Origin of the sequence: Legionella sheltonii (assembly GCF_026191355.1) — a bacterium.
GTDB lineage: Bacteria > Pseudomonadota > Gammaproteobacteria > Legionellales > Legionellaceae > Legionella > Legionella sheltonii.
In genome coordinates, this window is sequence record NZ_JAPHOQ010000004.1 from 173,015 (window position 1) to 283,713 (window position 110,699).

Sequence of the window (110,699 nt, forward strand, 5' to 3'; positions counted from 1 at the left end):
GTACTCTTTTTGCTTTACTTGGTACTCAAGTTCATGCTGAAAACACTCAGCCAGTCACACCACCGCCCCAAACTCCAAGTGCTCTAAAACCAGTTCCTGCTACACCAACACCACCCGGACAAAATTTGCCATCAGTACATCCTGCAGCAGCACCGGCAGCCCCCATCAATTGTGAGTACAAAATCCCACCTGAAACCAAAACAATTGATCAATCAGTGGTCATGCAATGGGCCACAAAAGCGGTCACCCAAGCATTTGACTTTAATCCAACCAACTTAGATGCTCAATTACAAAAATTGCAAGCTTGTTTCACGGAGCAAGGTTGGACTGGTTTTAATACTGCTTTGCAGAAATCGGGTAATTTGGAAGCGATAAAATCCCAAAAACTCACCGTGAGCAGTCAAGTAGACGGACAAGTTGTTGTAACTGAAGCAAAAGACAATCAATGGAAAATTAATTTACCTTTACAAGTGGTTTATCAGAATGATAAAGAAAAGGTAACCCAATTACTTAGTGTGGACTTAACTATAGGCCGTAAGATGACTGGAGACTTGGGAATTACCCAAATGATTGCTGCGCCCAGAGGAACAGTGACTCAGGAAAAACAACAAAGTGCTGCTCCTAATGCAGCGAACCCAATGAATCCAGGTACTGGAACTACACCAAATCAGACAGCTGCACCTACAACGGCACCTGCAGCAGCTCCGACAACTCCTACTACAACAACACAACCCGCTGCTCCTGCAAATCCTTCGGCAACCCCAACCCCAGCAACTCCTGGACAACCTACTTTGCCTGAAAACCGCTCTACTCAGCCTTCACTACCACCTAATACTCCTTAGTTATTATTTTACATCCCCCGTTTTTCGGGGAAACAAGGATGTTTAACTATTATTGACCCTAATTAGCTCCCTCATCCGCCCTAACGGGCACCTTCTCCCCAAGGGGAGAAGGGAAATGCTTAACTTCATGTAGTGAGTAGCCTGCAGCGATAAATAGTGCAATCGACATTTGTTTAGACCTCCCCTCGCCCGTTTTCGGGAGAGGGGGTGAGGGTGAGGAGTAACTTTAATTTACCCTCATCCGCCCTGAGAGGCACCTTCTCCCCCTTGGGGGGAAAAGTAAACCTGTGTTTTGGCTTTGCTTCACCCAGGCTATAATAAATAAAACCTGTTTCTTTTAACCTAATTTATTAGGCAAAGTAGGCTTATTAGCACCCGGTTCATCAGGATATTCTAATACAATAACTTTTGTACCTATGTGGAAAAAGTTTTCGCTTAGCCATTTGGCAGCACTTGGGAAAATACGCACACAGCCGTGGCTTGATGGGTGCTCTGGCACTTCATAGGCTGCATGGATGGTATATCCTTGGTAAAAGTAGGTACAATAAGGCATTTTTGCACCGCCTTTAGTATCTACAGGATATTCCCCAGATTTACAATCAAACCCTCTTCGATTATAAACTTTAAAAGTTCCAGTAACAGTTCTGCACGATTGATTTGAATTTTCTTCGCATACATCAACACCTGCTGAGCCACCGCCAGTCAATAAGCGATTCCCTTCCTCGTCATATGCTGCCCAGGCAGAAACTTTAGGGTCAAAAATGAAGCGTCTTTCACCTGTTGCTTGAATCTTTTTAGGAAAATAATCACGACCACGTTTATCCTTTGTATAATGAACTGTTCGATGCACATAACCTGCATCATCAGTGAGTAACGTAGAGGGATCATAGTCAACACAGGATGTTAAACCACCAACAGACAATAACAAACCTGCCCAAAACAACTTATTCATTTAAATTTTATCTCCACTTAATTAAAACTTGATAACTACTTACCCTTGCCTACGTCTCGAGCTATCCGGGGAACGTAGGCAAGAGAGGGAAGTTACCTTGAAACCTATGACTCCAATTTACGATATTTGATACGCGATGGCCTATCTGCAGCATCTCCTAAGCGACGCTTTCTATCTGCTTCATAATCAGTATAATTTCCTTCAATGAACGTTATTTGTGAGTCACCTTCAAAAGCCATCAGATGAGTACAAATTCTATCTAAAAACCATCGATCATGCGAAATTACAATCACACAACCAGGGAAATTGAGAATCGCATCTTCTAAAGCACGCAGAGTTTCTACATCCAAATCATTACTGGGCTCATCAAGTAACAAGACATTGCCGCCACTCTTTAGTAATTTTGCCAAATGGACGCGGTTACGCTCTCCCCCGGAAAGTTGACCCATTTTCTTTTGTTGATCAGTACCTTTAAAATTAAAACGCCCAACATAAGCACGAGAAGGCATTTGGAAACTGCCTACTTGCATTATGTCATGACCATCAGAAATCTCTTGCCATACTGTTTTATTGGGATCTAATTCATCACGCATCTGATCCACGTATGCTAATTGCACTGTTTCACCAATACGAATCACACCATCATCAGGCTCTTCCTGACCAGTAATCATTTTCAAGAAAGTAGATTTACCTGCCCCATTAGGACCAATAATCCCCAAAACACCACCTTTGGGGAGTTTAAAATCTAAATTATCAATGAGGATTCGATCGCCAAATGATTTTTTGATTTTTTCCCCTTCAATAACCAAATCACCTAAACGCTCACCGGGTGGAATATATAATTCATTGGTTTCATTACGTTTTTGAAATTCTTTGGAATTCATTTCTTCAAAGCGAGCTAGGCGTGCCTTATTTTTAGCATGACGCCCTTTAGGTGAAGTGCGTACCCACTCTAACTCTGCTTTCATTGCACGCATATGTGCATCTTCTTGCTTCTGTTCCATCTCCAGGCGCGCTTCCTTCTGCTCAAGCCATGAAGAGTAATTACCTTTATAAGGAATGCCTTCGCCACGATCCAGCTCTAATATCCATTCTGCGGCATTGTCCAAGAAATATCGGTCGTGAGTAATCGCAACTACTGTACCAGGAAAACCTTCAAGAAAATGTTCTAACCAAGCAACCGATTCTGCATCCAAATGGTTTGTTGGTTCATCAAGCAGCAACATATCAGGATTGGAGAGTAATAAGCGACATAAAGCAACCCGGCGACGCTCTCCTCCTGATAATTGCCCCACCATTGCATCCCAATCCGGCAAGCGCAATGCATCTGCAGCCACATCGAGTTTTCTGTCCAAATCCCAGCCACCACCTGCTTCAATATCGTTTTGTAATTCACCTTGCTCAGCGAGTAACGTATTCATTTCATCATCGCTCATGGGCTCTGCAAAACGCATGCTGATTTCGTCAAAGCGTGCAAGTTTTTCTTTCATTTCCTTCACGCCTTCTTCGACAACTTCGCGTACAGTCTTATTTAGATCGAGCTGAGGTTCTTGCTCAAGATAACCGATTTTAATCCCTGGCTGTGGTCTTGCTTCTCCCTCATATTGAGTATCAACACCCGCCATGATGCGTAATAAAGTGGACTTACCAGAACCATTCAATCCTAAAACACCGATTTTAGCGCCAGGAAAAAAACTTAATGAAATATCTTTTAAAATAAACCGCTGATTTTCAACAATTTTGCTGACGCGATTCATGGTAAAAATATATTGTGACATAACTACTCCATCTTTTTAAAACTGCTTTTGTGGCTTGGGTAGAGGCATGGTTGTACTGCACGTCAAGTAAAAGTTCCCTCCCCCTCTCCCATAAGTGGGAAAGGGGATTTTCTTAACTTTATACCAGTAGCACACAGCCATAACCCGAGAATAATACTCGATATAACCTTAATGTACATTACTGCAATTCAATACCTACCACTCAAGAATGACTTTGCCTGATTGGCCTGATGCCATAATTTGAAATGCATGTTGGTATTCATCAACTGGAAAACGGTGTGTTATCACCGGTGAAATATCCAATCCACTTTGTAACATAGCAATCATTTTATACCATGTTTCAAACATTTCACGACCATAAATACCCTTGATCACTAATCCTTTAAAAATAACCTGATTCCAATCAATGGCAGTTTCTTGGGGAGGGATACCTAACAAAGCGACATGCCCACCATGATTCATTGCCTTCATCATGTCATTTAGAGCCATGGGATTTCCTGACATTTCCAAACCCACGTCAAAACCTTCGAGCATTCCTAGTTCTGCAGTCACATCGGACAGTTTTTCAGACTTAATATTTACTGCACGAATGCCCCCCATTTTACGAGCCAAATCCAAACGGTAATCATTGACATCAGTAATAACGACATGACGTGCACCTATATGCTTTACTATAGCGGCGGCCATAATACCAATCGGTCCAGCCCCAGTAATCAATACATCTTCTCCGACTACATCAAAAGCCAAGGCACAGTGCGTTGCATTACCAAAAGGATCAAGAATTGAAGCCTGCTCTCCAGTAATATTATCAGGAAGAACAATAACATTGGTGGCAGGTATAGATAAATATTCTGCAAAACATCCGGGCCTATTGACGCCGACACCCAAAGTATTACGGCAAAGATGGCGTTTGCCTGCACGGCAATTTCGGCAAAAACCACAGGTTAAATGTCCTTCACCCGAAACACGTTGACCTACATGAAGTCCCTGCACCTCTTGGCCTACAGCAACAATTTCACCATAAAACTCATGCCCCACAGTCATGGGTACAGGGATAGTCGCTTGTGCCCATTCATCCCAGGTGTAAATATGAATGTCAGTACCACAAATTGCTGTTTTTTTAACTTTAATCAATACATCATTGACGCCATATTCAGGTATAGCGACCTCTTCCATCCAGATGCCAGGTTCCTTTTTCGCTTTAACTAATGATTTCATAAAAGTACCTCAAAATAAGATCATCTCTGTAAAAATTAAGAGAAGACGGCGTTGCTTTAAATAACAGAAAACTCCTTACCTACCGTTTTAAATGCCTCAATGGCTTTATCCAAATGCTCTATTTCATGTGCTGCGGACATTTGAGTACGAATTCGAGCTAAACCTTTGGGAACTACAGGGTAAGAAAAACCTACCACATAGATACCGAGCTCGAGCAAACGGTTTGCCATGCGTCCTGCCAGGCTCGCATCCCCTAACATAACAGGAATAATTGGATGTTCCCCTGGGATTAATTTAAATCCTAGCTGGGTCATACCTTCACGGAAATAACGGCTATTACGCTTTAATTTTTCAGCCCAATGATTATTTTTTATTAAATTGTCGAGAACAACACACGAAGTATGCGCAATCACTGGGGCCAAGGTATTTGAGAATAAATAGGGTCTTGAACGTTGGCGCAACCATTCAACGATGGTCTGATTTGCTGCAGTATAACCACCTGATGCCCCCCCTAGCGCCTTACCTAGAGTACCAGTAATTATATCAATACGCTCACTTACTCCAAAATGCTCAGGAGTTCCACGTCCCGTTTCTCCCATAAAACCAACAGCATGGGAGTCGTCTACCATAACCATGGCATCATATTTATCGGCTAGTTCGCAAATTGCTGGAAGATTAGCCAAAATTCCATCCATCGAAAAAACACCGTCTGTAGCAATCAAACGAAATCGAGCATTTTTAGCAGCAATCAATTGCTCTTCCAAAGCCTTCATGTCGTTATTCGCATATCGATAGCGCGCAGCCTTACATAGCCGCACCCCATCGATAATACTGGCATGATTTAATGCATCACTGATAATCGCATCCTCTTCACCCAATAAAGTTTCAAAAAGACCTGTATTCGCATCAAAACATGAAGAATATAATATAGTATCTTCTTTGCTTAAAAATTGACTGATTTTTTGCTCAAGTTGTTTATGAGGCGTTTGAGTACCACAAATAAAACGTACTGAAGCCATACCATAGCCATATTGAGCTAATGCTTTTTGCCCTTCAGCAATCAGTTGCGGATCATTAGCCAACCCTAAGTAATTATTAGCACAAAGATTAATGACTTCTTTATGATTTACTGTGACAGCAGCTTGTTGCTGACTGGAAATAACACGTTCGCTTTTATATAAGCCTTCTTTCTTAAGTGTCTCTATTTCAGTTTGCAAATATTCAGTAAATTGCTCAAGCACAGTATTCTCCTATACGTTAAACGCCACAATACCTCGGTACCCCTAGTGCTGTATCGAAAATAAGGGACAATCTATTTTAGAAAACCATTAAAAACAGCGGATCATAGCAAACTTTAACCAGAGTCACCACGAAATTTGGGATTCAAACATTATTTCTTAGCACATGCGCTATTTTTTTGCTAAGATTGTGCCAAAGTTTTAAAAGTGTGTTGACAATTCGCTTTTGCCACCCCGTTTCGCAGCATGTCTGTGGAATTCTAAAATTTTCAAATGTGGAACACCGCGAATAAGTTGCAAAGCAATGGCTTTGGCAAATGAATAGTCAATCTTAACCTAAAACAATCAACACGGTAGAGCAAATGAGTTATCAAAGCGCACGCATTAATATGGTCAAGCAACAACTTCGAACTGGCGATGTTTTAAACGAATCCATACTTAATTTGTATGATGTGGTGGCCAGACATGAATTCGTTCCTGAACAATTTGTAAATTTTGCTTATTCAGATATGCAAATACCGCTTCATCATGGTCAACGCATGCTGACTCCTTTGGAAGAAGGACAAATTCTGCAAGCACTTGATTTACAAGGTCATGAGACAGTTTTGGAAATAGGCACTGGCAGCGGATTTTTCACCGCATTGTTAAGTAAATTGTGTAAAAAAGTAATCAGTGTCGATTATTATGCTGATTTTACTGCCCATGCAGCTCATCAATTAAAAAAACATCACTGCAACAATGTAGAATTAATCACGGGGGATGCCAGTCAAGGTTGGTTAGAAAGCGCTCCCTATGATGTGGTTATATTTACAGGCGCAGTAGAAAAAATCAATGAGACCCAAAGATTGCAGATTCTTCCTGGAGGCAAGTTATTTGCTATTGAAGGAAAATCTCCTGTGATGCAGGGTCGTCTCTATGAGTTGGATCATGAGGAGCATTGGCATGACCAAATCATTTTTGAAACCAATATCCCTCTCCTGATTGATAAATCAAAGCCCAAAGAATTTGTATTTTAGGAATTAGTTTAATGAAAAAATTGCTGTTCGGGTATCTCATGACTTTAGGTCTGTCATCGCAGGTCTTTGCTGCAACAGACCTAATGGATATCTATCATCAAGCCCTCGAAAATGATCCTATTTTCAAGAATGCGTATGATACATACATGGCTAGCACAGAAGCTCTTCCTCAAGCCCGTGCTGCATTACTTCCTCAAGTTGGTATTACCGCCCAAGCAACGCGAAACGTTTTTCATGTAAACGATGGTATTTTTACCATTCAAGATAACACTTATAACTCGAGGACATGGCAAGTTTCTGCATCTCAGGCTATTTTTAATTATCAGGCTTGGGCAAGGGTACAACAAGCAAAGGCATCCGTAAAAGCAGCACAAGCTGTTTTCAATGATGCAGCTCAGGATTTAATTCTTAGAACAGCCAAAGCGTATTTTGATGTACTCTTTGCTCAAGATACTTTAAATTTCGCTGAAGCAAAAAAACGCGCTAACATGCGCCAATATGAGCAAGCAAAGCAACGCTTTGAAGTAGGTCTTGATCCAATCACTTCTGTTTATGAAGCAAAGGCAGCCTATGATCAATCGGTTGCAACAGTTATTGCATCGCGAAACAACCAAATCAACCAAAGCGAAAATTTAAGAAAACTGACCAATCATGTTTATGAAGTCATAGCTCCTCTACGTGATGGTAAAATTCCGTTAATCAAGCCAGAGCCTAATGTGGTTGATCAGTGGATAGATACCGGTCTTAAGCAAAACTACAAGTTGCTGTCTGCAAAATACAATCTTGAAGTGGCTCGTGAAAATATGAAAGCGCTTTCTGCGGGGAATTGGCCTACGATCTCCCTTCAAGGTAACACCGTAGAGACAACAAACGAAGTAAACTCATCGAATCCTTTATTGCCTGCAAACCAAAAATTATCGACTGTCGGCGTGGCTTTAAATTTCCCTGTATTCCAAGGCGGATTAGTACGTTCGCAAACACGACAAGCACAGCATAGTTTTCAGGCATCCAGTGAACGAGTGGAGCAATCTTATAGGGACGTAGTAGTGAATAGCCGCATCGCTTTCAATACCATTACTGATGGAATTAGCAAAGTAAAAGCGGACAGACAAACCGTAATTTCACAACAAAACTCGTTGGAAAGTACGGAAGCCCAATTTGAGGTAGGGACACGCACCATGGTGGATGTGGTGAATGCCCAACAGCGTTTGTTTGAAGCCCAGAATCAACTGGCTAATGACCAATACAGTTTGATTAATGCGGTTTTAACATTAAAATACTTAGCCGGAACATTGAACGCAAACGATCTCGAATTAATCAATTCATGGTTAGAAACAACCAGGGTCAACGGATTGCTCCCGGCTGAAAACAAAACCACTAAATAACAACTTTTCATTAGGTTTTTAATAATGTCCAATCCTTCTCAAGTTGAAAAAAAATTATTGCATTATACCGGCAAAGCCATTGCAGATTTTAATATGATCCAGCGTGGGGATCGTGTGATGGTCTGTTTATCAGGTGGAAAAGACTCTTTCACACTGCTAACGATCTTGGATCAATTACGCCTACGCTCCGGTAATAAATTTGAACTCTTTTCGTTTACCCTGGATCAGGCTCAGCCAGGATGGGATGATTCCGCTTTACGCCAGTGGCTTAGTGATCGCTCCATTCCTCATGAAATACTGACTCGCGATACCTATAGCATTGTGAAAGAGAAAATTCCTGAGGGTAAAACATATTGCTCTTTATGCTCACGTTTACGACGCGGTATTATTTATCGGTATGCAGAAGAAAATGGCTTTAACAAAATCGCCCTAGGCCATCATCGTGATGATTTGGTTCGAACCCTAATGATGTCGATTTTATACAATGGTGATATTCGATCAATGCCACCCAAGTTACTGAGCGATAATAAAAAGCATATAGTTATCCGGCCATTATGCTATGTTCAAGAGAAAGACATTATTACTTTCGCGCAGGAGCAATCGTATCCCATTATCCCCTGCACCCTTTGTGGGTCACAAGAAAATTTGATGCGTAAAAAAGTAACGCATTTAATTAATCAGCTTGCAGAGGAAAACCCCAAGGTCCCAAGCAATATTCTGCATGCGCTGCAAAGTATTAAACCCAGCCAGCTTATGGATCAAAGTATGTGGAATTTTAGAGATCTTGAGCATGGATTAATAACTAATCAAGTAACTAATACCGACGAAATCTTTTGCACTGAAGAATTCGACCTCGTTGAAGAATAGAATCGGTAGCCTGGGTTTTGGCGAAACCTGACCCAGGTTTTTTTATCTCAATAGTTTCCCTAGCCCTGCCAATCAATCAATCAAGAATTTTAAGATCCCAAACATCGTCACCCATAGCGCAGCGAAAGAGCTCCGTAGCAAATTCCAGCCGCTGTCATCCAAATCATAGCGTTGATTAACGATAAGATTAGGGATCGATGACGATACGGTCATGACAAATTTACTCTAAAACTTCTTCACTTAAAGGCAGTAGCCTCCACTAAAGTCTGTGTTTCAACTCAATCAATCCATACAATAAGTAGTCACGATGCATTCACAAACAGCAATAAGATAATATAGATTACAATTCTTAACTAAACCGTAACATTTTTCTAACATTTTTGTTACAATGATGTTTTAATAAATAACACTATAGTCTAAAATTAAAATTACTTTTCTCTGGCCATATTATTTTCTTTGTTAATAGAGGAACTTACTCCATGCTAGCAAATACATCAGTTGACTCTCGTAAATTTCGAATTTATATGAGGAGATATTTTAAATTTGACTTTGTTGCAGCGATAGTCGTATTTCTTGTAGCCATCCCATTATGCTTGGGTATTGCTTTAGCTTCTGGCGCACCTCTTTTTTCTGGAATTTTAAGTGGAATCATTGGCGGAGTTGTTGTTGGATGTTTAAGTGGATCACAGGTCAGTGTCAGCGGACCTGCAGCAGGTATGGCAGCAGTCGTTGTCGCAGCGATTGCTCATATTGGAGACTTCAACTCATTTTTAGTTGCGCTGGCACTTGCAGGTTTACTTCAAGTCATAATTGGAAGTTTAAGAGCCGGATTTGTAGCGGACTATGTCCCTTCAAACGTAGTACAGGGTCTGCTTTGTGCGATAGGTATTCTTCTAATAATCAAACAATTACCACTCGCATTCACACTTTCTGCAGATTTCAACGAGCTTAAAACCCATTTGTTAGAAACCACTGAGGAAATTACATTAAGTCCTATTCTTGCTTTGTACCATCATCTCAATTCTGGAGCCATGTTGATCACGGTACTCTCATTAAGTACCTTAATTTATTTTGATTTGACGAAAAATAAGATACTCAAAGAGATTCCCGCACCAATCCTGGTTGTCATTTTGGGTGTGTTACTTAATGAATTTTTTATCTGGACTGATTCAAGCCTGGTCCAGAACTCCCCTCAGCTCGTCAATATTCCTCACACCAACGACTTACATGAGTTATTGAGTAAACTGGAATATCCAAATTGGTCTGCCCTATCTAATCCGCAAGTCTATCTTTATGCGATCATCATTGCTATTGTTGCTTCGCTTGAGACTTTATTGAACCTTAAAGCTGGAGAAAAACTGGATAAAAAACGTCTCCATCCCTCCACAAGTCGCGAATTGGTGGCTCAAGGGGTTGGAAACCTGACCGCGGGTTTAATTGGTGGAATTCCTATTACTTCAGTGATTGTACGAACATCCATTAATATTCAGGCGGGATCCACAAGCAAATTATCTACTATTTTGCATGGATTTTTCATTTTCTTTGCAGTCATGTTAATCCCAGGTACTTTGAATAAAATACCCTTATCCTCACTCGCCGCCATTTTGATCTATACTGGTTATAAACTTAATAAACCGTCCATTTACCGTAGCATTTTTGCTCAAGGCAGCGATCGTTTTATTCCATTCATTGTCACCGTTGTCTGTATTATTGTCTTTAATTTATTGACAGGGATATTAATTGGATTGGCAGTCAGCTTATTCTATATTTTAAAATCAAATAGCCAGGCGCGGATAAATATTCTGAAGGAAATCCATCCCACTGGGGAAGTTAACCGCTTGGTGCTCCCCCAACAAATGACTTTTCTTAATAAAGCTGCCTTAGTTGCTGAACTTGATTCGATACCCAGAGAATCACAATTAATTATTGATGCACGTTACACTCAGTACATTGATAAAGAAATTTCAGAGCTTTTAAAAGAATTTAAGGAAGAACAAGCTCCCAATAAAAAAATTTCTTTGAATATGATTGGATTTAAAGAGCATTACAAGATCCATAATTACATTGATTTTATCAACGTCACCACATACGATGTGCAATCTCACCTATCGCCAGCAGAAGTATTAAATATTCTATATGAAGGAAATCAACGTTTCCTCAATGACAACTTAATTCACCGTTCAAACCAACTGGATATTAAACATACAGCCAAAGCACAGCATCCCATTGCGATTGTTCTTGGTTGCATTGATTCCAGGGTACCTGTTGAAACCATTTTCGATGTGAGTTTTGGCGATATTTTCTGCGTTCGTGTTGCTGGGAATGTAGTAAACAATGATGTTCTGGCGAGTATTGAATATGCGTGTAATGTCGTAGGCGTCAAACTGATTATCGTTCTTGGCCACACACGGTGTGGTGCCATTCAATCTGCATGTGACGGGGTCGAAAAAGGGCATATTACAGAATTGCTCGATAAAATTAAGCCCGCAATCAATGCCGAAAATGAAACTGAAACGAATCGCCACAGCAAAAATACGACCTTCGTGAACAATGTTACTGATTTGAACGTTGCCAATACCATCCAAAAAATTTATGAGCGGAGTTCGATTTTGCATCAGATGATAGAGAAAAATGACATTGCGTTAGTTGGCGCCGTTTATAATGTTCAAACAGGCAAAGTGCATTATAATAATTACGCACATGAATTAAGCCAGCTTGGCGGAAAGAACAATGAGCATTTAGCCTCTAAATTAAATGCGCTATTAGAAGAATCTAAAATCAAAATATAACCTACCATTCATTACTTTTTGTTGGGCCTTGGCCCAACAAAAGCTTATGTCCATTTACATTTCAGGACATATTGGGCCAAGGCCCAATATGCTTAACTTTCACCACTTGATTCATCTGTTTTTGAACAAAAACTTCTGTATAATGCTTTCAATTCAAGAACAATACGACTTCAGGAGTAGAAATGCGTGCATCTCAATGGTTTTTAGTAACTCTTAAAGAAACTCCAAGCGATGCGGAAATCGTTTCCCATAAACTGATGCTGCGAACAGGAATGATTCGTAAGCTGGGCTCAGGTCTATATACCTGGATGCCATTGGGTTTAAAGGTATTACGTAAAGTAGAACAAATAGTTCGTGAAGAAATGAACCGCATCCATTCTATGGAATTACTGATGCCTGCAGTACAACCTGCTGAACTGTGGCAAGAAACAGGACGTTGGGAAACTTTTGGCGGACAACTGCTCACAATGGAAGATTCCAATGGCAGGGAGTATTGCTTCGGCCCTACCCATGAAGAAGTAATTACTGACATCATGCGTAATGAATTACAATCCTACAAACAATTGCCGGCAAGTTTTTATCAAATTCAAACTAAATTCCGCGATGAAATCAGACCTCGTTTTGGTGTAATGCGTGCACGTGAATTCATCATGAAAGATGCTTATTCATTCCATTTAAATTTGGAAAGTCTACAAGCCACCTACAAAGATATGTATCAAGCGTATTGCCGTATTTTTGATCGCATGGGGCTTAAATATCGTGCAGTTGAAGCCGATACAGGCGCTATTGGTGGTTCTGCATCTCATGAATTCCAGGTACTCGCTGATTCTGGCGAAGATTTAATTTTCTATAGTGATGAAGGGGATTATGCCGCTAATATTGAACAAGCGACCAGCTTAAGACCTGAGAAAGCGACCCCTTCTACACAAAAAATGATTCTGGTAGATACCCCAAATCAAAAAACCATAGCTGAAGTAGCCCAATTCATGGGTGTAGCAAGCAATCAAACGGTCAAGACTTTGATTGTAAAAGGAAGAGAACATCCTATGGTTGCTTTGGTTTTGAGAGGCGATGATGAACTGAACGAAGTCAAAGCAACAAAACATCCTTTAGTCCATTCTCCCCTACAATTTATAGATGAAGAAACTGTCTTAAAAACTTTGAAAGCTCCTATTGGATCATTAGGCCCAATCAATTTATCAATTCCTGTAATCGCGGATCATCATGCATTGGCTATGGATTCTTTTATTTGTGGCGCCAATCAGGCAGACAAACATTATCAATATGCGGCATGGGATAAAGACATCCGTGAATACCTTGATTATGACTTACGTAACGTAAAAGAAGGCGACATTAGCCCTGATGGTAAAGGAACGCTACGCTCGTGTCGTGGGATTGAAGTAGGTCACGTTTTTCAGTTGGGTGATAAATATGCCAAAGCCATGAATGCAGCAGTGATTAGTGAGCAAGGCCAATTAGAAACGATGTTAATGGGATGTTATGGTTTAGGAATCACTCGTGTGGTTGCTGCGGCCATTGAACAACATCATGATGAGCAAGGAATTATCTGGCCTCAAAACATCGCTCCATTCCAAGTGGTCATAATTCCTTTAAACGGACACCGATCGCAATCAGTCAAAATGCAAGCAGATGCTTTATATGAACGTTTAAGAGAGTTAGGAGTTGATGTATTAATTGATGATCGTAATGAGCGAGCTGGGGTATTGTTTGCGGATCATGATTTAATTGGTATTCCACATCGTATCATTGTTAGTGAGCGAAATATGGAACAAAATTGTGTGGAATATAAAAATCGTGCTACCGGCGAAATGCAGCAATTAAGCTTAGATAGAGCAATTGATGCAATAGTTGAAATGGTTGCAAAGTAAATAGCTAGCGCTTCATCCCGAACGCAACAAGGATCTCCCTACTGTAGCAGTGTGTTACGATGGAAGATTCCTAGTTGTACACGGGATGACAAGAAAAAAGCCCGGATGACGCTATGCTAATTCAGGCTACAAAACGGGTCTCCATACCTTTAGTCCCCTGTAACCTCCGTTTGAAGAAAGACAAAACCTGTGTTTGGTAAGTTTGAAATAAGCATTTCATTCTAAGTCAAATTTCTCAAATAGCCATCGGCCATGTGTACAGTCGAAGGCTATTCATCTCCAGGATTCCCTTGAGTATTCAAATAGGCCAGTACCTCATTACTTTTTAATGCTTTAACACCAATGGCACCGATTTGATTAAAACCTACATCTAAAGTATACAAACTCGTGGTTTCAGCTAAGGCCAAAGCACCTTCATCCCCAATATGATTATCACGCAAACTCAAATTTCGCATCTGAGTCGCATTGGCCAAGGTTTTTGCTCCCTCGTCGCCAATAAGATTATTATTTGCATATAAATTATTCAAAGAGCTCATTTTGGCTAAAGCAATAATACCCTCATCACCAATGAAATTATTATCGATATTAAGCATAGTCAGATGATTCAGTGCCGATAAGGCTTGAGCTCCTTCGATACCGACACCACAACCGGCAATTGATAACCACTCCAGCATGTGGACTTGAGCTAAAACAGCAGCTCCTTCATTGTGCAATGGATTTTTATCCAGATTAAGATAGAACAAATTGGTTTTTCTTGCTATGGTCTTGACTCCATCCTTATCAATATCATTGTCTTCCAAATCAATAAAGTTGATGGATTGGTTTCTATCAATAAACTTGATTCCCTCATTACCTAAACGGTTATTTCCTAAATAGATACTTTTCAACGTTTCATTCGTGAACAAAGCCTGCGCACCTGCAACACCAATATGACTTTTCCTTAGAGAAAGATGAGTTAGCGTCTTGTTTTTTGCCAAAGATTTTGCTCCTGAAGTGCCTATGGGATTTCCATCAAGGGAAAGAAAAATCAAGTTTGTATTATTTGCTAAAGCCTCGGCTCCATAGGGACCAATATGATTTTCTCCTAAAAGGAGATAGACCAAAGAGGTGTTTTTTGCTAATGCCTCAGCTCCTAATGATCCGATACGATTTCCAGTAAGAAAAAGATAACGAATATGAGTATTAGTAGCGAGCAATTCTGCACCTTGGTAGCCAATCTGATTATCAGATATACTTAGACGGGTAATTTCTGGATGCACGTTGAGAAAGGAAAGAATTTTTTGGACATCACGGTCATGGATATGGCATTGATCTAAAAATAAACCACCATCGCTAACACGTGATTCAATCGTTTCGACACATTCATTGTTTTGTAGTTCCGAAATTTTAATTTGTTCTTTTGCAAATAAAGGGGAAATTATGACGCTCAATAAAAGCGAAAGACTAAAGACCACTTTTCTCATCATGCACACAATCCTTTTGTTTGAAGCAGAAATACTTAATGGGAGCTATGCTGAGTTGTATCACGAAGATCAATAAAAACCAACACCAAGTGAGAAGAACTGTAAACAGCCTGTTTATTCATTTGAAGGTATAGCTACTGATTGGAGTTGGCTTACAAACTCTTCTTCAATTTTATAGTGAAGGCAATTGTTTTTTAACTTTTCTATGTATCCTAATTCTTCTAATCTATTTAAAGCCGGAAGAATCTCTGTAGACAATTCATATCGAAAACGGGGAACAGACGAATTTAATATTGCATCTTTATCCACTACAAAAAATTCCCTTACATTCTGATGACTCGCGTTATTAATATCATTTTTAATAGCACTCATAAAATGGGGGAATTCATGAAAAAGTCGGTTTAAATCCAGTATTTTTTTATTCTTTATAGTGGCAATATTTTTTCTATTGTTGATGATTTTTTGTACTTGCCAGCCACCCAGAGCCGTAGTAAAAGAACCAGTTAAAAAACCAAATAAAAATGAGATGTCCATGGATTTTGTTCTTAATTAAAATAATTTTTGAATGTCTGATCATTGGGAACGATCATAAATTGGTTAATTATATATCAAAAGAGTAACAAAGGTAACAAAGTCTGTTTACATTTATGTGTCTCACTGCATCCTTGCCGAAGCTTCTGCTTGATTTTTTAACTAAGCGTCACTAAAATAAATCAGTTTGTTCTGTATCCGTTTGTCCCAAAGCAACATGCTCATAACCACACTGCCAGAACAATTTCACCCCTATAACGCATAAAAAGAGGATCATATGCTAAAAAAATTCTTTATTTTTTCTATTATGGTTCTAGCAAGCATGTTGATCGCCTGTGGTCCTATTTATAACACAGAATACAGTTTTGTTCCGCCAAAATCCGATGTAGCAAAAATGTGTACGGCCCAATGCATTCAAGGTAAAAATGACTGTCAACAAAGTTGTCGAGTAGACAATGAAAATTGCCGTATGAGGGCTCAGCAAAACGCTATGTTTGAATACAAACAATATAAAGAAGATCAAAAAAGAATGGGCTTGCCTATCAGTAAGACAATAAATGATTTTGATCGTAGTAGCAGCTGCAATAATTCCTGTCAATGTGAAGCGACTTATAGAGCATGTTATTCTGCCTGTGGAGGCGAAGTCAGAGAACATCAAGTATGCGTCGCTTTTTGTGATCAGCGTCAATAAAAGATGTGACTTTTAAATCGTCAGCATAACCTCTTGATGTGAAACACAATCTGCATTGACATCTGCTGAGCTTTTAGTTTAATTATTTTACAATTCAAGAAACTTTTGCCACACTTTAAATGATTCAAAGTGTAGAGCAGAAGAATAATGAAGAAAATCATCCTTTATTTTTTAGCTTTTATTGGCACACTGGCTATATTATTTTTTATTTCTGAATGGTTTGGTAGAACTGGAACTACAATGTATGGAGGCAGTCCTGAACCCATGCAAGCCGTAGTCGGGACTCCGAGCGCCCCCATAGCAATGATGCGTAATAAAAGCCCTTCTAATACGAACCAAGCGTCAGAAAATGTGATGCGGGGTATGATTATTCGCAATGCGGATATTTCCTTGCAAGTCGATAACATTAATTCGGCAATGGAAAAAATCACTCAATTAGCAGAGAACTCCGGAGGCTACCTCGTTAGCTCCAATATAACTCAAAATAACAATGTCACAGGAAATACCACTGCAAATATCAGTATAAGAGTACCCGCTCAAGGCTTGAATAATGCGTTAACCACCTTGAAATCACTTGCAACACAAGTCGTTCAAGAATCAATCACAGGCGAAGACATCACACAACACTTTGTCGATTTACAAAGTCAACTGAGTAACCTGCAAACCGCCAAAGAGCAATTATCGAAAATTATGGCCAACGCAACAAAAACATCGGATGTTCTTAGCGTGTTCAAACAATTAAACGAGATCCAAGGACAAATCGATGTGCTCCAAGGTCAGATAAAATATTACAAAGAATCTGTGGCTTATTCATTGATAAATATTAACTTGAGCATGAATCCAATAATTCAAACAACAGAACAAAAGCAATGGAAAATTACAGAAGCATTCATTGACTCTTATCATGCTTTAGTCGATCAGTTACGTCATTTTACATACGGTTTAATTGAGTTTTTCGTCTATTTTTTACCCTTGCTTTTATTATGGGCTTTTATCTTCTTGATCGTTTTTTGGATAGGGAAGAAAATTTGGAGTGGTTTTAACAAAAACTAATTTAACTAAATAATGCTTCCTTCTTCCAATAAGCATCCAATAATCGGTGATCAAGGGCCATTTTGGGCTTTTGTGATAGAAAAAAATCAAATCTCGTGGGCTTAAAAGGTCAAGAGAGCGAGACATACTTTCAACACGTCCAAAAACTGAAGAGAGAGTGCTTTGTGATTCATTATTTTAGGTCAAAACAATTTATTGCTTTTTTAATAGCAGGAGCAATATCACTCGCAGTAAATTTTTTTAGTAGAATTCTCTATAACCATACCTTCAGTTTTTCAACGTAAGCGCGCCAGCAACTACATAATTTAATAATTATCTCCGTTTCGTCATACTCTGCAACATCAATTTAGAGAGGAGAGTACGATGAATATATCCCCACAAATTATATCCCCCCAAGAAACAGATGGCACGAAAGAACAGAGATGGATGGAGCATGTAACGCATCAAAAAGAAAGTGGTTTGTCGCGAGTAACGTACTGTCGAAAGCATCAATTAAACTACCATCAATTTGGCTATTGGGAGCGAAAGTATCGGGAAGAAATAGCTTCATCCAAATTAGTACCGATTCAATTAAATAAGCTGACACAAAGAGCTCCAGAGACAGTATGCACCTTGGTATTGAACAATGCGAAGGAGCTAAAAATTCACGACCAGACTTTGTCACAATGTTGTTGTCCTTGTGGGGTTAGCCATGTTTTTATCATTTAATGCAAGCATATGGCTCTATCCAAAGCCTATTGATTTTAGGCGACAAATTGATGGACTGGTGATGTTGATTTCCGACCATCTTCAGTTGAACCCCACATCAGGGCAAATTTTTCTTTTCAGAAACCGCCAAGCCAATAAAATAAAAATGCTGTGGTGGGAGCGAAATGGGTTTTGGCTCTGTTATAAGCGATTGGAGCAAGGAAAACTAAAATTTCCCAAACACGATGACGCGGTCATGAGCCTTACCAATGACCAATTAAGCTGGCTGCTCTCAGGATTGGATTTTGCAAAACACACATTGTTGCCGGAAGTATTGGCTACGAATTTCTATTAGAAATAATTTACAAAAAAACGATTAATTTGTTTTTAAAATCAACGTAATGTGATATAATTGATCACAAACAGGTTACTAACATGATGTACGAAGAAAAAATAGATAATTGCTAACGAAATACTCGCATTAAAAGCAGAGCTTGCTCTATCTCAAGCACGCAATGAACACTACGCGGGAAGCCTATGATTCTTTAAAAGCACAAATCATGGAGCTACGCCGTCACCGTTTTGGCAAGCGCTCTGAGCGTTATATTGACCCTGAAAATCCTCAGCTGTCTTTGTTTGAAAATAATCAGAGCATTTTTTCAGGCTGAAGCAAGCGGTGAGCAGACCGAAGAAATGACACCAGTGGCTGCCCATACAAGAAAGAAGAATAAAAAAGCGCAGAAAGAACTACCCCGTCGCATTGAAATTATTCCGGTATCTGATGAAGACAAGCAATGTGCCTGTGGTGCATGCAAAACAGTGATTCGTTATGAAACCAAAGAGCTACTGCATTACCAACCTTGCGTCATCGAAATTGTGGAGCAACGACGTGAAGTAGTTGCTTGCACTAAAGGATGCGAGAATCAATCAAAATCATGTTAGCGCCCAAACAAATTCTCCCCAAAATTAAAGCAACAGAAGAGCTTTATCATTCCTGGTGGTCAGCAAGCTGGATGACAGGCAACCACTGTACCATCTGAAGCGACAACTCAGCGAACGACATGGTATTGATTGCTCACGCCAAAACCATGGCGCTGGCCTATCGGAGTTAATGACACCACTGCGTCCCATTTATAATCTGTTGAAAGACAGTGTGATTGAGTATGATGTGGCCAGTTGTGATGCAACGACCTTGCAGGTCTTGCATGAGCCTGGAAGAAAAGCAAAACCAAATCCTATGTGTATTGCATTCGGGGTGGACCACCGGATAAATCCGTTATTCTTTATGACTACAACGATGTGGAGCACAAACAATTTATTTACGATTGGTTTGTCGGATTCAATGGCTATTTACATGTCGATGGTGACAATTTTTTTGAACTTGTGGGTAGCAGCAATGCGCACATTGTCAATTGCAACGCGCATGCGCGCAGAAAAATTTGAACCTATTGCCCACCTAATAAAGGCAAAGGCATTGCCAAAGAAGCCATGCGCTTTTGAGCTTTATAAAATAGAGCGTGAGGCTAAAAATAATCAACTGAATCCAGACCAACGTCACCAGCGTCGCGTCAGAAAATCCAAACCAATTATGAAGCCTTTAATACATGGGTTGATAAGGTCTATCCTACAACTTTGCCCCAATCACCGCTTGGGAAAGCACTCAATTACTGTGTTAAATATAGAGATGGACTGATGCGCTTTTTAGATGATGGGCGTCTGGAAATCGATAACAATCTTACTGAACAAGAAATCAAACCCTTGGTCATTGCTCGAAAGAACTTCTTGTTTTGCGCCTCTGTTGAAGGTGCTGAGGCCTTGTGTTTACACTTCAGTATCATCAGAACGGCTAAATTACACAATCTCGACCCTTATCATTACTATGTCATGTTGTTAAAGAACGCTCCTCTTTGCAACAGTGTTGATGATTATGAAAAACTGTTGCCTTGGAATATTGGCTTAGATTATACCCCTAAGTTGTAAATTGTAAGCCTGTGGTTCTTGGAGCGCTTACGAAGAGAGAGTGCTTTGTGATTCATTATTTTAGGTCAAAACAATTTATTGCTTTTTTAATAGCAGGAGCAATATCACTCGCAGTAAATTTTTTTAGTAGAATTCTCTATAACCATACCTTCAGTTTTTCAACATCAATTCTCTTGGCTTCTATTACAGGGATGGTTACAGGCTTTACTCTTGGAAAATTTTTTGTATTTAAGAACAGCAACCAGACTTTTACACGCTCCATTATTTTTTTTATTTTAGTTAATTTAATTGGGATGATGCAAACTTTGTTTATTAGTTTATTGCTCGTTTACTATGTTTTACCCGATCTGGGTATTCAGTCATTCACTCGAGAAATAGCGCACTTATTTGGTCTAGCCTTCCCTACGTTTACCAATTATTTAGGGCATAAATTTTTCACTTTTCGAGAAAACAACTAAGCACGTTTATTTTTAAACAGTTCTAAGAAAATAGAGTATAAAACCAAGCATCTTATCCTTATATCTTGTCATTACATGCAATCGATTTTCATGGCCTATACTTAGTGAATAATTACACTGAACCTTTGTGAGATTTAAAAATGGAAAACTCATGGAAAGATCAGTTGCATCAAGCACTTTTAAAAAAATTGGGTCCTAAAAAAGGGAAACAATTTACGGAAAAATATCTCCCCGCATTGTCAATGAGCTATTGTGAGCAACATACTATAGAAGAAGCAATAGGCGATCTGTTACAAATCGATAATTTAACACCAGAGAACCCTTTAGCGATAGTTTTCTACGAATTAACTCGTGGAGAACATCCATTGCATATTAAACTGTATCGATATGGCAGTTCGATTCCCTTATCTGATATCTTACCGATGATCGAAAACATGGGATTACGGACTTATACCGAAAGACCTTATAGAATCGCCATTGACGCAAATCAATTTATTTGGATTGGTGATTTCAATGTGTCCTATGCCCATACCAACTTACTCACCCTGGACCAGGTAAAAAGCATTTTTAATGAAGCGTTGATCAAAATACACCTCGGGATTTGTGAAAATGACGGTTTCAATAAGCTGGTTTTAGGGGCAGGATTATCCTGGCGGGAAATAGCCATCATTCGTGCTTATGCGAAGTACATGCAACAAATTGGTTTTCGCTTTAGTCAACAATATATAGAAAAAACGATTGCAGCATATGCTGGGATTGCCAAAAAACTGATCCAGCTTTTCTATTTAAAATTTGGTCTGAAACAAAATACTGCAAGCAAAAATAAAATGGCAGATTTGGAATCTGAAATCCAAGCCGATATTGATGGGATTACCAGCTTGGACGAAGACCATATCATCCGATATTTCTGGTCTTTAATCAAAGCAACACTACGAACCAATTATTTCCAGTTCGACTCACATGGCGCCCCCAAAAATTATTTATCATTTAAACTCCATACCTGCAAAGTGCCTGATCTACCCCCAGGGCAACCTCTATATGAAATTTTTGTATATTCAACACAGTTTGAAGGCATCCACCTGCGCAGTGCCAAAGTAGCACGTGGGGGTATTCGCTGGTCAGACCGACCCGAGGATTTCCGTACCGAAATTCTTGGACTGATGAAAGCGCAAAAAGTAAAAAATTCGGTGATTGTCCCTTCGGGAGCTGAAAGATCCCCACGAAATTACCAAACACGGTTAAGCTCCTGTTCTATAATCTCTTGTAAGGTTCTAGGGTCAGGGGCTAAGGAACAGAGCTGATTATGCTCAATCATAAGCTTACCCAGGGTAAAATAAGAGAATATTTTCTTATCTTTGACCGTATTGGCTTGGAAGTATTGTTGTTTATTTTGACTATGTGCAATTACTCCAATAACCCAATAAGTAATTTGCACAATAGCAGCAAGAAGCATTTTTACTCCCCATCTATCTACTGAATGAGTACGCACATAACGTCCTGCTAGTCCGAATTGATGACTTTTAACATCTCTAAACGATTCTTCTATTTGCATTCTTTTAAAATAGAGATTGATAATATCAGTAGGCCCTACATCCAATGGTAAATTAGTAGCCAAAATCCATGGCTCTTTATTAGCTTGACTATAACTTCCATTAGACAGTGTCGAGGTGGTTTTTCCTCGTGATGTCTTTACCTTTCTTCCCTTAGGCTTACGATAGGTTGTAACCACCCTACAAGGTCTTGTATGCTCTTTGGTTAATAGAGCATGCTCATAATGTGTCGTTTTAGATTTAATATCAGGGATTAGTTCTTTAATGAGTTTCCATCCCAGTTCTTCGGATAATTGTACCGATTTAACTCCTCTTACACGACTTAGCCAATACCAGCCCAGCGCTTCTATTTCTTTAAACCATTCTTCATAAAAACCGGCATCCATGATTACGATTACTCGACGATTTTTGGGCAAACAAAGACTCAACTCTTTTAAAAAGTCCTTAGCTCGTCCTTTTGTTTCGGTATCTCTATACACTTCTCGATAAAGAGGAAGACTTCTACCTTTTAACGCTATTTCTGCACTGAGCATTTGAATTTCTCGGTCGTCTTTTAAGCAGCAAATATCTACAATCAAAGGTAAGGTTGTATCTTGCGAGATGTAAGTAAAAACAAAGCTTGATAACCCTTGATAAATGGAAAAAAGTTCATTATGCAGTGCCTTATTGCCTTCCAGCCTATCAACTTTCTTTATCTTATTTTTTAATTTTGCATCTCCAGGCAAGTTCCTCCCTAATTCACTTAATGAAAGGTTTTGGCTATGTCTTAAGCCTGATGCTACATCCATTACTGCATTCAATCGTGATATATGAATTTCAGGACATGATTCTGTAAGCGAATTATAAAGATAGGTTTCTACAGCTAACATTTTAATTTCCATGAGTCTTAATGACGCTCATTTGATCATGAGACGCTCTTTATTTCAACTCATAATTCGTGGGGATAGATCAGTTCGGGAGCCAAAGGGGGTTTTATTTTAAAAAAATCACTCAGCATGCTGGACCGTGAGCAGATAAAACAAGAAGTGGTTTATTGCTATCAATCCTTTATCAGAGGCTTACTTGATCTTACCGACAATTTTGAAAATGACCGTGTCGTCCCCCCGCCAAATACAGTGTGTTATGATGATGCCGATCCTTATTTGGTGGTAGCCGCAGATAAAGGAACAGCAACATTTTCTGATATTGCGAATGCGATTTCTAAAGAATTTAATTTTTGGCTTGGGGATGCTTTTGCCTCTGGAGGATCAGCTGGCTATGATCATAAAAAAATGGGAATTACCGCCCGTGGTGCTTGGGAGTCCATTAAACGCCATTTTCGTGAATTGGATATCAATATCGAAGAACACGATTTTACTGTGGTTGGTATTGGAGACATGAGTGGTGATGTATTTGGGAATGGCCTAACTTATACCCCTCATGCTCTTTTACTCGCGGCATTTGATCATCGTCACATCTTTCTTGACCCTAATCCTGACAAACTGAAAACGTTTGAAGAACGTCAGCGCTTATTTAATTTACCCACCTCATCATGGGAAGATTTCAATCCTCAATTAATTTCCAAAGGTGGTGGTGTATACAAACGATCCAGTAAATCCATTGCCATCACACCTGAAGTAAAAAAAGCACTGGCGATTACACAGGATTCATTAACACCAAACGAATTGATTCGCGAAATCTTAAAAGCACCTGTTGATTTGTTATTTAATGGAGGTATTGGCACGTATGTCAAAGCATCAACTGAATCGCATGCGGATGTTGGTGACAAGACCAATGAATTTTGTCGCATCAACGGTAATGAATTGCGTTGCAAAATTGCTGGTGAAGGGGGCAATCTTGGATTTACGCAACTTGGAAGGGTTGAATATGCCCTGGCAGGTGGCCTGATTAATACCGATTCAATTGATAACTCAGCAGGCGTAAATTGCTCCGACCATGAAGTAAATATCAAAATTTTACTGAATAAAGAAATGAGCCAAGGAAAACTTACAGAGAAAAAACGCAATCAATTGCTGACCAAAATGACGGAGGAAGTTGCACAGCTTGTGTTGCAAGACAATTACAATCAAGCACTGGTCTTGAGTTTTTCGGCCACGAACTCTCTAGCATATAGCGGCTTATACCAGACTTATATTAAAGAACTGGAAGGAATAGTGCATTTGGATAGAAGCGTTGAGTTTCTTCCTGATGATAAGCATCTTTTGGATCGCAAGGCGGCAGGCCAAGGACTGACGCGACCCGAATTGTCTATAATTATGGCTTATACAAAAATTTATATCACTGGAGAATTATTAAAATCTGATTTACCTGATGATCCCTATTTTGCAACCATTCTGGAAACAGGATTTCCTTCACTCCTCAAAAAAATGTATGCCAATTCGATGCAAAGCCATCGGCTAAGACGTGAAATTATCGCGACCCAACTTAGTAATCAAATCGTTAATAGCATGGGCATTACCTTTATGTACCGCATGCAAATAGAAACAGGACAATCGATAGCAGATATTGCCCGTGCCTATATTATTGCTTCAAAAGCATATCAAATAGATGACGTACACCAATTAATTGAATCACTGAACTACAAGGTCACAGTGCAAACTCAATATGAGTTACTTCATCACGTCAGGCAATTGATGAACTTGGCATCTCGTTGGTTTTTACATCATCGACGACTTGAAGGCGGAATTGCTAACAACATTGCCCATTATAGCCAATCAATAAGCAAACTTGAAAAATCAATTCCCGATTTAATGGCTGGTGTCACCAGAGAATATCTTGACAAGATTGTCACACAATTTGTGGGAATCGGTTTATCCGAAAAAGCCGCGAAAAAAATTGCCGCTACTCGCGCGATGTACACCGTATTAAATGTAGTAGAAGTTGCAACCCAAAATAAATTTGATCTGGTAAGAACAGCCGAAGTTTACTTTAAAGTAGGCAGTAAATTTAGTTTGGTTTGGTTCCGTGATCAAATTGGTAACGATTCTCGGGAAGGTCATTGGAATAGTCTGGCCCGGTTATCCTTACGTGATGAACTGGATAACTTACAACGCCGCTTAACCATTGTCATTTTAAAGCATGATCAAAAAAAATTGGACTCTGAGAAGCTGATTGCTTATTGGTTCGCCAAAAACAGCTTTATTCATCAACGTTGGGATAAGTTAATGGAAATGCTACTTAGTAGTTCCAGTATTGATTACACTATATTTTTTATTGCACTAAGAGAGTTATCAACATTGATTACCGAAGGTGATTAAAAAAACTCTATGAATAAAACAAATGTGACTAGTCTATATGCGCCAAATAAATAACAAATCGAAGTTGTTAATATGAATAAATTCTTTTCCACTTAATAGTCCTACTCGAGTCATTCTATTAAGAGGCGGGTAAGAAATGACATGAGCATATGCTAATTTGACAGAGAACTTATTAGAAATAGCATAATCAACTCCACCAATCAACGCAGTAGAGCTATATCCAGAAAGTCCCACACTTCTGTAAAATAAAGGCTGCGGGTCGCTATTATGTTCACTACCCACTAATATGCCCCATTTCTCATTCATCTGATAATGAGCACTCGCTAAGCCTATCCAAGTATCGCGATAACCTTGAGGAAGGTTAAGTGTTTGTCCTAATGCTGTATTCTGTAATACCAAAGCGTTAAAAGCAGCATACCATTGATATCGAACCATTGCTTTTAATAACCATTTAGAGTCAAGGGATTGAGAGATACCAAGGCTTGCCAGGGCCGGTAAAGGATAATTAAGTTTGTAATGAGCATTTTCAAAAGGTCCCCAGGTACTTCTACCTGTCACGTGATGCATTATTTTAGAAAAATAACTTAATTCCAGATTCGTAGTAGAGGATAGAGCGTATGATGCACCTATTCCCCAGCCAGTGGCACCACTATCTGATGCTTTATTCACCATGTTACCAAAAGGAACAACAACATTATTAACCTGGAGGTCATAGGTGTTGTCAATATTTAATGCGATTCCCAGTGCCATTTGTTTTGTTAATTGGTAACTAATTTTTGGTACAACATCGATGGCTTTAATAATTGTAGCGGTGATTAATTTGCTAACAATTGAATTCTGTGGAAACACTATATTCGCGTATTCCAAATGAGTAACATCAATTCCTGCAACTATTTTCGGATTAATTCGAAAGGCAACTCGTCCATAGGGATAATTGTAGTATTGCCGGCTCGTAGCAGAGCCCTCCAATGCCCCTACTTTTCCAACAAATTGAAATATACCGTATATAAAGCTATTGCCAAGAAGAACTTCATTCTTATTTACTGCTTTTAACAAAGCTGGATTATCATAGGCAAGGTCTATTGTTCGTTGATATGAAGTTGCGTAAGTTGCTGAAGTAACTAAATGAAATCCCTGTAAAATTAATAACCTAAAGTACAGATTTTTCATTTTCATCGCTCAAATACCTTATTTGGGCAAGTGCATAAATACTCATAATATTACTAAACTTATTTGGTTAGGAATTGATTTCATAAGAATTTTTAAAAGCACTTTAAATACAGAATAATTGCCGATCAAATAGGAAAAGATTAGGGAAAAATATTTCTATATGCTGAAGTCTTTTTGCCTTATAGAGACATCAAGTTAATTTATCGAAACAGGCTTTCTTTTTTTTATTTATTAAGATAACATATTGACCACATTATAATTTTTTTTGAATTAAAGGAAATAAATCAATCCAATTGGGTTGCAGATAGTCGAATTGTAATTTTTTGTTAACAATAGATATAGGAATAGCTATGGCAAAGATACAAATAAGCTTAAAAGAGAAGAAGGATAAAGAGTATGCAAAACCCACTCAAGCTGGGGATAGACTTGACTATCTTGCCTGGTGCTTAGAAAAAGCAGATAAAGCAATAGGAGAAAAAAAACCTTTATGGGCAGTAGAGGAAATTTTTAAAAAATCGATGGAATCAAGCACTCAAACAAGCAAACTCTATGAATTAGGACCAAACAAATACAAAGAACTGTTGAACCGACTTGTCGATCTTCAGAATGGAAAAATTCAATTTACATCGATGGTTTTAAAAGGGTTAGCCACTGATGGCCTTATTTTAATAGAGCTCCAACAATCAGATAATGTTTTAATCTTGGAAGAGAGTAAAGAATCCATAAGTGATTTCACAATTTAATATTGCCTTCAAAATGCAAAGTGCTCCCGATAAATCCAGGCTGTAAGCTGTCTATTAACTATGGCCCGCCTCCACGACGTGTTGGCGGGGACTAGTGTATTAGGGGACTATCCAGCATCCTGCGGACAAGCAGGGGTCGTTGAAGCTCCTAATTCAATAAATTAGAACCAATATAATTTGATGTTATCGAGTTAAGATTAACTTTGATATCTACTCAGGTTATTCAGAATCATTTGTTCGAATTTGAATTAATTATAAAAAATACTTATAGATGAGGCTATAATTTAGGTGTTAAGCAAAGTATTTGTTTTAAGGATTCGAGAGCAAGGTACAAGAACAATTTATTGGGACTAAACAAGTAACCTATTTACTCATTAGGTACAGGAGCTATTCTATTATGAATCGATATCATCCCATCCCAATCCATTGGTATTTTGATCCATCGATTTATCAACTTGAAAAAGAATATATTTTTAAACAAAGTCCTGAATATGTGGGGCACCAACTCATGGTACCTAATTTAAATGACTACTATGTCTTGAAACGCAGTAACGATAAAGAAATGCTGATTCGTCATGAAGAAGGAATCAGTGTACTCTCCAATATTTGTAGACATCGTCAAGCTGTTATCTTATCCGATTCAGGAAATGTAAAACGAATTCGCTGCCCTATTCACAGTTGGTCCTACAATACACAAGGTGAATTGGTCCATGCACCACAATTTGAACACACACCCTGTTTTAATTTGAAAAAAGATCAGGTGAGTGAATGGAATGGACTTTTATTTAGAGGCAACAATAAAATAGAAGCAAACGCCTTTGATGCGAAAGCAAGCGCCTTATTTGACTTTTCTGATTATGTATTCACGCAGGCAAAACAGCAATATTATTCCTTTAACTGGAAAATATTCATGGAAGTATATCTGGATGATTATCACATCCCATTTTTTCATAACGGTTTAAGGCGATTGGTCAATGTGCGTCAACTCGATTGGACGATTAATGAGGGACATTCCATCCAGTATGTGGGCCTACAATCTGATTTATCAAAATCAGGTTCTGCCAATTTTAAAGTGTACCAAGACAATTTATTAGCCCAAGCACATGATGACTTACCGCAATATGGCGCAGTTTGGTTAGCTTATTATCCTAATATTATGATTGAATACTATCCGTATATGCTAGTCATTAGTACCATTTCACCGGTAGGCGTCGATCAGTGCATCAATAGCGTAGAGTTTTTTCATCCCAAAGAGGTTTGGTTATCTAATCCCATTTTATGTGCAGCAGCACAAGCCGCTTATTTAGAAACCGCTCTAGAAGATGAGGAAATATGTATTAAAATTCAGCAAGGAAGAAAAGCGCTCTATGAGCAAGGTGAGAATCAAACTGGCCCTTATCAGCCTACAATGGAAGCGGCGCTCCCCTCATTTTATGACTATCTCTATGAAAAAATAAAAAATGAAAATTAGAAGCTGGTTTTAATTCGATTCTCTTTGCCTCCCTATGCCCACAGCAATGAGGTATTTCCACATCCTAAAAACAGGTTACGCCAAAAGATCCCTCGCTAGGCTCGGGATGACCCATAGGTGTCGTTATCTAACAGAGTTCAACGCCTCTGCTTCGAGCACTAAAGCGCTAATTAACTCACCAGCAGGCATGCTTCTGCAAAGTGGAGCAGATTGTCCTGCCCACATGGACATGAAATCAATATTGTTTTTTTCCTTTGCTTTTTTTCTCATCGTTGTTGTTAAAGCATTTTGAATAGGATAGTCTAGAATATTTGTTTGCTTTTTATCCATTCGCTCAATAAACTGGTTGCGAATCCCTCGTGCTAATTTTCCAGAAAAAGCACGGGTAAGTACTGTATTATCCTGCTGCTGGGTCAGTAAAGTATGCTTATAAATATCAGGAATACCGGTTTCAAAGCAACTGAGGAATGCAGTTCCCATTTGTACTCCCTCAGCACCTAAATCAAATGCAGCGATGATCCCTCTTCCGTCCATAATTCCACCCGCTGCAACAATGGGAATTTTTATTTGATCGACTAACTGAGGTACAAGACAAAACAAACCAATCAAACCATCTTCCTCTTTACCGATAAAAGTCCCTCTATGCCCCCCTGCTTCACTTCCTTGGGCAACCAGCGCATCAATACCACTTTTTTCAAGTGCATAGGCTTCTGCTAGTGTTGTCGCTGTACCAATTAAAAAGGTATCGTTGTTTTTAAATTTATCGATCCATTCTGCATCCAATAGACCAAATGCATAACTAAACACCGGGATTTTTTCTTCAATGAGAATGTTTATTTGCTCCTCAAAGGACGGCGCGTAGGGTTCCGCAAGCGCTTCAACGTGTATATTTAACTCAGAACAGGATTGTTCAATATCGTTGCATGATTCTTGAATTTGAGCTGTTGTGGCATGGTATTTCCCAGGAATAAAAAGATTAACCGCAAAAGGTTTGTTCGTTAATTCACGAATTGCTTTTAGAGCCGACCGCAGTTCAGGGGGATTCATATATCCTGCGCCCAATGAACCCAGGCCTCCCGCATTAGATACCGCAGCAACCAACTCCGGCGTAGTGGCCCCACCAGCCATAGGCGCTTGAATAATTGGAAATTTTAAACCTATTTGTTCAGCCATTCTTGTCTGCCACATGTTTTTCCATCCTTTTTGAATTTCATTCATCATAAGGGCTCTGCGCAACGAATACCATAAGTGTAGATTTCGCTCAAAAAAAATCCAATCTGTTATGTACCCCTAATATTTTGAGAAGTGAGCGAGTCATCTGTTCTGGTAATTGCCCGCTTATTTTCTTAGAATGATATTTTTGTATGAAGGTTATTCTTTCCTTTTCATAATTTTTAAGAAAAATATCTGCTGCATCAAGTTAGGAGGACGCCATGAAAGCACAAGCGATATCATCTTTTGGTGATTCTTCAGTCTTTAAAACGATTGAACTTCCCAAACCTCTAATTAAACCCGGCTATGTACTCATTCGAGTTGTAGCAACTAGCGTAAACCCAGTTGACTGTAAAGTTCGATCGGGAAAATACGCCCATATTTCCCCCCCCTTCCCTGCAATCCTGCATAGTGATGTAGCAGGCATTATTGAAGAGGTTGGTGATGATGTCACTGAGTTTTCTGTTGGTGACGAAGTTTATGGATGTGCAGGTGGCTTTCTCAACGAAAGTGGCGCTTTAGCAGAATTTATGCTTGCTGATGCCCTGCTCATTGCGAAAAAACCCAAAGAATTGAGCATGGTAGAGGCTGCTGCATTGCCCCTGGTTGCAATCACGGCTTGGGAAGCATTATTTGAAAAGGTTAAAATCAAATCGGGACAAAAAGTATTAATTCACGCAGGAACTGGTGGAGTTGGCCATATTGCAATTCAGTTGGCAAAATGGGCTGGGGCTGAAGTATATACTACTGTATCTTCTTCTGATAAGGCAGACATAGCGAAATCACTAGGGGTTAAAGAGACGATTAATTACCGGATTGAATCAGTTCAAGATTATGTTAATCGGCTGACTAAAGGCATGGGATTTGATGTAGTATTTGATACGGTTGGTGGAGAAAATCTTGAAAAATCATTAGCTGCTGTTGCTCCATACGGAAATGTCGCCAGCATCCAGGCTAAGTCCACCCATGATCTTTCGCATTTACATGCCAAATCCGCGAGCTTGCACGCTGTTTTTATGTTATTGCCTTTATTGCATAATAAACAACGCGAACGTCATGGCAATATTTTAAAAGAAATTGCACGCTTGACGGATGAGGGCCATTTAAAACCACTTATTGACCCACATCTTTTTTATTTTGAGAATATTGATAAAGCGCACGCATTACTCGAATCAGGAAAAGCAGTAGGAAAAATTGTAGTTCAAGCTTATTAAAAACTAGGCGAACTCATGTGTGCCCGAAAAGATAACACATACATTATCCGGGCACGCATACCTAAATGGTTCTATTGGCTGCAGAGGTGTTTTAATTAATACGTTTTGGACTGGGCTTTAGCAAACATTTGTTGAATCTACAGTAAAGCATTGTGCTTGCGATAACTGCTGCTGGCATGCTTAATATATTTAAAAAAGGTATAAAACTGCTTAGATTGATAGAAAAACCAAACCCAAGTGATAGCATTTTATTGTTGGCAACTTTCTTACGCATTTCTTTAAAGCCAATCAAATTATTATCCATAGCAAAATCTTGATATTGAATACTCAGTATCCATGCATTAAAGACAAACCATAAGAGTGGATAAATCGGTTGGAGAAAAGGTACAAAAAATAAAATACCCATGAGTAAAAAACGAGGCAAAAAATAACCAAGAAATTCAGCTTGACGTTTTATACTACGAACCACAATTTTAGAAAATGATAAGGAAGGAATCGCACGGCCAAAAAGTATATATTGTGCTTTCTCAGCGAGTAAGCCATTAAAAGGAGCGGCGATTAGATTAAAAAACACAGTAAAAAGGGATAAAAACATTAAGAAAAAGCTCAATATAAAAATAACAAAAAAGACATTACTGAGAAAACTTAACCACGAGGGCAATTGGTTAAGATAGTGATAAGCATAGGGAAGTAAATAATGATAGATAAGATAAAACAAGCCCGCAAACATGATAAAATTAATTGCTAAAGGCACTAGAATAAAACGCTTCAATCCAGGCGTAAAAAGATGATGAATCCCTTGTACCATGTAGAACATCCCAAGAAAAAAACTCTTCATTTTTTATCCTCAAACTTTATTCCGAAATCATGATCGCACTTACCCCCTTAGCTTAAGTCATTTTGACAAGGAAAATCCTATTTTCATTAAAATTTCCTTTTTAAAATGTTGATCAAAATAATGACCCACTAACTTATTGTTATATAATAGATTCTATTGGATAAAAATAAGGTCAATGCATGCCAAAGCAAAATATATCAGAAAAAAAACCATCTCCATATGGAGAGGTTCCTAAGTTAGCCACCCTGGCGGCTCAGAAAATTAATAAAACAAATCCTCATCTTTTTTTTACTTTATTCAATAATAAAGAATTACCCGCCGAAATTGAGAATGACTTTATTAATCCTACTGTACAGAAGCTGATTGATGAGCATGAGAACATTTATTGGTCGAATGTGAACAAACGAAAACAGAAAGTGGACAACTGTTCTTCTCGTCTTGATAGTGAGTCTTGTTATAGAAATTGTGCCAGTCTGACTATGGCGGCTTTAAGTGGCGGAGTCCATATTGGTGTCTATTACATCCTGCGTGCAAGCGGGGTATCTTCTTCGACAACATTTACTTTCCTCGCTACAATACCTGCCACTATCATTGTTATGGGTTGTTTTAGCCCCTTTGCTGTTCATTTATTATCGAAAGGGATTGCGAATTGCGTCATCCCTAAGGTACCAAGAGAAGTAGTTGATTTAAACGAAGAGGTAGCTCGTGTTGAATCTGAACAGTCCAAGGGGCACTTATCTATGGTATAAAGGTTTTTCTTGGGCATAACGAGAATCTCTATACTGCAACAGCGTGTTATTAAAAAGGACTTTTCGCTGCAGCCGGTATGGCAGCTCTTGGCGCCCAGATGTTTGTAACAACTTTGTTACAATTACAACGTGTCTTGTTATACCCTTGTTACATTCGTTATTTAAACTAGCCTCAGATAACAATCTAAGAGGGGAAATCAAATGATTAAAAAATTATTACTGTGCAGCGTACTCGGCGCAGCTGCTTTATTTTCCACTACAGCTTTTGCTTATTATCATTCACATGATGATTACCCACGATTCAAATATTATCGCCACCACCATCATCATTCAAGATGGAAAAATGCTCATCGATGGGTACCACCGAGAGACTATGTTATAGTAGAAAATGGAGCTCCCAATCCAAACTACCATCAACATTACTAATCATAGAAAGACTGATTTCTTCGAGGTATCGTGACTTTTTTACAGTGCAGAGTTTTGCATAAAGAATAATAGATTGTGATCTAAATGATGTCATTCCTACGCAGGCGGGATTGACATCATTTAGCAGTAATAATCAAGTGTTTAAATGATGACGCGCTCTCAAACTATCCGGGACTTATAGGATTTTTTTGCTTCATGAATCCATGCTAATAATCTGCTAAAATTCATTTTTTAAAATGAGCACCGTTATTGAGCGATTATGAAGCTGTTCATACAAATATGTTTTTTTGTTTTGTTTTCATCACTTGCTGTTTATTCGATGTTGGCTGTTTATATTATTAAAACTGCTGAACATGATCAAAGAAAACAAGCAGATGTCATTTTAGTTCTCGGTGCAAAAGCTTATTGGGCAAACACCTACAATCCATGCCTTGTAGCTCGTGTAAAACATGCAGTTGATTTATATAAGGCTCACTATGCCCCTAAACTTCTTTTTTCAGGGGGTATCGATAGAGAAGATGGAACAAATGAAGCACAAACAATGAAAGAAATTGCCCTATCATTAGGAGTGCCCGACAAAGACATCCTGCTCGAATCTGCTTCAACTTCTACTTATGAAAACCTTCTTTTTTCTCAACCAATAGTTCAAGCAAATCATTTGAAAACCATTATTTTAGTGACGGAACCTTTTCATGCCCCCAGAGCTCTTTTAGTGGCGCAAAAATTTCATCTTGATGCAGTCAGTTCGCCTGCAGTAAATAGCGTATGCTGGACTAAACACAAATATTTTTCACGTTATTTTCTCAAAGAACCACTCGCTATTATGCTTTATAAAATGAAAAATAAATTATGAATTCTTTAGGGCGTGTTGACAATTTATCCCCACCGGCTACGTGCCGCGACTTGTTCGCGGCATCCAGGAAATGGTCAAGTTAAAGATGAACTTAATTCATTGCTCTAATCGATTGATGAATAAGAGCAAACTCATAATATATCGATTTCAATATCAAGTATAAAACGAGTTTGCATTGGCTAGACTGATGCTCAGTGATGAGCTATGGTCTAAGCTAAAGGAGATAATGCTACAACAAAAATTCATAGGGCAGTTGATGCTTGCCGCCTTCCGATTGAATTTCAATTGACTGGCGGAGAGGTACATGATGCTAAAGCAGCTTCAGGTCTCATTGAAACACTCCCTAAAGCTGATTACACCATTGCAGACAAAGGATATGATAGCGAGGAAATTCGAGATCAGATTAGGCAAAAATCATCTACTCCAATGATTCCTCGGAAGACGAACTCTAAAACTGGGAATGCTGATATTGATTGGGGTCTATACAAATATCGTCATCTAGTTGAAAACGTATTTGCGCGACTTAAACTTTTTCGAGCTATTGCCACAAGATATGATAAATTGAAGAGAAATTATGCGTCAATGCTCGCAATGGCTTGTTCCTATATTTGGCTACCAATGTAATCAGTGAAATTTAGGTGATATCATCGCATTGAGTCCAACACTCTGATCAAAACAAGGAAGCAAAATGAAGTCATTTTATGTCTATATTATGGCAAGCAAGCGAAATGGTACACTATACGCTGGTTCAACATCAGATTTAATTAAACGAGTATGGGAACATAAAAACAGCCTGATTCCGGGATTTACAGCTAAGTACAATGTACATATATTGGTTTATTATGAGGTTCATGAAACCTATATAGAAGCTGCTCGACGTGAAAAGCGATTCAAAAATTGGCCCAGGCAGTGGAAGTTAAATTTGATTGAGAACCTAAATACAGAATGGCATGATCTTTATGAAGAAATTTGCCACTGATTAAGATCGGCTGGTTGCCGCGAACAAGTCGCGGCACGTAGCCGGTGGGGATGAATTGTCAACACGCCCTAATTTCCTGATAAAAAAAGCCCTACGGAACAGGACGTTGGTGAATAAATAGTTTAGAAATATCTGATAATTACCAAACTGACTCTTTTGTCATTTCCGAAATGAATTCATCCATAAGAACACCACGATCCGTTTGGAAATAGAATCCAACTGTGTGAGAATGACATGCGATTGCCTTAACAAAGGTATAAAGAGGAAAGGGTTACGTTAAAAAGTAACCCTTTCTTTTTTGAATTGTACAACTTCTACTACGCATTTATTTGCCTCTAGTACACGTTTCTGTTCCAAGCGTGTTGTCTGATTGCAATACCCAATTGGATTGCAATGAACCATCTGGCTTCACTTCAATCATTTGAATTCCTATTGTATCGGGCTTTCTAGGATCCCAGAATGAAGCTGAAATAACGTTCGTTAAATTGGGATGCATAACACCAGTACCATAAAGAACCGGATCACCAGCACTAGTATCCCATTCTAAAGTAAATGTATCACCTGTTTTTGTAATACTCATTGGATAAGAGACCGTATTATTTGCAGCATCAGTGCGTTGGCATTGATAATTCCCCAGCACAGAAGAAGTACTGTTATTATTTGTACTTGTAGCAGTACCTGCATTACTTGTGGTGGAACCAGAATTGCTTGTACTTGGGTTATCAGCATAAGCTGTAAGCGTTGACAGGGATAATGCAGTAACTAAATAAACATTCTTAATCACAGTTTTCATAATAAATTCCTTTTCTCATAATCACCTTTATACGCGTTAATTCTATTGTTGCGTTACTTTGGTGCACGTTTCAGTACCACCCTTATCCTTATTACTTTCTGCAAAAACACCATCCAAAGAGCCATCGGGTTTAATTGTGAAAATTTGGACTGTTGTTACCGTTGGCGATTTAGGTTGCCAAAAAATATAGCCAATTGCATTAGGGACATCTTTATTAAATATTCCCTTACCAATGTAATACGGAAATACACTTCCGGTAGGAATACCTGAAACTTTATAAACATCCCCATTCTTTTTAAATACTACGGTTTCAGTTCCGTCATTGGGAGTAGTAAATGGATCATGATAGGAGCATTTATAGGATCCCGAAATATCAGGTGCATCTGCAGAATAGGCACTGGAGGATACCGCCAAAACACCTAACATTGTTGCAAGAGAAAGCTTATTAATGGCACGCATAAGAACTCCTTTTCTTAATAACTTAAAATGATTTTAAGGTACATAAGTTAATAATAAATATATGTTACTCAATATGGAAAAGCAAATTTCAAATAGAATAATTTTTAGATTAAAAATTGATTTCAAATTGCAAACGTTGATTTGTAGATTTTTTAGAAAAGAGTTCGGTAACCCATAAAAAAATAATTATAAGTCTATATAATGCATCAGAAAAATATCACCACTTGGGAAAAGCACATGCGCCATTGTTCAATGGCCCATAGAGGGAGTTTCCAGAGAGGAGCTAAATTCTTCTGAATCGGGTGTTTGATTCTCTTCAAGAAAATTAATTAATTTTTTTAATCGCCCCTGGCTTACGGCTAAGGTTTCAAAAAACCCTAATTTCACTGATTTGCCATTAATTGCTGCTAATTTTCTTTTTTCTGCTGCCTGACATTTCAATGACTCCCATTCAGAATGTACTGAAAATGAATTTTTGGAATCATCACTGAAATTGAACTGCTCAATATATTTTTCCATGCAAAAGGCATAAGTTGCAGCATGGACAATTTTTGCCTCATTGGGAGACAGTATTCGAGCTTGCATTTTGACCAAGAAGGCAAAACGCCAAATCCCAGTAAAAGACTTATCTTTTTGGCAGTTAAAATCCTGATTCAATAAACGAAGGGTTTCTTTTACTGAGGCATCCTTTTCCTCTAAAAAAGCTGGCCCACCTCTGGATTGGTGAATAAAAGGATAAATCCAACGATTTTCATTCGTCGCATTAAGGAAATTTTTACGCTCTTTAGGTAATAAATGAGCCGCATTATGCAATGCATCAATTTCTTTAATTGAGCGCATATTAATGTAATCATCATGAGAACTGAAAAATTGAGTACACTCCAAAGTGTGCTGAGTAAGCCAGTTAAAAATTGCCAATTCAGAACGTCGCTCTTCATCTGTCGTATGATAACGAAAATAAATCAAGGATGGGATTAATGCGAGTTGCTTCGAAGTACAATGTCTATACATTAAATAAAAAACGGACCTGAGCAGAAACATAATGTCTTCAAGTTTCTCAATTTCTTGTCGCCTGTTTGCAGTAATTTTCTCATTCAACTTTAAAAATGGATAATGTTCCAGTTGACTGACCTCAGCATAGCCGAGCATCCGACTCGCACGAATAAATAATGGCATAAGCTCGGTAATCTTCAATGAGTCATTCGTCACTGACAGACGATTAAAATGATTTTTTAATTCTTCATACAAAACAGGATGGTGAAAATCAGCATTCATTAAGCCAACTTTCACCAAGGATTGTTGTAAAGTAAGCCAAGGCATGACATATGCCGCAGTATTCCATTGCGCACTTTGTTCACAAGGAATATTACGAATAACCAAATTCCAAAATTGATTCGTGAGTTCTTTCACAGGAATCATCATATCGGAATCCAAATCAAATTGGTCATTAAGCGGTTCAAATAGCTCAGATAGTTTGGAGATGAGGGCAAGAACCTCAGCAGGAGTTTTTAATGGATCGATATTACTTCCAAGCTCTATAACCTGCTTTTTAAACTCGCCGACCTTCATCCTTTACCTCCTAGCTACGATCAATTTCATGAACTAAAATCTAACACAGAATGATGGGCTTTAGTCAACAATTAATTCAAATGACTGACATTTTAGTTAAACGGATGACAAAATATACATTTTCGTAAACTCTAAAGGTATGTCGTTTATTTTTAATTTTTCAAGGACTTAAAAAAAACTCAGCCTGTTTTCTTAAAGTGGATTACCAACACTCTTGCCACTGTCCCTATAATCACCGCTGAGACATCATTATTCCCTCATCAACTCATCCTTATTTTTTGTAAGAAATTTTACAGGAAGTGTATTTCAGCAACTATTATGGCAATATAATCAGTTTGTTATCACCGCATAGTATTTTATTGCGTACGAAGGATGTCTACTTAAAATGTTTGATTTTACCGGAAGTTATACAGATCAATATCAATTAACCATGGCACAGGTTTACTTTTTAAAAGGCCACCAAAATACTACTGCTGTCTTTGATTATTTTTTTAGAAAACTTCCATTCGGTTCGGGATACGCTGTTTTTGCCGGTTTAGCAGACTTATTGGAAATATTAGAAAACTATCATTTCAATGAATCTGATATTCATTTTTTAACAAGTAAAGGGATGCATCCTGAGTTTCTTGAGTATTTGAAAACCTTTCGCTTTAATGGGACTATTTACGCTCTATCAGAAGGAGATATCGTTTTTCCTACTGCACCCATTGTGACCGTAGAAGCCAATATGCTCGAGGCGCAACTGATTGAAACTATTCTTTTAAATTTACTTAATTTTCAAACTCTTATCGCGACAAAAGCAAGTCGAATACGACACGTTGCAGGAGATTGTCACTTAGTTGATTTTGGTTTACGTAGAGCACAAGGCCCGGGAGGGTATTATGCCAGCCGCGCGGCGATTGTTGGTGGGTTTGATGCAACCAGTAATGTCTGTGCAGGGCGTGATTATGATATTCCTATTTCTGGAACTATGGCACATTCATTCATCCAAAGTTATGACAGTGAATTAGCTGCATTTCGGGATTTTGCTGAAATCTGGCCTAATAATTGTACCCTGCTTGTTGATACATACAGTACCCTAGAAAGCGGTGTACCTAACGCAATTCGCATAGGCAAAGAAATGGAGCAACAGGGACATCGATTGCATGCAATCCGCTTAGATAGTGGTGATTTGGCAGATTTGGCAAAAAAATCACGACACATGTTGGATGAAGCAGGCCTACATTATGTAAAAATAGTTGCATCCAATCAATTAGATGAATCGAAAATTAAAATCCTGCGTGAACAAAAAGCACCTATTGATATTTTTGGTGTGGGCACAAATTTGGTTATCGGCGCCCCAGATGCTGCTTTAGATGGAGTATATAAACTGGCTTTTGCCAATGAAAAACCACGACTTAAACTTTCTGAATCAACAACTAAAATCACTTTACCTTATAAAAAACAAGTATTTCGCTTACTGCATCAAGATGCCTTTTTAGGTATGGACGTTGTTGGACTTATGGATGAGACGAAATTAGATAAAGTCTATGCCCCGTTTGAAATGGAGCAATTATTATCTCACGATCATTACCGACAAGAACCTCTATTGCAAAAAGTCATGGAACATGGCAAGCGGCTTATGCCATCAAAAACGTTACAGGAAATCGCCCAATACAGTAAAACACGATTGAGTCAACTACCTGAAGAATACAAACGGTATGATAAACCAAGCACCTATAGGGTGGGGTTAAGCGAACAACTGACGCTCCAACGTAATGAACTCATTAAAAAATATAAAAATGAGTTCTAAAAGCCCCCACTGTGATTTCCTGGTTGCTACTCAGGATTAGCACCCACACTCCCAATCAACCTGGAGTAGAACACTCATAAAATATCCCTTCTCCCCTTGGGGAGAAGATGCCCGCAGAGCGGATGAGGGTGTCCTATAATTCCCCTCCCCCCTGTCCCTCTCTCGAATCGGGAGTGGGGATTTTATGCCAACCGCCGAGCTTACCAGCCTAGTCTAACCATAATCCGAATCTACAAAGTCACTGTTCCTCCGACCAACCGAATCTCCGACTTCATTGCTGCCGAAACCCGATCACCGGGTAAGACAATTCCTACTAAATTCAAAGGATCTACGGATGAAATAATTTGCGGCATCTCATCCAGTTCTTCATTTCGCATCGCCCGTAAAGAGTCTACAGCATAACCTAATGCAAATTGCTCGCCTAAAAATCCATCAACAAAACGACCACCACGTACTTCACCACGTAATTCAAGGCGTCTCAAGAAAATCAATAGATCACGCCAACGTGGAATATTTTTCTCGCGCACAAGCAAATCACGAAATACCACCCCATAGCGTTTCAATAACATCCAACATGCAGCTTCCACTCGTTTCTCTTGATCTGCTTGCGCATGCACATGCAATAAAGACCAACGTCCCGTACTCAGTGGAAACAAAGGTCTCCGTCGATGTCGGCTGCTGTATTTACGTTTTGTACTAATCAGGGTGCGTACATTATCAAAACTGTCTGCTGTGACCATACCCGCTGCGACCAATTCCCATAAACCATTTTCTACTTCTACTTTCAGATTTCCCGTCCCACGGACGATATCGGCGTAGAAGGAAGCACCGTATTTTTGTAAAAATTGGTAAATATTGCGTGCAGGATGGCTTAAACTCTCCACCTCTTCAATATTATCAACAAGTGCATGGGGTGGAATCCAATCGGCATCCTCTCGCACAAAAAACGTAATCGGTGCATTTCGACTAGGGGATAAACGTCTTGATTTCTTCGTTTCTTCGTCCAGAACGGCTATCGAAGGATGAGGGGACACACGCCCCCAACCGACAAGACCACTCATACATAATTTATCTAACATCAACTGATCATAATCGTGTACCCGTGCAGGAAAAATATCCGATTCCCATGCATTGGCCGCAAGCTCAAAGCCTTGAAGTTGCTTGATCACCTCCAACAGTCCACTCTCTCCACGTAATTGATTTCCTTTTGCCACATGTTGCCACTTGAGTAACCAGGCCATAAATTGAGCTCGAGTAACGGGTTTAATCTGTTTACGTAACGATTCTGTAGTGTAACGATGAATACGTGCTAACAAACGCCGTTCACACCATTCGATCTCACCAGCACACTCTGCTCGAAAGCTCCCACGCAATAGATAACCACTGGCTTCCAATTTTAATAAGGCATGTTCGACATCCAAGGGTGAAAGTCGCAAACAATCAGCGAGTGTCTTTTGAGTAATTGGTCCTGTATGCGCAAGCCAGCCACGAATTGCTTTCAAGATACCCTCATCTTGTGTGCATGACTCTTCCTCAATATCAACCATTTCGTTGCTAAATAGTGCTTGTGGAAAAATACAGTGAAAAGTCTTCTTTTTTTCAGCAGGGACATAATAATTTTTGTCTGTAACCCTAGCTAATACCGCTCGTCCTTCGAGCTGCAATTCAATAAAATATTTTTTCCAAATAGGTAAGGTTGCTTGATACTCAGAAAAGTGAATTGTTTCGGGAAAAACAATCACTGTTTGCAATACATCATGCAATTCATCCGCAGAGCGAATATCTGGCCAAGCTTGTTCCTGAACTTCGGTCACTGCTTTGGGGTCTAGCTTACCTACCTCTTCCAACAATGATTCAGGGAGTACACGACGCATTTCTACTGCCCGTGAACGTCGCTCCTCTAAAGGAGCATCATCTAAAAATGCATAAGGATTAGCATTTAAAATTTCATGAGAAAATACAGAAGGTACTGGAGTATCTACGGCGAGACACTTAATGTGTTTGGATTCAATAGCATGAATCACTTCCGTTAAGCCATCAATGTCTAAAGCTTCTGTTAGAATATCTTTCATGGTCTCTTCGATAAGGGGATGTTCAGGCAACACCACATCCCGCCCCCCCAAATTATCCTGACATGCTGCTGCATCTGGAAAAACAGCCGCCAATAAGTCATCCGCCAACATCCGTTGAATGTTTGGAGGCGTTTTTTTACCGCCACGAAAACGTAATAATGACAAGGATCGTGAAGCGACAGCACGAAAGCGCACACCTAATAAAGGGGATTGCAACACCGCTTGGGTAACGACGTCTTTTAAGGTATTGGTATGTAAAAAATGGAACACATCCGACAGAGGAAAGCTGTGTTGTTCTGCCAAAGAGATATTTAATCCATTATCAGTAGCCGCGGCTTGCAATTCAAAATTAAATGATCGGCAAAATTTCTTGCGTAAAGCCAATCCCCAAGCCTTATTAATACGGGCACCAAAAGGTGCATGGATGATCAGTTGCATGCCGCCGCTTTCATCAAAAAAACGTTCTGCAATGATTGTTTTTTGTGTCGGAACCGCGCCGAGAATTTGCCGTCCTACACGGACATACTCTAATAATTGTTCTGCAGCGGCATGATCTAAGCCACAATGACTCATCAACCATTGAATGGCAGCCTTAATTTCAGGGTAATGCTTTATATCAACAATTTGTGGACTTTTTTCTGGCAACAATTCACTAATTTTTTCACGCATCTGCGAAACGTGTTGTGATAGTTCAATGCTTCGTGCCGGAGCTTCACCGAGCCAAAAAGGCACGCTAGGTGGTGCACCATGGGCATCTTCCACAAGCACACGCCCATTTTCAATACGTAGTATTTTCCAGGAATTCGTACCTAGTAAAAAAATATCACCGCGATTACTCTCTACAGCAAAGTCCTCATCCAAAGTGCCTACCATGGCATTATCAGGCATGGCAATAACAGTAAACAAACCGTTATCCGGAATGGCGCCTCCGCTCGTTATCGCTGCCAGTCGACTACCTCGCCGTGCCTTAATAACGTGATTCACTTGATCTCTATGAATATAAGCGCCATAGCGTCCTCGTGATCCGGAAACTCCCTCAGACAACATAGTAAGAAGTTCATCAAACTTTTCCCATGTTAGATGATGATAAGGGTAAGCATTTTTAAAATGGCAAAAGAGTAAGTTTTCCTCCCAATCCTGGGTGGCACATGCGGCTACTATTTGCTGCGCTAAAATATCTAAAGGCTCTTGTGGAATAATCAACTGATCCAAATCTCCTTGGCGTATTGCATAAACCAGGGCAGCACATTCTAATAATTCATCACGTGTTGTGGCAAAAATACGTCCTTTCGAAATGGCTGCATGCCAGTGCCCTGCTCTACCGATGCGTTGCAATGCGGTAGCAATAGCACGTGGTGATCCGATTTGGCACACCAAATCAATGCTTCCAATATCAATTCCCAACTCCAAAGATGCAGTGGCAACTAATACTTGGAGTTCGCCTTTTTTTAATTTTGTTTCTGCTTCCAGCCTTAGTTTTCGCGATAGGCTTCCATGATGAGCCAAAACCTTATGTTCCCCTAAACGTTGTTCCAAATGATGAGCAACCCGTTCCGCCAATTTTCGGGTGTTTACAAATACTAAAGTGGAACGATTTTCCTTAGCATAAGCGGTAATTTTGTCGTATAGTTCATCCCACATCTCATTGGAAGCAACAGCGGCCAACTCAATTTCAGGCACCACAACCTGCAAATCTAATTGGCGTGCATGCCCTATATTGACTAATTTCACGCTGGTCTTTTTAGCGCCTGTTAAAAAATGCGCTACCTTTTCCAAAGGTTTTTGAGTAGCAGACAATCCAATCCGAATAAATGGTTTGATGGTGAGTGCTTCCAAACGTTCGAGGGATAAAGCTAAATGCGCGCCTCGTTTGTTATTTGCTAAAGCATGAATTTCATCGACAATTACTGTATGGATACCCGCTAAATTAACACGGCTTTTTTCTGCAGTGAGTAAAATATAAAAAGACTCAGGTGTAGTGATTAAAATATGTGGTGGCTGCTTGAGCATTTTTTGACGCTCACTGTTTGGAGTATCTCCAGTTCTCACGGCCACACGAATTTCTGGTAAATATATACCACGTTCTTTGGCGAGTTCCGTAATTTCCTGAAGCGGTACAAGTAAATTTTTTTGCACGTCGTTACTCAGTGCTTTGAGAGGTGAAACATACAAAACCTCTGTCAGATCCTGTAAACTTCCAGATATCGCTTTGCGTACCAAACCATCTAAGCATGCTAAAAATGCGGCCAGAGTTTTTCCTGAACCCGTAGGCGAGGAAATCAGGGTATCATTTCCTGATAAAATAAAAGGCCATCCCTGCTCTTGCGGTTCTGTGGGTTCACCTACTTTTTGGATAAACCATTCCTGTACGAGCGGATGTGCCCAAGTCAGGCTTTGATGTTTTGTCGAACTCATGAAATTAATGATAAATGGGCAAATTCAATACATAGTATAGGCGATCTTACTGCCGTAGAGCAGTATCCTTTTTTGAGTTTCTCCGCTCAGTCACGTCATCCCGAGTGCAACGAGGGATCTCCAAACTGCAGCACAGTGTAGATAGTTATCCCCATAATTATTATTCCACCTCAATAAGAATTTGTTCGATTTCCTTATTTTTAAATACAACATGTCGATGCAAACCTACAGCAATTACTACTGGCGCTAACTCTTTCATTGCCTTAATTGCCTCTTCTTTTTGCTTCTCTGTGCTATTTGGATGTTCAAAAATGTCGGCATTCGCTAAAAAGGCCGCAATTGTTCCTTTCCTTACGATTTTGCCATGGATTAGTGTAGTATCCACTCCATCAGGCAATATATCTTCAGGACGAATTGAATTATGATTTGACATGCTTTTCTCCTATCTCTTATAGGATAACCAACCGGTTCTTATGGGTGACCTGATCTCATGCTCTCAACTATTTCAGATTCATCAGAACCTGGTTGTACTGGCTTTATAGTTTTCCTTAATTCCTCCATTAATTTGGTTTGCTTGGTAGCCCATAATGAGGACCCCACATGAATTTTCTTGTACTCCGAAATAATATTTTCCACACTTTTTTTGGTTTTTTGTATTATATCAGGATCGAAATTGGTTTTTTGATTTTCTGCTTGCTCGGCTAATTCAAATCCCAGCTCTAAAGTATCTTGGGTTCTTTTATAATTTATACCTGTTCGCAAATATTTCTCTAACATGGAGCATGCTCTGTTTATTAATTGAATAATGAAGCATATTTTAGCATTGTTTGTTCATTAGCAAAACCAACCTCAGGTGAGCAAACATACAAAAAAAATCTGCGCATCGTTGCTCATAACATGACCGTATATTGAAGAAAAAGGAAATGGAAACAGTCCCTAATACAATAGAAAACGATTGCAGCGTATTTAAAATTACCACACAATCGCAGTTTACACCCACATCGACTTTTTGTTTATTAGGTAAAAAAATGATTATTATAGTTTGTGGCACGTCATCTTCTGGGAAATCAACACTTTGTCATGAATTACAAAGTCGGCTTGGTGATGGCTGGCTCAGCTTTAGTACTGATGGGTATTTGGGCATGCTGGGTGATAAATTTGCGGGGTTACATCCTGACAATCCGCAAGTTTATATTCCTAATGATATTTGCTATGCGCACCAATATGCCGATGGAACCTATGAAATCATGCCTGGGAAATTGTGTTCAAAACTCTATTTCACCATACCCAATGTCCTGAAGCTTCTTGCCGAACAAGGCTTCAGTATTATTGTTGACTCCTTTATTACAACTATTGATGAATTTAAAAGTTATAAAGAAACATTAGAAAACTATGGAGTTTTATTTGTTTATCTTGATGCTTCTGAGACAACGATTGCACAAAGAGAAGCAGCCAGGGGTGATCGATTAAAAGGATCAGCACTTCATTGGTTGAAGCGATTTAATTTTCAAGAACATTGCAATGTGTGCATTAATACCGAAAAAATGGATATACAGCAGATTGTGAATAAGGTTTTTCAGGTATTAGAAACACCTATTACGCTGCGCTAATCCGGGCAGCAAAATGATAATTAACGATAATATTACGTTTTTTTTACACCTATTGGACTATAAACTGATTTTTACACCCTATAAAATCATCACACCCAATTCAAAGATGTCTGTTTAAGCATTTATGAACAATTATGTTGAACGAAGTATCCAGATTCCGGGTTTTACTCTTGCTTTAAAAATTTGGCATCCCGAAAAACCCAATCCTGTTTTGTGTTTGCATGGCAAACTGGATAACGCGGCAAGCTTTGATTTCTTGGCACCATTGCTGCCTGACAGACAGCTTGTTGCGGTGGACTATCCAGGTACCGGATTTTCCAGCCATTATCCTCCGGGGGTTATGCCGCATTGGAAAAATGATGCGTTGTTGATGTTGCATTTAATCAAAGCATTAAAATGGAAGCATTTTGATATCATTGCCCATTCATTAGGCTCTTTACTGGCCACAACCATTGCCATTGCACAACCCACGCAGGTTAGAAAATTGATATTTCTTGATATCTTGGGACCTAAGGTCAATTTTATTGAACAAGCAACAGCAAACTTGCAAAACGATGCAGCGCATTATTTATCCTATAACCCCCTACAAAGAACGCTGTTTACCGATCGTATTGCTGCCATCCATGATCGCATGAAGATTGGTTCCATCAGTTACCAAGCTGCTGAGGCTTTAGTTGAGCGCGGTACTGTAAAAAATAAAGAGGGCTGGCGTTGGACTTTTGATAAACGTTTGCATTGTGTCGCGTCGACCCTTCCATTTGAGGATGAACTAAGAGCGATGTTGCAAGCGATTAAAGCTCCATTATGTCTCATTCGGGCAAAACAAGGGGTACCTTATCCTGAAGAGGTTTTTCAAGCAAGAATGCGCGCAATCAAAAATTGTACGCTTTATGAGGTTGAAGGGGGGCATCATGTACACATGGATGATCCAGTACCTGTAGCCAAGTTAATTGATTGTTTTTTAATCTATTAGATTGTTTAAAAACCTACAAATGCTCTTTTTTTGAAAAATACTGTTATTTTAAGATCTGTTTGTGCTAAAGTGAGCTACATTTTCTCGACAACAACGAAAGATAAAATTTTTAATGTAAAGTAATGAGGTGATAAAATGGCATTTTTTAAGTGGAACTGGGGTGCAAAGAAAGCGGATCAAGTGAAAGCTGGATTAAAAAAATTTGGTTCATCCAAGCCCAACGTCTATAATACAGTTAGTGATTTGAGGGTTGAATTAAAAGCTGAAGCAAATGAAAACCATTCTAAAGACATCATCAATGCGTTACAACAACTCGATGCTAGGTTAGATGAAATACAGCAAACCTTCAACAAAGACACCAATCAACCGATGAATGTCTTTGAATACGCGTTTTGCTGTCGAGAATTTGCTGAAGAATGTCGATCAGCTATTTTAAGTTACGAGCCAACCTTAATGGCCGCTCCTGGCATTTGGAATAAGCTCAAAGCATACATCAATGCCATCGTGGAATATATTGGGTTTCAGCCATTATGCGAACCGGAGAAAAGCACACTTGGCTTAAAAGAGGATTTTAGACAACAATTTAACACTACAAAACGCAATCTCATGCCCAAAAAGTCTCCTAGCGATTCTGAGGATGACCCATGCAGCTGCTTCTCAATGAAATTCTAAGATAAAAAATTTTACTTGTAGCTTGAGAGCAGCGAAATAGAATTCAACCCGGAAATTATATGGACTTACCCCGGGTTACGGCTTCGCTTAATCCAGGCTACAAGTAAATCACTTCCTTATTTTATAATCTCTATTTTTAAATTCTTATCCTAATCGAACAGTGCTAATATAGATGAATTAAAAAATTTCAAAAGGAATTGTCTTATGCGCGATATATTTGAAATAAACCCCACTCAGCTCAGCCAACTCATTTTTTAGGAGTGAGCTCATGAGCCGCATCGTTCTTTTTACATCCGGATTAATTATCATATGGATAGTCGGCTACTTTCTTATTGTAGGCAGCCATGTGCTGATTCCTTTGGTCATTGCGGTTTTTATTTGGAATCTTCTCAATACCATCAGTAATATCATTCAGCAAATACCAAAGTTAGGCGCCCTTCTGCCCAATTGGCTCAGTATGATTTTTGCATTTACAATCGTTGCTGTTTTAGTTTTTGTTTTTATTAATATCATTACCAATAATGTAAATAATGTCATCGCAGCTTCAGGTCGCTATCAAGAACATTTATTAACCATTTCTAACGACATTGATCGAAAATTTCATATTGAACTGTTAGCAAGTATTAACAGCATGATCAAGACCCTAAACCTGCAAACCATTATTGTGAATGTTTATGGAGTATTCACTACTTTAGCAAGTTCAACCGTACTCATTTTATTGTATGTGGCTTTTTTGTTTGTGGAGCAGCATTTTTTCCTAAAAAAAATCGATGCCTTGTTCCCTACATTAGAAGGACGCCTACTGATTAACAACATCATTATTCACATTGTTAATAACACCCAGACATACTTGGGTTTGAAATCCATTTTGAGTATCAGCACTGCCATTGCCAGTTGGATTATTATGAAGTGGGTTGGATTAGATTTCGCGGAATTTTGGGCTCTGCTTATCTTTTTCCTCAATTTTATTCCCAATATTGGCGCGATTATCGCGATTGCCTTCCCAGCCTCACTTGCGATTGTCCAATTTACCGGATGGATTCCTTTTACTGAAATCATTATAGGCTTAGGCGCAGTTCAATTTGTTGTAGGAAATTTAATTGAGCCACGTTACTTAAGTAACTCATTGAATCTAAGTCCCTTAGTCATCTTAATTGCTTTAGCAGTTTGGGGTGCGATATGGGGAATATTAGGCATGTTTCTCTCAGTGCCTATTACCGTAATGATGATGATTATCTTTGCTCATTTTGAAAAAACCCGCCCTATAGCGATTCTTTTATCTCGAGATGGGGACGTCTTTAAAACCTATGAACTGTTACCTATGGAAAATTTACCCGAACAAGATTGGATTCAATATTAGGCGATTTCCTTTCCCCCTAGGGAGAAGGCGACCCTTTAGGGCGGATGAGGGCATAATGCAGTGGCCCTCAACGTACCCCGCCCAAAATCATGGGAAGGGGAATTTTTAAACCAGCGGCAATAACAAAACCGTTACTTACTCTGAGTTTCCCAAAATGCGATGTGAGCACCTGTAGGATCTTTAATAATTGCAAAACTACCCATATCGCCTACCTGAGTAACTCCTTTTACCTCATGAGCTCCGTTTTGCTTTGATTTTGCCAGAGTATCTGCAACATTATTCACCAGAATATAAGCCATCCAATGTGGGGGTATTTCTTTTTGTTGATTTGCCGGAATTTGCCACATACCACCAACATCCTTATCTTTAGTTTGTATCAGCGTATAAGTCATCGTTTCGTCAGAATGGATTTCTTTAAATTGCCAGCCTAGTACTTTGCCATAAAACTCTTTCGCCTTGTGTACATCGGCAGTAGCTAACTCATTCCAACAGAATTGTCCCATAGAATTTTCTGACATGATTCATTCCTTTTATGATTAGAGGTGTTTGAATAATAGCTTATAATTTATAAAGATGTTAGAAAGTATGAGCTAAAAAACAAATAACAAGAACGTTATCGCCTCATAAGAAATTGAATGACTATTAAAGCGATTATGATTAATAAAGGAGCCAAGAGAGATAAATTCCCTCTATTAATCGGTTTGGTTCCCGTGTTCACATTAACAGCCAGGCTGTTTAAGTTAGTTGAATCATAAAAAGTATCTTTATCGACAATAATTGCCTGAGGTGGCAATTGTTCTGATTCCGTTTTAGTACGGTTAGTCTTTTTGACGGCAGTACCTATGGCAAGAAACTCAATTAAGCCATTCCCTAATTGATACACATAGGTTTTGACCCCCACCACATCATCTGCCCCTATGGCCTGTGCTTCTTCATTGATAATTGCCAAGGCGTTTTCACGGGCTTGATAAATCAACCGCGTCAGCTCATTAATTTCTCCGCGGACAAATGCTTTAATTGCAGAGGTAATTCCACCTACTAATCCTAGAGAATAAACCGATGTACCCAAAAGTAACTTCATAGGAGCATAACCTAAACGCGCCATATTCCACATTTCAACATTCGTCATGTCACTAGTAACTACATCATTATCCATAGCCGTGATTAATTGCGGATTTTGCGAAGCAGTTCCTATCATCAGCATTTCACTGACGCCACCAAATGGAAGAACGGTTGTCTTAATACCCAGTACTGCGTTCGCTTTATATTGTCGCGCATGGGCGATAATACGATTTAAGGCCAAGTGCCTGGTTTTATTGAAAATATCAGAGTACTCCTTGATTTCACCCCGAGCCAACGTTTTTAAACTGCCAATTATCCCTCGGCCTAAGCCCATAGAATAGGCTACATTGCCAAAAGCAAAACAAATTGGTTTGTATCCGGCATCAAGCTGGGCATATAATTCCTGCCCATCTGCTGAAGTTGAAAACTTGTTCTTATCAGCCCCGCTGTCAGCATAAATCACCGAACCTATTGATAAAAATTCAATATTGGCTCCATGCATTATTAATTGGCTGGTGACTCCAGTGATCCCTGTTGCATTTTTGCTAACAGCCTCCTCTAACATTCGCTTATATGCGGTTTCCCTACCCTCTTCTATAAGTGAAGTAATCTGCGTTAACTCACCACCTAATATCGCTTTAAAACCAGAACCGACACTGCCTATAACCCCCAAAGAATGAACACTATTTCCAACAACTATAGTTCCCGGAGAGTAATTTTTAAGCTGTAAACAATATATTTCATTCCCAGATAATCCAGTTGTAACAGCCATAATCTAATCCTTAAAATTACAATTTTATATACATAGTTTAGAGTATTTTTGTAGTATATAGAGTCTATTTGCATTCTACTTTTTTAGCTCAAATGACGTGCTCTTAGGACACTGCCCCCACGTCATCCCGAGTCCAGCGAGGGCTCCTCATGATGTGGCACAGGGTATTGCGATGGGAAATCCCATGTTGGACTTGGGATGACGAGGTACTGTTGTAAAAATTTCAGGGTGCGCGAAATCATTTTTTAATGCCTATTTAATGGAGTAAATGAGTTTTGAACCGTATTAAAATTAAAATTGTTTTTTGCATTCTTACTGCAACTCCATTTACTGCAATTGCCGATAATGATATTTGTTCTGATTTATTAAATATTATAAGTGCTCCGAGTAATGTGAATAGCCCTTGTTCCATTCCCTTTAAAAAGGTATTCACTGAATTAAACTACATTGATCAACAATTGCCTTATCATGCAGGTGTCCAACAAAATGTTCCTAATGCGAATATTCGTATGGGTTTACCAGCAAATAATGAACTTTTTGTTCTTCCATCCACCTACATTGATCAAAAAACTTTTCCAGGAACAGGAAGTACGGATATTCGCTTTGGTTTAAAACACACCATCACCTATAAAAATGATTGGGTCTTTGCGTTGCAAGGAATTGCCGATACGCCGACTGGAAGTGCTGCTTATGGCAGCAATCACTGGGGTATCACCTTCAATGGGATTGCCTACTATGAATTTAACGATCAATTGAGCATTACCGGACAACTGGGTATAAGCAGACTCAGTGATCCCAAACTGAGTGGCGGCAATTATTTCAATACAATCAACCCTGATATTTCTTTGGGTTTCTCACCAAGTGCCAAAGTTTCTCTTTATGTAGAGGTCTATGGTCAAAGTAAAATTAGCGCGAATCAAAGTGCAGGCTTTAACTTTGATGGGGGCATCTTATTTCTAGCACTCCCTAATACTGTATTGAATCTCAGTGGAGGACAACAATTATACAATTATTTAGGTGGTTTTATGCATTACGTCAATTTGGGCATTGCTGTCATGTTGTAATCGGGTCTGTTCGTCCTCCCGAGTACATCGAGGGATTTCCGATCATCACACCGAGCTACTGCGGGGAGTTCCCTCATTGCGCTCGGGATGACGCGGCGGGGGAAATGGACGAACAGACCTTAAGCAAATACCAAAGTTGTTTGTTCCGATTCATCCTGATTTAAAAGGCGATAAACATCTTGAGTATCGTTTTTAATATCATGTTGTTTTTGATACACATCGTATAATCGATAAGCCACATAGAGACAGGTTAAACCCAAAGCAACTGGCCAAGATGCTGCGGCTGCAGTAATAATAAAGGCGATTCCTCCCACATTAAAAGCTAAGGTTTTCCAAAATTCAAGACAATTTTTGTCGCATTCAGCATTCAATTTTTTTAAAAGTTGGTGATGATGTTCATCATCTAGAACTGCACCATTTGCCAATTCACGCCGTACCGCAATTAAAGATTTTTGATATTTTTTGTATTCTTCTGCAGTATTATACATGGCATTACCCAGCAAACTAAACAATGCGAGTCCTGCCAAAGACAGTGGACCTGTGCATAACAAACTGATGGCAAAACAGGTGGCAATTAAATTTGCAGCAAGAATGTTGATTGTAAAATAGGTGCATTGAGCCTCCCATTCGTCATTTAACACATCGATTTGTCGTTGAATAACCGCGCGTTCAAAAGGGGTTGCATCTCTGAGTTGCACCTGTAACTCCTGTAAACGATTTTGATATTTGCTGGCTTCGAAAAGCCATTGAGCTAAATATAAAAGCGTGTCAAACGTTAGAAATGCGATGGTTATTACTGAGGCAGCTGATTCTGCAATATGAAAAAACTTATTATAGGTAGTAAGTAACCCGACTACAGACCATACCAAATCACTCGCCATAGTAAAGCCACGCTTTTCCAGTTCTTGCTGCAATACTTTTTTTGTTGATAATTCATCATTTATTGCAGACTCGATAATATGCTTCATCAAAAGAATCATATTAATAAGAAAACGAAGTGCATAGAGAAAAATACCCAAATCCGTAATGGCTTCACGAGATTTATTTAAAAAGTTAATCCCTTCGATAAAGCTGTACTGATTACCAAGTAACTTATTAAGGTCTTGAATTATTTCAGAAAATGAACTTTTTTGAAGATAAATAATTGCATAGTTTGCAAAACCGCGGCTATAAGAAAATTGAGAACGGAACGTATTTATATTGCCGAAATATGTACGCAATTTAGAAATACTGGTTAATGAAGACAAATTCGACCGTATTTTCTCTACTATCAACTCAGGGAAACCATCAATCGATTTTTGTTTTTGCACAGGAGTTACTTTATAAAGTGTTTCGAGGTCTTGACGAAGTTTTTTAAATTTCTCCAAATCAGAGCCAACATAATCCAATTGGTAATAAGAAATCAATAAATCGCACAGAAAGTACAAATAAAGGGCTGTAAAATGTTCTTCATTCCAAAGAGATTTATTCGAGACAACTATTTGATATAACGATGACAGTTCAGACTTTAATCGATCCAAATTAAAATCTTCTTCTTTAAAAGAAAAATCAATTTTTTTAAATGAATTATTAAAAAAAGTATGTTTTATGAGACTTATTTTTGTTTTGCCCATAAAAAATCATTCAGGTGAAGTGAGATGAATGGCTCAATTGTACTACGAGTTACCAAAAACAGCTTAAAACAATAGTGTTAAGTTTCTGAAAAAAAATAGTTAAAAATAGAAAAAATGCTGCAAACTCGAAATCAAGGAAAAAAATTTAAGAACAGAAGTCCCCCCTTTTTTTTCTAAAAACTAATTGATACACTCACTGCCCAAATGTCCATAATCCGAGATATAAAGTTGATTCTTGATGCAAGTAATTCATCTGATTTTAACGAAATGAATTCATCAAAAAAAGAGAAAGTAGTTATTATCATTCCAACCTATAATGAAGCGTCAGTCATTCAAACGACAATAGAACAAGTTTTTGCATCGGTAGAGACAACAGCGCGCTATGAAATACATATTTTAATTTTTGATAGTGACTCTACAGATAACACCCAACAAATCGTTGCTGCATTACAAAATAATTATCCAAATTTACATTTATGCAACGAAAAAACAAAATCCGGGCTTGGCTCTGCTTATTTGCAAGCCATGAATTATGCTTTAACCTCTCTGGATGCTGATATTATTTTTGAATTTGATGCCGATCTTTCCCATCAGCCCAAGTACATTCTCCCTATGTTGGACATGTTGCAAACCTGTGATTGTGTATTGGGCAGCCGTTATGTAAAAGGCGGCAGCATTCCTAAGGATTGGGAATTTCATCGTAAGTTATTCTCTATCTTAGGTAATTATGTTGCTAGAGCCGTTCTTACTCCTAAGTATAAGGATTTTACTAGCGGTTTTCGGGCTACTCGACGACAACAGCTTTTAAAAATTCTACCTCGTAGCTTCCTTACGAATCATTACGCATATAAAATACAACTGTTATGGCTTTTGCATAAAAACAAAGCAAAAATTCGTGAATATCCCATTGATTTTATCGATCGAAATGAAGGATACAGCAAACTACCTAAAAACAGCATTGTTGATTCATTACGCGTTGTTTTTACACTACGGTATCATGAAATCAGACGCTATTTAAAAATGTGCCTTGTTGGCTCTTTGGGTATCGCTGTACAATTTATTACTTATAATATACTGCGTGAATATTTTCAATTTTCTCCTTTTCAAGCCGCACAAATTGCAGTATGTGCAGCAATTATTAATAATTTTATTCTGAATAATAAAATTACTTTTGCTGACAAAAATAAAACAGCTTGGTCGTTAAAATTAAAACGTCTGCTCCTATTTACCCTTTACTCAGTTTTTATTATTAACCTGCAAAGTTTTTGGCTGCGGTTTGGTATCCTTTGTTTTGGTGAGGGACCCTTGCGAGAAAATATCATCATGGGTGCAGGCATAGGTTTAATGTCACTATTAAATTACTATGCTTATTCTCGTCATATATGGGCAGAAAAATTTGTTCATAGTCATTAAAGGTAGTGCTGTTCATGATTCGGAATCGGCAGGGGATCAGTTCATCCCATGTCCAAAGTGGAAGGAATAGACTCGGCATGTCCAAAAGCAAGGTAATTTCAGGAGACTTCTTTAATTTGCAAAAAATTTATCCCTATCTCATTCTTTATTTTATCCTTTTACTGTTGATAGCACCAATAAACATCTTGTCGCTTGATACTTTTTATTATTGGGATTGGAGCCGACACCTCGCCTTATCCTATTATGACGGCTCTCCAATGATTGCTTATTTTATTAGGCTTTCAACTTCATTATTTGGCCATAATCTCTTTGCTTTGTGTTTTGTGGGCATTATCATAACTGCAGTCACATGTGGCATTATTTATAAATGCGGCCGATTTTTTTTATCCCACGAAGCAAGCTGCATCGCAATGCTGTCATGGCTCTTTTCACCGCTAGTCACCCGCGATATTTTGAAACAAACTACCTATGACACCCCGCTTATTTTATTTTGGGCATTCACCCTTTATTACACTATTAAATTTATCCAAACGAGTAAAACAAGGGATCTCTATTTAATAGGGATCAGTGCCGGACTGATGATGCTATCCAAATACACGGGCATTGTTTTAATTCTTTCGCTACTCATTTTTTTAATTTCCACTCCGTACCGTTCAATTTTTAAAACAAAACATTTTTATTTTGCTATTTTTCTTGCCATCATTATTTTTAGCCCGGTTATTTTCTGGAATTATCAAAATCACTGGCAATCATTTATTTACCAGTTAACCACCCACAAACTCAATCTTTCAACGTCCCCTTTTCTCCATACAATCAAAACCTTTTCCAGCATATTTGTTCCATCCTTGAACATTATGCTTCTTCCTCCCTTTTTTGTGCGAAATAAAGAGTTGGATGAGAAAAAAGCACTGATGGTGAAGTTATGTCGGATTATTTGTTTCACTTTCCTCGGTTTTTACTTATATACAGCAAGCAAAGCGGAGATTAGAGATTTTTGGCTTACACCTTATTTAATGAGCAGCGCGCTTTTATTAGGATATGGATTCACCACATTTCATTACCGAAAATTGGCAATGGCTTTGATCGCTTTCTATGCCGTAATTAGTCTTTTTGTTTTAATTGACAATACGTCAAAATTTAATTTATTCAACTCAAAAAAACTTGTTTTCTATCATTTAATTCAAAAATTTAATGCTACAAACCCTAAATTACCGGACACAATTTTCACTTCCGGCTGGTTTGCAGCACGCATGCTCTTTTTCCTGCACAACAAACCTACCATTTATACTTTAGGCTGTGGCACCGCAAAAAATCAATATGCATTATGGGGTAATGACATCAATCAACGAATTACAGACAAAACATTAAAAGAGGCGATCTATATTGATCGCTATGACAGGTCAATTTGTTTGGAAAAATATTTTGATCATTGTCAAAAGCTACCTACCACTACTTATACTTTTAGGCATAAGCAATATGCACTTTATGTGTATCAATGTAAAAATTTTTAGGACACATGTGCAACCGGAATGATAGGTAACACTTTAGGGCCTAGAAATTTTATTCTGTTATCTATCATTCCGGTTGCACAGTTAAGGCGGATGAGGGTATTGACTGCGCTAAATGCCTCCTCAACCTGCCCCTCTCACCCACAATGAATCACAAAGAATAAAATCTTAGAGTTTACAGTTGCCTCATCTTCTTTTAATGTATTCATCAAATTATGTTACCATCCATGTTATTAGAACTTGATAAGGAATATCGATGCTTAAATTATTCTTTCTTTTTATGGCCTTGTTTTCTTCGGTTTGTTTTGCTGATGAAAAAGAAATCGCGATTACTATGGATGACCTACCTCTTGTTGCTTCAAGAATGAATAACCCAGGAAATCGGCAGCGCTCCACCGAACGTTTTACTGCAATTGTGCAAACATTCCAAAAATATAATGTTCCAGTGATAGGTTTTGTGATTGCAGGAGCTATAGAAAAGGGTCAATGGGAGTTTCTTGAACAATTTCGAAAAGCAGGTTTTATGTTAGGTAATCATACTTATTCACATTATGACCTGGATCAAATCAGCGCTGCAAAATACATCGCTGATATTGATCGTGCGGATAAAATTCTTACCCCGATAATGACCACACCCAAATATTTCCGTTACCCCTATCTGGCGGAAGGCAATAAAGGCAAAAAACAGGAAGTATATGATTACCTTAAAAAGCATGATTACACGATTGCCCCCGTCACCATTGATTCTAAAGATTTTGACTTTAACGAAATGCTTTATAAAGTCCCTTATCGCTCACGCGTGAACTACATTCAAAAAATAAAACCGCGTTATCTGGCCTATATATGGAAACAAACATTACGAGCCGAGAAAGAGGGTAAAGGCAGAAAACAAATCTTATTAATTCATGCGAACCTTTTAAATAGTTATGTATTAGGCGATATTTTGGAAATGTATCAAAAGAATGGATATAAATTTATCAGTTTAACAGAAGCACTGAAAAATCCGGCTCCGGGCATCAAATTTTCTCCTACCCAGAAAAAAGATACTTTGGGAGAAACGCTGGAAAATGAACTCATCGATCTTCCTAAACCAAAACAAAATTATGTGACACCTGAGTAACAGTCTCGCTGCGGTTAAATTAAGTAACAGAGCCATTCCCGCGTAAGCGGGAAATCATCCTTGAGTTAGTTTGGGTTCGATTATAGAGCGATCTTCCCGTGAGAGATAACAATTTTGTATGCAATGACTTTATGGTGCTTCGCTGAATTCATGCGATACCAAGCTACAAAATGATTCTAAGTGGGTCGACCAGATTACACACAGTCGTAATCTCGATTAAAGGTTCATTTGCGTAGTTCTCGGTGCTAATACGAGCTAAACTCTTACTAAGCAAGATAATTTTTCTAAACAGGAGGTTATATGTTAATACTTGCTATTGTTTTGTTTCTTGCTGCAGCACTCGGTGGCCTCTTTCTTTTAACAGCGGTACTACAAGATAGGCCTGTTAATCACGTTGTGAAAACCCTCCACGGAATTTGTGCAGGATTAGGATTAGTCATTATAATCGTTTACATGCTTGCTTTTATGACAGGACAGGCGTTAATCCTTAGAGTTAGCTTCATCATCTTAATTGTTGCTGCATTAGGCGGATTAACCTTCGTATCGCTTGCTAAGAAAGGGAAACCGATTCCGAAGGTAGTAGTAATTGTCCATCCAATAATTGCCATCGCCGGACTAATTGCTTTGATAATCTATGTACTACCCTAGATATGTAGATCATTACTTCAAATATGCTGCGTTTCGGTGCTCGAAAACGCAGCTCTTTAGCCCGAGCTGAGGAATTTCCTAATTACTCTGGTTCAAATCTGTTTTTTAAACGTTCACGAAGAGATTCTACCAACACTTTAGATGCTTTGTCTGGTGATCCTGAATTAAAAGGAGGCTCAGGATCATACTCGAGACCAAGTTGTAAACTTTGTGCGATGTTTTCATCGGTAAGTTTCGCGGCAAGATAGAAAGCCATATCAATACCCGCCGATACTCCAGCGGCAGTAATGATTTTTCCATCTTCGACAAATCGTTTATGAGTAGGAATGGCTCCCCAATGGCTTAGCCGATTCATCACTGCCCAATGGGTTGTTGCCTTAACCCCTGACAAAACTCCTGCTGCCCCCAGGATCAAACTGCCAGTGCACACTGAAGTAGTCCATAAAGTATTTACATGAATTTTTTTAATCCACGTGAGTATATCAGAACACTCACGTAATGCAGTCGCATTACCTGCGCCCGGAATCAGTAGAACATCAGTATGCGAAATATCGTTTAATGCATGCTCAGCAATGAGAGTAAGCCCCGAACACGTTCCTACTGGTCCCTGATTCAACGCCACTCTGTGCACTACAACTTCTGGTAACCGACTAAGCACCTCATAAGGGCCAATTGCATCCAGAGCCGTCATTCCTTCATAAAATAAAAAAGTAATGTGTAGTGGCTTATGCATTCCATTTATCCCTTCTTAACAAATTGAGATTTTAATTTCATGGCTCCAATACCTTCAATTTTACAATCGATATCATGGTCGCCTTCGACCAAGCGAATGTTCTTTACTTTCGTTCCAACTTTTACTACCTGTGACGATCCTTTGATTTTTAAATCTTTGATTACGGTCACTGTATCACCGTCTTGGAGAACTTGCCCATGCGCATCTTTAATAATGCGTTGTTCATTCTGGCTTTGCTCTTCTGCGGCATCTTTTGCCCATTCGTAAGAACATTCTGGGCAAATTAATTGATTTCCATCTTCATAAGTATACTCTGAATTACATTTAGGGCATTGAGGTAGTGAACTCATATTTTTCCTATTCAAAGACTTACAGTATACCAAAAATGGGACTAGTCTCCTACACCAGTAATAAGCAAATGCCGTTGTTGTGGTTGATATCGATGCTCATAAAGATAAATTCCTTGCCATGTACCCAAAGCTAATTTCCCGTCGTATATTGGAATAGTCAAGCTGCTTTGAGTTAAGACCGTACGAATATGTGCGGGCATATCATCTTTTCCTTCAATGACATGTTTGAAAAGAGGATCGCCATCAGGAACTAATCGGACTAAGAAGTTTTCCAGATCCCTACGAACTTGGGGATCATAATTCTCACAAATGATTAAAGAGGCGCTGGTATGCTTGAGAAATAAGTGGCATAAGCCGTGTTTTATTGTCATGTTTGAGAGAAAAGACGTTACTTCGGGGGTAATATCCTCAGTTCCACGACCTTGAGTATTAAAAGTAAGAGCAAATTGTTCGATTTTCATAAGAGTAAGGATTTATTCATGACTTCATTTACTATCGCAAAATTTAGGTCATGATTCAAAGCAAATTATCAGGCTCTTCCAAGGCCCCCTTAACTAGAACTGTTTTGTGTCGGGATTTATCTCCTCGTTTTAAGGTGACTTGCCTTACAGGTACTTTAAAAAGCTGTGCAACAAACTGCAACAGTGCTTTATTAGCCCGACCTTCAATGGGTGGCGTATTTAAACGGATCTTAAGTGCTCCTTCATGAATGCCTACAATTTCTGTTTTTTTGGCACCTGGCTGCACATATAAATGAAGAGTTAAACCTTCCACATCGCGTTGATACCACACAGTACAATAATCCCATGGTTTTTTATGGCACAAATTAAATGATTAAAGAAATTACCCTCATCCGCCCTAGCGGGCTTCTTCTCCTCTTTGGGGCTTTGTTGAAAAAATCGTATGTCATTCACGCAAAGGCGGGAATGACATATATGTGGTTTGGTAATTAAGGTATTCTTCTAAACTATTTTTTTCAACAAAGTTCCCCTTTGAGAGGAAGGAAAACTTTAAGCGTAGTCTTGTCTCGCCTGACAGCAAATTATTTTAATTGCTAAAGCTAAAATAAGACGCCACTTTTCCCATAGTTTCAACGGCACCGTTATAAGTTTTGCCTAATAAACTCATTTCAGCCTGAGCCTTACCTCGATTGAGCTCATCCATTTGTTTTTCTGCTTTTTGCATTTCTTGAGTATGGTTGAAAAACGACTCAGTATGAGTCGCAACACTGACTCCACTTTTGCCGATTTGAGATTGAAACCATGATTTTGCTTTAGGCGCAGGATGCTCTTTGGTAATGAGGCGCACTGGAAGGGTACCATCGCTTAGCTCTATGGCCAGATTATCTCCTGCTTGTTGTAATTTCTCCAGTAGAGCAGCTTGATCTGTCTCTATTGCATGACGAATGGTGGTATCGCGAATGATCACAAACATTTTAGTGTAAGCTGCTAGCTTGGTTTGTTTCGCATTATCCATATTTTTCTTGGCAGTGACGTAGGCTAATTGATCACCCTCCATAATAATGCGCGGATCCCCAGCAAAAAATTGCAGAATATCAGATCGACCTGTAGATAAAATTGCACCTATAGTTGTTTGGGTCGGCCCAGAACCTTGATTTTCAAAAATCAGATCAGGTTGTTTTGCAATAAAACGAATCAAATCTAATGGTGGTACAACAGCAAGAACAACTCTTCTGAGAAGTGACCGTCCATTAGTATCTACTGCATTCACCAATTCCGGGTGTTTGGTAATCAGTTTTTCTACTTCGTCATATTTTTTTTCAGCCACAGCTTGCCATAGTGATTCTTCTTGAGGTGACATATTTTTCTCCCTATCCTAAAAAATAGGTCATATTATACCAAAAAAAAGGCATGCTGTGATATAGTTAATCAATTGTTGCGCAAATAGTATTACATTCCAACACTACTTTGGGGACTATTTTTTAATTGAATTATTGAGGAAAGGCTGTTTTTTATATGATCCAAAGGCTCATAATCTATCCCTAAGTCACAGGCATCACAAATTTTTTGAATATGAGCTGGGTTCGCTCTATCAAATCCTATTGATTTTGCATCTTTAATTAGAATTTCAATCTCCTTTATTTTCGCTGAAACTTCGGCCCCATACTCTTCCTGCAATTCGTTTAAAACACTGGATAATTCGTTTAACATGGATTCATAATGGCGCTGTTTTTCCGGATCAAAGGTAATGAATTCTGTCCCATCTCTTATGGAGTTCATAAAAAAGCGATACCGATGTACGTTGTGTTGATTTTCCTCTTCTGCGATTGACTGATGTTCCCCCTGATCAACCTCTTGTTCAGGTATACTTAATTTCGCATCAATCCTTGGTTCTTCAGGCAAAGAGGTCACTTGCAGCTTTTTATCATTAGGCAAGGGAGCTTGAGAAATCTCCACGCGAGTAAACTCATCAACAGGCTTAAGATGTTCCACTTCAATTTTTTCCTTTGCTAACAAAGAAGGGGCGCGAGGATTATCATCCTTAGGAGTTATAGCTTGGGGCATCTCCCCACTCGTATGCTCAACAACAGGTATGAAGGACTCTACTTCAATTTTTTCCTCTGCTAACAAAGAATCGGCTTGAGGATTATCATCCTTAAGAGGTGTGGTTTGAGGCATCTCCATACTTAGACGTTCTGCCTCAGATATATGAGGTTGTCTTTCCATTTGCTGTTTTTCAGATAAATGCATAGTAGGAGTGGAAATTATGGAACCGACATCAGAATTTTCTCGCTTTAAAGAAGAATGGTCTGAGGGTAACATCATAAAATCCGCACCCTTTTTAGGTAATGCAGTAATCATTTGCTTCATTAAATTAACATTCAGTTCAAACCGTTTTCTTGCATCTTCTGGCAATACCGGTTGAACAATACCCGCAATAGTTTCTAATTCTTTATTGCAGTGACTTAATAAGAGTTGGGTTGCCTCATGACCTTCTGCTTTTTTAAGCTCCTCTTTAAATAACTTTAATTGACGTATGCCGACATCTAGCCTGCTTACTTGTTCTTTATCCAATTCATCGACAGGACATTTTTTCAATTCATCGAGGATAAAGTTCAAACTCGAACTTATATCCTCTAAAGCATGTACACGCGCATTTTCATAATGAGTAGAAAGAGTCTGCATCTCCTGTTCCCACTCAAGCTGAATGGTTTGACTTTCCTTTTTAAAATTTTGAATGTTCTCTTGATATTCCTTGTATATTATTTTTAATTGTGGCGATTCATCACGCATTTCCTCAAAGAATTGGTCAAGAATTTCTTGAACCTCTTTCAATTGTTCCTCTTTAATTTGCCGGTGCTTTTCAATATCCTCAATATTCAGCATCGCTACATCGGATTGCTCTACATTCAAGGAGGAAAAATGATTTAATTCGGCCTCCATTTCTTCTTTTTTTGCGATTAAGCTCTGATAAACGGCAATTGCCTTTTGTTTTTTCACTTCACTAATATGCTCATCTTCAACAATTAAGTCTAATGCCTTGCGCATTGAGCTAATATGTTCCTCATAAGTGGTATCCATTAATTTAATTTGTTTCATATGGTGAACGTAGGTAATGCGTTTCATTTCCTCTTCATAATATTGATACAAATCCATATTTGTTAAACCATAAAGCGATTTTTCCCATTCAGATGCAGGAAGACGATGAGGTCTAGGCTCCTCAGGCTGTTGTAAGTTTGAAGATTCTTTTTTTCTTGGTACATAAACAAAATCTTGGAATTTTGCTGCTGCTGCCTTAGCATGCTCCTTTTCTATCTCATCAAGTAATGCACGTTCTTTTGCTAATAAATCCTTATCTTCAAAAAGTTTACGGATTACATCAAAACGTCCCGTAACAGTAAGAAAAAAAAGGAGATTGTGTTCGCATAAATGAATAAATTCACTAAAAATCTGTTCATTTTGACGAATCACATCGTTTTTATTTTGAACCCCATTAAGTCTTCTGAGCCATCCTAGATAAGATACCAAAAGAGGATACGTTGCTTCAGATAACTCATGTTGTTTTAAAATTGCATCACTTGGATTGCCCATTACTCGTTTTAAATGTTCATCCGGTGATAGATGAATGCTTCCCATGGCCCAGCGCCTTGTTCGTATTTTAATTAAGTATAGTATTTTTTATGCCGTTTGATTTAATTTGAGTCACACAAGGATTCATTGGTAAACCAAAGGAATGAATGACGATAGGACACAACTACTGAGCTAAAGAACTCATCACAGATGATGAAAGCCCTTCTCCTTGCTCTATCATCCCGAGCAAAGTGAACGATCTTAATGCTTTAGCGTAGTGTTACTGTGAGGAGATCCCTCGTTGCACTCGGGATGATGGAGGGCAGAGGAGAGAAACTTTAGTGTCGAACATTTTTAGGAAGATAATTAATCACACAATAGCTCAAACATTTGGCGTTGGTAATCTCAAGGTCACGAAAATAGGTGATTTCTTTAAAATAAAAATCAAAAGTTTCCTGTATCGCTTCAAAATATCCTTTAATGAGCACCGAGTAACGCATTTTTTCAGTATGATGAATTTCGAGTAATTTGGAATATAAAAAAGTAATCTCATGAGTACATTGTGTATGTGCTATTAAAGCAACATCAAAACAGTTGGCTTCACTCAATTTGATTTTTAATTTATTAATAAAAACAAGCATGTTGGAAATACAAAAGTTAATTTTTTCGATTTTTTCTTTATATACCTCACCTAATACATCAGGTATTGAATAAATCATTTCTCGTAAAAAATTTAAATCCGCTATGTAATTCCCTAATACATTGTGTTTCTTCGTTTCAATAAATCGTGCTTGCCACTCGACTAAGTGCATCACTGTACGTTTATACGCAATCAGTTCCTTTTCTTTGGAATTATCTCCTGTAGAAACCAGGTTACTTTTTTTCAACTGTTCTATATGGCCCATCACCATAAAACATGCATTTTTAATATCTTCGAATGTTAAGGACTCGAAATTATTTGTTTCAATTTTTTCACTGATACTATCAATGATTGTTACTACATCACGGGATAACATTGCTGTTCCAAATCAGACATCTCCTAGATCTGAGTATAGTTCAATATTTGACCATCAAAGGAGATGGTTATGGACGATTTTTGATAATAACCACATAGTTGCGGTTATTTAAAACACATAGCGCCAGGTACAGCGCTACTATTTTTATATATTCAATCCCCTTATTTCAGGCGTTGAATGATGCAATTCTTGTAGCACAACAGGTATAGGGTTCTCTTGACGAGGCAAATTCACTGCTTGTTCCGCTTTAAACGTCTTGAGTTGCTTTTCAAATTCAAAAAGCTCGGACGCATGAGTCATGCGCTTGATATAAACACTACCTTTTCGCTCTTCCTCTTTAATTTTTTCATTGAGGAATATAATTTGTTGGTTTAATGACTCAACTTGATCCGCAGTTTTTTGCTGTAATTGCTCAAGTTGACTGGCCAACTCACTCTGCTTTTTCTGAATATTGGGACGAAAAAAATTCTCCAAATTTACGGTAGGTTTGTTGACTAAGTAATTGAATTCGATAAGCCAATCCTCCATCGTTTCTGGGGTAAAAACATAACTTGATGCATAAGAATAAATCTTAGACACTAAAGATTTATTTTTCATTCCTTCAACCATTCGATCACGCAAATCCTTAAATCCTATTTTTAATACAATATCTTGAATTTTATCAATTTCTTTTTCATTTAATTCAGGAAACTCAAAGGTTTTGACTAAGTCTCTATCGATAAAACTATGGCGAATGTTATCAGGAAAAGAACTCAAGTCCTCAGGACTTTGATCTACAACCCAGCCTTTTAAAACAAGAATATCATTGACCTGATCTTGAAATTGCTTGGGAAATAGCTCCGCATTAGCTGTATTTTTTCCTTTAAATTTAAGTAGCGGTAATTGCTCTTTTATCAATTGCTGCAGAATAGTACTTTGCACATTGGCTTGGATTAGTTTTACTTCTAAAGCATCCCGCTTTTTAGTTAACTCGCCTGCACGTGAATTATATTGGGTAAAATCATGAAATAAAGCATGCGCACCAGAACCTTCAATCACTAAATCAAAATAATCAATAAAACCATTATGTCCTTTTTTAAGTGTCACATGGTCTACCTTAAATCCATTTAATCCGGTCAGTTTACCCCTAAGATGTTCCGCTTTGGATGTAAGGTACTTACTCTTGCTCAGTAATTCCCTATGCTCCTGACTAAATTTCTCGAACAAACTGCGAACCTTTCCGCGCAAATGGGCGACTGGCTTTTGTAATGGAGAATGTTTCTCAGCAAGCTCTGCTACTTTATTTGAGAGAAAGTAATACATTTCATAAAAAGCATAGATCGTATTATTTTCAGTTTGCATTGCCGCCAATGTCCTTTTAATTCCCTTCCATTCATTTTTTCCACCTAGGCTGGAATCTTCATATTCCAAAGCGTCAAGGGTAGTATTCAATTGTTCTTTCATTACGTCAGAAAGGGCTTCTTCTTTGCTGTGGTGAATAAAATTAGCGTCCAGTTCGTTTTCGCCTGAACCAATAGCAGTTAACCCATTAAGAGTCGCTAAAGTATTTTTGATTAAGGTACGTGTATTTTTATGCCCCCAAAAAGGAAATATCCATAATCCTTCAATCTGTAATTCTTGTTGGGCTAATACCTTATACAAATTCTTAATAGCAATTTTTTTCCCATCCAGATCGTTCGCTTCTTTTAATTGCTGCACAGCATCTAAAATAGCTTCGGCAGCAGCTGCAACGGTAGAGCGCTCAAGCAAATACCCTAGGCCACGATTTTCTTTCTTCGCCCAAGATAAAGTGGTTTCCAACTCATCGACCAGTTCTACTACAACGTTATCCAAATAAATTGTTTTTAAATTCTGAAGTTCTTCGGGTTCTTCAAGATCAGCTTCATTGAATAGGCGCAACATCTCATGAATTATGGGTTGCACGGCATATTTTTCAGTAAATTGCTCTTCAGGCAAATATTTATTGGCATAATCGCGCAAACAAACAATGAGATTATCAAAAGTTTGTGTCTGCGCAACTTGAGCAAGCAATATGGAGCGCACCTTTTTATTTAAATAAGGATTATTTTCTATGATACGCTTGATATCTGCAGCAAATAAAGCCACCTGATTTTTGACAAAATCATTACGATATGAATCTACATTACCATCGGCAAATCGCAACATTGCTCCATTGACATCCAATCCGGATAGGAAATAACGATGTGCTTTTTTCTTCTCCACAAGCATTGCTTTTTTGTTTTCACGTACTGCTATTCGACTTAGCTTCAATTGCTCAGGCAATGACACTCCGTCCAAATATTGACAACGCAAATCATTAACTGAGCCCTCTATTAGGACTGGCGTTGCTTTGCCTTTAAGAAAGGCCCGTTTCTGCTCCCAAATCAAACTTACAGCACCTTCATAAGCAAGCACTGCATCATCCAAAATCATTCTCTGCAGGTGTTGTTTGACATCCGAACGAACATAGGGATTCGGGTATTTTTTTTGCGGATCAGTATGTTCCAGACAATCAATCCATTTTTTATTCAAATCAAGAATTAAATCCTCTCTTTGTTTGAATAATACAACATCCAGAGTTCTCCATTCAGATTTAGGATAAACAAGATGCAGAAACTCTTTCCATTCTTGGAATTGTTGTAAAACAACATGCTGAATTTCAGAAACCTTCTGAGTGTAATGACGTTCAACAGCACCCTCTTTAGATTTTTTAGCTGATTCTTGATGTTGATTTTTTGGTTGTGATGAGATTACGAACTGATCATTGATGCTGAACTGACTGCATTGCTCGGCTAACTCATCCTTTTTACTTACGGATTTGGAAAGAGCAATAATACGACCCTGTTTTTTATAATCATCAATCAAATCCTTGGTTGAACTTGAATCGACAAAACGCATTTCAGGCTGAATGGTAAACTCCCAATCCGGATTTTCCTGTTGTAGTCGAACATGTAGAAATTGATGTATCAGATAGGTAAAACCTTCTTGAGATTCTTTTTGGCTCAAGGGAATAGCAGAATGGAGTGCTGTGTCAGAAGGTAAAATATCAAAATCCTCTCCTTCAACTAAGCGTTGGGCTTCTATAGCTGAATTGACCCATAAACTAAATTGCTCATCGGGTATGGAGCTTAACTGAACCTTATGCTGACCTGTTGGGGTATGCTGGTCCAAAAATTCTTTTAACCGTTCGACATCCAGACCCTCACTCCAAACAGTACCTTGACTTGGAGTTGTGAATTTTTGTTGATGAATAAATGCATGGACAAGTGGATAAATCCAGGTATAGGAATGATTCTCATCGGCTTGAACCAGATGATATATTGTTTTTTGATTCAATTTTGAAAAATCAGAACCACAAAGAATTAAATTACTTGATACAGGATGACCGTCTTTATAAGCGATTAAATGTTCGTTATCAACCTTGGCCCGAGAGCGGTATAAAGCCAAATCGCCTACAGTAGAATAATTTATCCCACCAACTTGATAAGTACCTTTAGGGGAATCCGCCCTAATACGGCCTGAAGCAATACCGAGAGAGGTCAAAAAATCTTGAGTACCTCTATCGTCATGAATCACCATATCTCGGTTGGCAGTGCACACATCAATGGTTCCACCCTCAGCCTCAACCCACTGCATGACAGCAAGTAATGTTGCACTGACATAAGCTTCCTCGGTCTCAACTTCCATCAGCATATTGTTCTGCTGACCTTTAAGTGAGAATAAAACGGAAATAAGTTGCGTTGTATCCGCAAATACTCCGGTGGCCCGGAAATACTGTTCACGTAATACCGCAAGCAATTTGACCTGTGCTTTTAATTTTTCTTGAGCATCAAGACCAGGTCTTCTTATGGTGTCAATCAGTATATTGAAAAAGTCACGCAACTCATCACGGCTGACTTGAGTTAAATTCTCGTATACGAGGATAGTCTGCGTTGAGGGATCATCCCCTACAACTAGGGTAAATGGTTTACTTCTGCCTACAGCATTGATGTAAGTAATTTGTTGTGCTAAATCATATTGCTCCTGGCTGCTTAAAGACGTTCCCTCAACACTGTCTTGAATATTGCCGATAACGCGCATTATTTGTGAGCTTTCAAATTGCTCATCAAGAATTTGCTCTGTATCCTTTATGATCATACCAAATTCATTCTTTTTTGGCGCACGAGCTGATTTTGGATCTTTATCCAACGCATCAATATAAGCCATCAGCTCATTATCATAACCATTTAAGGCATGGATAAAACCATCTATCTCCGGATAAGGTGGTGAATCAAATAATTTTGCCAGTTTCTTTAGATTGTATTGCTTTAATTCAAGTTCTGCTTGTACTTCTAGTAAGCGATGAACGTTTTTATCGGTTGCACGCTCACCGAATGTAAGTAATATTTTTGAGAAAATATTTAAATCAGAATCGTCCATATCGTTTAACTTATCAACTAAGTTAAGAAACGTCTGTTCTTTGCCGTTGGTACAGGTTTTCATTAATAAAGTAAGCATGGGCACCAGTGCAGGTACCCTTGCCTTAGCCTGAGTAATTGATGTAATTTTCTCAACCATTGTTTTTATTAATTGTTCATCAACTTCAGGACCTGCATTTTTTATGACTTCAATTAACGCATTAAATAAATCTTTAGAGTGCTTTTCATCCACTCCAGCTAAAGATTTAAGATCGATTAGTTTCTTCAATGGAAATAAAGAGTTTTGCGTTAAATTATAAGTAAAGGACCAACGCAATAAAGATTCATACGCTTCTGCACCCAAAATTCCTCGGTATTTTGTTAGATAATTAACCTCACACAAAACCTGATGCAATTGTCTTCCAGAATATCCCGGTGCATCTTTTAATATTCTACATATAATTGCTAGAGGAGATGCAACTGAAAGTGGCTCGTCTTGACTTAGGGTATCCAATAGAGTCTGTATTTGAACTAGAGTAAGCGCTTTTTTTCCTGGTACTTTGGGCTTGATTTCATCAGCTAATACTGAAATACATCGGCGAAAATCGATACTGCTTTTATTTTTAATGCGGGTGAGGGAATTAATCAAACCATTCGCGTCTTCCAATCGCTGCATCCATTCTAGAAATCGCTCATCGATTGGAAGATCGGTATCTAATTCTTCAATATGTGTTAATAGAAAATCCTCAAGACCCCAATTGGATGTCTGTAACGATTTTAAAGCAGCGCTTAAGCTGGATTGTAAACTTGCCTTTATCCTTGGTTGCAGGACACTCAAAAAGGATTGCTCTGAAAAAAATTCATCACCCAAGACATCCGTCATTGTTATTGTTGCTTGAGGAAATCCAGATAAAGTCCAAGAAAACATTCTACTGCTCAATAATTTCTTAACTTCTTGCTCTTCTTCAGCCAAAGCATTGAGCACCGTTGGTGGACTAACAGGTTGTTGGTTCAAATAATACAGCACAATATTATGAGCATCCATCCAGGGTTCTAGATACCCTTTTATTTTTTCTGGTAAAGTTGTAAGTTCCTTTTCGAGTTGCCATTGCTCATAGTTTTGTCTCATCAGGCTAAAAAAATCCATTTCTGTTTCATTAACCGGTTCTTTTCCTATTTTTAGCCCAGGCAATTCCGTATGTACCATTTCAAGAATACTTGCTTTTTGATCTTCAACTTCAGTAAGTTCTGCTTTCCTGACTGAATCAACTGTTTTTATGAGTTGATCTAGAGACGGCAGGCGATAAGAAGCCTCTATGTTAATATCGGTCAGAATCGATAATAACTGCTCTCTACGATCGTCTTGCATCGCATGCACTGCATAGGCAAGCGTTTTTATTTTAGTCTCAAACTCGCTATCTTCAGCATCTTGTTGCGTCACTTTCGCTATTTCATCATCCAATAAAGAAAAAAGTACAACCATCCGAGATAATGTTTCAGGTTGTTCCTGAAAAAGCTCAGGCAGAAATCTAGCCAGTTTAGAAGGTGAAATTAAATGGTTGAGCAAATTGGTATAAGAAAATTTTTGGATGGGCACCGTATTGGTCTGCTCCATTACCAAACGTCTCTTATAATGCTCAAGAACCAATCGGGCCGCATCACCAAAATCAGCCGAGAAACTTAAAGCGAGAGAACTCACCTCTTGAAACTCATCACGTGCTTGATCGGGAGCTTGGGCTTTTGTTTTTTGCATGAGGACTAGGACATCAACGAGCGAATCCAACTCATCCGCTGTAGGCATAGATTCCCAGCTTTGAAGCGCCAGTGATTTTGCAAGACCTGAAATTACAGTGGATAATTCCTGTTGCAAGTCTTCATCAAACTGCTCGGCTGTTGCAATCAATTTGTCGACAAGTTTTTTAATGGACGTATCAGGATATTCTGTATGTATCACAGTGCGTTGACCGGTAGTCAACAAAATGACGACATTGAGTAATAGTGCTTTATTTTGATTACTTAGATTATTATTTTTACTTATTTCTCGTTCCATTTTTTGATAGACATCCATACTGAATGCCCATTCTTGTGTCCCAATAAAACGATAAAAACGTGTGATGAACTCTTCATAGGAACAATCAACAGGAGTCAGCCATTCACTCACTTCCTTAGGCATTGCAGGAGTCGAATAATCTGGAATTTCTTCATCGACATCAGCCCTTAAATTCATATGCCGTGATACCAACTGATAATTAGAATCACGACTGGCATAATAGGCGCTATGAACATCTAATCCATCTAAATACCTCAGTTGCTCTTCCGGTTCGCTACTGTTATTTATAATGAACAGCAAGCAATCTAACGCAGACTTCATGTGTTTTATATTTTTTAAAGTACATGAGAAGGGTAACTTCAGTTTCTTTTTCTCCAATTCCTCTAAGAAATAGTTATACGCTTCAAATAAATCATTAAAGTCAGTAGGAACTCCTGTTGCTTTATGTTGAGCGACCAAAGTAAGCCACCATGTTTTCTGTTCACTGCTTAATTCACTCAATTTTTTTAGGTTTGCTAAACCTTGAGGAGACATTAATGCAAGATAGTGTTCAGGTTTATCCAGAAATAAAGCATCAAAATCTTTAAAAAATTCCTTTTCATGCAATGTCTTAATCTGTTGCAGTAAAAGTAAAACTCCGCCAGCTCCACTATGAATGAACACATGAGCTAGGCCTTGATAGTTCAGATCAGTTAAGGGTAAAACCTCTAACAAGCCTTTTATGCGTTTCAATTTTGGTGCATCATTTTCTGCGAGCTTGGATACAAAAAAAATAAAAGCTGCCTGGCGTTGCTCGGACGAACTCGTTTCACTCAGTAACGCGTCAAATTCTGCCTTATAACGCTCAATCGACTCAGAGTCTTTTTTTAAATAAATAAATTGTTGGTACGAGCCAACAACGGGGAGCACATTTTCATGAGGAATCTCAGGGACCAGGGATAAAGGACTTATTTCAGGATGTTGATATGGGGCCTCATTATTTTTTCGCTTTCTCGGAGTTGCTTTTTGTTGTTGATGCTGATGCTCATGGGGAATTTGGTATTGAAGCTGTAAACCAATACTGGAATTATTTGTACCCTCAACCCAATTCTTTTTGGCTTTTCGTATTTTAGGGGTATGAGGTTGAATGGGGGACTGAGCTAACTCTATGATTTGTTGTTGGAATTCAAGAGAAAATTTTTGGCGTTTACTTAACAAATAGGCATTATCAAAAGCCAATTGATACCGCGATTGTTGAGAGGGAAATTCGAATTTGTAAATTCGAAAACGTTCGGGGCTTAAAAGAAATGCAAGTAATTCATCGAAATGTTTTTGAGAAAATGCGTCACATTCTAAGGCGACAGTTACTTCTCCTGAAATGAGCTTATCTTGCTCATATGTAACTTCCAAGTGGGTAGTAAAATCCTTGACATTATCAAAACTATCTTCGCCCACAGTGATTTTCATGTAACCAGGTCCCCCAAATAATAAATACTAAGACTTTATTATCCAAATAGTGCTCAAATATATCACACTTTTAATAAATAAAATATTAAAGAAAATTAGAAAATGGATTGAAAAATTGATTAAAAAACATCTAGAACGGCGTTTAATAACTGTTGTGTATAAACTTCTTTAGGGTTTTTAAAAATCATTTCACAACTTCCAAATTCAATACCTATACCATCTTTCATCACAAATACCTCATCAGCAATATAGGACACAACGCCCATGTTATGGGTAATAAATAAATAAGAAATGCCTGTGTCCTGCTGTAATTCTTTTAATAAATTAAGAATCTGTGCCTGAACCGAAACATCCAGTGCACTCGTTGGTTCATCACAAATCAAAATATCAGGTTCTGTAGCTAAAGCTCGAGCGATACAAATTCTTTGCCTTTGCCCACCAGAAAATTGGTGGGGATAACGATGTAAACTGCTGACAGGCAAATTAACTTGATTCAACAGTTTTTTTTGTCGTGCACTAATCAAGGAACGCTTCATCCCTTGAGCATGCATGCCTTCAGCGATTATTTCACCCACAGTCATCCGCGGATTCATAGAGGAAAAGGGGTCTTGAAAAATAATTTGAACTTTTTTTCTATACTCCCTTAATGAGCGCCCTTTTAATGCCAGCACATCCTGCTCTTTATAAAATAAATCGCCTCCAGAAATCGGTAATAAACGCAATAAAGCACGACTGGTCGTTGTTTTACCACATCCCGACTCCCCTACTAATGCTAATGTTTTTCCTTGTTGTAGACGAAATGAAAGACCATCAACGGCTTTAAATAAGGTTTTGTGACGACTGAATATCCCCTTTTTCTGAATAAAACCAACGGATAAATCCTTCACAGTAAGGATCGTTTTTGCTTCCGTAGTAGTTCCACTCCAGATGATTTTATGTTTTTGCAAAGGAGGTAATTCATCATTCTCAGGATATAAATGACAGCGTACCAATCGCCCGTCTTGCTCTTGTAATTGCGGCTCCTCTACTGGGCATCGCGCGAATGCATAAATACAGCGTGGATGAAAACGACAACCTGAAGGCATTTCATCCAAAGCCGGTACAAATCCACGAATAACCGACAGGCGTTCCTCTCGTTTTGCCATAGAGGGCACCGAAGCCAATAATTGCTGTACATAGGGATGTTGTTTGGTACGCGAGAAAAAATCTTCTACAGAAGATTGTGCTACTACTTGCCCCGCATACATCACACACACGCGAGAGGCCATAGCTCTCAGCACTCCAAGATCGTGGGTGATCAGCAGTAAACTCATCTGATGGGTTTGTTGTACTTTCTTTAATAAAGAAAGAATTTGTGCTTGAATGGTTACGTCTAAAGCCGTTGTTGGTTCATCCGCAATCAAAATATCAGGTTTACATGCCAAAGCCATAGCAATGACTACGCGTTGTTTCTGGCCACCGGACAATTGATGTGGGTATTGATGAATTTTAACTTCTGGCTGAGGCATTTCTACCTCATGCAGTAAGGATAATAATGCTTCATGCAATTCGTGGGGGGTAAATGAGTTACATCGCAACAATGCCTCTCTCAGCTGTTCTCCAATCGTCATCACCGGATTAAGCGCAGTCATTGGCTCTTGAAAAATCATTGAGATCTTGCGGCCTCTCAACTGTCGCATCATTTGCTCTGGTAAATCCAGAATGTCTTGTCCATCCATGTGGATTTGACTATTCACTCCATAAACACCTGATTTAGGTAATAGGCGCATCAAGGCAAGAGACGTTAGGGATTTACCACACCCTGACTCCCCCAACAACACTAAGGTTTCCCCAGGATGTAAATTAAAACTGATCTCATCCAAAGCCGAGACCCTTTGATGGTGATCTTGAAAAACTACGGATAATTGATGAATTTCAGCACTTGTCTCTTGCATATATTTTCTTTTAACCCAAATTAAACATAATCCGGGAAAGCATCCCTACTGATTCCTAGATATGATTTAATAAATCCAGGTATTTATAATATTCTGAAAAGTCAGATTTGAGTCAGGCTGAGAAAAATGATTTCCTAAAATGCTCGCATAGTTATCTATGCTGCGCTGTTTGGGGAATCATTTTCTCTCAAGATGCACCCAATGTGGCTTTTTCCCAAGAGTCTTTACTTGTCAGTTGCAGAATAGAGGCTCTTTGTAATAGATTTACAAAAGGAATATTCGTCTTTCGTCCTACTGTATCATAATGTATGGTAAAATAAAGATAACTTTTATTAGAGAAATACCCATGTCAGAAAATTATACTGCCCAAGCAATTGAAGTCTTAAGTGGACTCGAACCTGTTCAACGACGACCCGGCATGTATACCGATACAACGCGGCCAAACCATTTAGCTCAAGAAGTAATTGATAACAGTGTCGATGAGGTATTGGCCGGCTTTGCAAGCCATATTCGTGTCACCCTTCATGAAGATGGTTCTATTGAAGTAGAGGATGATGGTCGTGGAATGCCCGTGGATTTACATCCGCAATTAGGCTTAAGTGGTGTTGAAGTCATTATGACTCGATTGCATGCCGGGGGCAAATTTTCTGATAAAAATTACAGCTTCTCAGGTGGTTTACATGGGGTGGGTGTTTCTGTAGTAAACGCACTTTCTGATCGTCTTGATGTCACCATCAAACGCAATGGAATCATTTACCAAATGTCTTTTGCCAATGGCGACAAAGTATGTGAATTAAACGAAACAGGCATTACTAAAAAAAGAGATACAGGAACGATTATTCGTTTTTGGCCAAATCCTAAGTACTTTGATACTACCCGTATTTCAGTAAAACATTTAACGCACGTACTCAGAGCAAAAGCGGTGCTCTGCACTGGCTTGTCCATGACTTTTGTCAATAAAACAAGCAACGAAGAAATGCATTGGTGCTATGAGCAGGGACTTATTGATTATTTAAATCAATCGTTACCTGATGGAGATTACTTACCTGAGGAGCCATTTACTGGCGAATTCAAAAGTGACGAAGCAACGGTTGATTGGGCCTTGGTTTGGTCCAATGGGGGAAGCGCTGGTTTCAGTGAAAGTTATGTCAATTTAATCCCTACGATTCAAGGCGGTACCCATGTTAATGGCTTACGCTCTGGTTTGTTTGATGCGATGGCAGAGTTCTGTGAACTTAGAAATCTACTACCCCGAGGAATAAAACTGACTGCAGATGATCTGTGGGAACCTTGCCAATATGTCCTATCGGTTAAAATGAAAGAACCACAATTCGCAGGCCAAACTAAAGAACGTTTGAGTTCCCGTCAAATTTCCGCATTTGTCAGTAATGTGGTTAAAGATGCTTTTGCACTTTGGCTTAACCAACATCGCAATCAAGGTGAGGCCATTGCCTCTTTAGCAATCGATCGTGCGCAAAAACGGTTGAGACAAGCCAAACAAGTAGCACGCAAACGGGTAAGTCAAGGCCCTGCCCTACCTGGAAAATTAGCTGATTGCTTACTCACTGATCTCAGTCAAGCTGAATTATTTTTAGTAGAAGGAGACTCAGCAGGAGGTTCTGCAAAACAAGCACGTAATAAAGATTTCCAAGCGATTTTACCGTTACGCGGAAAAATTCTTAATTCCTGGGAGGTGGATTCATCACAAGTTTTAGCGTCGCAGGAAATTCATGATATCTCAGTAGCTATTGGGGTTGACCCTGGTTCATCCGATCTGAGCGGATTGCGTTATGGTAAATTATGCATTCTCGCCGATGCAGATTCAGATGGCGCACACATTGCTACGTTAATCTGTGCTTTATTTTTACGTCACTTTAAACCCCTGGTCCAGGCAGGTCATGTATTTGTTGCCATGCCGCCTCTTTATCGAATTGATGCAGGTAAAGAAGTTTATTATGCACTGGATGATGAGGAGAAAAATCGTATCCTCAACCACTTGGCTCAAACATCTCGAGCAAAAACCAATGTCCAACGATTTAAAGGTTTAGGTGAAATGAATCCCATTCAATTACGTGAAACAACGATGGATCCTAATACCAGGCGCTTGGTTCAATTAACTTTGGACGATGAACAGGGGGCTGAAGCAATTATGGATATGATGTTAAATAAAAAACGCGCCGGTGATAGAAAGGTCTGGTTAGAAAGCAAAGGCAACTTAGCTGAAATCTAACGTATGAGTTTTTGTCCATTGATGCACTTTAATATTGTAGCAACTGTCTTGAAAAAACTTTCAAGACAGTTGCTACATCTTAGGCTAAAACAAATATTACCACTTTAATAATGGAATCAGATTAGAATAATCATCGGTCCATAAGAACTGTTCGTTACTTGCATCAAACCGCCAATTGGTCCCTTTCATCAATTGAAAAGCAAGAGCTTCATTAAAGGTCAAAAAAGCCCACTCCGAATCAAACTGAGCTAATGCTGGAAGTCCTTTATTATTTATATAAAATACCATCAGCTCTAAAGACCTGCCTGCAGCATTGATCACCGGCAATAATTGCAAATGCCGATTACTTAAATTAATTAATATCCCACCATCTTCGGTAATTTTTTGTTTATATAAAGTAAATGCTTCAAAAGTTAATAAATGTACTGGTATTGCATCAGAATTAAAGGCATCTACTATCAACAAGTTCTGGGAATGATCAGGCAATTGTTCTACAGCTAATCTTCCATCATTTTTGATAATGGTCACCTGGGCAGGGCAATCTCGTAAGTAGGTGAATAGAGAGGGATTTTTTGCCAATTCGATGACCTGATTATCAATTTCTATTACATTAATGCGATCCTCTTTTCTAAATTGACAAATCATCGTCCCAATACCTAAGCCAATGACGGTTACTGACAAAGAACTTTTTTGTTGTTGGATGGCATCAACTACGGGACGAACTGCTCCATAATAAGAACTACTTCCATTGGGTTTTTTCTCATTCATAACTTGCAATCCATGCACAGTAGACTGATTGATTAAGGCATGTGTTTCTTGTTTAGTTATTACTTTTTTTACCCCATAAAAATCACGCTCTTGTATTAAAATAGTCTCATCCTGTAAAAAGGGTGAAAAAATAAACCCAAATAAAATCAATAAGGATAGGATTAAACTGGATCTATTTTTTTGCCAAACAATGATCAGAATTAACGCCAGAAGAGCACACATTTGAAATGAGTTAAAACCTCCTGGCCAATGAAGATCAAGGATGAGGTAATGAGATAACAAAAGAACCAGTACCACTAGAGGAAGGCACCAACCGCTTTTTTTTGTCCGTTGAGGCAACGCAAATAAACTGAGTAAGATTGCTAAAGGATATTCATACACCTGATTAAACCAATGGGGGGCTAAAACTCCATTAAATACTCCGGCTAATACACCACCAAGAGCCAAACAAAAATAAAATAAAGTGAGTGATTGTGGTTTTGGCCTACTTAAAAACAATTGGCCATGGCAAAGTAATGCTAAAATAAAAAAATTTAACAAATGAAACACAATACTTTGCCAAACCTTGATTTGACTCGCAGTTAAAATAAATCCAATGATTGGAAAAATAAGAAAAAAAATACTGTTTTGTGCTATCCATGACGATGAAATTAAAGGTTTGTTCGTGAATATAAGTACAAAAGTAAGCAGATACAATGCCAAAGGCAATACCCAAAATAAAGGGGTTGCTGCGATATCCGTAGTTATATATAGAGTCACTCCAAGCATTAAGCTACAGGGAACAAAACTAAAAAAAATCCAATAGCCTATTTTTTGCCAATGCCACTCTTGAACTCTTTTATTTTGTTCTTCCAACGGTTGATATCGAGGAACAAAGAGAACAATAAACAACAAAACCACATAGAGTACATAAATTACACTCCATAAATTGTATTGATTTTTTAGCCCAATAAATCGCTCGATTACCCAAGGATAAAGCAATAAAGATAAGAGACTTCCCAGATTCGAAGCAGAATATAAAAAATAGGGATCAGCAGCCCCTTTTTCTTTTGTCTGGCTGTATGCAAACTGTAATAAAGGTGCTGAAGCACCAATAACAACTAAGGGCAATCCCAATTGGGTTAACAAAGCAAATAAAATACTCCACTCTGGAGAATCATTTAAACTCACAGGCTTAAATAAAAGAGGAAAAACAAAAAAACTCAAAGTAACAAGTACACTGTGTGTCAACCGCCATGCAAAGGGTTTATTAAAAAAGCTAAGCAATGCAGCATATCCATAAGCAAACAATAAGATCACTTGAAAAAATAGCATGCACAAAATCCAAACTGCCGGCGTTCCTCCATAAAAAGGCAACAAGGTTTTAGCAACCATAGGTTGAATGCTAAATAAAAGAATGGCGCTTAAGAACAAACCGATTGGGAATAAGAAACGCACAAAGATCCTTGTCTAAAAATCCGAACTTATAAAAATGCATTGTAAGATTAGAAAAAGTATTCTTCAACGTAACATAGATACCTAAGAAATTCGAAATACCATGGTCTATTGCTTTTAAAATGCATCAACAAAGGCTATATTCAAGGTCATTTTATATTTCTGGAGTAACTATGGATAGTTTTCCTCGAGAAGATTTTCCTAATATAAACACGAGTAGTTATGATCAAATAAGAGATACTTTAAAAACGGGCAACCTTTTATTTGCATCCGGAAATTCTTTAATGTCTTCAATGATTAAAGGAGCAACCAACAGTGTTTGGAGTCATATTGCGTTTATTGTACGTCTAGAAACCATTGATCGCATCATGGTCATGGAAAGTGTTGAAACCATTGGAGTACGTACTGTTCCTTTAAGCAGTTATGTGCGTAACTATAACGGAAGTGAGAAGGGATATCCTGGAAGGTTAATGGTGGCAGGTTATCAGGATTTTCCGACTGACTCATTTCCCAATTTATCAAAGCAAGCCGTTGATCTACTTGGCTACCCTTATAATACTGAGGAAATTCTTAAAATCGCTGCTCGCATAGGAATGGGTGCATTTGGCTTTGACAACACTAGCCCCGAGGTTACCTCGCCACATGCATTTATTTGTTCTGAATATGTAGCCATTTGTTATAAATCGGTTGGTATTACTATAGATTATAATCAAGAAGGCTTTATTGCGCCGGCAGATTTTGCCCGTTCGCCAGAGGTACAGCCTATTTCTTATATTGCTACTGAGTAATAAATCGTCCTTCCTCCTATTCCTGTCATGGCGATCATAGCGAGGATCAATCGAGCGAATGAAGCAATTTGATTCCGCTAATGAACACTCCCCTCTGCCGCTCTACCACAAACGAGAGAGGGGATTTTTTACCCTTATTCCTAAGACGACTCACCAATTCTTTTAAAATCGTGTTCACCAAAAATGGCTGAGTCAAAAGAATAATATTTAAATTCAAGGAGATTATTACTTGGATCTTTCAGGAAAAAAGATTGATGTTCAATACGCGTCCCTTTAAATCGAATTTTTAGAGGAATTTCAAAGGGTATTTGGGCCTTTTTAATTTTTTCCCAGAAAGCATCAAATTCATATCGTTCAAGAAAAATTAGGCCAAAATGTCTAGGGTAAATACCTTCTTGGACTGGAGGAAGAGTATCAATTTTATGTGCAACAATTTGATTATTTCCAAATTTTAAAATTAAGGCATGCTCTGATTCACGCCCTAGGGAAAAACCCAATTTATGATGATAAAAATCTTTTGCCGATGCAAGATCATGAATTGGGAATGCGAGATGGAATAAAGTTTTCATAGATATGGTGTCTTATTATTTTTATATTTTTTCTATTTTCCTGGGCAGGAATTCTTCTTAAACGACACATTTCTTATAAATGGTCTATTTTATAGAAAGGAAAACTGAGTTCTAAATAATATAAAATTTATATTATTTAAGAAATAAGTATGTAAGAATATTTACTATTTAATTTTAACTTCAAATATAAAATGCATTTAAACAATTTTTTTGATTATATAATTCACGTTGATGTTTATTTAAATGCCATTGTCTCAACTTATGGATTTTGGACTTATTTTATTCTATTTGCAGTGATCTTCTGTGAAACTGGACTTATTGTGACACCTTTTCTACCGGGAGATTCCTTACTTTTTGCTGCCGGAAGTATTGCAGCCCAATCTGGAAATCCATTAAAGATTTCCATTCTATTGCTACTGCTTTTTTTCGCCTCAGTTTTAGGGAACCAAATCAATTTCTTAGTAGGTCGTCTACTGGGCCCACGTATTTTTTCTACTGATAAGTCCTGGTTACTTAATAAAAATCATTTACAGGAAACTCATGCTTTTTATGAGAAGCATGGAGGAAAAACGATAATTTTTGCACGCTTTCTTCCAATTATACGCACTTTTGCTCCCTTCGTTGCAGGTATAGGAACGATGCGAGTGGTTCATTTCTCACTCTACAATTTGATTAGCGCCTTAATTTGGATTGCTAGTCTGTTAAGTTTAGGTTATTTTCTGGGCTCAATCCCCGTAGTTAAAGAAAACTTTTCCATTGTCATTTATGGCATTATTTTTATTTCTATTTTACCGCCCATTTTTACTTTGTTGAGTCGCAAACGAGCCTAGCCGAAAATAAAATATAGCCCGACATTTCGTTAGTTTGAGCCAAACTGGCTTGATTTTAGAGCACCGAAGCGCAGCATACATCAGTATGTGAGCATCGGAGCACAGAAAATCAGGACAGTTTGGACAAGATGTCAGGGCCTATTTCCATTTCGCTAGCTTGAGCCGAAATGGCCTGATTTTAGAGCACCGAAGCGCAGTATACATCAGTATGTGAGCATCGGAGCACAGAAAATCAGGACAGTTTGGCCAAGATAGTAGAAATGGAAATAGGTCCTAATTGGCAATCAATAATTGCGACAACATCCCCTGTTGAATCCATCCCTTTAGGTAAGAAGCAGCTTTCATACCTACCTCTTCGGGATTAACCCATTGACAAAGGCCCTCACAAAGAGCACCAAAGGATAGTCCTTGTACTATGCCATCCAAAAGCCAAGCCTCTTCTTCTGACATACTGTAAAATCGAAGCATATATTCTGGTGCACGCCATAAAACCCAAGGAATTGGGGCTGAATTTTGTTGCAACTCAGGTAACTCGTTATCCTGAGATAAGGCTTGCCAAAGAGGAATTGTATTCCAAAAGTAATTGATTCGTTGCAGGGACGGATGAAGAACAAATTGTAAATTTGCCCATGCTTCAGGCGGAACAGCAGCCATGTCCTCAATCCTTACTAACGGTGCATCAGCAGAATCAAAGGCCAGACTCATTCTCCATTCAAAATCAGCCAATTCAGCCAAATAGGAATATTGTGGGTAATTGTGCTTAATGAACTCAGATAATAAGTCGCCATACCAACGAATGGAACGATAGCAGGAGGGATGAGCATCAATATAATAAGTTGATAACTTATTAAACTCTTCAGTGCCTAAATAAGTATATAAGGTGGGGAAATTGGTACTCAAGCTTTCAATCAGCCTGAGTTTATAAGCATCACGATAAATACCTAAGCGAGTATCCACGGAAACCATTTCAGTTTGTACAATAGAATTATGGATTCCAATGTGTTCTGATAATAAAAATTTTTGAAATTGATCTTGTAACTGCAAAAGCTCGGTCATACAAGCACCTCTTCAACCAAAATGGACTCTGCAATTCGTCGTGCATGATTTATTTCCGCAAGCAACTCAGCAAAAGGAGGCATATTATCATCTCGTTCAATCATTGTTGATACGGGTCCAAGACGTTGCAAAGTGGCTGCATAGAGATCCCAAACCGGTTTAATGACTGGAGCATCATGGGTATCAATAATGTAATCTCCATGATTCGAGTGACCCGCTAAATGGATCTGTGCTACACGTTCGGGAGGCATAGCTAAAATATAATCCATAGGATTAAATTGATGATTTACAGAGCTGACATAAATATTATTTACATCGAGCAAAATGTAACAATCCGCTTGCCTTACAATTTCTAGAATAAATTCCCATTCGGACATTTCCGATTGTTGGTAAGTAAGGTAGCTGGAGACGTTTTCGATTAAAAGAGGACGTCCTAAAAAATCCTGTACCTGCTGAATTCGTGAAACAACGTGGTTTACTGCCTCACGCGTATATGGAATAGGCAATAAATCATGAGCATTAATCCCGTTAACTCCAGTCCAGCATAAATGATCAGAAATCCATTCCGGTTCGACCCGCGCCGCTAATTCCTTTAGTTGTTTTAAATATTCTCCATCAAGAGGGTCCATACTGCCTAATGAAAGAGACACGCCATGCATCACTATAGGATAGTGAGCTCGTATTTGGTCGAGATAATACAGCGGCTTTCCGCCCGGAACCATATAATTTTCGGTTAGAATCTCAAACCAATCCAAATTAGGTTTTTGCGTTAATATTTCTTCATAATAATCAGGTCGTAATCCCAAACCAAAACCTAAAAAAGGCATTTTTTGAGTCACTTTATATTTTGGGCTGTCCATAGGTCAAATCCGAGGAAAATTTGAAACCAGGCATGCTGTACATGCCTGGAGTAACGCAATGCTCAGTGGAAATTATTCTACAACAGTACCACCAGCTTTTTGGCAATCTTCTTTAGTCATTTCGCTCATGCCTTTGCCTTTACAAGAATTTTGGCCTTTACAAGCGTTGTTTGCAGATTTGCAAGCGCCTTGACCTTTACATGCATTACCACCTTGGCATTTAACCATACCAGAAGCAGCATCAGCAGCAAAAGCTGGAGCAATAGCAAACATTGAAGCAGCACCAATTGCAAGAGCAACGCCTGTTAATTGTAATTTGTTCATTTACTTAATTCCTTTTAGAGTTAGTTTAATAAGCTATAGGCAAAATATAATTTAGCCACCTGCATTTTAGAAAGTAATATTTAATTTTGTCAAGTTACCTTTGAAAAATAATGGTTTTCCATCCTCAAAACAGCCCATGCCGTATTATTAATTTCGAGAAGGTCCTCTACATCAAAACAGGAAATTTGCGTCAAGCCTACGCTCTTTAATGGCTGAAACCTGACGCTTTTACACGATAATCCTCTCGTAATCATTACAATTGTCTATAATCAAAATAACTATGTACTGCTTTAACGATAGACTATGAATGCACCCTTATTTACCTCAAAAGAAATTTATGAATTCATCAAGCAACATGAACCCTTCAGTTTGATGAGTCAAGCTTGTCTTTTAAAACTTTCTCGAGTTTTAGAAATTGAATCTCAAACTGGCGATTCCCTTTTAATTCGAAAAGGGGAAAATATGAATGATCTTTACATTCTAATTAAAGGTCGCCTTTATTATCAGGTCACGGATACAGAAGGAAATGTGACTTATCAAGGCGAATTACATGAAGGGTCAATAATTGGTGAAATGGCTCTGTTGTCTGACTTACCACGCTCGGCAAATGTGTACGCATTACGAGACAGCATTATCTTAAAGTTATCCAAGGGCAATTTTTTGCAATTATGCAAATCTTATCCGGAACTTTTGAACAAAATAACTCAATTCACGATTAAACGATTGACTAACTCACTGCAAGGGATTCAGCCTGCGGACTCTCGTAATAAATCAATCGCTCTGATTCCTATAAAACCAATATATGACCTCGAATTCCAGTTGCAAGAAATGATTTTCCGTTTTGCTTATGGAGAAAAAATTCTTTTATTAACCAGTAGTTATCTGAAAGATAAAAAAAATTTTCTGGATGAGAATGGAACTATGAGTAATGAAGGGATTTTATGGATTGACCAACTCGAAAACGAATACTCTTTTATTTTTTACCTCGCTGATGAAAAAATAACGAACTGGACTAAATTTTGCATACGTCAAGCCGATTCAATCGCTTACTTAGCGCTCGCAGAAGAACATAATTCTGATTTATCTGAAGTAGAACAGTATGTATTAAATTCCCAACATAATTTTATTAAACGTAGCGTATTAGTGCTTATGCATCACGCTGCAACTCCACCTCTCAATACTCAAGCTTGGCTAGAAAAACGAGCGGTAAATACTCACTTCCATGTTCGAAGCAATACAGAAGCGGGTATTTCACGGATGATGCGTATCCTTACTGACAATACTATTTCTCTGGTACTCAGCGGTGGTGGTGCTCGAGGTCTTGCTCATATAGGCGTTTATCGCTTGTTAGAAGAAAGAGGGATACCCGTAGACTACATCGCTGGAACAAGTATGGGTGCAATGCTCGCAGCCATTTTTGCTATGGGGTATTCTTCGACTGATCTTATGAAATTGGTCGAAAATTATTTGATCAAAGGCACTAAGATTGATTTTACCTTCCCCTATATTTCAATTGCTACTGGAAGAAGAGCCACAGACAGTTTGATAGAACTCTATGGTGAACACAGTAAAATTGAAGATTTATGGCTTAACTATTTTTGTGTATCAACAGATTTGATCAGCAAAAATTTATATGTTCATGATAGAGGGCTATTATGGGAATCAATTCGCTCCAGTATTTCTCTACCGTTTATTTACCCCCCAGTATCTTTCAATGATAAGTTACTTATTGATGGAGGAGTACTCAATAATATACCCACTGATGTCATGCGACAGTATTCACATAGCAGCAAAATTATTGCCTCCAATGTTAATAATTCCACATCGTTCAAACCGTCCCCATTACCTTACTCACTTTCTGGTTGGAAATTGCTTTACAATAAATTTATGGGGAAAGAGTCTATACTCCCCATTAACTTAGGTGAGTTAGTACTGCGGCTCTTAACAATAAGCTCCCATCAAAATACAGCGAAAATGATGGCCATGGCAGATTACGGTGTTACTTTAAAAGTAGACAAATATGGGATTTTAGACTTTAAAAAATTTAAAGAAATTATCGACGCGGGGTATCACCAGGCAAAAGAGCAGTTACCGGTGCAAAATTTAACCGAACTAATAAAGAGCAAATCTGATTATTATCGTGGAAAAATGATCTAAAAAAATCTACCTCTGTGACATTCTTACACGACCTACCCGGCTATTTTTTTGCTTTTCTCGCCATGACCTGATCAAAAATAATTCTTTTTTCTGGAGGCAAAGATGCTCGTCGCAAAGCCATCATTTCTTCCAGAGTACCTTGGATGCAATCAGGAGTTAGCCTATCAAGGATTAAAAAGCCATTTAAGTGATCAATTTCATGCTGTAAAACTCGCGCATAAAATCCCTCTTCGATTTGTTCATGAAACTGACCTAATTCATCATGATAGCTAACAGAGATTTGCTCATAGCGAGGAACCTTTCCAGATTTGCTCGAAACCGAGTAACACCCTTCAAAATCGTAATTTATTGCTGAGCCTGGCACCGGTTCGTAACTGGGATTAATCAAAATATGCATTGGATAGAATTGTTTCACATTATCCCGCAGTAAAGTCGCCTCTTCAGGGATATAAATCGCAATGATTCTTCGTGAAAAATTAACCTGAGGTGCAGCAAGCCCCACGCCCCCCAATCCATGTAATTTACTTTTCATGGCAACAATTAAATCTTTATCTGCTTGACTTAAAGGAAATGCAACTTCCTGAGCTTTATCTTTTAAAACCTGACGATATTCAGGCTGCTCTACAGTAACTATATCCATCGCCATACTCGTTGAACTCCCTATTAGGAAAAAGAATGATACGATACCTAAGCGACGCATCTACTTAATTCGTTTTTTTCAAATTTAAAGTGTGTACTGAAAAATAATCATCTGCCTGATACATATGATCTGCATCAATACCCACGCGCAGTGCTTCAACCAAATCAGTTTGATATTGGCTAATCACACGAATTTCAGAAGCTGGGGTGTCTTTAAGTTGTTTACTCACTATATAATTCAGTAATGACATGGTTGAAGCAGGATTCATCGCTTGGGTTTCATCCTGTGTTTTAAACAGCTGGTAACGATAGGACAAACAAAGAAAAATGCCTGGTGCAATTTCAACAGGGGTTTTATCTTCTTTAATACTTACATCAACATCCCGATAAAAATTGAGGAATGGGTATTCTTTTCGCAACATATTAAGAATCTGTAACACATGCAATTCATTGGTATTGGCCATGAAATAAATAGGGTCCATTTTAGGCTGAGACGCCGATGCATGTGAGGCCCCCTGTAAATCACTTCGTCCTGCGTCACGAATTAGTGCAGGAAGATAATCAACTTTTGTTTCATCCCAACCAATTTGCGAATTCCAAGCACTTTCCAAGAGCATCGTTGCAAAAGTTTTAGAATACAACTGCTTACTCATCAACTGCTCCAGTTCACTAGGCTCAGGAGTTGCATATTTAAGAAAAGAAAAAATTTCCAGTAAACGCTCGAGAAATTGTTCGGTGCTGAGCATCCCAAACAGATAAGGCTGTATTAATTTAGAATCATTCCTACCCAATTGATAGATAAGCCAGGCATAGTTTGTCCATGATTGAAAAAAACTGGAACACGAACTGAAATAGCCCGTAGAATAGTGATCGCAAAGCTCTTCAAAGGACCGAACACAGGTATTTATTGGTTTTAAAGCATGTATGGAAGATAAATTAACAATGAGCGGCATGGTTACAGTCCCTGTTATTTTTTTGCGCGATTCTATCTCAAATGATGGGGCGTTTCAAATTGAGACGATCCCTGATTCCATACCAACATTTGTTCATCTACTTTAAACCCCATAAACTCTTTTTAATAATTATGATAAAATTACCTTTTCCAAAACTTTCCCGTTTATGCATGCAGCAAAATACAATACATCTGCGTCAATTAAATCAGTTCGATGAAGCCCACTTTCTCCAGACCATGCAAAAAAGCCATGATTTTCACTACCCTTTTGTTACCGCACCACAAACCCATGAAGCGTTTCAAAGTTATTTACAACAATCCTTGCAAGAGAACCGTCGGTGTTATTTAGCATTAAATCAAAACGAAGACATAATTGGAGTATTTAACATCAGTGAAATCGTGCAAAGCGTGTTTCAAAGCGCCTATTTGGGTTATTTTGCATCGGTAACCTATGCGGGCAAAGGTTTAATGAGTCAGGCATTAAAATTGGTTTTAAAAGAAATTTTTTTAAACTTAAAGCTACACCGAATTGAAGCAAACATCCAACCCACTAATACTTCATCCATACATTTAGTCACTCAAAATGGCTTTCTCAAAGAAGGATTTTCACCAAGATATTTGAAAATAAATGGCATATGGTGTGATCATTTTCGTTTTGCCTTAACCTATGAAGACTGGTTAGCTAATCAATAGAGCGATTGCTGTGTTGTAGCCTGGGTGTTTGCAACTGTATTTTTGACCAATTACCAAACTCTCGCCAATAATTGCCTATATCCAGTAATTACCTGATCTGCGATTAAAAATTGATGACGATCATAGGTGGTCATCAAACCAATTACCTGCATCCCTGCTGCTTTAGCGGCCTTTACTCCATAGGGTGTGTCTTCGATAACCAAGCAACGTCCAGGAACAACATCTAAACGTTCAGCAGTTAATAAATATCCTTCCGGTGAAGGTTTTCCAGCCTGCACATCCTCAGTGCTAACAATCGTATCAAAATAGGCATGCAATTTTCCTTGTCTTACTTTAGAAAGCACTGTAGTTATCTCACTCCGACTGGAACCGCTACAAATAGCAATTTTTTTTACCTTAGGGGCAATTTTAAAGAGGAACTGGTCAAAGTCTACAATCAGAGGTAATGGCTCATACCTATTAATAAGGTTCGTATAAGCTTGTGTTTTTTGCTGCATCAAGCGTTGAACTTCTGCCTTGGAAAAATTTAGTCGCTTATTGTGAAGTAACTTAGGGAACATATCTTTGTCGGATAAACCCAGGTATTTTTCCATATACTCCGGGTAACTTATTGTTATTCCTAATGGCTTAAGTACATGACAATATGCTTCATAATGAATAGGCTCACTGTCTAAAATAACCCCATCAAAATCAAAAATAATTGCATCAAACATGGTATTCAAATTTACGTTTATCAAGTCAGAAGCTATTGATACACTTTAGCATTTATTGCATTAAAACGTAAATCGAATCGAACTGAGAGACTTTTTTTAATCTCTAATCCTCACTGGCAAATGAGGTTTCTGTTTCCGTAGTGAATAAAAATTAATTGCTTGTACTCAACAGAGGTCTACGCTCATAACGTTCTATTTTTGGTTCTAGTCTTTCTTCTACACGTGCAGAATCACCTGGGGCTGGTGTCTCAGAGATCACACTTTCTGGCATAACAGGACTCCCAAGTTGAGACATCGCCTTTGGTGCATCGGGGATAGTGTTTCCTTCAGATGAGGAGCCATACTCCGCGTCGACTGATTTTTTTTGCAGGGGCATAGCCGCCCCCCCTATATATTTCCCTTCTATTTTCCCAGTTTTTTGATTAATGACCAAAGCATAAGGAGGGGTAAACAATGAAATATTGTCGTTGATTTTTGTCTTATAAACTCTACGCGTTTCTCCATAGTCAAAAGCCGAATCCATACCAAAAACATCTTCAAAAAAAGCTCTGAAGTTCCTTCCATGCCCAAACAACCAACAATCTCGTTGAGTAACACCATTAATCAACGTTTTAGTATCTCTTATTTTGTCACCATGGTATTTTAGGTCCTGGCAAACATCCGGTTTCTCGCCATCAGAGAGAATTTTATTTTTGCCATGCTTCTCTATTTTTTCTGCAGCACTCTTTCTTTTCTCATAAAGCGGGCTGAAGTCCTTATCACTATGTGTCCAGATGCACAGTTTTAAAAGAAGTTTTTTAAACGGAGAAGTCCAAAAAGAAAGCTGGTCATATAACTCCTGCATATCAGCTATCGAACGAACATCATAACCAGAGGGTGAAACACTGTTTTCTGTTAAAAAAGGCAAAACCTTGATGTCTGCATTGTTAATTTCTTGAGGAATTACTAAGCCAGCAGTTTGCATGGCTCGATTCATTGGTGAGACGGCAATCAAGGGAGGGTGTTCTTGAGAGGAATAACATAATAAAGCACCACTGAATTGATTCGTTGTGGCCATGTTTTTTTCAGCTTCTTCTGAAATCGCTGCATTAGGACTTAAGCCCAGTTTCTTTTGTCCCAACATATCGCATTGTCCATGACGACTGAATAGAACTTGGGCCGTAATTTCGATTCCGCGGGTATTAAGATAAAGTCTATCTGTTTCGTGAATTTCGGCTAATATTTGACTTGATTTTGCACCCTGCGAGTCATTTAATTGTTTGATGAGCTTCTTAATTTCTTTTAAATAGAGCTTTTCCAGAGATAGAAAAAGTGCTTCCGTGTGTATGTATTCATTAGATTCAGACTGAACGAACTCCACTTGAATCCTTTTTACTGTCTCAGCAAACGACATGCACTATCCCACAAAATAAACAATATTGCCACTTATTGTACAATAAAACACCCGCTTTGATAAGCCTCTTTTTATAATATTGAGAGAGTGCATTGCTCCGCATTCAAAAGAACCTCTTTACCAAGAGGCAATACACAGCGCCTGGGAAAATGTCCATAAGGAAAATTTTTAATACACGGGACTTTGAGTCGCAACGCCCACTCCTCAATCACATCATCTACCGTTCCATCACGTTTGGGAAAATATTTTGCATGATTTAACAGAAATACCAATTTTGCTTTGTGCATGAAATTTTACATACAGCAATTATCTCATATTAGAAGTCAATTTAATTGATTTACCAGCAACCATAAATTGACCACTTCCGCTGAGGAAGGATCATTCCTTCTGGGTATATCAATCCATGCATCTTAGTCTCAACATCAAAAGCCGCTCTTCTTCTGGTCTCAAGAACTCGCAATAGTTAAAAGAGCCGCGCTGGTTGTAACTATTGCACCTGCGGTATCCGTAACAATTACTCGATATTCAGCGTCTGTGAACATAGGAGGAGTAGTATAGCTTGACGTTGTGCCGCCTGTTCCTGTAGTAACATTGCTGAAGGTCACTCCGCCATCATTACTCACCTGCCATTGATAGCTATAAGGCGTTGTTCCGCCACTCGTTGTGGTATTAAAAGTTGCAGTTGCGCCAGGAGAAATATTCAGAGCATCACTTGGGTTAGTACTACTTAGGGCACTATTCACTGTTAATATGGCCGCAGCTGTAGTAACGCTGGCACTGGCTGCATCGCTGACCAGCACTCGATACCGGTTGTTGTTATTGCCCAGGGTGAGTGACGCGGTAGTATAACTTGCTGTGGTACCCCCGGTTCCTGTGCTGACGTTGTTAAAGGTAGTACCACCATCGGTACTCACCTGCCATTGATAGCTGTAAGGAGTGGTTCCACCACTTGCTGTCGTACTGAATGTTGCCGTTTGTCCCACATCTTTTATTGCAGTGGCTGGATCGGTGCTGCTTAGGGTGCTGTTCACCGTCAGCGTGGCAGCGGCGGTAGTGACGCTGGCACTGGTTGCATCGCTGACCAGCACTCGGTAGCGATTGTTGTTATCACTGAGCGTCAGTGACGCGGTAGTATAGCTTGCTGTGGTACCCCCCGTTCCTGTGCTGACGTTGTTAAAGGTAGTACCACCATCGGTACTCACCTGCCATTGATAGCTGTAAGGAGTGGTTCCACCGCTTGCTGTCGTACTGAATGTTGCCGTTTGTCCCACATCTTTTATTGCAGTGGCTGGATCGGTGCTGCTTAGGGTGCTGTTCACCGTCAGCGTGGCAGCGGCGGTAGTGACGCTGGCACTGGTTGCATCGCTGACCAGCACTCGGTAGCGATTGTTGTTATCACTGAGCGTCAGTGACGCGGTAGTATAGCTTGCTGTGGTACCCCCCGTTCCTGTGCTGACGTTGTTAAAGGTAGTACCACCATCGGTACTCACCTGCCATTGATAGCTGTAAGGAGTGGTTCCACCGCTTGCTGTCGTACTGAATGTTGCCGTTTGTCCCACATCTTTTATTGCAGTGGCTGGATCGGTGCTGCTTAGGGTGCTGTTCACCGTCAGCGTGGCAGCGGCGGTAGTGACGCTGGCACTGGTTGCATCGCTGACCAGCACTCGGTAGCGATTGTTGTTATCACTGAGCGTCAGTGACGCGGTAGTATAGCTTGCTGTGGTACCCCCCGTTCCTGTGCTGACGTTGTTAAAGGTAGTACCACCATCGGTACTCACCTGCCATTGATAGCTGTAAGGAGTGGTTCCACCGCTTGCTGTCGTACTGAATGTTGCCGTTTGTCCCACATCTTTTATTGCAGTGGCTGGATCGGTGCTGCTTAGGGTGCTGTTCACCGTCAGCGTGGCAGCGGCGGTAGTGACGCTGGCACTGGTTGCATCGCTGACCAGCACTCGGTAGCGATTGTTGTTATCACTGAGCGTCAGTGACGCGGTAGTATAGCTTGCTGTGGTACCCCCCGTTCCTGTGCTGACGTTGTTAAAGGTAGTACCACCATCGGTACTCACCTGCCATTGATAGCTGTAAGGAGTGGTTCCACCGCTTGCTGTCGTACTGAATGTTGCCGTTTGTCCCACATCTTTTATTGCAGTGGCTGGATCGGTGCTGCTTAGGGTGCTGTTCACCGTCAGCGTGGCAGCGGCGGTAGTGACGCTGGCACTGGTTGCATCGCTGACCAGCACTCGGTAGCGATTGTTGTTATCACTGAGCGTCAGTGACGCGGTAGTATAGCTTGCTGTGGTACCCCCCGTTCCTGTGCTGACGTTGTTAAAGGTAGTACCACCATCGGTACTCACCTGCCATTGATAGCTGTAAGGCGTAACTCCACCAGTAGCTATTGTGCTGAAGACCGCTGTTTGTCCAATATCTTTTATTGCATTTTCCGGATTGGTACTTGCCAATGTGGAAATATAGGTATAACCGTTTGTTAGAGTAACATTGCCGAAAGTTGTCGTTACACTAACGTTAACAGAGCCTGGAGAATGGCTTGGAGTAACAGCAGTTAGAGTTGTATCATTTATGACTACTATATTTGTGGCATTAAACCCGTCAAAAGTTATACTCTCTGTACTGGTTAGATTATTTCCTGTTATTGTGACTGTTGTTCCCCCTGTATCAGGTCCTTGATTAGGGTTCAAGCCTGTAATTGTGGGGACTGGGTTTCTCGTATAAGTATAGCCATTTCTTAGGGCAGCTTTTTGTCCATCCGGATTTTCAACGACGACATCAACTGTCAAGGTTGTTGTAGAAGTCGATTGAGCTGCAGGAACAGTAGCGGTCAATGTGGTGTTGGATAAAATTGTTATAGCTGTTGCGAGTTGTCCGCCAATAAACACCAACATCCCTTCTGTAAAATTAGAGCCAGTTATTGTGACTATATTCCCCCCACTAAATGGGCCGTGATTTAGCACAATTGATTGAATAGCGGGTGCCAAGAGACGAGTTACCTGCTCTGCAACAGCGAGTACCTGTTCCATATATATTGCAGGTGTTTTTACCCATTGTCCTACTTCAATGGCTTGTTTATTCCCCCATTCGAAATGGTTCTCATAGAGCTTTTTACTCTCTGGAAGCCAACTGATTTTTAAACTGACAGAATTATTGTCAGGTGTTGTATTATGAGAAACCAGATGTTGTCCAAATAGAGATAATTCAATTCCTGAATTTCTTATGGGAGATAACCAGCTGATACCGCCTTGATAGTTGTCGTAAATTTCTCGTAGAGAAGCTTCTCCAAAAAACTTAAAGTGCTTACTCAATAATTGATTAATTTTAATTGCACCACCGAGTCCATAGCGGTCATTAGGAGAAAAATCAGTCATCCTGGTGTTGTATCTCACCTGATCGTAATAAAGAGTACCCTCGATCAATGTAGAAGGTGTAAGTAAAATTTCGGCACCAAAATCCATTCCTGAACTGGATGCACCGGCGATATAGCGATAATTAATACAGGTCAAACCGGCCTGATTACCCGCACAATTAGATCCATTGGAAATAAATATTTGTGGAGACAAATTTTTATTTGCGGCTTGTGCAAAATAGCCGCCTAAATTTAAAGCCTGTAAAAAAGGTTGTTCGAATTGATGTTGCACGCGAAGGCCGTATGCATCTTGGTGAATACGTTGATCAATGTTTCCTGAATCAAATTGAAAAGGCAGACGCTGGTCTAAACGTTCCGCACTTAATTTTAACTGTGTTAAAGGAGAAAACCCATAACCTAAAGTACCGCTCAAACGATATTGCCCGGAACCGTATTCACCCAGCGCCATCATCGCAAACCGTTCGTTTAGAGCTAAAGCATATTGCGCATTCAAGTAAGTCCCGGTTAAATCACTGTAGGTTGCCCCGAAGGACAAGGGACCGCTTAATCCGAGCTCCTGATTTGTTAAAGACAAGTTGGGTAAGTGTTCTTTTTGAGTTGAGGGAATGGGAGGATCTAATGAATTTGAAATTTGGGAATTAGCTTTCTCATGAGGTGCCGCAGGCAAAGATGAAGATTGAAGAAAAGGGGCTGCGGCAACAGCCGATATGTTAAAAAGTTGGCAAAAAATTAAGATACAGGCAGTGTATTTACGGTTTTTTATTAAATTAAAGATCTTGCTCGAAAGAGGCCCTTCAATTTTAATTATAATAAATAATAAAAAACAAAAAAATCTACTAAGGGCTGTCTTCATTTATTCTCTTTTTGAACATGGAATTTTTTCCTAAAAATAATTTATCGGATTTTTTGTTTCATTACCATACCATAAGAGGATCCTACCCTAACTTTTTGAATATAAAGTTAAAATTGCATTCATACTATTCATTTAGGATACCAATTGTCTAATAGTGCTTGCTCTTATGAAACAAGATACTGAATGAGTTGACTTTCTCGAACTTGACAAAGCAAGAAGATGAACCAGACTTTAAGAACCATAAAAGGAATTATTTGATGTCCTGAATAAATCTCTATTTCTAGCAGAGGTTAAGCATCTTTTAGATGCTGTGATAATGAATTATGGGGTTTAAATGGAGGAAAATATGGCTACTTCAAAAAAAACTAAAGAAGAAAAACCTCTAATGAGTGAAATTGATGCAATTTATAAGCGTCGTGCTGTACGTAATTATACCCCACATAAACTAGATAAAATGGTCATTAACTCATTGCTTGATGCTGCAGTTCAAGCGCCAACTGCTATGCATGAAGAACCTTGGTCCTTTGTCGTAATTCAAGACCAGGATACCCTAAATCAGTTATCCAACAGCGTGAAAGCATTGATTTACACCGAAGCCCATAATTATCCCAAAATACAAATGAGGCATCTGCAAGAACTCGTGAATAATCCTGATTTTCATGCATTTTATAATGCGAGTACGCTCATTGTTATTTATAGCAAATACCACGGCCCTTTTGTGGCCGCCGATTGTTGGTTGGCTGCTGAAAACTTAATGCTGACTGCCTGTGCCCAAGGACTAGGCACCTGTGTTATTGGTCTTGCCGTTTCAGCACTCAATACCCCTGAATGGAAAACAAAACTAAATCTTTCCTCTGATATCACAGCAATTGCGCCAATTATAGTAGGTATTCCAGCAAGTGTCCCCCCGGTGGTACCTCGTAAATCAGCAGAAATTCTCGCGTGGAGATAAAGCTGGCCCTATACACTACGGCACCTTGCAATCGCTCATTATAAGACTCTTTTATCGGTCAGCAGATCATGCATTGCTTTTTGATAAGTGTTTAAAAAATTATCTTGCACCACTACAGCCATATTATCAATCGCTTGTACCGTTTCTTCCTTCTTAATAATCCCCATTTTGAATTTCCAGTTCTTGGGTAAAGTAAGCTTTGAACCCAGCTGAGCAAGGGATTGCTGCGTTTGAGGTATTTTTTGAACACTAAAGGATTGCATCACAAATACATTACCTTGGGGATCGATAAGCTCATAAACCGGCTTGCCAGCATCATAGATCCAAGTTGTTTTACGAGCGACTTTTCGTTGTTCATAAGCAGGATTAACTAATAAGTCCTTTAAACTAATATGGATTACGCCAGCTTCTCGCATGGCCAGTCCATTAAATTTCTTAATCTTGGTACTCACCAGATTAGAGTTTTGCATTCCATCAATCATCCAGTAACGAGGACCATTTAAATGGACATGGGGGGAACCCACCTCTTTTTTCACACCCTCGAGAGTTATTTTATCCCAGAGCTTTGGTGGGCAATCATTGAGTCCGATTGTATTGTAAACAGAATAATCCATCAGATTTTTACTGTAAATAATCTCACAATAACGCTGTCCACGAAGATGAGCTATTTGTGCTGCAGAGGAAAAAGAAGGAATAATCGATAAAGCCAATGAAACAGCGATAAAAGTGTTTGCATAACCTCTATGCCACATAGTTACCTCCTGTATGTTTTATTTAAAAAATCTCCTCAAAATAATACCTAAGAAACCGGATAAAATACAGTTAAAGTGTTTTGGAACAATCTAAAAACGGGCGCTTTGTTCAGATTTGCAATTATCTTTCAAGCTTAAAACGGGTATGAATAGCAACCTAACTCTTTATAAGTAGGTTAAGGCGCACGACTCAAAATACTACTCTGCTCCATGATTGTTTCATAGGCTTTTGTAGTTTGTTCGTCTCTCATTAATTTTTTAAAGAAATTAGCTGGGTTTGCTTTTGTAGCAATCTGATTTATATTTTCCATCGCCGCGGCTGCTTTTGCGGGATCTGTCATCCCAAATTTAGCTTCTTCATAAATTTTAAAAATATGGGGGGGAACTATTTTAGATTCCCTATTCACTTCGATTTCTTTTCCAGTCAGAGGTCCTAATTTTACCTTCCACTTCGTCTCTTCAATGAGCTTTTTTATGTCCTGAAGTGCCCTAACAGCATTTTGATTTTGAATAAAACCCTCTTGCTCTGAAGGAGATGCTTTTATAAATTCAGTTAAGGTTTGTCCATTTTCTTCTGCTTTGTGTTCTTGAAAAAGGTGACTCAAATTGGTTTCATTATGCGGATTTGACTTTAATTTCTCAATCCCTTCTTTGACTTTTGTGGCATATTGCTCATAAATCGCTTTAATTTTGAACTCTATTGTTGTTGGCGGTTCTCTAGGATTCAATCTCCTTTGAGTAGCATTTGGCTCGTCTTTCTTCGTTATACTGGGCGGAGATGGTGGTTGTTTTCCATTACTCTTCTGATGTTCAGGGGATATTTCGGGTTGCTGAGCTACTCGTTGTGATTCTTGAGGCTCTTTGATAACTTTATTCAATTGTCCAAATTCAACAAGGAATTTATCATATTCGCTGGTTGCCCTATTGGCAATGCGTTGCAATTCTTCTCTACTTTGAAGGGGTTTATCTCGTTGATACTCGGTTTCGTTAAAAGAAGCCTCCATTCCTTCAAGGCTATCTAAAACCGATTTAATAAATAGTAACTGGTTTTCTTTTAAATTTTCTTTTTTTAGCCCGTCATATTTTTCCCTGGCTTCTGCAATTTGTTTCTCTAGTATTCCTTTTGCATCTTTCAGTTGCACTTGAAATGCTAAATAATCTTGCACAAATAAATTATTCTCAGCATAGGATTTGCTATGACCTGTGGCTTTCTTCAAGTTCCTCTGATCTAGTGCCTTATTTTTAACCTCACTTAATGCAGACTGAAGTTGATTTAACTGTTCAACCTGAATATCTTCTTCTTTTATTTGAGATAAGTTTTCTTCTGCGGTTGCAAGTGCTGTAGCTAAAGTTTCATGTTTTTTGTTTAGGGCGTAGATCTCATTTTCTGCAGGAAGTGCATTTCTCCTATCAAGGGCTAAGCCCCCTCTTAAGGCTTCTTTCTCATTTTCAGGAAGGCTGTTAAGAACAGATTTTGCTAAATTTGGGTCAATATGCTCAAGAACATGTTGTTGAACCTTCTCCGGCTTACCTTGAATTTGAGCTGTAATGGATTGACGTACCGTATCAAGAGACTTACTTGCTGCATCAATCTGCTTTTTTTGCTCTAGAGCTAATGCTTTTTTTGCTTCTAATTCATCTTTAAGCGCTAAATATCTTTGAAAATTTTTGACCTTATGATCGAGATCGGTCAAGTCGGTATGAGCCTTTCCAAGGATTGAGCGCTGATCGACTATAGTGTATCCATTCGGAATTTTTGACCACTCACGGGACAAAGTGACAGGATCCGATGCAGATTGGATAGCATATTGTAAATTAGATTCAAACTGCACATTTAAGCTAATATTTTTTAGCTGTTTCCAAAAATTCCTTTCCATGACAAAAGGCATTTTTTGTTTTGCATCGGTATAAGCCATGACACCATAATGCTTCTTATATTCATCGACACAATGTTGGTTGGCCTTTTGTAACTGTGCTTCAATAGCATTTACTTTACGGGATGAAGTACCTGTACTGGATTTTGTTAACAATTCATTAGTAAATGTTACTACTTCATTAAGAGAATCCTTAGCAAATTTGTTATAAGTGTCTTCAATAGGATTGACTTTACCATATTCATCAATTTTGGCTATTCCTGTAAAACTTTCATTGAATTCTTTTATCTTTGCTTTACGTTTTTCGACATTTCCTTCTGTTTCATCAAGAATTTGTTTGTAGTAATCTAATGCCCCATTATAAAGTGCAGTAAGCATTACTTGTTTGGTGAACTCAATCGTATTTTCATATTTTGTATATTGAGAATACTTATCGCTAACATGTTCCTCAAAAGAATTTTTTGCTGCAGATAACTGTACTCTTAAAGCGGATATTTTATCTTCAAGCGATTCTCTTGTTTTTTTTAATTCTTCTTTTGATGTCTCTAGATTCTCTTGGGAAAATGATGCAACACGAGGGTCTTGACTAATAGTCTCATTAAGTGCAGTTTCTCCCTTTTTTAATTTACTTAATTGTTGCTCTAACGCTTCAATTGCTTTTTCAATAATTACTATTTGGTTATGAGTGGGTTCCAATAAGCTCTTATTTCCATAAAATGCATTCATTTTTTTGACTGCATCTTCCAGATAGACATCTTCTTTTTTTATTATTTTTATAGCTGCTGGAAACGCAACGGCGTCAGGAAATTTTTTCGGCCCATTAGAAAGAAACTCTTCTTTTTCTCGAGCAAGATCTCTTTCTTCTTTAATCTTTTCTGCTCTATTTTTGTAAGATTGCAGCACATTAAGGATAGCGTTGGGTACCCCTGGCAGCTTCCATATTTGAGCCTCTTCAAGCTCCTGATAAGCATTTTTCACCCTACACCTTGAAGCTGGATATTTATTTTCAAGTGCTGATTCAAGGGTTGATTTACTAGGAGATATGGTTGATTTAGTCGGTGGTATTTTATGATGTTCTACTCCATCAGACGAAGTATAGTCTACTTGAAAAGCACCCTCTTTTTTTCCTGAAATTAAAACATGGGTTCGTAATTCTTGTTCCCTCACGTATAATTGTAATTCTCCACTATTTATCTTTTGGGCTACAATGGATTGAGCAATCGACTCGAGTTCTTTAGTTGGATCCGCTGGCTGATCACGCTCATCAAGAAATTCAAATGGATTCTCATCAAAAGTAACAGCCACATTAACAATAAATGGGAGATCCTTAAATTTACCAGGTCGCTCAATAGATACTACAACCGTTTTCATGCCATTAGACCTGAATTTATACATTTATTTTAATTATAGTACTAACTGGATAAAGCAATATCAGACCAATCTAAAAAAACTATGTGCGCATTAAGAAGAATCGGGTAAATCGTTTTTTATTGCATAAAATTCACCCTCGAACAACTTCAACAGGTTTACTCATTAATTTATATAGAAAAATTAATTTTTTAATGTCAATTAACGAGGTTTACTATGCAGTTCAATTGCTTCATATGCTTCTTGAGTTTGCTTATCTCTTTTATTTATAAATCCAAATATATCCGAATAAGAAATTGCTCTCGTCGCAATTTGATTTATTTCTTGCATGGCCTCATCAGCCTTTTTAGAATCTTCTATACCTTCTTTAGCTTTTTGATAAATTTGATATATATGATTGGGAACCGGTGTTTCTTTGCCCTTGATATTAATTTTTGATTTACTTCCTAACTTTCCTATCTTCCACTCAGTTTTTTCAATTAAATCAATTATCTCGTTAAGTGAAGAAACGGCTTTTTCTTCTTTAATTTTACTTTTTTCATCTCTAATATATTCTTTTTTAAAATCTTCAAGATCCCCCTCTTGATTTTTATGTTCTTTGAAAAGTTCCTGCCATTGCAAAGGTTCTTTTTGAGATAACTTCTCAGTTTCAGCTTTAACTTGTTTAAAATATTTATCATAAATCTCTCGAATTTTGGTTTCTATCCGTGATTCAGGCTTGCGACGAGACAATGCCCCCTTATTAGTCGTTGGTGGGTTTTCATTTTGATCCTTCGATACATTATCGGTTGGTGGTGTTACAATTTCTTCCTTCGGTTCTTCGGGGGGAGCTGGGGGTGTTTCTAATATCACTGCCTGCTCAACTGTTTGTGCTTCTTTTGCCAACTTTATCCGTTGATTAATTTGTTGGTATTCGCTAAGTATGTTCTTATACGAGCGTGCGGCCAATTCAGTGAGGCGTTGTAATGCTTCTTTATTTTTCTCAGATTGATTGCGTTGATACTCCATCTCCTTAAAAGGGGACTCTATATCAATAAGCGATTGTCGTTCGCGCTCAAATGTCGTTAACCATTCCTTATTTGCTTGTTTTATCGATTCAAATTTTTCCTCAACGTCTTTAATTTGTTCCGCGAGTATTTTCTTTGCATTGGTTAATTGCTGTTGAAATATTAAACCATCCACAGCTAAATCGTCCTGAGTATAGGATTTGCTCTGCTCTATGACTTTCCTCAAGTTACTCGCGTCAAGCTCGCTTTCATTAACTTTATCTAATACATTATCTAACTGCTCTCCCGGGATATCCTCTTCTCTTATCTTAGATAAGTTCTTACTTGCTCTTTCAATTTCATTTGCTAATACTGCATATTGCTTATCAAGCAGTGTGATCTCTGATTCTTCAGGTATTGTTAACCAGGGTAACTCTTCACTCAAAGACATTTTATTGGTTTCAGGAAGTTTATTAGCAACAGATTTCGCTAATTGTGGATTAATATTCTGCAGCACGTATTTTTGAACGTCTACCGGCTGGTCTTTAATTTGGTCTGCTATGGAATCGCGTGCCTTGTTAAAAGACTCGATTACTTTATCGATCTGATTTTTTTGCTTTGAGGCTAATTCTTTTTTTGCTTCTAATTTAGCTTTGAGTATATATCGCTCTAGTTCAGTTAATTTAGTTTGTGCTGTTTTAAGGTGAGACTGTGAATCGCCTATAGCCTCTTCATCTGGAATTTTTGACCGCTCGTCTTCTAATTTCTTAGAATTTGATGCAGATTGGATAGGGGTCTTTAGATCAGTTCCAAATTTGATATTTAAGCTAATCTGTTGCAGCGTCCCATATCCAAATAAACTTTTCTCCATTATAAACGGAATCGTTTGCTTTGTATCTTTATAAATTAGGTTATTAAAATAAGCCTTATATTGATTTCCACAATGTTTGTTCGCCTCTACCAACCATTTTTCAATAAATTTAGGATCGGCATTACCTTTTATTACCTTATTAGTAAGTGCTACTACTTTTAAAAACGATTCATTTGCGAAAAATTTATAAGTCTCTTCAATGGGATTGACGTTGCCATATTCATCAATCTTTGCAAATCCCGCAAAGTGCTTATTAAAATTTTCGACCATTTCTTTACGAGCTTGTGGTTTTCCTCTTGTGTCTTCAAGGAGTTTTTTGTAATTATCTAGTGCTGCATTATAAAGTGCAGTAATCATCACTTGTTTGGTGATGACCTATCCCCCAAAAATAATGCCATGACATAGATGAGATTTCCGATAAACTAAACCAAAAGGAGATCTCAAAGTGAAAAAGCGTTACACAGAAGAACAAATTATAAAAGCAATCAAATCGCATGAAGCAGGTATAAAGGTCGAAGAGATATGTCGAGACTATGGAATTTCGTCAGGCACATTTTACAATTGGCGAAGTAAGTATGCTGGCCTTGAAGTGAATGAGGCCAAGCGTCTTCGTGAGCTTGAATCAGAGAATGTTAATCTTAAAAAACTGTTGGCAGATAAGCTCCTGGAGCTAGAGGCAATGAAGGATGTATTATCAAAAAAGTGGTGAAGCCAGCAGCAAGAAAGTCGATCATCGAGCACCTAATATGTTTCTTTAAGTTGAGTGAGCGAGTAGCTTGCAAGCTGGCAGGATTAAGCCGCACAGCATTTCGTTATCAATGTAAACCACGTACGGATGAGAAGGCCAGAACACGACTCAAGGTTTTAGCCGCACAATATCCGGCCTATGGTTATTTAATTCTTCATGGACTACTTAAAGCTGAAGGCTTGGTTCAGAATAAGAAGCATACTTATCGATTATACACTGAGGAGGGACTTCAAGTTCGAACAAAGAAAAGGAAAAAACTGACTCGTCCTCGCCAACCAATGGAAGTTCCTTCTGCACCAAACCAGCGTTGGTCGATGGATTTTGTATCGGATCAACTTAGCAATGGGAGACGATTTCGAATATTGAATGTAGTGGATGATTATTCTCGTGAAATGGTTGGCCAGCTAATATCTACCTCAATCAGTGGCAAACAAGTGGCTCGCTTTTTAGACCAACTTATTGAGCAAAGAAATAAGCCTGTTAAAGTGATTTGTGATAATGGTACAGAATTTACTAGTAAAGCGATGTTTTTCTGGAGCAAAGAAACGAATGTCACTTTAGGGTTTATTCAACCAGGAAAACCAACTCAAAATGCGTTTGTTGAGAGCTTAAACGGGAAATTCAGAAATGAATGCCTTAATCAGCACTGGTTTCGAACAATGGAGGAAGCACGATTTGAGATTGAACAATGGCGTAAACACTACAATAATGTTCGACCTCATAGCTCTCTAAATTATATGCCTCCTGTTGAATACGCAAGAAAGGTGGCATAGGATAATGAATCTCATCAAAGAAGTGGTACTAATTTAGGGGATAGGTCAGTGAACTCTTGCGCATTTTCATATTTTTCATATAGGGCATAGTTACTTTTAACATGTTTCTCAAAAGAGCTTTTTGCTTTAGATAAATTTGCACGTAAAGTGGATACTGTATCCTCAAGCAATTTTCGTGCTTCTTCTAATTCACTTTTTGATGTTTGTGGATGACTTTGCGCAAAGGACACCTTTGTATCCTGGCTCATAGCGTCATTTAATGAAGCTTCTTTCTTTTTTAATTGAGTTAATTCTTTCTCTAATTCCTCAATTTTTGTTTCAACAGCTACTATTTCCTCACGAACTGGATTTAATTGGCTTTGTTCTCCATAAAGCGCACTCAATTGTTCGACTGCCTTTTTCAAGTCGATATCTTTTTCTGCTGTTGTCTTTATAGATGCTGGAAACACCGCAGGGTCAGGAAATTTGATGGGCCCTTTAGTAAGGAACTCATTTTTTTGTTTGGCAAGGTCTCTTTGTTCTTTAGCGATGGCGGCTCTTTTTTTGTCTCCTTGAAGTATCTGAAGGAAGTCTTCAGAAGTTCTGGGCAGCCTCAATGTTTGCTCAGCGCCAATCTCTCCATAAGTACTAGTCAACTCGGCGGCTGATGATTTGCTTTTAAGTGCTGTTTCGATACTTGGTGATGTGTCAAGACGAGATATTCCGAAACGAGTAGTATACTTTACTTGTAATATACCATCCTTTTTTCCTGAAATTAAAACATGTGTTCGTAGATTTTGCTCCGGGATAAACTGTTCGAAATCTACGTCTCGATCATCTATTTTTTTTGCGACAATGGATTAAGCAAGAGATATAAGTTGTTTTTGTTCTTCATCTGTATTATGTGGTTTATCCGATTCATCGAGTAATTCAAATGGATTATCATCAAAAGTAACCGTCACATTAACTATTGCACCAGGTCGTTTAATAACAATTACAACCATTTTCATATTTAGTCCTGGGTTATGCACCTTTTACAAGTATAGTATTAATAAGGACCAATAATTTACTAAATGAGCAATTTTTTATCTTTTATTGGGTAAATCAAATAACTCGCTTTTTATGACAAACAATCCATTTTTGCACAAAATTCAAACGCTTACCCTTTGATTTTTATGAAAAAGTCATTTTTTTATATTGTTCTTCTTGAAGAAATCGGACATAATTTATTAATTATTTCAACCCCTGGCTGTAGGCATCAAAATAAAGTTCTACTGGGTTTTAGCGGTATAGAGAGAGCAAGTATATTCTTCAACTAAGGACTGATTCGGAAAGGGCGTTTTTATGCAATGGAAAGGAATACTGCATTCTTGCTTTAGTTTAGCAATCCTATTAGTCGCATCATCAGCCCTAGCTTATGATGAACCCGTTGTAAATTTAGGTTATACCAGTTTTTATGATGGAAGCCCGCCCTCAGGACCCGGCTTTTATTTCCAAGATTATTTTCAATACTACACTGCGAATCGTTTTAACGACAAAAATGGCAATGAACTGCCTCTGCCCCGCACCAATCTTGACGTTGTTGCCAATGTGACCCAGTTTATTTATGTGTCTACAAAAAAAATTTTCGGTGCTAACTTAGGTTTATCCACACTCCTACCCTGGGTGGTAAACGCCAAGGTACGTGATGGATTGGACAATACCGTATTAAAAGCTGAGAGTGGTCCAGGTGATTTGTGGATCGGCCCTGCACTGCAATTTGATCCAATTATGCGCAAAGATGGAAGAGGACCTTTATTTGTTATGCGTCTGGACCTAGACGTGATTATGCCCATTGGACGATACAGCAGTATCAACGCGATTAATCCCAGCAGCCATTTTTGGTCTTTAAATCCTTATTGGGCTTTTACCTTTTGGATGACACCCAAATGGTCCACTTCCGCACGACTGCATTATCTTTGGAATGGTGTGAATCATAGCCCTAATGTGTCTTTTGGTCCCAATGTTCATTCCACTCAGGCAGGGCAAGCTGTTTTTGCGGACATTGCAGTGGGTTATGCACTAATCGAAAAGCTAACTGTGGGCGTAAATGGCTACTTTTTCAATCAAATTACTGACACCCTGGTTAATGGTGTTGGGGTTCCAGGCCGCAAGGAAAGTGTTTGGGCGATTGGCCCAGGAATGGTATACAGTCTTTCCAAAAATCACTTTGTCTTTTTAAATGTGTATTCCGAACAAGATGCCAGAAATCGAGCTCAAGGTACTAACGGGATCCTGCGTTTTGTGGCTCATTTTTAAGCTGGATTGCTATCTCCCACCACTTGGTATCTCGATAACGAAAACCTCACCAAATGCATTTCTATTCGGGCAGAACTTCAGGGATCTCTTATACGCCCATCCCTAAATTGTTGAGAATATTTTTAATGCGACAAAACTACCCGCTAAAGGTGCCTGCAGTATGGGTTTACCCATGAAATTGCTGAGAAGCACCAGTGCGTTTAATTGGCCTTTATTGATTTTGTTGGGTTACTTTATATAATCCATCACATTCATTCAATTTCTTAGAAGGGATTACATTGAAAGTTGCTATTATTGGAGGGTCTATAGCAGGTTGTGCCTTGGCCTTATTATTAAAAGATCAGTTTGAAGTCACGGTTTTTGAGCGAGCACATGATTTAAAGTCTCGCGGAGCAGGGATTACACTTTCTATTGAATTATTAAATAATTTAATTGCCCAAAATCTAATTGATCAAGACACATTAGCCCATACCTTGACGATGCGTAGTTTTTATTGCAAAACGGCGAATGAACCAGTTCATGGGAAATTTTTATGGCAACAGGGAATTTCCATGGCCAGTTTGCATTGGGACACTTTATTTATCAACTTCAGAAAAAGGATCCCTGACTCTATCTATCGTCAAGGAGTTAAAGTCATTGCGGTACAACTTGATGAACAGGCTGGCCAAATTACGTTGGCGTCTGGTGAAACACAACGCTTTGATTTGATTGTATTTGCCGATGGGGTGCAATCTATAGGCAGAACGTTGATCGCCAATACACTGCCAGAATATTCAGGTTATGTTGCATGGCGAGGGACCGTGGAGTTTGAGCGAATAAAAAATAAAAACCTTTTCAACGACCAAGCACTATACTACTGTTTTGATAAGGGTCACTTATTAACTTATCCGGTATATCACCACCAAACCAATAAATTAAACTGGGTATTTTATGAAAAATTAACGCATAAAGACCTAGAAAATTTAGGTTCAACCACTTTAAATGACTTTTCTATACAAGCGAAACAACATCTACATCAATTAGCCCGGGATCAATTGCCTGAGATTGCAGCACAAGTTATTTTCGATACCCCCAGTCCTTTTATGCAAAAAATTGTGGATGTCAGTGTCAATCGCTTTATAACTCAAGGAGCGCTTTTATTGGGTGATGCAAGCGCAGTGTTACGGCCTCATGTCGGAAATGGTGCGTCCTTGGCGATTCAGGATGCACTGAGTCTTAGTGAACACCTCAAGCAATACGATGATTTCCAACAAGCAATTTCTGCATGGGAAAAAGAATCTCTCCCCAAACGCCTGGGTATCTATGAGTTATCAAAACGAATGGCGGATGCTTTAGTATTGCACCCTGTTCCATGGCAAGAAATGAACGAAGCTCAAATGAATGTATGGTGGGAACAAATCATCATAGGGGAAAAATGGTATACAACTTCCACCCAAAAGGCTTAGGCTCATTTCTTCCCTCTCCCCTGCCCCTCTCCCGAAACGGGAGAGGGGATATTTTGTTGCCCCACTTTCCCTCCTCCCTAGGGGGAGAAGGTATCCGCTAGGGCGGATGAGGGCCTGGATATGTTCAATTGACTAAACCTTTTCAAAATCAGAATTTTCTGAACTCCACTGACTCCATGCTCCTTGATATCCCTTTAAAAACTGTTGTGCAAACTGATAAAAACGAGAGAGGAAAATAAATCTTTGTTCATAATAAGGGGTTAGGAAAGGATCGGCGCGATGCACTTCAGACAAATTATAATAGGGTGGTATTGAGGCGTGTCGTGCAATAATTTCATCAAAACTTACTTTATCTGCATTTTTTAACATGTCATACATTACAAAAAAAGTCGTGGTCCTCCCCTTTCCTCCACGACAATGTAGATGAAACCAGGTATCTCTAGAAGCTTTTTTTATTATTTCCAAAAACGCATCAACCTCTGAATCAGATGGTGCAGCATGATCAGTAACATATAAACGGTGATAATCAAAACCTAATCGAGAAACCAAATCAGCTTCATTTTTTACTACTTTAACAGGAATGGTTTTGCCGCTGGAGTATTCCTTAGCCGCAAACTGTTGTGAGGATAAAACGCCATTTATCTTTTTCTGAGCTCTTAATAACTTTAGCCAATGTTCTTGATCTTTAAGACTTTGGGCGTTACTTTTTCCTCGATTTATCCAATCGTACTCACTCACTAAAGTAATCGCCCTTCCATTAATATAGCCATGGCTTTCCTGGCGTAAATCCAGTACCAACACTCTGGCCCTCCCATGCTTGGCAATATACTCAGAGATATCTTTCCACCCCTTTTCACTTGGCTCCTCACTACCAGAAATCGCTAAATCTCTAATACCTAGCGTATTTCCTTGGTATGCAGCAGCGATCATGGAGGCATCACGAAACCATTTTAATGGAGAAGAGGGAAACTCATTGTCTTCTACAATACAAGGATTATGGATACTGCCATCACATACCTTAGCTTCTGTTTGTGCGAAAGCCATTCCTTGAGTCAATGAAAAGGTGATAAAAGAAACGATTATGTGCTTCAGGCTCATCCGTAACCTCCAATCAAGGAAACATCATTCCATTCTATGTTAATTTTTTTTCCTACTGCAAGAGGTCCCACTGCTATTAAGTGAACGTGTAATATCCCCCCCACCCACAATGGGGCGAGGGGACTCTTCGTATATTTTATCCTTGTTGCTGGATGACCATCCATTTTTTATACAATCGCTGCCACGCTGCCTTACTCTCAGGGTTCACCCAGTCATAGCCTATATACTTCCAATCCTGATCCTCGGGATTAAAACCAAGATTGCGGATGTAGTCTGCATCACAAATAAAAAATTGATTTTTAAATGGCAATAAAAAGCCACCTTGTGAGCGCTGATATAATTTCGCTTCCGCATAATGGGCAAACCAATGATTCAAAAATCCGCCACGAATAAATGGCAACTGGCACTTCAAATCATTCCAGGATTTAAAACCTGTTCCCCTTGCAATCACTGTAAGTGCATGTTTACGCTTAACCTTCGTATTTCTTATGTCCTCAAGAGAAAAATTGCCAAACTCAGGTAAATTTTGAAAACGTTGAGCCGCTTTTTGGGCGATAGCGTGATTTGCAGAATACAATGATTTTAATAAAATAGACGCTTGAATTTTATACTCTTCAACGCGAAATGAAGTATGTGGTTTATTCATGTAAATCCCCTTTGTTCTCTGCCAGACACCCACTTTTCCAGCAACAAAAAGGTTAATGAATAATTAATAAATCAATTAATAACCAGGGTGAGATCCTCTTTCGTGGGTATAGGCGTCCCATGAAGCCTAGAGCAGATCATAATCGACAAATGGATTCCTGTAAATATTTTGTTCTTTCATTGAGTGGAAAGCGCTACCTATACTTTTGTAATTGTACGGCCCGAATAATTCGCGCCATACATGAACACTATTTTCTTGGGACACGGTCATGGACACACACGTACACGGAAATAACTCTTATTTTGTAGGAACACAATAAGAATTAATAAAATGCATTACACTGCGGGCGAAATGGGGACTCCATAAATCCTGATGTCCTTTGTCGGCAAATTCAATCCATTTTTTAGGTTGATTGGCATGATTAAAGAGAACAACGCCTTGATCATAAGGCACAATTTGATCCAATTTCCCATGCAGCATTAAAACAGGGGTATGAATTTTTTGAATACGTGATAAAGAATCATACTTATCCCTTAATGGAATGAATAACCAAGGATAATGAAATCGAGCCAGAGCGGTGAAAGACGTATAAGGAGACTGCAAAACCAAAGCACACACCGGAAATTCCGTTGCCATTTGTGTCGCCACCCCAGTTCCTAATGATTCGCCATAGAGGACAATATTAGTTGCCTGGATACCCTGTTGCTGTAAAAATTTCATAGCTGCTCGGGCATCCTGGTACAATCCTGATTCGGTTGGGTTTCCCGGATTGCCGCCATATCCGCGGTATTCGAGCAATAACACGCCAAAACCTTCTGATAAAAATTGACGAACCAAATACATACGATAACCAATATGACCTGCATTGCCATGCAAATAAAGCATCGTCGGTTTCTTAGCCACAGAAGGTTTATACCAAGAATTTAAAGTCAATCCATCGCCAACAGGAATTTCAATGAGTTGCATATCTTCTGCTTCAAAAGCGTTCCGATCAGGCTGCTCCGGAGATGGAAAATAAATGAAATAACGCTGTAATGAAAAAGACAATACGAAAATTAAAATAAAAATAAAGAGAATCACTAGCAATTGTTTGAGCATCATCTTATTTCATCTTCATTTATTGAGTTTCACTGCAAAAAAGGATAATCAGTGTATCCTCTTCCACTACCTCCATATAAAGTGGCGCGGTCTAATTCATTCAAAGGCGCATTCTTTTTAAATCGCGTCACCAGATCAGGATTGGAAATAAAATACCTTCCAAAAGCAACTAGATCAGCGTAACCACTTGAAACCGCTTCAACAGCCATTTCTAAATTATACCCATTATTCACCATCCAGGGACCATCAAACGCTTTTCGTAATGCATGGAAATCAAAACCATATAAGTCCCGTGGCCCTTGAGTTTCTCCTTCAATAACATGAACATAAGCTATATTGAATCGGCTCAGCTCCTGGACAAGGGGAAAAAAAACGGCGGTAGGTGACGTATCGGTAACGCCATTGGCATGACTTACTGGCGCAATTCGGATTCCTGTTCGATGTGCACCAATTTCAGACACAACCGCACTGGTCACTTCCAACGCAAAACGCAGTCGATTCGTAATCGACCCCCCATATTGGTCAGTCCGAAGATTTGTACCATCACATAAAAACTGATGAATGAGATACCCATTCGCAGCATGAATTTCAACCCCATCGAATCCCGCTAAAATTGCATTCCTTGCAGCGACTCGATAATCTTCGATAATAGCGGGAATTTCACTGAGCTTTAATGCACGTGGTGCGCCAACCTCGACAAAGGTACCATTTTCAATAAATGTGCGTTGTCCGGTTGCTGGAATGGCAGAAGGTGCAACAGGAGCAATACCTCCAGGCTGAAGAGACGGATGTGAAATTCTTCCGACATGCCAAAGTTGCAAATAAATTGCCCCACCACGTGCATGAACCGCATCCGTTACCAATTTCCATCCAGCAATTTGTTCCTGAGAATAGATTCCAGGCGTCCAGGCATATCCTTTGCCAGTGGGAGAAATTTGTGTTGCCTCGGCGATGATTAAACCTGCATCTGCACGTTGGGCATAATACTCTGCATTCAATTCTGAAGGGGTATCAATTCCGTGTATCGAACGATTGCGCGTTAGTGGAGCCATGACGACACGGTTTTTTAAAGTAAGGTCTCTTAAGTTAAACGGAGTAAATAGAATTTCGTTATTCATAGTTATTATTGCCTCGTGCGGTTTTTACTCAAAAAAATCCATCTCATGACCTGTATTTGGACTTGATCTTTTTTAATTTTGTCATTCCTGAAAAAGCAGGAATCCATTTTTCTAAATATTGTGCCAAATTAAGCTTGACCTGCTGCCTTCGCGGGAAGGACAAAATGGTTACAATTAAGCGAAATGAAACCCAGGATCAAAGATTTCCCTCTGAATATTAGAATACAATTTACCTTGGTACAAAGCTAATTTATATTGACACATCAAACCCACAAAGATATGTTTTGCACACTTTGATCATAATTAATTTTTTAAAATGAAAAATAATACTTTTGATCCATCTTTAGAGCAAAATGAGGCCATGCAAATTGAAGCTCTGCATGAACCTGCAAATCAAGACGCTCAAATGAAGCATAATAAAAAACGTAAAGATCTTGATGAGGAAGGCGGTAGAAAAAATGGAAAAAAGGCCCTGGTTAAAAAAAATGAATCTCTTTCAATAGATACACAGCTATTAAAAAAATTAAGAAGGCAATCGTTCCCTATCCTTGAGGCTCATTATAAAACCAAGCTACTTAATAGTGTGCAAGTGAAACAAAAACTGGAGGAACTTAGAGGCCAAACAAAAAATCCTGTTGAATTTTTATCAGGGCGTGTTGACAATTTATCCCCACCGGCTACGTGCCGCGACTTGTTCGCGGCATCCAGGAAATGGTCAAGTTAAAGATGAACTTAATTCATTGCTCTAATCGATTGATGAATAGAGCAAACTCATAATATATCGATTTCAATATCAAGTATAAAACGAGTTTGCAATGGCTAGAACTGATGCTCAGTGATGAGCTATGGTCTAAGCTAAAGGAGATAATGCTACAACATCAGAT

At 38.7% G+C, this 110,699-nt stretch carries 89 protein-coding genes and 4 pseudogenes (1 of these 93 cut by a window edge); 45 read left to right on the forward strand and 48 right to left on the reverse strand.

Going from position 1 to position 110,699, the window contains the following annotated elements; all coding sequences use genetic code 11:
- Positions 1–842, forward strand: partial view of a DotI/IcmL family type IV secretion protein gene (locus OQJ26_RS05970; RefSeq protein WP_265702976.1) — the 3' portion only. 22 nt of this gene lie to the left of the window's left edge; only the last 842 of its 864 coding nucleotides appear in the window; its start codon lies beyond the left edge, outside the window; its stop codon occupies positions 840–842.
- A 337-nt stretch (positions 843–1,179) separates the two neighbouring features.
- Here OQJ26_RS05970 and OQJ26_RS05975 read toward each other — a convergent pair whose 3' ends face one another.
- The 4 genes from OQJ26_RS05975 to OQJ26_RS05990 all read right to left on the reverse strand — a co-directional run bounded on the left by OQJ26_RS05975 (position 1,180) and on the right by OQJ26_RS05990 (position 6,031).
- The gene (locus OQJ26_RS05975; protein ID WP_265702977.1) at positions 1,180–1,794 is read right to left on the reverse strand and encodes a L,D-transpeptidase; all 615 of its coding nucleotides are present in this window, start codon (positions 1,792–1,794) and stop codon (positions 1,180–1,182) included.
- 104 nt (positions 1,795–1,898) lie between these two features.
- Positions 1,899–3,572 (reverse strand): energy-dependent translational throttle protein EttA, encoded by a 1,674-nt coding sequence (gene ettA / locus OQJ26_RS05980; protein ID WP_265702978.1) that lies wholly within the window; start codon positions 3,570–3,572, stop codon positions 1,899–1,901.
- 195 nt (positions 3,573–3,767) lie between these two features.
- Complete coding sequence (gene tdh / locus OQJ26_RS05985; protein WP_265702979.1) at positions 3,768–4,790, reverse strand: L-threonine 3-dehydrogenase; 1,023 nt, start codon at positions 4,788–4,790, stop codon at positions 3,768–3,770.
- A 56-nt stretch (positions 4,791–4,846) separates the two neighbouring features.
- Positions 4,847–6,031, reverse strand: a complete 1,185-nt coding sequence (locus OQJ26_RS05990; protein ID WP_265702980.1) for a glycine C-acetyltransferase — start codon at positions 6,029–6,031, stop codon at positions 4,847–4,849.
- A gap of 359 nt (positions 6,032–6,390) precedes the next feature.
- Here OQJ26_RS05990 and OQJ26_RS05995 point away from each other — a divergent pair, with 359 nt between their 5' ends.
- The 5 genes from OQJ26_RS05995 (at position 6,391) to OQJ26_RS06015 (ending at position 13,974) form a co-directional block, all read left to right on the forward strand.
- Positions 6,391–7,044, forward strand: coding sequence for a protein-L-isoaspartate O-methyltransferase family protein (locus OQJ26_RS05995; RefSeq protein WP_265702981.1), 654 nt, complete (start codon positions 6,391–6,393; stop codon positions 7,042–7,044).
- 11 nt (positions 7,045–7,055) lie between these two features.
- The gene (locus OQJ26_RS06000; protein WP_265702982.1) at positions 7,056–8,429 is read left to right on the forward strand and encodes a TolC family outer membrane protein; all 1,374 of its coding nucleotides are present in this window, start codon (positions 7,056–7,058) and stop codon (positions 8,427–8,429) included.
- 24 nt (positions 8,430–8,453) lie between these two features.
- Entirely contained in the window at positions 8,454–9,296 is an 843-nt protein-coding gene (ttcA, locus tag OQJ26_RS06005) for a tRNA 2-thiocytidine(32) synthetase TtcA (RefSeq protein ID WP_265702983.1), read from the forward strand.
- A 479-nt stretch (positions 9,297–9,775) separates the two neighbouring features.
- Complete coding sequence (locus OQJ26_RS06010) at positions 9,776–12,085, forward strand: SulP family inorganic anion transporter (protein WP_265702984.1); 2,310 nt, start codon at positions 9,776–9,778, stop codon at positions 12,083–12,085.
- 182 nt (positions 12,086–12,267) lie between these two features.
- Positions 12,268–13,974, forward strand: a complete 1,707-nt coding sequence (locus OQJ26_RS06015; RefSeq protein ID WP_265702985.1) for a proline--tRNA ligase — start codon at positions 12,268–12,270, stop codon at positions 13,972–13,974.
- A gap of 269 nt (positions 13,975–14,243) precedes the next feature.
- On the opposite strand, the gene OQJ26_RS06020 is transcribed toward OQJ26_RS06015, so the two are convergent.
- Positions 14,244–15,440, reverse strand: a complete 1,197-nt coding sequence (locus tag OQJ26_RS06020; protein WP_265702986.1) for a leucine-rich repeat domain-containing protein — start codon at positions 15,438–15,440, stop codon at positions 14,244–14,246.
- A gap of 111 nt (positions 15,441–15,551) precedes the next feature.
- A complete protein-coding gene (locus tag OQJ26_RS06025; protein ID WP_265702987.1) occupies positions 15,552–15,971 on the reverse strand; it encodes a hypothetical protein in 420 nt (139 codons plus the stop codon).
- A gap of 274 nt (positions 15,972–16,245) precedes the next feature.
- Here OQJ26_RS06025 and OQJ26_RS06030 point away from each other — a divergent pair, with 274 nt between their 5' ends.
- From OQJ26_RS06030 to OQJ26_RS06075, 10 genes and pseudogenes are all read left to right on the forward strand, one after another.
- On the forward strand, positions 16,246–16,659 hold the full coding sequence (locus OQJ26_RS06030; protein WP_265702988.1) for a hypothetical protein: 414 nt from the start codon (positions 16,246–16,248) through the stop codon (positions 16,657–16,659).
- 147 nt (positions 16,660–16,806) lie between these two features.
- Positions 16,807–17,712: a DUF4349 domain-containing protein gene (locus OQJ26_RS06035; protein ID WP_265702989.1), complete on the forward strand. Its 906-nt coding sequence runs from the start codon at positions 16,807–16,809 to the stop codon at positions 17,710–17,712.
- A 363-nt stretch (positions 17,713–18,075) separates the two neighbouring features.
- Positions 18,076–18,420 carry an IS66 family insertion sequence element accessory protein TnpA gene (tnpA, locus tag OQJ26_RS06040; protein WP_265702990.1) on the forward strand — a complete coding sequence of 115 codons (345 nt, stop codon included), beginning with the start codon at positions 18,076–18,078 and terminating at the stop codon, positions 18,418–18,420.
- Positions 18,404–18,754, forward strand: coding sequence for an IS66 family insertion sequence element accessory protein TnpB (gene tnpB, locus OQJ26_RS06045; RefSeq protein WP_265702305.1), 351 nt, complete (start codon positions 18,404–18,406; stop codon positions 18,752–18,754). Before tnpA ends, tnpB begins: the two co-directional genes overlap by 17 nt.
- Before the next feature lie 160 nt (positions 18,755–18,914).
- Positions 18,915–19,067 carry a transposase gene (locus OQJ26_RS06050; RefSeq protein ID WP_265702991.1) on the forward strand — a complete coding sequence of 51 codons (153 nt, stop codon included), beginning with the start codon at positions 18,915–18,917 and terminating at the stop codon, positions 19,065–19,067.
- A complete protein-coding gene (locus OQJ26_RS06055; RefSeq protein WP_265702992.1) occupies positions 19,036–19,341 on the forward strand; it encodes a hypothetical protein in 306 nt (101 codons plus the stop codon). The genes OQJ26_RS06050 and OQJ26_RS06055 overlap by 32 nt, the downstream gene beginning before the upstream one ends.
- Before the next feature lie 49 nt (positions 19,342–19,390).
- A pseudogene (locus OQJ26_RS06060) lies at positions 19,391–20,092 on the forward strand (IS66 family transposase); the annotation flags it as partial.
- Positions 20,032–20,379, forward strand: coding sequence for an IS66 family transposase (locus tag OQJ26_RS19525; RefSeq protein WP_463605697.1), 348 nt, complete (start codon positions 20,032–20,034; stop codon positions 20,377–20,379). The pseudogene OQJ26_RS06060 and the gene OQJ26_RS19525, both read left to right, overlap by 61 nt.
- 47 nt (positions 20,380–20,426) lie before the next feature.
- A complete protein-coding gene (locus tag OQJ26_RS06070; RefSeq protein ID WP_265702993.1) occupies positions 20,427–20,837 on the forward strand; it encodes a GtrA family protein in 411 nt (136 codons plus the stop codon).
- Positions 20,838–20,977: 140 nt separating this feature from the next.
- Positions 20,978–22,048: pseudogene (locus OQJ26_RS06075) on the forward strand (NAD-glutamate dehydrogenase domain-containing protein); the annotation flags it as partial.
- 14 nt (positions 22,049–22,062) lie between these two features.
- Here OQJ26_RS06075 and OQJ26_RS06080 read toward each other — a convergent pair.
- Positions 22,063–23,268: an IS4 family transposase gene (locus OQJ26_RS06080; protein ID WP_265702028.1), complete on the reverse strand. Its 1,206-nt coding sequence runs from the start codon at positions 23,266–23,268 to the stop codon at positions 22,063–22,065.
- 66 nt (positions 23,269–23,334) lie between these two features.
- On the opposite strand from OQJ26_RS06080, the pseudogene OQJ26_RS06085 reads away from it, so the two are divergent.
- Positions 23,335–25,644 (forward strand): annotated as a pseudogene (locus tag OQJ26_RS06085) (NAD-glutamate dehydrogenase domain-containing protein); the annotation flags it as partial.
- Between the two features lie 33 nt (positions 25,645–25,677).
- Here OQJ26_RS06085 and OQJ26_RS06090 read toward each other — a convergent pair.
- Entirely contained in the window at positions 25,678–26,820 is a 1,143-nt protein-coding gene (locus OQJ26_RS06090) for an OmpP1/FadL family transporter (protein WP_265702995.1), read from the reverse strand.
- A 344-nt stretch (positions 26,821–27,164) separates the two neighbouring features.
- Between OQJ26_RS06090 and OQJ26_RS06095 the strand changes: the two genes are divergently transcribed.
- On the forward strand, positions 27,165–27,557 hold the full coding sequence (locus OQJ26_RS06095; RefSeq protein WP_265702996.1) for a hypothetical protein: 393 nt from the start codon (positions 27,165–27,167) through the stop codon (positions 27,555–27,557).
- Positions 27,558–27,954: 397 nt separating this feature from the next.
- Complete coding sequence (locus OQJ26_RS06100; protein ID WP_265702997.1) at positions 27,955–29,028, forward strand: aromatic ring-hydroxylating oxygenase subunit alpha; 1,074 nt, start codon at positions 27,955–27,957, stop codon at positions 29,026–29,028.
- 123 nt (positions 29,029–29,151) lie between these two features.
- Here OQJ26_RS06100 and OQJ26_RS06105 read toward each other — a convergent pair whose 3' ends face one another.
- A complete protein-coding gene (locus OQJ26_RS06105; RefSeq protein ID WP_265702998.1) occupies positions 29,152–30,216 on the reverse strand; it encodes an NAD(P)H-dependent flavin oxidoreductase in 1,065 nt (354 codons plus the stop codon).
- Between the two features lie 245 nt (positions 30,217–30,461).
- Between OQJ26_RS06105 and OQJ26_RS06110 the strand changes: the two genes are divergently transcribed.
- A complete protein-coding gene (locus tag OQJ26_RS06110) occupies positions 30,462–31,454 on the forward strand; it encodes a zinc-dependent alcohol dehydrogenase family protein (RefSeq protein WP_265702999.1) in 993 nt (330 codons plus the stop codon).
- A gap of 91 nt (positions 31,455–31,545) precedes the next feature.
- Here OQJ26_RS06110 and cysZ read toward each other — a convergent pair whose 3' ends face one another.
- Complete coding sequence (cysZ, locus tag OQJ26_RS06115) at positions 31,546–32,292, reverse strand: sulfate transporter CysZ (protein WP_265703000.1); 747 nt, start codon at positions 32,290–32,292, stop codon at positions 31,546–31,548.
- 179 nt (positions 32,293–32,471) lie between these two features.
- On the opposite strand from cysZ, the gene OQJ26_RS06120 reads away from it, so the two are divergent.
- The 5 genes and pseudogenes from OQJ26_RS06120 (at position 32,472) to OQJ26_RS06140 (ending at position 35,299) form a co-directional block, all read left to right on the forward strand.
- On the forward strand, positions 32,472–33,041 hold the full coding sequence (locus OQJ26_RS06120) for a hypothetical protein (RefSeq protein ID WP_265703001.1): 570 nt from the start codon (positions 32,472–32,474) through the stop codon (positions 33,039–33,041).
- Positions 33,042–33,242: 201 nt separating this feature from the next.
- Positions 33,243–33,467, forward strand: a complete 225-nt coding sequence (locus OQJ26_RS06125) for a hypothetical protein (RefSeq protein ID WP_265703002.1) — start codon at positions 33,243–33,245, stop codon at positions 33,465–33,467.
- 259 nt (positions 33,468–33,726) lie between these two features.
- The gene (locus tag OQJ26_RS06130) at positions 33,727–34,320 is read left to right on the forward strand and encodes a YdcF family protein (protein WP_265703003.1); all 594 of its coding nucleotides are present in this window, start codon (positions 33,727–33,729) and stop codon (positions 34,318–34,320) included.
- Positions 34,321–34,536: 216 nt separating this feature from the next.
- A pseudogene (locus tag OQJ26_RS06135) lies at positions 34,537–34,944 on the forward strand (IS5 family transposase); the annotation flags it as partial.
- Positions 34,945–35,008: 64 nt separating this feature from the next.
- Positions 35,009–35,299: a GIY-YIG nuclease family protein gene (locus OQJ26_RS06140; RefSeq protein WP_265684141.1), complete on the forward strand. Its 291-nt coding sequence runs from the start codon at positions 35,009–35,011 to the stop codon at positions 35,297–35,299.
- A 325-nt stretch (positions 35,300–35,624) separates the two neighbouring features.
- Here OQJ26_RS06140 and OQJ26_RS06145 read toward each other — a convergent pair whose 3' ends face one another.
- From OQJ26_RS06145 to OQJ26_RS06155, 3 genes are all read right to left on the reverse strand, one after another.
- Positions 35,625–36,092, reverse strand: coding sequence for a hypothetical protein (locus OQJ26_RS06145; RefSeq protein ID WP_265703004.1), 468 nt, complete (start codon positions 36,090–36,092; stop codon positions 35,625–35,627).
- 42 nt (positions 36,093–36,134) lie between these two features.
- Entirely contained in the window at positions 36,135–36,551 is a 417-nt protein-coding gene (locus OQJ26_RS06150; RefSeq protein WP_265703005.1) for a hypothetical protein, read from the reverse strand.
- A gap of 249 nt (positions 36,552–36,800) precedes the next feature.
- The gene (locus tag OQJ26_RS06155) at positions 36,801–38,120 is read right to left on the reverse strand and encodes a hypothetical protein (protein WP_265703006.1); all 1,320 of its coding nucleotides are present in this window, start codon (positions 38,118–38,120) and stop codon (positions 36,801–36,803) included.
- Between the two features lie 385 nt (positions 38,121–38,505).
- On the opposite strand from OQJ26_RS06155, the gene OQJ26_RS06160 reads away from it, so the two are divergent.
- Positions 38,506–39,912, forward strand: a complete 1,407-nt coding sequence (locus OQJ26_RS06160) for a nicotinate phosphoribosyltransferase (protein ID WP_265703007.1) — start codon at positions 38,506–38,508, stop codon at positions 39,910–39,912.
- A gap of 230 nt (positions 39,913–40,142) precedes the next feature.
- On the opposite strand, the gene OQJ26_RS06165 is transcribed toward OQJ26_RS06160, so the two are convergent.
- The 3 genes from OQJ26_RS06165 to OQJ26_RS06175 form a co-directional block, all read right to left on the reverse strand.
- On the reverse strand, positions 40,143–44,399 hold the full coding sequence (locus tag OQJ26_RS06165; protein ID WP_265703008.1) for a DEAD/DEAH box helicase: 4,257 nt from the start codon (positions 44,397–44,399) through the stop codon (positions 40,143–40,145).
- A 160-nt stretch (positions 44,400–44,559) separates the two neighbouring features.
- Positions 44,560–44,832, reverse strand: coding sequence for a hypothetical protein (locus OQJ26_RS06170; protein WP_265703009.1), 273 nt, complete (start codon positions 44,830–44,832; stop codon positions 44,560–44,562).
- 38 nt (positions 44,833–44,870) lie between these two features.
- A complete protein-coding gene (locus OQJ26_RS06175; RefSeq protein WP_265703010.1) occupies positions 44,871–45,176 on the reverse strand; it encodes a hypothetical protein in 306 nt (101 codons plus the stop codon).
- 146 nt (positions 45,177–45,322) lie between these two features.
- Here OQJ26_RS06175 and OQJ26_RS06180 point away from each other — a divergent pair, with 146 nt between their 5' ends.
- From OQJ26_RS06180 to OQJ26_RS06195, 4 genes are all read left to right on the forward strand, one after another.
- Complete coding sequence (locus OQJ26_RS06180) at positions 45,323–46,009, forward strand: phosphotransferase-like protein (RefSeq protein ID WP_265703011.1); 687 nt, start codon at positions 45,323–45,325, stop codon at positions 46,007–46,009.
- 124 nt (positions 46,010–46,133) lie between these two features.
- Positions 46,134–46,982 carry an alpha/beta fold hydrolase gene (locus OQJ26_RS06185; protein WP_265703012.1) on the forward strand — a complete coding sequence of 283 codons (849 nt, stop codon included), beginning with the start codon at positions 46,134–46,136 and terminating at the stop codon, positions 46,980–46,982.
- Positions 46,983–47,117: 135 nt separating this feature from the next.
- Positions 47,118–47,654, forward strand: coding sequence for a hypothetical protein (locus OQJ26_RS06190; protein ID WP_265703013.1), 537 nt, complete (start codon positions 47,118–47,120; stop codon positions 47,652–47,654).
- A 268-nt stretch (positions 47,655–47,922) separates the two neighbouring features.
- A complete protein-coding gene (locus OQJ26_RS06195; protein WP_265703014.1) occupies positions 47,923–49,014 on the forward strand; it encodes an AI-2E family transporter in 1,092 nt (363 codons plus the stop codon).
- A 131-nt stretch (positions 49,015–49,145) separates the two neighbouring features.
- Here OQJ26_RS06195 and OQJ26_RS06200 read toward each other — a convergent pair whose 3' ends face one another.
- Both OQJ26_RS06200 and OQJ26_RS06205 read right to left on the reverse strand, forming a co-directional pair.
- Entirely contained in the window at positions 49,146–49,532 is a 387-nt protein-coding gene (locus OQJ26_RS06200) for a VOC family protein (protein WP_265703015.1), read from the reverse strand.
- A 95-nt stretch (positions 49,533–49,627) separates the two neighbouring features.
- Entirely contained in the window at positions 49,628–50,848 is a 1,221-nt protein-coding gene (locus tag OQJ26_RS06205; protein WP_265703016.1) for a heavy metal-binding domain-containing protein, read from the reverse strand.
- Positions 50,849–51,123: 275 nt separating this feature from the next.
- Here OQJ26_RS06205 and OQJ26_RS06210 point away from each other — a divergent pair, with 275 nt between their 5' ends.
- Positions 51,124–51,912 carry a transporter gene (locus OQJ26_RS06210; protein ID WP_265703017.1) on the forward strand — a complete coding sequence of 263 codons (789 nt, stop codon included), beginning with the start codon at positions 51,124–51,126 and terminating at the stop codon, positions 51,910–51,912.
- 119 nt (positions 51,913–52,031) lie between these two features.
- On the opposite strand, the gene OQJ26_RS06215 is transcribed toward OQJ26_RS06210, so the two are convergent.
- Positions 52,032–53,525, reverse strand: a complete 1,494-nt coding sequence (locus tag OQJ26_RS06215; RefSeq protein WP_265703018.1) for a hypothetical protein — start codon at positions 53,523–53,525, stop codon at positions 52,032–52,034.
- Between the two features lie 228 nt (positions 53,526–53,753).
- Here OQJ26_RS06215 and OQJ26_RS06220 point away from each other — a divergent pair, with 228 nt between their 5' ends.
- The 4 genes from OQJ26_RS06220 (at position 53,754) to OQJ26_RS06235 (ending at position 58,214) form a co-directional block, all read left to right on the forward strand.
- Entirely contained in the window at positions 53,754–54,938 is a 1,185-nt protein-coding gene (locus OQJ26_RS06220) for a glycosyltransferase family 2 protein (protein WP_265703065.1), read from the forward strand.
- A gap of 77 nt (positions 54,939–55,015) precedes the next feature.
- A complete protein-coding gene (locus OQJ26_RS06225; protein WP_265703019.1) occupies positions 55,016–56,449 on the forward strand; it encodes a glycosyltransferase family 39 protein in 1,434 nt (477 codons plus the stop codon).
- Between the two features lie 253 nt (positions 56,450–56,702).
- Positions 56,703–57,566: a polysaccharide deacetylase family protein gene (locus tag OQJ26_RS06230; RefSeq protein WP_265703020.1), complete on the forward strand. Its 864-nt coding sequence runs from the start codon at positions 56,703–56,705 to the stop codon at positions 57,564–57,566.
- A gap of 300 nt (positions 57,567–57,866) precedes the next feature.
- Positions 57,867–58,214, forward strand: coding sequence for a hypothetical protein (locus OQJ26_RS06235; RefSeq protein ID WP_265703021.1), 348 nt, complete (start codon positions 57,867–57,869; stop codon positions 58,212–58,214).
- Positions 58,215–58,296: 82 nt separating this feature from the next.
- Here the strand turns inward: OQJ26_RS06235 and OQJ26_RS06240 are convergent, their stop codons facing one another.
- The 9 genes from OQJ26_RS06240 to OQJ26_RS06280 all read right to left on the reverse strand — a co-directional run bounded on the left by OQJ26_RS06240 (position 58,297) and on the right by OQJ26_RS06280 (position 74,171).
- Positions 58,297–58,947, reverse strand: coding sequence for a DJ-1/PfpI family protein (locus OQJ26_RS06240; protein WP_265703022.1), 651 nt, complete (start codon positions 58,945–58,947; stop codon positions 58,297–58,299).
- 5 nt (positions 58,948–58,952) lie between these two features.
- Positions 58,953–59,297, reverse strand: a complete 345-nt coding sequence (locus tag OQJ26_RS06245) for a zinc ribbon domain-containing protein YjdM (protein WP_265703023.1) — start codon at positions 59,295–59,297, stop codon at positions 58,953–58,955.
- 41 nt (positions 59,298–59,338) lie between these two features.
- On the reverse strand, positions 59,339–59,758 hold the full coding sequence (locus OQJ26_RS06250; protein WP_265703024.1) for a secondary thiamine-phosphate synthase enzyme YjbQ: 420 nt from the start codon (positions 59,756–59,758) through the stop codon (positions 59,339–59,341).
- Positions 59,759–59,813: 55 nt separating this feature from the next.
- The gene (locus OQJ26_RS06255) at positions 59,814–60,089 is read right to left on the reverse strand and encodes a DUF167 domain-containing protein (RefSeq protein ID WP_265703025.1); all 276 of its coding nucleotides are present in this window, start codon (positions 60,087–60,089) and stop codon (positions 59,814–59,816) included.
- Positions 60,090–60,344: 255 nt separating this feature from the next.
- Positions 60,345–61,118, reverse strand: a complete 774-nt coding sequence (locus OQJ26_RS06260; protein ID WP_265703026.1) for a hypothetical protein — start codon at positions 61,116–61,118, stop codon at positions 60,345–60,347.
- 89 nt (positions 61,119–61,207) lie between these two features.
- Positions 61,208–63,394, reverse strand: coding sequence for a synaptonemal complex protein 1 (locus OQJ26_RS06265; protein ID WP_265703027.1), 2,187 nt, complete (start codon positions 63,392–63,394; stop codon positions 61,208–61,210).
- Positions 63,395–63,666: 272 nt separating this feature from the next.
- The gene (locus OQJ26_RS06270; RefSeq protein ID WP_265703028.1) at positions 63,667–64,344 is read right to left on the reverse strand and encodes a hypothetical protein; all 678 of its coding nucleotides are present in this window, start codon (positions 64,342–64,344) and stop codon (positions 63,667–63,669) included.
- Between the two features lie 144 nt (positions 64,345–64,488).
- Positions 64,489–72,237 carry a hypothetical protein gene (locus OQJ26_RS06275; protein ID WP_265703029.1) on the reverse strand — a complete coding sequence of 2,583 codons (7,749 nt, stop codon included), beginning with the start codon at positions 72,235–72,237 and terminating at the stop codon, positions 64,489–64,491.
- Positions 72,238–72,356: 119 nt separating this feature from the next.
- Complete coding sequence (locus OQJ26_RS06280) at positions 72,357–74,171, reverse strand: ABC transporter ATP-binding protein (RefSeq protein ID WP_265703030.1); 1,815 nt, start codon at positions 74,169–74,171, stop codon at positions 72,357–72,359.
- A 346-nt stretch (positions 74,172–74,517) separates the two neighbouring features.
- Between OQJ26_RS06280 and parE the strand changes: the two genes are divergently transcribed.
- Entirely contained in the window at positions 74,518–76,401 is a 1,884-nt protein-coding gene (gene parE / locus OQJ26_RS06285; protein WP_265703031.1) for a DNA topoisomerase IV subunit B, read from the forward strand.
- Between the two features lie 96 nt (positions 76,402–76,497).
- On the opposite strand, the gene OQJ26_RS06290 is transcribed toward parE, so the two are convergent.
- Entirely contained in the window at positions 76,498–78,606 is a 2,109-nt protein-coding gene (locus tag OQJ26_RS06290; protein ID WP_265703032.1) for a spermidine synthase, read from the reverse strand.
- A gap of 170 nt (positions 78,607–78,776) precedes the next feature.
- Here OQJ26_RS06290 and OQJ26_RS06295 point away from each other — a divergent pair, with 170 nt between their 5' ends.
- Entirely contained in the window at positions 78,777–79,391 is a 615-nt protein-coding gene (locus OQJ26_RS06295; protein ID WP_265703033.1) for a YiiX/YebB-like N1pC/P60 family cysteine hydrolase, read from the forward strand.
- Positions 79,392–79,531: 140 nt separating this feature from the next.
- On the opposite strand, the gene OQJ26_RS06300 is transcribed toward OQJ26_RS06295, so the two are convergent.
- Complete coding sequence (locus OQJ26_RS06300; RefSeq protein WP_265703034.1) at positions 79,532–79,960, reverse strand: VOC family protein; 429 nt, start codon at positions 79,958–79,960, stop codon at positions 79,532–79,534.
- A 191-nt stretch (positions 79,961–80,151) separates the two neighbouring features.
- Here OQJ26_RS06300 and OQJ26_RS06305 point away from each other — a divergent pair, with 191 nt between their 5' ends.
- Entirely contained in the window at positions 80,152–80,790 is a 639-nt protein-coding gene (locus tag OQJ26_RS06305) for a DedA family protein (protein ID WP_265703035.1), read from the forward strand.
- Between the two features lie 273 nt (positions 80,791–81,063).
- On the opposite strand, the gene OQJ26_RS06310 is transcribed toward OQJ26_RS06305, so the two are convergent.
- The 3 genes from OQJ26_RS06310 to bufA2 form a co-directional block, all read right to left on the reverse strand.
- Positions 81,064–81,846, reverse strand: a complete 783-nt coding sequence (locus tag OQJ26_RS06310; protein WP_265703036.1) for an HvfC/BufC N-terminal domain-containing protein — start codon at positions 81,844–81,846, stop codon at positions 81,064–81,066.
- The gene (bufB, locus tag OQJ26_RS06315; protein ID WP_265703037.1) at positions 81,843–82,706 is read right to left on the reverse strand and encodes an MNIO family bufferin maturase; all 864 of its coding nucleotides are present in this window, start codon (positions 82,704–82,706) and stop codon (positions 81,843–81,845) included. The genes OQJ26_RS06310 and bufB overlap by 4 nt, the downstream gene beginning before the upstream one ends.
- A 72-nt stretch (positions 82,707–82,778) precedes the next feature.
- Positions 82,779–83,030: a BufA2 family periplasmic bufferin-type metallophore gene (gene bufA2, locus OQJ26_RS06320; protein ID WP_265703038.1), complete on the reverse strand. Its 252-nt coding sequence runs from the start codon at positions 83,028–83,030 to the stop codon at positions 82,779–82,781.
- Between the two features lie 303 nt (positions 83,031–83,333).
- On the opposite strand from bufA2, the gene OQJ26_RS06325 reads away from it, so the two are divergent.
- On the forward strand, positions 83,334–85,187 hold the full coding sequence (locus tag OQJ26_RS06325; protein ID WP_265703039.1) for a cyclic nucleotide-binding and patatin-like phospholipase domain-containing protein: 1,854 nt from the start codon (positions 83,334–83,336) through the stop codon (positions 85,185–85,187).
- Positions 85,188–85,227: 40 nt separating this feature from the next.
- On the opposite strand, the gene OQJ26_RS06330 is transcribed toward OQJ26_RS06325, so the two are convergent.
- The gene (locus OQJ26_RS06330; protein WP_265703040.1) at positions 85,228–85,833 is read right to left on the reverse strand and encodes a peptide deformylase; all 606 of its coding nucleotides are present in this window, start codon (positions 85,831–85,833) and stop codon (positions 85,228–85,230) included.
- Between the two features lie 58 nt (positions 85,834–85,891).
- Positions 85,892–86,779: a hypothetical protein gene (locus tag OQJ26_RS06335; protein ID WP_265703041.1), complete on the reverse strand. Its 888-nt coding sequence runs from the start codon at positions 86,777–86,779 to the stop codon at positions 85,892–85,894.
- Positions 86,780–86,838: 59 nt separating this feature from the next.
- Here OQJ26_RS06335 and OQJ26_RS06340 point away from each other — a divergent pair, with 59 nt between their 5' ends.
- Positions 86,839–87,471, forward strand: coding sequence for a GNAT family N-acetyltransferase (locus tag OQJ26_RS06340; RefSeq protein WP_265703042.1), 633 nt, complete (start codon positions 86,839–86,841; stop codon positions 87,469–87,471).
- Positions 87,472–87,521: 50 nt separating this feature from the next.
- On the opposite strand, the gene OQJ26_RS06345 is transcribed toward OQJ26_RS06340, so the two are convergent.
- From OQJ26_RS06345 to OQJ26_RS06360, 4 genes are all read right to left on the reverse strand, one after another.
- Positions 87,522–88,184 carry an HAD family hydrolase gene (locus OQJ26_RS06345; protein ID WP_265703043.1) on the reverse strand — a complete coding sequence of 221 codons (663 nt, stop codon included), beginning with the start codon at positions 88,182–88,184 and terminating at the stop codon, positions 87,522–87,524.
- Positions 88,185–88,335: 151 nt separating this feature from the next.
- Positions 88,336–89,577 (reverse strand): histidine phosphatase family protein, encoded by a 1,242-nt coding sequence (locus OQJ26_RS06350; protein ID WP_265703044.1) that lies wholly within the window; start codon positions 89,575–89,577, stop codon positions 88,336–88,338.
- 71 nt (positions 89,578–89,648) lie between these two features.
- Positions 89,649–89,864, reverse strand: coding sequence for a hypothetical protein (locus OQJ26_RS06355; protein ID WP_265703045.1), 216 nt, complete (start codon positions 89,862–89,864; stop codon positions 89,649–89,651).
- 159 nt (positions 89,865–90,023) lie between these two features.
- The gene (locus tag OQJ26_RS06360) at positions 90,024–93,809 is read right to left on the reverse strand and encodes an IPT/TIG domain-containing protein (RefSeq protein ID WP_265703046.1); all 3,786 of its coding nucleotides are present in this window, start codon (positions 93,807–93,809) and stop codon (positions 90,024–90,026) included.
- A 346-nt stretch (positions 93,810–94,155) separates the two neighbouring features.
- On the opposite strand from OQJ26_RS06360, the gene OQJ26_RS06365 reads away from it, so the two are divergent.
- Positions 94,156–94,761: a nitroreductase family protein gene (locus tag OQJ26_RS06365; RefSeq protein ID WP_265703047.1), complete on the forward strand. Its 606-nt coding sequence runs from the start codon at positions 94,156–94,158 to the stop codon at positions 94,759–94,761.
- 38 nt (positions 94,762–94,799) lie between these two features.
- Here the strand turns inward: OQJ26_RS06365 and OQJ26_RS06370 are convergent, their stop codons facing one another.
- The 3 genes from OQJ26_RS06370 to OQJ26_RS06380 form a co-directional block, all read right to left on the reverse strand.
- Positions 94,800–95,513, reverse strand: a complete 714-nt coding sequence (locus OQJ26_RS06370) for a hypothetical protein (protein WP_265703048.1) — start codon at positions 95,511–95,513, stop codon at positions 94,800–94,802.
- 176 nt (positions 95,514–95,689) lie between these two features.
- A complete protein-coding gene (locus OQJ26_RS06375) occupies positions 95,690–98,365 on the reverse strand; it encodes a hypothetical protein (RefSeq protein ID WP_265703049.1) in 2,676 nt (891 codons plus the stop codon).
- Between the two features lie 591 nt (positions 98,366–98,956).
- Positions 98,957–100,972 carry a GumC domain-containing protein gene (locus tag OQJ26_RS06380; RefSeq protein WP_265703050.1) on the reverse strand — a complete coding sequence of 672 codons (2,016 nt, stop codon included), beginning with the start codon at positions 100,970–100,972 and terminating at the stop codon, positions 98,957–98,959.
- Positions 100,973–101,057: 85 nt separating this feature from the next.
- Here OQJ26_RS06380 and OQJ26_RS06385 point away from each other — a divergent pair.
- Positions 101,058–102,133, forward strand: a protein-coding gene (locus tag OQJ26_RS06385; RefSeq protein WP_265674795.1) for an IS3 family transposase whose coding sequence is annotated in 2 segments (ribosomal slippage) — positions 101,058–101,307 and positions 101,307–102,133 — 1,077 coding nt in all. Because the reading frame shifts where the segments join, the coding sequence is not laid out codon by codon here.
- Positions 102,134–102,147: 14 nt separating this feature from the next.
- On the opposite strand, the gene OQJ26_RS06390 is transcribed toward OQJ26_RS06385, so the two are convergent.
- Both OQJ26_RS06390 and OQJ26_RS06395 read right to left on the reverse strand, forming a co-directional pair.
- Positions 102,148–102,768 (reverse strand): hypothetical protein, encoded by a 621-nt coding sequence (locus OQJ26_RS06390; RefSeq protein ID WP_265703051.1) that lies wholly within the window; start codon positions 102,766–102,768, stop codon positions 102,148–102,150.
- Between the two features lie 204 nt (positions 102,769–102,972).
- The gene (locus OQJ26_RS06395; RefSeq protein ID WP_265703052.1) at positions 102,973–103,122 is read right to left on the reverse strand and encodes a hypothetical protein; all 150 of its coding nucleotides are present in this window, start codon (positions 103,120–103,122) and stop codon (positions 102,973–102,975) included.
- 334 nt (positions 103,123–103,456) lie between these two features.
- On the opposite strand from OQJ26_RS06395, the gene OQJ26_RS06400 reads away from it, so the two are divergent.
- Complete coding sequence (locus tag OQJ26_RS06400; protein ID WP_265703053.1) at positions 103,457–104,410, forward strand: SphA family protein; 954 nt, start codon at positions 103,457–103,459, stop codon at positions 104,408–104,410.
- A 278-nt stretch (positions 104,411–104,688) separates the two neighbouring features.
- On the forward strand, positions 104,689–105,855 hold the full coding sequence (locus OQJ26_RS06405; protein ID WP_265703054.1) for an FAD-dependent monooxygenase: 1,167 nt from the start codon (positions 104,689–104,691) through the stop codon (positions 105,853–105,855).
- 132 nt (positions 105,856–105,987) lie between these two features.
- On the opposite strand, the gene OQJ26_RS06410 is transcribed toward OQJ26_RS06405, so the two are convergent.
- The 4 genes from OQJ26_RS06410 to OQJ26_RS06425 form a co-directional block, all read right to left on the reverse strand.
- Positions 105,988–106,953, reverse strand: coding sequence for a phosphatase domain-containing protein (locus tag OQJ26_RS06410; RefSeq protein ID WP_265703055.1), 966 nt, complete (start codon positions 106,951–106,953; stop codon positions 105,988–105,990).
- A 136-nt stretch (positions 106,954–107,089) separates the two neighbouring features.
- Positions 107,090–107,599 carry a hypothetical protein gene (locus tag OQJ26_RS06415; RefSeq protein WP_265703056.1) on the reverse strand — a complete coding sequence of 170 codons (510 nt, stop codon included), beginning with the start codon at positions 107,597–107,599 and terminating at the stop codon, positions 107,090–107,092.
- A gap of 297 nt (positions 107,600–107,896) precedes the next feature.
- A complete protein-coding gene (locus tag OQJ26_RS06420) occupies positions 107,897–108,697 on the reverse strand; it encodes an alpha/beta hydrolase (protein ID WP_265703066.1) in 801 nt (266 codons plus the stop codon).
- Positions 108,698–108,726: 29 nt separating this feature from the next.
- A complete protein-coding gene (locus tag OQJ26_RS06425; protein WP_265703057.1) occupies positions 108,727–109,815 on the reverse strand; it encodes an alkene reductase in 1,089 nt (362 codons plus the stop codon).
- 316 nt (positions 109,816–110,131) lie between these two features.
- Here OQJ26_RS06425 and OQJ26_RS06430 point away from each other — a divergent pair, with 316 nt between their 5' ends.
- A complete protein-coding gene (locus OQJ26_RS06430) occupies positions 110,132–110,539 on the forward strand; it encodes a hypothetical protein (protein ID WP_265703058.1) in 408 nt (135 codons plus the stop codon).
- Positions 110,540–110,699 lie beyond the last annotated feature (160 nt).

Coding starts and splice junctions, on each gene's coding strand:
- OQJ26_RS06030 (WP_265702988.1), top strand. CDS start 16,246: ATGCTAAAAAAATTCTTTATTTTTTCTATTATGGTTCTAGCAAGCATG.
- OQJ26_RS06190 (WP_265703013.1), top strand. CDS start 47,118: ATGGCATTTTTTAAGTGGAACTGGGGTGCAAAGAAAGCGGATCAAGTG.
- OQJ26_RS06110 (WP_265702999.1), top strand. CDS start 30,462: ATGAAAGCACAAGCGATATCATCTTTTGGTGATTCTTCAGTCTTTAAA.
- OQJ26_RS05995 (WP_265702981.1), top strand. CDS start 6,391: ATGAGTTATCAAAGCGCACGCATTAATATGGTCAAGCAACAACTTCGA.
- OQJ26_RS06195 (WP_265703014.1), top strand. CDS start 47,923: ATGAGCCGCATCGTTCTTTTTACATCCGGATTAATTATCATATGGATA.
- OQJ26_RS06185 (WP_265703012.1), top strand. CDS start 46,134: ATGAACAATTATGTTGAACGAAGTATCCAGATTCCGGGTTTTACTCTT.
- ttcA (WP_265702983.1), top strand. CDS start 8,454: ATGTCCAATCCTTCTCAAGTTGAAAAAAAATTATTGCATTATACCGGC.
- OQJ26_RS06230 (WP_265703020.1), top strand. CDS start 56,703: ATGCTTAAATTATTCTTTCTTTTTATGGCCTTGTTTTCTTCGGTTTGT.
- OQJ26_RS06165 (WP_265703008.1), bottom strand. CDS start 44,399: ATGAGTTCGACAAAACATCAAAGCCTGACTTGGGCACATCCGCTCGTA.
- OQJ26_RS06325 (WP_265703039.1), top strand. CDS start 83,334: ATGAATGCACCCTTATTTACCTCAAAAGAAATTTATGAATTCATCAAG.
- OQJ26_RS06140 (WP_265684141.1), top strand. CDS start 35,009: ATGAAGTCATTTTATGTCTATATTATGGCAAGCAAGCGAAATGGTACA.
- OQJ26_RS06355 (WP_265703045.1), bottom strand. CDS start 89,864: ATGCACAAAGCAAAATTGGTATTTCTGTTAAATCATGCAAAATATTTT.
- OQJ26_RS06150 (WP_265703005.1), bottom strand. CDS start 36,551: ATGCGTGCCATTAATAAGCTTTCTCTTGCAACAATGTTAGGTGTTTTG.
- OQJ26_RS06125 (WP_265703002.1), top strand. CDS start 33,243: ATGATTAAAAAATTATTACTGTGCAGCGTACTCGGCGCAGCTGCTTTA.
- OQJ26_RS06010 (WP_265702984.1), top strand. CDS start 9,776: ATGCTAGCAAATACATCAGTTGACTCTCGTAAATTTCGAATTTATATG.
- bufB (WP_265703037.1), bottom strand. CDS start 82,706: ATGGACAGCCCAAAATATAAAGTGACTCAAAAAATGCCTTTTTTAGGT.
- OQJ26_RS06035 (WP_265702989.1), top strand. CDS start 16,807: ATGAAGAAAATCATCCTTTATTTTTTAGCTTTTATTGGCACACTGGCT.
- OQJ26_RS06225 (WP_265703019.1), top strand. CDS start 55,016: ATGTCCAAAAGCAAGGTAATTTCAGGAGACTTCTTTAATTTGCAAAAA.
- OQJ26_RS05975 (WP_265702977.1), bottom strand. CDS start 1,794: ATGAATAAGTTGTTTTGGGCAGGTTTGTTATTGTCTGTTGGTGGTTTA.
- OQJ26_RS06335 (WP_265703041.1), bottom strand. CDS start 86,779: ATGCCGCTCATTGTTAATTTATCTTCCATACATGCTTTAAAACCAATA.
- OQJ26_RS06345 (WP_265703043.1), bottom strand. CDS start 88,184: ATGTTTGATGCAATTATTTTTGATTTTGATGGGGTTATTTTAGACAGT.
- OQJ26_RS06370 (WP_265703048.1), bottom strand. CDS start 95,513: ATGTGGCATAGAGGTTATGCAAACACTTTTATCGCTGTTTCATTGGCT.
- OQJ26_RS06235 (WP_265703021.1), top strand. CDS start 57,867: ATGTTAATACTTGCTATTGTTTTGTTTCTTGCTGCAGCACTCGGTGGC.
- OQJ26_RS06395 (WP_265703052.1), bottom strand. CDS start 103,122: ATGAAAATGGTTGTAATTGTTATTAAACGACCTGGTGCAATAGTTAAT.
- OQJ26_RS06420 (WP_265703066.1), bottom strand. CDS start 108,697: ATGCTCAAACAATTGCTAGTGATTCTCTTTATTTTTATTTTAATTTTC.
- tnpB (WP_265702305.1), top strand. CDS start 18,404: ATGTTTTTATCATTTAATGCAAGCATATGGCTCTATCCAAAGCCTATT.
- cysZ (WP_265703000.1), bottom strand. CDS start 32,292: ATGAAGAGTTTTTTTCTTGGGATGTTCTACATGGTACAAGGGATTCAT.
- OQJ26_RS06025 (WP_265702987.1), bottom strand. CDS start 15,971: ATGGACATCTCATTTTTATTTGGTTTTTTAACTGGTTCTTTTACTACG.
- OQJ26_RS06105 (WP_265702998.1), bottom strand. CDS start 30,216: ATGTGGCAGACAAGAATGGCTGAACAAATAGGTTTAAAATTTCCAATT.
- OQJ26_RS06305 (WP_265703035.1), top strand. CDS start 80,152: ATGCATTTAAACAATTTTTTTGATTATATAATTCACGTTGATGTTTAT.
- OQJ26_RS06300 (WP_265703034.1), bottom strand. CDS start 79,960: ATGAAAACTTTATTCCATCTCGCATTCCCAATTCATGATCTTGCATCG.
- OQJ26_RS06430 (WP_265703058.1), top strand. CDS start 110,132: ATGAAAAATAATACTTTTGATCCATCTTTAGAGCAAAATGAGGCCATG.
- tdh (WP_265702979.1), bottom strand. CDS start 4,790: ATGAAATCATTAGTTAAAGCGAAAAAGGAACCTGGCATCTGGATGGAA.
- OQJ26_RS06275 (WP_265703029.1), bottom strand. CDS start 72,237: ATGAAAATCACTGTGGGCGAAGATAGTTTTGATAATGTCAAGGATTTT.
- OQJ26_RS06310 (WP_265703036.1), bottom strand. CDS start 81,846: ATGACCGAGCTTTTGCAGTTACAAGATCAATTTCAAAAATTTTTATTA.
- OQJ26_RS06205 (WP_265703016.1), bottom strand. CDS start 50,848: ATGGCTGTTACAACTGGATTATCTGGGAATGAAATATATTGTTTACAG.
- OQJ26_RS06145 (WP_265703004.1), bottom strand. CDS start 36,092: ATGAAAACTGTGATTAAGAATGTTTATTTAGTTACTGCATTATCCCTG.
- OQJ26_RS06240 (WP_265703022.1), bottom strand. CDS start 58,947: ATGCATAAGCCACTACACATTACTTTTTTATTTTATGAAGGAATGACG.
- OQJ26_RS06175 (WP_265703010.1), bottom strand. CDS start 45,176: ATGTTAGAGAAATATTTGCGAACAGGTATAAATTATAAAAGAACCCAA.
- OQJ26_RS06360 (WP_265703046.1), bottom strand. CDS start 93,809: ATGAAGACAGCCCTTAGTAGATTTTTTTGTTTTTTATTATTTATTATA.
- OQJ26_RS06280 (WP_265703030.1), bottom strand. CDS start 74,171: ATGCAAGAGACAAGTGCTGAAATTCATCAATTATCCGTAGTTTTTCAA.
- OQJ26_RS06180 (WP_265703011.1), top strand. CDS start 45,323: ATGGAAACAGTCCCTAATACAATAGAAAACGATTGCAGCGTATTTAAA.
- OQJ26_RS06080 (WP_265702028.1), bottom strand. CDS start 23,268: ATGGAAATTAAAATGTTAGCTGTAGAAACCTATCTTTATAATTCGCTT.
- ettA (WP_265702978.1), bottom strand. CDS start 3,572: ATGTCACAATATATTTTTACCATGAATCGCGTCAGCAAAATTGTTGAA.
- OQJ26_RS06265 (WP_265703027.1), bottom strand. CDS start 63,394: ATGGGAAGCATTCATCTATCACCGGATGAACATTTAAAACGAGTAATG.
- OQJ26_RS06000 (WP_265702982.1), top strand. CDS start 7,056: ATGAAAAAATTGCTGTTCGGGTATCTCATGACTTTAGGTCTGTCATCG.
- OQJ26_RS06215 (WP_265703018.1), bottom strand. CDS start 53,525: ATGGGCAAAACAAAAATAAGTCTCATAAAACATACTTTTTTTAATAAT.
- OQJ26_RS06250 (WP_265703024.1), bottom strand. CDS start 59,758: ATGAAAATCGAACAATTTGCTCTTACTTTTAATACTCAAGGTCGTGGA.
- OQJ26_RS06410 (WP_265703055.1), bottom strand. CDS start 106,953: ATGAGCCTGAAGCACATAATCGTTTCTTTTATCACCTTTTCATTGACT.
- OQJ26_RS06095 (WP_265702996.1), top strand. CDS start 27,165: ATGGCAAAGATACAAATAAGCTTAAAAGAGAAGAAGGATAAAGAGTAT.
- OQJ26_RS06130 (WP_265703003.1), top strand. CDS start 33,727: ATGAAGCTGTTCATACAAATATGTTTTTTTGTTTTGTTTTCATCACTT.
- OQJ26_RS06350 (WP_265703044.1), bottom strand. CDS start 89,577: ATGTCGTTTGCTGAGACAGTAAAAAGGATTCAAGTGGAGTTCGTTCAG.
- OQJ26_RS06200 (WP_265703015.1), bottom strand. CDS start 49,532: ATGTCAGAAAATTCTATGGGACAATTCTGTTGGAATGAGTTAGCTACT.
- OQJ26_RS06155 (WP_265703006.1), bottom strand. CDS start 38,120: ATGAAGGTCGGCGAGTTTAAAAAGCAGGTTATAGAGCTTGGAAGTAAT.
- bufA2 (WP_265703038.1), bottom strand. CDS start 83,030: ATGAACAAATTACAATTAACAGGCGTTGCTCTTGCAATTGGTGCTGCT.
- tnpA (WP_265702990.1), top strand. CDS start 18,076: ATGAATATATCCCCACAAATTATATCCCCCCAAGAAACAGATGGCACG.
- OQJ26_RS06120 (WP_265703001.1), top strand. CDS start 32,472: ATGCCAAAGCAAAATATATCAGAAAAAAAACCATCTCCATATGGAGAG.
- parE (WP_265703031.1), top strand. CDS start 74,518: ATGTCAGAAAATTATACTGCCCAAGCAATTGAAGTCTTAAGTGGACTC.
- OQJ26_RS06295 (WP_265703033.1), top strand. CDS start 78,777: ATGGATAGTTTTCCTCGAGAAGATTTTCCTAATATAAACACGAGTAGT.
- OQJ26_RS06100 (WP_265702997.1), top strand. CDS start 27,955: ATGAATCGATATCATCCCATCCCAATCCATTGGTATTTTGATCCATCG.
- OQJ26_RS06400 (WP_265703053.1), top strand. CDS start 103,457: ATGCAATGGAAAGGAATACTGCATTCTTGCTTTAGTTTAGCAATCCTA.
- OQJ26_RS06020 (WP_265702986.1), bottom strand. CDS start 15,440: ATGATGAGAAAAGTGGTCTTTAGTCTTTCGCTTTTATTGAGCGTCATA.
- OQJ26_RS06170 (WP_265703009.1), bottom strand. CDS start 44,832: ATGTCAAATCATAATTCAATTCGTCCTGAAGATATATTGCCTGATGGA.
- OQJ26_RS06090 (WP_265702995.1), bottom strand. CDS start 26,820: ATGAAAATGAAAAATCTGTACTTTAGGTTATTAATTTTACAGGGATTT.
- OQJ26_RS06425 (WP_265703057.1), bottom strand. CDS start 109,815: ATGAATAACGAAATTCTATTTACTCCGTTTAACTTAAGAGACCTTACT.
- OQJ26_RS06330 (WP_265703040.1), bottom strand. CDS start 85,833: ATGGCGATGGATATAGTTACTGTAGAGCAGCCTGAATATCGTCAGGTT.
- OQJ26_RS06415 (WP_265703056.1), bottom strand. CDS start 107,599: ATGAATAAACCACATACTTCATTTCGCGTTGAAGAGTATAAAATTCAA.
- OQJ26_RS06245 (WP_265703023.1), bottom strand. CDS start 59,297: ATGAGTTCACTACCTCAATGCCCTAAATGTAATTCAGAGTATACTTAT.
- OQJ26_RS06260 (WP_265703026.1), bottom strand. CDS start 61,118: ATGTCACCTCAAGAAGAATCACTATGGCAAGCTGTGGCTGAAAAAAAA.
- OQJ26_RS06015 (WP_265702985.1), top strand. CDS start 12,268: ATGCGTGCATCTCAATGGTTTTTAGTAACTCTTAAAGAAACTCCAAGC.
- OQJ26_RS06160 (WP_265703007.1), top strand. CDS start 38,506: ATGTTTGATTTTACCGGAAGTTATACAGATCAATATCAATTAACCATG.
- OQJ26_RS06270 (WP_265703028.1), bottom strand. CDS start 64,344: ATGTTATCCCGTGATGTAGTAACAATCATTGATAGTATCAGTGAAAAA.
- OQJ26_RS06365 (WP_265703047.1), top strand. CDS start 94,156: ATGGCTACTTCAAAAAAAACTAAAGAAGAAAAACCTCTAATGAGTGAA.
- OQJ26_RS06050 (WP_265702991.1), top strand. CDS start 18,915: ATGAACACTACGCGGGAAGCCTATGATTCTTTAAAAGCACAAATCATG.